Genomic DNA, 115,343 nt, shown 5'->3' on the forward strand with positions numbered 1-115,343 from the left:
CGCCGCCATCGGGTGGCCGCCGCCCGTCACTGCGCGTGGTTAAATAAATATGTCGCCGCAAACGAAAAGGTACTACATGCGGTACCTTTTTTATTTTTATTGCCTGGGAAGTCCTCGCCATTCAGTGCTGTCATGCCCCGACTGGATACTATCGCGCAGTGGCGTCAGCCATGGAGAAACAAAAGGCTCGGCATGCCGAGCCTTTAAGCAAGGGATAGTGGGATTATACGTCCAGATAGTTGATAATGCCCTCGGCCGCTTTGCGTCCTTCGGCAATCGCCGTTACTACCAAATCTGAACCGCGCACCGCGTCGCCACCGGCGAAAATTTTTGCGTTGCTGGTTTGGAAGGCGTGGAGAGTGTTTTCCGCCACCAGAATGCGACCTTGCTTGTCAAACTGCACATCGTGCGCCGACAGCCAATCCATCTGGTGCGGACGGAAACCGAATGCCATCACCACCGCATCGGCGTCGATTATGTGTTCGGAGCCTGGTACCTGTTCCGCCATCTGGCGGCCATGAGCTTCTGGTGCGCCCAGTCGGGTATACACCATTTTCACCCCGGCAACGCGTCCGGCGCTGTTGAGTTCAATGCTTAGTGGCTGCACGTTGAATTTGAATTCTCCCCCTTCATCGCGGGCATTTTTCACTTCGCGATTGGAGCCCGGCATGTTGGCCTCGTTGCGGCGGTAGGCACATGTGACCTGTGTAGCACCTTGACGGATTGCGGTGCGCACGCAGTCCATTGCGGTGTCGCCGCCGCCCAGCACCACTACGCGTTTGCCTGCCATGCTGAAATACGGCTGGTGTGGTTCGGTGTTATAGCCCATCAGTTGCTTGGTGTTGGAGATCAGGAACGGCAGCGCGTCGTACACGCCTGGCGCTGTTTCATTTTCCAGCCCACCGCGCATCGACTGATAAGTGCCAACGCCCAGAAACACCGCATCAAACTCGTTGAGTAGTGTTTCCATGCTGACGTCCTTACCCACCTCGGTATTCAGTTGGAACTCGATGCCCATCTCGCTGAAGATGCCATGACGCTTTATCATCACTGCTTTTTCCAACTTGAAGGCCGGGATACCGAAAGTCAGCAGGCCGCCGATCTCTGGATGACGATCATATACCACCGCTTTGATACCGTTGCGGGTCAGCACATCGGCGCAGGCAAGACCTGCGGGACCGGCACCGATGATCGCCACACGTTTGTAGTTCGGCTGTATGTGGGACATATCCGGTTTCCAGCCCATTTCGAGCGCTTTATCGCTTATATAGCGCTCAATGTTGCCGATGGTGACTGCGCCAAACTCGTCGTTCAGGGTGCAGGCCACTTCACACAGGCGATCCTGCGGGCAGACACGGCCACACACTTCTGGCAGGCTGTTGGTCTGATGCGCCAGATCTGCCGCCTCCATGATGCGACCTTCGTATGCCAGCTTTAGCCAGTTTGGAATATAATTGTGAACCGGGCATTTCCATTCGCAATAAGGGTTACCGCAGGACAGACAGCGATCCGCCTGAGCTTTTGCTTGGGTGACTGAAAAAGGTTCGTAAATCTCTATAAATTCAATTTTGCGGATCTTTAGCGGTTTCTTTGGTGGATCAACACGCTGTAAGTCGATAAATTGATAAATATTCTGACTCATTAATACCTACCTCATTACTGCGCCTGAACCCGCAGTTCGGCTGTGGAACGACTACGGTGATCTAACAATGCTTTGACATCACTGGACTTCGGCTTAACTAGAGCGAACTTCGGCCGCCATTCCGGCCAGTTGGTCAAGATCTGTTCCGCACGGGAAGAACCGGTTGCCTGCACATGCTCGGTGATCAGGCCGCGTAGGTGCTCATGGAGAATAGCCAGTGGGTCGACGTCGAGCACTTCCACCAGTTCTGGATTGACGCGCTGACGAAACTCGCCGTCTTCATCCAGAACATATGCAAAACCACTGGTCATACCTGCGCCAAAGTTGATGCCGGTGTTGCCCAGCACGCAGACGATGCCACCGGTCATGTATTCACAGCCATTATCGCCGATGCCTTCCACCACAGTAATGGCACCGGAGTTGCGTACTGCGAAACGTTCGCCTGCGCGGCCTGCAGCAAACAATTTACCGCCAGTGGCACCATACAGACAGGTGTTGCCGATAATGCTGGCCTCATGGCTGCGGAACGAGGAGCCGAACGGTGGGCGTACCGCGATGCTGCCGCCAGCCATGCCTTTGCCAACGTAGTCGTTGGCATCGCCGGTTAGTGTCAGCTCAACGCCGACGGCATTCCATACTCCGAAGCTCTGGCCAGCGGTACCAGAGAAATACACTTTGATCGGAGCAGTCGCCATACCCTGATCGCCATGTAGGGTGGCGATGGCACCGGACAGCGTGGCCCCCACGGAGCGGTCAGTGTTGCAGATATCAAAGTAGAATGTTTTACTGCGTTTTTCGTCGAGATACGGCTTTGCCTGCGCCAGCAATGCTTTATTTAGCAGACCTTTGTCAAATGGCGGGTTGCTTCCCTCGGTACAGTACAGCGCCTTGCCTGGGTGCGGGGTGACGGTTTTTAGCAATGGTGATAAATCCAGTTTGTTCTGCTTGGCAGAGATGCCGTCTATTTCGGTTAGGAACTCACTGCGACCAATCAAATCAACCAACTGGCTGACGCCGAGCTGTGCCATGATCTCACGGGTTTCCCGCGCGATAAACTGGAAGTAATTGGCTACGCGTACTGGCAGGCCGTGGTAGTGATCGCGGCGCAATCTATCATCTTGGGTCGCCACACCGGTCGCGCAGTTGTTCAGATGGCAGATGCGCAAATATTTACAGCCCAGCGCTACCATCGGGCCGGTGCCAAAGCCGAAGCTTTCTGCGCCGAGGATCGCCGCTTTGACGATGTCCACGCCGGTTTTCAAACCGCCGTCTACCTGTAGGCGGATTTTGTGCCGTAGGCCGTTGGCCACCAGCGCCTGCTGGGTTTCCACCAAGCCCAGTTCCAACGGACAACCAGCATATTTTACCGAGGACAGCGGGCTGGCACCGGTGCCACCATCGTAACCGGCGATTGTGATCAGGTCGGCATAGGCTTTCGCCACGCCGGTGGCGATGGTGCCAACGCCCGGTGCGGAAACTAGTTTCACCGAGATCACCGCCTGCGGGTTCACCTGTTTGAGGTCGAAGATCAACTGAGCCAGGTCTTCGATTGAATAGATATCGTGATGCGGCGGTGGGGAAATTAGGGTTACGCCCGGTACCGAATAACGTAGTTTGGCGATATAGGGAGTAACTTTATCTCCTGGCAGTTGGCCGCCTTCACCTGGTTTGGCACCTTGCGCCACCTTAATTTGGATCACATCGGCGTTGATCAGGTAAGTTGGCGTCACGCCAAAGCGCCCGGAAGCCACCTGCTTGATGCGCGAAACTTTGTCAGTGCCGTATCGCGCTGGGTCTTCGCCACCTTCGCCAGAGTTGGAGAAGCCGCCAAGCCCGTTCATGGCGATCGCCAGTGACTCGTGCGCTTCAGGGCTAAGGGCACCGATCGACATCGCTGCGGTGTCGAAGCGTTTAAACAGCAACTCTGCCGGTTCCACCTGATCGACCGGGATAGCTTCACCCTGCGGCGTGATGGTCAGCAGATCGCGCAGCATGGCGACCGGGCGTTGGTTCACCAGCGTGGCGTAAGCCTGATAATCGCTGTATTTGCCGCTATGCACCGCATTTTGCAGCATGCTCACCACATCAGGATTATAGGCATGGTACTCACCGCCATGCACGAACTTCAGCAGCCCGCCTTGTTCCAGCGGAATGCGTTTTAGCCAAGCGCGTTTAGATAGTTTCTGCAAATCTTGTTGGAAGTCGCTAAAGCTGGCCCCCCCGATACGGCTGACCACGCCTTGGAAGCACAGGTTAGTCAGATCGCGGTGTAGACCAACGGCTTCAAACAGCTTGGAGCAGCGATAAGAGGCGATGGTCGAGATGCCCATTTTGGACATGATCTTGTACAAGCCTTTGTGAATGCCGTTGCTATAGTTCAGTATCACCTCGCGATACTGTTTGTCGATCGCCTGGTTGTCTACCAGCTTGGCTAAGGTTTCATAGGCCAGATACGGGTAGATAGCGGTGGCACCGAAGCCGAGCAGCACCGCGAAGTGGTGTGGATCGCGGGCGCTGGCGGTTTCAACGATTATGTTGGCATCGCAACGCAGGCTTTTTTCCACCAAACGGGTCTGGATGGCACCGACCGCCATCGGCGCGGGTACTGGCAGGCGCTGGGGAGCGATGGCGCGGTCGGATAACACCAACAGCACTGTGCCATCGCGCACTTTACATTCCGCTTCGTTGCACAGTGCGCGGAGGGTCTGCTCCAGATCCTGTTCAGCCGGATCGAAGGTGAGATCGAGGGTGTCGGCACGGTAATATTCGCCTTCCAGTGTGGTGAGCTGTTGGAAATCGTCGTAAAGCAGAATCGGCGATTTGAAACTCAGGCGGTGCGCCTGGCCTTCGGCTTCACAGAACACGTTCATTTCGCGGCCGATGCAGGTCGCCAGCGACATGACGTGAGCTTCACGCAACGGATCGATCGGCGGGTTGGTGACCTGCGCGAACTGCTGGCGGAAATAATCATAGATGATGCGCGGGCGGCTTGAGAGCACTGCAAACGGGGTATCATCACCCATCGAACCTGTGGCTTCTTGGCCGTTCTCGCCCAGCACGCGGATCACTTGATCCAGCTCTTCACGGCTGTAGCCGAACTGCTTCTGGTAGGCTTCGAGCTGCACGTCGTCAAGTTCGCGGCTACCGATCTGATCGTCCGGCAAGTTTTCGAACGGCATCAGGTACCTAACGTTTTTCTCCATCCACGCTTTATATGGGTGGCGGTTTTTCAGATCTTCATCGGTCTCGGCGGAGTGCAAGATGCGGCCACAGCGGGTATCGATCACCATCAGTTCACCTGGGCCGACGCGGCCTTTCTCCACGACCTCATCTGGCTGGTAATCCCAGATGCCGACTTCAGAGGCGCAGGTGATCAGCTTGTCTTTGGTGATCACATAGCGTGCTGGGCGCAGGCCGTTGCGGTCAAGGTTGCAGGCGGCATAGCGGCCATCGGACATCACGATACCAGCCGGGCCATCCCACGGCTCCATGTGCATTGAATTAAAATCGAAAAAAGCACGCAGTTCGCTGTCCATGTCTGGGTTGTTCTGCCAGGCTGGCGGCACCAGCAAACGCATGGCACGGATCAGATCCATGCCGCCCGCAAGCAACAGCTCCAGCATGTTGTCTAGCGAACTAGAGTCGGAGCCGGTTTCGTTGATGAAAGGCGCTGCAGCGTGCAAATCCGGGATCAGCGGTGTCTGGAATTTATAGGTGCGCGCGCGCGCCCATTGGCGGTTGCCAGTAATGGTGTTGATCTCGCCGTTATGTGCCAGATAGCGGAACGGCTGCGCCAGCGGCCAGCGCGGTACAGTGTTGGTAGAAAAACGCTGGTGGAATAGGCAGATGGCTGATTCCAGCCGCAGATCCGCCAAATCAAGATAGAAACGCGGAAGATCTTTAGGCATGCACAGCCCTTTATAGATCATCACCAACTTGGAGAAACTACAAACGTAGAAGTTTTTGTCCTGGATGCGCTTTTCAATGCGGCGGCGCGCCATAAACAGGCGGCGCTCTACATCGCGCGAACGCCAGCCCGCTGGTGCATTGACAAAAATTTGTTCAATGCGTGGCAGAGAAGCGCGCGCGATCTCACCCAGCACGTCCGGGTTGGTCGGCACTTGACGCCAGCCGACGATCGACAGTGTTTCCTTTTGCAGTTCTTCTTCCACGATGTGGCGGCTAGTGCAAGCTTTCTCTTCATTTTGGCTAAGGAACATCATGCCAACGGCATAGTTTTTGGCTAAATGCCAGCCGCACTCTCGCGCCACCATGCGGAATAAACGATCAGGCTTTTGCAACAATAGGCCGCAACCATCGCCCGTCTTACCGTCAGACAGGACTGCGCCACGGTGCTGCATACGAGCAAGCGCATGAATGGCGGTACGTACCACTTTGTGGCTAGGGTCGCCTTCTATATGGGCGATCAGGCCGAAACCACAGTTATCCCTTTCTTGGGATTCATCGTACAACATATTGAGTGAACCTCCCCAGGTTCTGTATGACTCCCACAACCTGCTACGAGGGGGCTTATCAACTTCAGGCAGAAATCCAATCAGCAAGTTAACCCGCCAATCGGTTTTTCGCCCTCCGTTAATGGCTGCTCGTGACGGTTTTGACAAGTGGTGTATGACTTGTTTTTAAGAGAGTGTCTTAAGTGATTGCATAAACATAACGAGACGTCTGCTCGTCCAGAAAGCGTCCAGTGGACGTCTAACTTAGCGACAAAGAATACGCAGGTCAAATATAGGAGCAAGATAGAACTTTATTGCGTTTGTAGGCTTTGTTGAATAAATCGGATTTGGAATAAATAGTCCCGTGAATGGGCAGCTTTCAGGCAAGGCGTACACTTTCTGGCATACCGGTGAGCGGCATTTTGTTTAATGCACAGATCATGGCCAGCGCCTCTGCAACTTGCCCATCATAATCTCGCAGCGACAGGTGACCACCAAATAGCTGTTTTACTCTGTACCTCGCTGTTGCCGCTATCGAACGTCGGTGGTAGCCTGTGATACTTTTCTACCGTGTGTTGTCTCCGGTAACGCGCCGGTTCGCCACCGCTTGATTTCGCTCTGCATAGTCTGCCGACCAATACCGGGCTCCGCTGCTGGGCGGTATTAACGCCTTGAGCTTCTTGCCCCTTAACTCATCATCACACACTCGCGTATCCTAAGCCCGATCCGCCGAGGCGACTTTGATTTTACGGTACCTCTGGCGGATGAGACCTGGGAAGGCTGCGGTATCGGTGACATTGCTTAAGGAAAGGTCAGTACAGATGACCTCATGTGTTTCTGTATCTACGGCCAAATGCAGTTTTCGCCAGATCCGCCGTTTTTCCTGACCGTGTTTTTTGCCATCCACTCCGCTTCACCCAACACGTTGAGCCCGCTAGAGTTCGATAACGAGGTGCGCAATTTCACCCGGCGTTGGGGTTTTAAACGGGACATGGCCGGACTTTGCCCGCTTACTGATGCAGGTGTCGTCCGGGTAGTTCAACGGCACTTTGATCAGTGTGACAATGGAGTCGACAAAGCCCTGGAGGGCGCGAAGTGTCAGGCCGAAAATCCGTTTCAGCATCAATACGCTGGTGATTGCCATTACGCTGGTCATTGCCATATCGGAATAATGTGGTGTGCGACCACGCAGAGAAAGTTTTGCCTCGCAGTACCAGGCGTGAAGTGCCGTTTCATCCACCGAGAAAGTGAGTGAACCCCGAGTGATAAGGGCGTTGTTGTAAGCCTTCCAGTTGCTGATGTTGAACTTTTGCTGGGCCACGGAATGTCGCTATTTTGACAGAAGGAGAGTGATCTGATCCTCGTCCCGGCCAAATGTTCGATTTATTCAAAAACGCCCCGGTATGCCGAAAGTCTACGCGTTGCCTGAAATATGCCCATTCACGGGACTCTTTATTCCAAATCCGATTTATTCAACAAAGCCACGAAAAGATTAACCTGGTTCAGTGCGCGGGAACGTTAATTCAACCCTGTGCCAAAGAGCCAAGCGGATCGCCGTTTCTGCCACTGTGATAGCACCTAGGATGTCTCAACCAATGATAGGTTGATGTTCCGGCATCGCTAGCAGTTGTTTGACCAGGTCAACACAGCGCAGGAAACGTGTGTCGTAATCACTGGACTCAACATGCACATAGTCGATGTTATTAGCGCACAGCATAGTTTCCAACAGGTGCTGGAACGCCCTGCGCTCGGCCGGATCGCCGAGGCTGCGCAAACCGTCCGCAACCCAGGGGGTGTTGTTTTCCAGCAGGATCACCAGGTCAAAGCGGTACTCGTCGATCAGAGCCTGCACGAACGGGTGCTCGCGCCCTTCATACTTTTTACAGAACGCCTGGGTGGTGACAAAGTCGGTGTCGATAAACGCGACCTTATTGGCGTACTTCACCGCAAAATCAACGTATTGCGCCTGGCCGAGGGCTATCTTGTCATAGTCGGAATACTGTAACGCCATTTCGTCACCACCGAGGTGCGAGAACACATAGTCGCGGCCATATTCCCAGGCGCTGGTGGTGTTGAAAATGTTCGCCAGTTTATTTACCAGGGTCGATTTGCCGCTCGATTCACCGCCGAGGATCGCCACGGTGCGCACAAAGAACGGTTTGACTTCGGTTGGGATGTAATCCCAGTAACGGAAGGGATCTTGGCGGATTCGGCTACCGCTGATGTTCATAAATGAACGCTCAGGATCGATAAGAATGGTTTCAGTACCCAAATACTTGCGGTAACACGGGGCATCCTGTAATTCGCTAGAGAAGATAAAGCTCGGCACTATGCCCTTCTCAGCAATAAAGGCTTTTATGGCGTTGCTCCACAGATCCCAACCGTGAGGATAAGGCTCAATCCCCTGTTCACCGAATGAGTGAATATGGATGTTTTTCTGATATTTGAAGGTCTGCAATAACCAGCGCAAGCGATCACTAACTGTGGGCTGCTGCGACATTGAGCTGTTTTCAAACAGTACGCGATCGCGCGGTTCGTCGTGGCACAGCATAACGTGCAATTCATCCACTTGGCTGCAAGCACGTTGGATCAGGTAAATATGGCCTGTGTGTAGCGGGTAAAATTTACCAAACACTACGCCAGTTTTTTTTTCCCGCCGTAGGTATGCCAACCCAAGAAAGCGATGCAGCGCTTGCAGTTTTTGGGCGCTTGGGCTTTTGATTTTACCGTTCAACAGTTGGCTAAGATAACCTTTGGTCATGCCGCTAGCATCGGCCACTTGATGCAGAGTACAGCCTTTCTGTTTAATGGCAGCCTTTAGGTAATCAAACTGCGGCATATGCCCCCCTGTTTATGCCCGCCATACTTCAGGTTGCATGGACGTTGGCTTTCTTCGCTCCCCCCAGTGACTTAACGATGTCAGCGCCTTGGGATTGATGAACTTCATCCCTGAGATTTAGCCTGCGGCACAGCGTAGGCGCGGTTCAAATCGGTTCCAGACCAATTTGTCACTGCGTTGCCACCTGGCTGTAATCCGAATCATTTCGGGTTAGTAGTATGCTAAAAATAGCACATTCCACAGTTAATAAAATGCATCCAACACCTCCAGCGCCTCTGCCAATTTCTTCACGCCGAACACCTGCATATTGGTCGGCGGTTTCTTAGGCACATTGGCGTGCGGTACGATAGCGCGTTTAAAGCCGTGTTTGGCCGCTTCGGAAATACGCTCCTGGCCGCTCGGCACCGGGCGGATCTCCCCCGCCAAGCCCACTTCGCCAAACACCACCAGATCCTTTGGCAATGGCAGATCGCGCAAGCTAGACACTAGCGATATTAGCAGTGCCAGATCAGCGCTGGTCTCAGTGACCTTCACACCACCGACCACGTTGACGAATACGTCCTGATCGGACATTTGTAGCCCACCGTGACGATGCAGCACCGCCAGCAGGATCGCCAGCCGGTTCTGCTCTAGCCCAACCGCTACCCGGCGCGGGTTGGACATCATGGAGTGATCCACCAGCGCTTGGATCTCCACCAGTAGTGGCCGGGTGCCTTCCCAAACGACCATCACCGAGCTGCCGGAGGTCACCGCTTCGCCGCGACTGAGGAAAATGGCCGAGGGGTTGCTAACTTCACGCAGACCCTGTTCTGTCATAGCGAAGACACCTAGCTCATTGACCGCTCCAAAGCGGTTCTTATGGCTGCGCAAAGTACGGAAGCGGGAATCGGCATCGCCATCCAGCAACACCGAGCAGTCGATGCAGTGCTCCAGTACCTTCGGCCCAGCTAGCGAGCCGTCCTTAGTGACGTGGCCGACCATCACGATAGCTACGCCAAGCGTTTTGGCAAAGCGTGTCAGATAGGCGGCAGTTTCACGTAATTGCGCCACGCTCCCAGGCGAAGACTTAATGTCTGCCATGTGCATAACTTGGATCGAGTCGATCACCATTAGCTTCAGCTGTTCCTGCTCAGCGACCAGGCAGATCTGCTCGATGCTGGTTTCCGATAGCATATTCAAGCCACGAGTCGGCAGCCCTAGACGGTGGGCGCGCATCGCTACCTGCTGTAGCGACTCTTCGCCAGTAACGTACAGGGTTTTCATCTGTTCGGACAGTTTGCACAGCACTTGCAACAGTAAGGTACTTTTACCAGCACCGGGGTTGCCACCGATCAAAATGGCACTGCCAGGTACCACGCCACCGCCCAGTACCCGATCAAACTCAAGAAAGCCCGTGGTGAAACACGGTAACGCTTCTAGGCTGATGTCAGACAGTTTCTGTAATTTGCTCATGCCAGCGTTGCCAGCATAGCCGCTTAGGCGTTCGTTGCGGGAGGAGGAAGGCAGCGCCGCAAAACGCACTTCAGTAATGCCGTTCCAGGCGTGACAGGCGCTGCACTGCCCCTGCCAACGCGGGTAATCAGCACCGCACTCATTACATACAAACGCCAGTTTTGCTGTTTTTGCCACGTATTACCTCACTCGCCTGTTTAGCGCACTGGGTGTTTCAGGCTGCCGCTCAATACGCAAAGCACGCCGATCAGATCAGCATGGCGAATCGATACCTGCGCTTGTTGATACACGTAGGGTTTGGCATGGTAGGCGATACCCAGCCCCGCTACCTGCATCATCAGCACATCGTTGGCACCATCGCCGATGGCCACAGTTTGCGCTGGCGCAATACCCAGCTTTTCAGCCAGCCGTACCAGCGTATCAGCCTTGAACTGCGCATCCACCACTGGCCCTAGCACTTCACCGGTCAGTTTGCCATCGCGCATCTCTAGCTCATTGGCCACCACCGCGACCAGTTTCAACCGGTCACGCAGGTATTCGGCGTAATAGGTGAAGCCACCTGAGGCGATCGCCACATGCCAGCCCATAGCGTGCAACTGACCCACCAGGTAGGTCAACCCAGGCATCAGGGGCAGTTTGTCACACACTTGCTTGAGGATGCTGGCATCAGCACCCTTCAGCATAGCGACGCGCTGATGCAGGCTGGCGGTAAAATCCAGTTCGCCGCGCATCGCATGTTCGGTGACTTCCGCCACCTGCACCCCTACACCCGCCAGCTTGGCTATCTCATCGATGGACTCGATCTCGATCGCTGTCGAGTCCATATCCATCACCAATAAACCCGGCGTGCGCAAGTGCGGGATCTCGCCCAACGGTGCCACGTCCAGCCCGTTCTCCGCCGCCAATAGCATGGCCCCCGCTGTCAGGGTTCCGGCCAAGCGCACTACCTGATAATCCCCTACGTCCCAGGCAGTGACGATCACCATCGCTACCCCCAGCTTGCGCTGGAACTGAGCGATGCGCGTTTTATCCAATGCTTTGCCGTACAATAACCACCCGGTATGATCTGCCCGATAGTCCAGCGGCATCACTTCATTACCGCTCAAGGAAAGGGGAAGACCCGGCCATTGAGCGATCTCCGCCGGAAGATCGCAATAGGTCAGACTGTTCGACATCTTTAACTCCTGGTTCGACATCTTTAACTCCTGAATTAAGGGGGCGCACCCAGTGGCTGGATGAGAAAACGACGCATCAAGCTATCCTATCGCCATCGGTTCTGGCAACATAAAGCATCCAAGACGCGTAAGGAATCTGCATGGCTCGCAATAAATTGAAATTTCGCCTGCACCGTACCACTATTATCCTGATTTGCTTGGCTTTACTGGTGATGTTGATGCAAGGTACCTCCTATTTTAGCCTAAGCCATCAATTGGCACGTTCCGAGCAGGTGGAAGAATTGGCACAAACGCTGACCAGGCAGGTGGCATACAGCCTGGCACCACTGCTGGACAACGACATCGATAATCAGCGTATCGACGCTACCCTGAAACAGCTTACCGATCATAGTCGCATTCTGGACGCAAGCGTCTATCAACTGGACGGCACCTTGGTTTCCCTCGCCGGTGAACAAATAAGCCTACGCGATCGCCTGTCGCTCGACGGCAAACGCGCGGGCAGCTATTTCAACCATCAGTTAGTTGAGTCGATCAACGGCAAAGACGGCCCGATCGGCTTTATCCGCATCACCCTCGATACCCATGTGCTGGCGACGGAATCCAAGCAGGTGGACAACACCACCAACTTGCTGCGTCAGATGATCCTGCTGGCGCTGGCGATTGGTATTATTCTGGCGCGCACCCTGCTGCAACACCAACGCAGCCACTGGCAGCAGCAGTCGCCATACCTGCTAACCGCCAATACACCGTTGGAGGAAGACGATGAACCGTCGCAGCCGCAGGGAGAAGCGAAGAAGCGCTGAGTCAGGCCAGGCGCGCAATGTGAGGGTTGAGTTTCTGCAACTGAGCCAACATCTGTGCGGCAATGGTGAGAAGGTGCGAAATTCATCGCTGATCTGCGGGCACAGCACTGTGCGCCGCCAAAATTCAAGCGCCAGTAATTCCGCCTGCCGCCAAATAGTGCCGCTAACCTCATGGCTTAACCTGATTGCTACCGCTTCCCGGCGCATATTACCGCTGCCGCTCGGCGCAAACGCCATCGGCAACATGTCGTAAAACGGGGCCATCGCCACAGAGCGCTGTGCCGGGCGCGGAATAACAAATTCCCCTGATGCATATCACTATTGGCTATCAACTTGCCGAACGCCCAGGATAGTGCCATCCTCTGGCAAGTATGACGTTCTATTACACCCTGCTGTAACAGCCTCTGCGCCGCCATCACCCAATTTGCGCTGCCACTGACGCTGAATTCGGTATCCGGCGTTTCCAACGATACCATGGCAACCCGGCCGTTCGACGCGATACAACGGAAATTGCCTCTATCAAGCCACCCAGTGCCGCAACGCATAACGCGTCGCCTTGCCTTTATAGAGCGTCAGCACCACTCCCGCCAATGTGCAGATACTGCGCGACAGCGTCGGCTGGCTGATGCAAAGTGCGGCGATAAGCTGGTGTGACGTGGCGTGGCCGCTACGCAAAACCTGTTCGACGTTGTTCATCGGTAAATAGGACGTTGTGCATCGGTAAATAGATCGGTGAATAGATTGATAACTGAAGTAATAGCGCTAATTAGCCGAAAGGTAAAGCATTAATCGGGAATGACCAGGTAGAATGAATAGATTTATCTGCGGGCACAGCTTTGCTGCGCCCTTTGGATAATCAGGCTTGGTCGCCCAGCAGTACCGATTCCAGCGCAATAACGATCATCTCGTTAAAGGTGATTTGACGCTCGGCTGCGGTAGTCGCTTCATGACGCAGAATGTGGTCGGACACCGTGCAGAGGGTCAGCGCCTTACAGCCGAACTCTTCGTGTAATTCCGCTGCCACGCTGTAAATACCGGCCGCTTCCATTTCTACCCCCAGAATGCCGTATTTCTTCATCACCTGGAACATGTCCGGGTCCGGGGTGTAGAACAGGTCGGTGGAGAAGATATTGCCCACGCGCGCCGCCATGCCCTGCGCTGATGCCGCGTCTACAGCATGGCGCACCATGTCGAAGTCAGCAATCGCCGCATAGTCATTATCTTTGAAGCGCAGACGGTTGACCTTGGAGTCGGTGCAAGCCCCCATACCAATCACCACATCGCGCAGCTTGATATCGTCGCGCACCGCGCCGCAAGAACCTACGCGGATAATCTTTTTCACGCCGAATTCGGCGATCAATTCACGTGCATAGATAGAGCAAGACGGGATGCCCATACCATGGCCCATTACCGAGATGCGGCAACCTTTGTAGGTGCCGGTGAAACCCAGCATGCCACGCACGTTATTCACTTCTACCGCGTCTTCCATGAAGGTTTCAGCGATGTATTTTGCGCGTAGCGGATCGCCCGGCATCAATACTACGTCAGCGAAATCCCCCATTTCGGCATTAATGTGCGGCGTAGCCATAATTTTCTTCCCCCAATGATTTAAATAAAAACGTTAAGCATATAAGTCCTTGGATTTCGAGTTGCAGCTAGGCGGCAAGCGTGCGCAGCCAACAACGCTGCAACTTGAAAGACCAGGCTTAGAACATGGATTTACCGTAATCCATCGGCGACACGCCAAAGTAGCTGGCCACAGTTTGGCCGATGTCGGCGAAGGTTTCACGGTGTCCCAGCGAACCTGGTTTCACTTTCAGGCCATAGATCAGAACCGGAATGTGTTCACGGGTGTGGTCAGTGCCGCTCCAGGTCGGGTCGCAGCCGTGGTCAGCGGTAAAGATAATGATATCGTCACCGTTTACCCGCTTGAGTAGCTCCGGTAAGCGGCGGTCGAACAGTTCCAGCGCGGCGGCATAACCCGCCACATCACGGCGGTGACCATAAGAGGAGTCAAAGTCAACGAAGTTGGTAAACACGATGGTGTTGTCGCCAGCCTTGTCTATTTCTCTCAAGGTCGCATCGAACAATGCGTCAATGCCGGTGGCCTTCACTTGCTTAGTTATGCCAATGTTGGCGTAGATGTCGGCAATTTTACCGATCGACACCACTTCACCACCCTTCTCGTGCACCAACTTTTTTAGCACCGTAGGGGCTGGCGGTTCGACAGCCAGATCGTGACGGTTGCCGGTACGCTGGAACTCGCCAGGTTTGTCACCCACGAAAGGACGCGCGATCACGCGTCCAATATTGTAACCGCCTGCAGTCAGTGCTTCACGGGCAATTGCGCACAGCGTATACAGGCGATCCAGGCCGAAAATTTCTTCATGGCAAGCGATCTGGAATACCGAGTCTGCGGAGGTGTAGAAAATCGGCTTGCCGGTTTTCATGTGCTCTGCACCCAATTGATCGAGGATCACCGTGCCGGACGAGTGACAATTGCCCAGGTAACCCGGCAAGTTGGCGCGCTCAACCAGTGTGTCGAGCAGTTCCTGCGGGAAGCTGTGGTGTAGATCGTTGAAATAGCCCCAGTCAAACAGTACCGGCACGCCAGCGATTTCCCAGTGGCCTGATGGGGTGTCCTTACCGGAAGAAAGCTCACTGGCGTAAGCGTAGGCACCAATGATGTCCGCATTGCTGTCCAGCCCCTGCGGGAATTTACCGGTAGAGGCTTGTGCCGCCTTACCCAAGCCCAGACAGCTCAAGTTAGGCAGTGTCAGTGGCCCCTGGCGGCCAATGTTGGCTTCGCCGCGCGCGCAGACTTCAGCGATGTGGCCCAGGGTGTCAGCCCCCTGATCGCCAAAACGCTCGGCATCGACGCTAGCACCGATGCCGAATGAGTCCAACACCATAATAAATATACGTTTCATTAGTACTTTCCTGTGTTTCTCTCGCTTTGGATGGCAGCGAAGAACCGCTGCCACTGCTGATCCGTTGACTATGCCGTGATGCGCTGATACACCATCGGAGTTGTTTGCGGTGCGGTGTCACTCAGCGTTATGGCACTGCGCAGTGCATCGGCCGCTTGCTGCCAGCTTTGTTGGTCATTGGCGTGGATCACCGCCAGCGGCTGTTGGGTATCGACTTGGTCACCCAGGCACGCTATCGCGGTCAAGCCAACGCTGTAATCGATGTTGTCAGTAGTGCATCGACGGCCACCGCCCGGCGATACGACCACTATGCCCAACGTTCGGGTATCCATGGCGCTGATGATGCAGGGCTTATCGGCATAGACTGGCTTGCTGAAGGCCACTACTAGCAAATAGCTATCGTAGCGCTCAATGAAGTCGGCCGGGCCTTGTTGTGCTGCAACCATGCGGCCAAACACCTCCGCTGCCTTGCCGTTGTCCAATACCGCCCACAGTTTGGCTTGCGCATCGGCATCATCTTTCGCCAAGCCACCAGACAGCGAGCACTCCACACACAGTGCCAGGTTGACTGCCAGTAGGCGCGGGTTGCGGTATTCACCGGTCAGGAAGCGCACCTCTTCACGCACTTCTACCGCGTTGCCAGCACTTGAGGCCAGCACCTGATTTATATCAGTCAGTAGCGCAGTGGTCTTGCACCCAGCACCATTGGCCACATTGACGATCGCCTGTGCCAAATCCAGCGATAGCGTATAAGTCGGCATACAGGCCCCGGACCCCACTTTCACGTCCATGACCAGTGCATCCAGACCTTCTGCCAGCTTCTTCGCCAAAATCGAGGCGGGGCGATCATCGGGATTGACTCAATCGCGGGTGGCGTAGAAGCGCTGATCCGCCGGTGCCAGCGAACGGCTCTGGCCGAAAATCGCTACGCCAACATCCTGAATAATCTTGCGAAAGGTGTTCTCGTCTGGAAAGATATTAAATCCCGGAATAGCTTACAACTTGTCCAGTGTGCCACCAGTATGCCCCAAGCCACAGCCAGCGATCATCGGCACGTAGCCCCCGCAGGCCGCCACTATCTGGCCAAGACATCACCCATGCAACCGGTCGAGTGTTTATCGACGATCGGGCTATTTAACGATATGCTTTTCCAGTCTAGCACTGTGCCAAAATCACGCATCGCCATGGTAAGCGCGACGCGCTCTGCCATAGTCATATCTTGGAAGTCAATGGCCATCGCCAGCGCTGCGATTTGACCTTCGGAAACCACGTTATCGCGGATACCGTTGATGAAAAAACGGGTCTCTTCTTCGCTCAATAGCTGGCAGTTGCGTTTCTTACGAATTATTTCTTGTGCCAGGAGCAGGGGTTCCCCCTGCTGTATGACCTAATGATGTCGGGTAAAGGCTGCCTCCACACCAACGGAACCATCAGTAACCGCTAGCGGATGCCTGAACGTTATAGTCCTGCGCAGCCAGCAGGCTGGTTAGCAGGCTGGAAGCACCGAAGCGGAAATGGCGCACATCGGCCCAGCCTTCGCCCAGAAGACGATCGGCAAGGTGCAGATAGTGCAGCGCGTCCTCTGCGGTGCGCACACCGCCGGCCGGTTTGAAGCCTACCGTCTGCGCCACACCCATATCGCGGATCACCGACATCATCAACTCAGCACTTTCCAACGTGGCGTTAACCGATACCTTGCCAGTGGAGGTCTTAATAAAGTCAGCACCCGCGTTGATGGCGATTTCTGACGCTTTGCGGATCAGAGAGGCCTGCTTCAGTTCACCGCTTTCGATGATCACTTTCAGAAGTACGTTAGCGGCTTGGCAAACCTGTTTGCACTGTTTGACCAGCTCAAAACCCACCTGCTCGTTACCGGCGATCAGCGCGCGATATGGGAACACTACATCCACCTCATCCGCACCATAGGCGATGGCGGCGCGGGTTTCTGCCAACGCGATGTCGATATCGTCATTACCCTGCGGGAAGTTAGCCACGGTCGCAATGCGGATATCTAGCGTTCCCCGCTCTCGCAGAGCCTTACGCGCTACCGGGATAAGACGCGGGTAGATGCAGATGGCTGCCGTAGGGCCAGCCGGGCTATTGGCCTGACGACACAGCGCGATCACTTTCTCCTCGGTGTCGTCATCATTCAGCATGGTTAAATCCATTAAATTCAGCGCACGTTGCGCTGCGGCGGTTAGTTTGGTCATAAAACTCTCCAACTGAAAACCTGAGTATTGGCGAGCGGACTTGGCTCCATGAAGATAGCGCTGAGGTACGGGTTACCACAGCAGCAACGGATATCCTTCTCACCGCACGTAGCCACCCGCATCTCGGCTGGCTAATCTGTATAAGAACCTATCCTGGTAGGCTATTTTATTTGCCATTTTGGCCCTTGGCAGTGCTCACCCTCCTCAACGGACTCCCTGTTCGCGCCAGTTGTGGCGCGCTGTCATCGTACGAACTGGCTGAAACAATGTATGCCCACGGGGATAGGATCTTAGTCATAGTAAGTTGAGCAATGCACACTCTTCGTCTCGTCACACTAGATGAAATATCACTGTAACAGGCCGGGATTATATTTGAATAACATCACAAAATAACGCGATATCTTTCACAGATTCGCTAAACACACAGATGCAGATAACCGTTGGGGTGCCGCCTGGTTTATGACACCCTAAGCCTCTAACGAGGGTGGCCCACTTTATGAGGTTTTACTGGCGAGATCGGTGGCTGTACAGCAGTACCAGGAGGTAATAAGCACCGTCATACCGACCAGGCTCATCACGTTATATCGGGCGCGATTATCCTGAACGAAACCTCATTTCCCCCGATTTATGTCACAAATGCCGACACTGGGCGTCAAATGAAAATGCTATAGCGTGACCTTCATCATAATCCGCTAGGTTTAAACAGAAAGAGCGAACAGCGCTTGCACATTGCGCTGCAAATGATCGGCTATCTCATCGGCTGGCTCTGGCCGCAGGCTGCACAGCACCTGAAACAATTCGGCAATGCGCTCTGGGCGGTTCGGCTGCCCTTGATAACCGGCCAGCGGCATATCAGGGGCGTCGGTTTCCAACAGCAGCGAGCTTAACGGCAGTTTTGCCATCACACTGCGGGTTTTTTGCGCCCGTGGGTAGCTGATGGTACCGCCCACGCCGATATAATAACCAAGACGCACGAAAGCCTGTGCCTGCGACAAACTCCCCGCGAAACCATGCACTACGCCGCAAAGCGGTAACGCCAGAGGGCGCAGCACCGCCGCCAGTTGATCGTGGGTGCGGCGGGAATGCAGGATCACCGGTAGCCTATGCTGCTTCGCCAATGTTAACTGGGCATGTAACAAGCGCTGCTGGCGCTCAAATTGCGGGTTTTTCATCATCAGATCGAGGCCGATTTCCCCAACTGCCACCAGTTTGGGCGGTTGGCTGGCCAAAAATGCTGCCAGTTGCTCCAAGTGCGGCTCATGATGCTGGGCGATGTACAGCGGGTGTAAGCCCAGCGCGGCGAACAGTGGTGGATAGTCATGCGCCAATTTCAACACCCGTACAAAGCGGTCGGCGGTCACCGCTGGCACGATAATCTTCCGCACCCCGACCCGTTCTGCCAGCGCCAAGCTTTCTACCTCATGCCCGCTGCACGGCGGGAAGTCGAAATGACAATGGGTATCGGTGAAATTATCGCGCATAGCGCCCCTCGCGTTTTTCCTGCTCTGAGGCCACAACACCACGAAAAACCACTTAGCTACTCGAACAGGGCCGTTTCTTTTTTGGCAATACATGCCAGGCCACCGCGAGCTGACCAGGAATTCAGTGTGATGTGGGGTATGAGGTGCCACATTAGGGTTTATACCCGTCCTATTTCAAGTTGCCTATGCGTGAGCTTTCCTCACTCAACCCAGTCACTTACTGATGTAAGCGCCCGGGGATAAATGAACCTCATCCCTGAGGTTCAGCCTGCAGCCCAGCGCAAGCGCGGTTCAAATCGGTTCCTGACCGATTTGTCGCTGCGTTGCTGCCTTCATGCAACTCGAATTATGTAGGGTATAGAACCTATCCCATTAGGCTGTTAACCATTCTATCGTTCTTCACGCTTTTTACACTGCCGGTCACTTTGGCGGTGTTTACTGCGCGTTCAGACGGTGTCAGGGAGTCTTACTTCACCGGGGAGTTGTACCACATCGCTAGCGGTTTCCACTGTCACGTAGCATGACTGCACCCAGCCATCAGTTCCCCTAAAAACAGGGTGTGGTGAGGCCCCCGTTGTTCTGTCAGTGTTCACGCGTTTTACGGAACACCACCTCGGGATAACGTTCCTGCGTCAGGTTGAAGTTAACTAGGGTCGGCGCGATATAGGATAGGTTATCCCCACCATCCAGCGCCAGGTTAAGCTCGTTTTTGCGCTTGAACTCTTCGAACTTTTTCACATCATTGCACTCAACCCAGCGGGCTGTTGACACGTTGACCGACTCATACAGCGCTTCCACGTTGTATTCACTTTTCAGGCGCGCGACGACTACGTCAAACTGTAGCACGCCCACTGCACCGACGATCAGGTCGCTATTGGCGATCGGGCGGAATACCTGCACTGCCCCTTCTTCGGAGAGCTGTACCAGCCCTTTCAGCAACTGTTTCTGCTTAAGCGGATTGCGCAAGCGAATGCGGCGGAACAGCTCCGGCGCAAAGTTTGGGATGCCGGTGAACTTTATATCCTCTCCCTGGGTGAAGGTATCGCCGATCTGAATAGTGCCGTGGTTGTGCAGGCCAATGATGTCACCGGCATAGGCTTCTTCCACCTGCAAACGGTCACCAGCCATAAATGTCATCGCATCGGAAATCACCACGTCTTTGCCAGTGCGCACCTGGCGCAGCTTCATGCCTTTTTCGTAACGACCAGACACCACGCGCATAAAGGCTACGCGGTCACGGTGTTTTGGATCCATATTGGCCTGGATCTTAAACACAAAGCCGGTGAATTTTTCTTCCTCCGCCACGACTTCACGGGTGTCGGTTCTGCGCGGCATCGGTGCAGGTGCCCACGCCACCAGGCCATCCAACATATGATCCACACCAAAGTTGCCCAAGGCGGTGCCAAAGAACGCCGGTGTCAGTGCGCCGCTGAGGAATGCTTGTTGATCGAACGTATGGGATGCGCCCTGCACCAACTCCAGCTCTTCACGTAGCTGCGCCGCCAGATCTTCTCCCACCAGCGCATCCAGCTCCGGGTTGCCCAAGCCTTTGACGAGGCGCACTTCCTGAATAGTGTGGCCTTTACCGGTCTGATACAGGTAGGTCTCATCCTTGTACAGATGATAAACCCCTTTAAATAGCTTGCCACAGCCGATAGGCCATGTGATGGGTGCGCAGGCGATGTTTAGCTCACGCTCCACTTCATCCATCACTTCCATCGGATCGCGGATGTCACGATCCAGCTTATTCATAAAAGTCAGGATTGGCGTATCGCGCAGGCGGGTGACTTCCATCAGCTTGCGGGTACGATCCTCAACGCCCTTGGCGGCGTCGATCACCATCAGGCAGCAGTCAACGGCGGTCAGGGTGCGGTAGGTATCTTCGGAGAAATCTTCATGCCCCGGTGTATCCAGCAGGTTGACCAGGTTGTCGCGATATGGAAACTGCATTACCGAGGTGGTGATCGAGATTCCACGTTGCTTTTCCATTTCCATCCAATCGGATTTGGCGTGTTGGCTTGAACCACGACCTTTTACTGTGCCAGCAGTTTGGATCGCCTGCCCGAACAGCAGCACCTTTTCGGTAATGGTGGTTTTACCGGCATCGGGATGCGAGATGATGGCGAAAGTTTTTCTTTTCGAGACTTCGTGGGCAAATTCACTAGGAGGCATGTTTTTCTGGTTCTACGGTTAGTCCCGCCCTTCAACATCATCAGAACGCGCCGTAGCAGCGTCAAGCAAAGCGGTAAAAGCGGTAAATGATAAAGACAATAGCCGGACATTTTCACTGATTTTTCAACCGCTGACAATCAATGGTTTTCCCGGCGAGCAAGATGCCGCCGTGCGCTGGCTAAGCCAGCGGCAGCGCCATGACAATCGCGTCCTGGCGGCCATTGGCGCTGGGAAGTCACTTGGTTAAAACCGAGATCGTCGTACAGCGCGATTGCCGCCGCGTTGGAGGCACGCACTTCCAACCACAGCGTGACCACGCCACGGCGTGTCAGTTGTTCGATCAGCACATGCAGTAAGCGGCGGCCAAAGCCACAACGCTGCCACTGTGGGTGGATAGTAATGTTGAACAATGTGTCCTCATCCAGCACGATCTAAGTAATGGCGAAGCCCGCCATCTGCCCATCGGTGCTTAATTTTAAGTTAAGGTAGCGTTCGCCTTGGTTACTGGCAAGGGTGGCTTCCGTCCAAGGGAAAGCGTGGCTGGCCTGCTCAATGTTGTAGGCCGTAGTCAGATCGGCTGCTGTCAGGGTAGAAATACTGTTCATGATGACAAATCTGATGCCAGAGGGCGCGTTTAGCCCGGGGATCTTGAGAAAGTTCGGCCAGCGCCGGGCTGTATAGCTGTGCACCGACCACTGCAAGTGGCTCCTCCATACCCATCCGCCAACTATTGCACTCGGTATCTTCAGGCAACATCGCCATTTGATACGGCGTCAGGCCGTAGGTTTGCGCTGGCGTCAACCCCAGGCTGCGCAGCACGTCACAAAACAGCAGGTCGTGAGGGTCGGGCAACGCCTGCGCCACAATCAGCAAACGTACCTCAGGCGACAAGCTTACCGCCACTTCACCCTGCAACACGCCTGGGCGGCGTAATGCCCACTGCGTGATACCCAGTTGTTGTAACAGCCAGTCGCGTTTTGATGCCATGCCGATCCCTACCCGTTATGGTGCGCCATGCCTGCCATGCGCCGCGCTATGCTAGCAAACCCGCGCACCCCGCGCCAATAAACCCGTCGAAAATAGCGTCACAAAGCTCTATAATCCCCTGTCTAATTGCTAGGAGCCAAAACTTGATGTCTGCATTAACCCCCGCCAGTGAAGTCATGCTGCGCCACAGTGATGAGTTTATCAAACGCCGCGTTTTACTCGCCGGTGATATACAAGATACCCTACCGGCTCTATTCTCGGCCACAGAGGTGCGCGTCCATACCCAGCAATACCATCACTGGCAATTACTTAACCGGGCGATGGGTGATAACGCTCAGTTCGGCCTGACCCTAGACGCGGCATTTGTTGTCGAGTGCGATACGCTGATCTACTACTGGCCAAAGAGCAAGCAGGAAGCGCAGTTCCAACTGTGCAACATTCTGGCGCTGCTACCCGTAGGCGCGGATGTTTTCGTGGTCGGTGAAAACCGTAGCGGGGTGCGCAGCGCCGAGCAGGCCGTGGCAGGCCACGCCACGCTGATGAAGATCGACAGCGCCCGCCGCTGTGGCCTATATCATGGCCGCCTGGATGTGCAGACCACATTCGATCTGACCGACTGGTGGCAAAGCTACCCACTGCACGATTTGGCAGTGAAAACCCTACCGGGCGTGTTCAGCCGCGATGGGTTGGACACCGGCAGTGCTCTGCTGCTATCAACGCTGGAAAACTCTATGCAGGGTAAGGTGCTGGATGTCGGCTGCGGCCCTGGCGTGGTAGCAGCGGTGCTGGCTAAACTGTCACCAAAGGTCAAGCTGACCCTGAGTGATGTGAGTGCCGCTTCGCTGGACTCCAGCCGCGCAACGCTGGCTGCCAACGACATTAAAGGCGAGGTGATCGCCAGCAATGTCTATTCCAACATTACCGGCCGTTTCGACATGATCATTTCCAATCCACCATTCCATGATGGTCTATCAAACAGCCTAACCGCAGCGGAAACCCTGATCCGTGGGGCGCTGAAACACTTGCCGATCGGTGGTCGTTTGCGCATCGTGGCAAACGCCTTCCTGCCGTACCCGGGCATGCTGGATGCTACTTTCGGTAGCCATGAAGTGCTGGCACAGAATGGCCGCTTCAAAGTGTATCAGGCGACAGTCGGGCTTCCGCCACGCGATCCGAAGAAGAAAAAGAAATAACGCTTTCAGTCGTATGCATGCAGGGCGTAGTTCCAGCAGGTGTGCTGTCTGCGCAGGCATTCCCCTGTTGCCATGGAGCAGCGTGCTAATTTCCTGGTTGCTTTTACAGCAAGTATCCACAAGCAAGGAAAATAACTATTGAAGTACCTGCCAAAATCTCTAGAATTCGCCCCCGTGGTAATGTTTCTGGTAGGTGAAGGTGGCAGAATCGGTAGACGCGCTAGCTTCAGGTGTTAGTATCCTTACGGACGTGAGGGTTAGAGTCCCTCTCATCGCACCGTGCGAGCGAGGTAATATAAATCGATGGGGGCCTCTGTTCAACATCTCATTTCTGGAGGCGAACACTCAGTTCTAAGGGATTTAGCGTAAGACTTACCCCTGCCCAGCGTGTGAAAGCATTTGTCAGAAGCCAGAAGAACTATGCAAACAATATGCTGGCAATCTGCGAAATATCATGCAGCCTAGGCATTCACTTTATACCGGTCAAAACCACGGAACAGCAGGATATCAGAGCACTGTGGAATACCCGTCAACTCATGGTTGATTAGAGAACCGCGCTGGCCAACCAGCCTCGTTCTCTGCTCGCTAAATATGGTCTTATGACCCCTGTAGGGATCCAGCGCCTTCAGTAGCCACTACCAGAACTTATCGAAGATGCATCTAATGATCTGACATTCACGCTTCGCCGTTTATTTTATTCATTGCGGGAAAATATGCAGGCCCTGAATATATGCAGGCCCTGAATAAACGTATAACCTGTCTGGATGGCGAAATTGCTGCATTGTCTTCACAACAGGCCGCGTATCGCCATTTATTAACGATCCCGGGTGTCGGCCCTCTTATCGCTGCGGCATTTATCTAGTGAAGTGGATGCAGTACAGTTCTCCAGTGGTAGAGAATGATCCGCCTGGTGCGGTCATGTTCCACGGCAGCAAGGCTCGGGGCCCGGCGAGGGTTCCTGAAAAACACCGTAGATCTGGCAAATAAACTAACCCGAATCATCTGGCGCATTCTGGCGCATACTGACCGACGGTGTTGATTTTAATTATGAACAAGGCTTTTGCTGTGAGTTAACTTAATACAGCGTTAAAGAAAACACGTTTCACTGAGTTTGCAGGCACTGATGAGAAAACGGCTACCGTCCCTGTCACAGCCTGAAGTTGACCTGGGTAATTGTATAAAAGTATAGTGATATGGAAACAGGGTTCGGATAACATTGGAGTGCCCCCTAGCCAGTAGACAAATCTGGCCTATATTTTGAGCATAGGAGGAGTCTATGTGCACACAACGATCTACCCCTGAATTCAAGGAAGAAGCTGTCCGCCAGATCACTGAGCGGGGCTATTCCGTTGCCGACGTTTCAGAACGACTTGGTGCTTCAACACACAGTCTTTATAGAGGCTATCGCGCAAAAAACCTGCCAACAACGTGCGCCCAAGGCTGGGGCGGGTGCTGCAACAGGTGCATCTTGGCTTGGCACTGATTGCTGTCAGCACTGCGGGCGTCTTCCTAACGCTGGTGGCATTGTTTGCGTTGCATGCCTACGCTAACAACAACCTGCACCTGATCGCACGCTTCATCAGTTACGCTGTCGAAGCCGCAATGGTGTTTGCAGACCGCACCGCCACAAACGAGATATTGATGTTGATCGCCTCCAAAGAGGAAATATCGGAAGCCAGTATCCTGGGCAACGACGGCAAGGTGCTGGCCAGTTGGCACCATCCCAAAGATAGACCACTACACAGCATTGAACAGGTTGTCGACCACCGGGCTTTGCCAAAACCTGTCGTACTGCCGATCATCCATGAGAACAAACTGGTCGGCGAGATATGTCTAAACGGCCACGGCGGTAGCCTGCGGCATGGTTGTCATGATCGCCTACCTTGGTGCTCAGTACCCTGTGTGCGCTGGTATTGTCCCGCAGGATGCTGGTCGGCATCGTCTGATCGCTGGATGATATCGCTAGTGTAGCGCATGCGGTACGCTGCGATCGCATCTTCTGGCTGCGAGTGCCATCAGCAACGATCGCTGAACTACATGAATTGAGTAGCGATTTTAACGGCCTTCTCGACGAGATGGAAACTTGGCAGGCTCATCTCAAACAGGAAAATGACTCGCTGACCCACCGAGCGATGCATGACAGCCTGACCGGGCTGACGAACCGTGCCTTCTTTGAAGGTCGGCTTAGCCGGGCTTTGGGGAATATCAAGCCAGCGGAAAAGCTGGCATTGTTGTTTATTGACGGCGATCGCTTTAAGGAGGTGAACGACAGTTACGGCCATGCGGCTAGCGACGCGATGCTGACCACCATTGCTAATCTCATTCGCGCACAACTACGCGAGAGCGATTTGGTGGCGCGTTTGGGAGGGGATGAGTTCGCCATGCTACTGGCACCCATTAACAATACCGAAAATGTGTTACAGATCGCCGATAATATTATCGACTGCATGACCCAGCCGGTAATTTTGCCAAACGATGAGCGGGTGATGACTTCTCTGAGTATCGGCATTGCGCTTTACCCTGATGACGCCGCAAGGACTTCTGCACGAAGCCGACGATGCAATGTATCAGGCAAAGCATCATTTTAATAGATATAATGGCGGCTAGCCGCTAACCATACATAAATAAAAGCGCCAACCTAAATTTAAATTAGGGACTTGATTATGATGCAGCACAGGCTAAATCACCATTTTCATCACTGACGATCATGTTTATCGCTCTCCTGGGGCTCACTTGCTGCCAGAACAAACTGCAAGGTCTGACGCCTGAGCAGATCGCGCTGTTGCAATTACAAGGGTTTAGACTGACGGATAATGGCTGGGAGTCCGACTTATCTCGCAAAGTGCTGCTTGGCAACAACATCGATAAACTGAACTCAAAGGGTATCAGGAGAGTGCAAGAGATGGGGCGCACGTTGCTGAGCGTCGGCATCACCCAGTTCTGTTTGGAAGATCATACTGATAACTACAGTAAAGATAGCTATAATGACCGGCTTTCTCTACGCCGCGCCGCCACAGTGACCAATCTGCTGGCCAGCATAGGCATTCCGCACGCCAGTATCTAACCCCTTAGTATGGGTAAACGCAATCCCGTCAGCAACAACCGCACCTTCAAAAGACGTGCGTAAAACCTCCGCGTCGCGATCATCGTCACGCCATAAGCGGCCACTGTGTAGGAAAGCTACGAGCATAATTGCGGTTTGAAAGAGCAAGGTAGTACGCGTTTCCGAGCATGTTGCAAGTTATACTTAGCGATCGCTGAGTGATGTCTGGTAACCGTGATTGAAACGGGCTACACTCGCAACCAGAGACCCTATAAAAACTGAAAGAAAGAGGCTAGAGCAACGTCGCTCAATACGTTTATACCGGCGTTGTTGAATAATAGAACTTTTGGCCGGCACGCGGATCAGATCACTCTCCTTCTGTCAAAATAGCGACATTCCGTGGCCCAGCAAAAGTTCAACATCACCAACTGGAAGGATTACAATAACGCCATTATCACTCGGGGTTCACTCACTTGCTGGGGGGATGAAACGGCACTTCACGCCTAGTACTGAGAGGCAAAACCTTCTCTGCGTGGTCGCCCACCACATTATTCCGATATGGCAATCACCAGCGTATTGATGCTGAAACGGATTTTCTGCCTGACACTTCGCGCCCTCCAGGGCTTCGGCGACTCCATTGTCACACTGATCAAAGTGCCGTTGAACTGCCCGGACGACACCTGCATCAGTAAGCGGGCGAAGTCCGGCCATGTCCCGTTTAAAACCGCAACGCCGGGTGAGATTGCGCACCTCGTTATCGACTCTAGCGGGCTCAATGTGTTGGGTGAAGGTGAGTGGAAGGTAAAAAAACACGGTCAGGAAAAACGGCGGATCTGGCGAAAACTGCATTTTGCCGTAGATACAGAAACACATGAGGTCATCTGTGCTGACCTTTCCTTGAGCAATGTCACCGATACCGAAGCCTTCCCAGGTCTCATCCGTCAGAGGTACCGTAAAATCAAAGTCGCCTCGGCGTATCGGGCTTAGGATACGCGAGTGTGTGATGATGAGTTAAGGGGCAAGAAGCGCAAGGCGTTAATACCGCCCAGCAGCGGAGCCCGTTGTTGGTCGGCAGACTATGCAGACTGAACGCCGGTATGCCAGAAAGTGTACGCGTTGCCTAAAAGATGCCCATTCACGGGACTTTTTATTCCAAATCCGATTTATTCAACAAAGCTGATTCAGATCGATGTCTACCTCATCTTCGTAAAAGACGGGATGCTCGGGACTGTTATTCTTCAATGCGGTGGGGAATGGGTGCTATGATCGGCATTACTCAGTCCGGTTGTGAGGGGTTGTGATGTTTGGCGACTGATCAGATCGCTCAAACCGGATTGAGTTCCTTCAGTGATCTACGATTTGGCGCAGGTATTTAGAAGCTTACCATCAACTAAAAGCGGCCAAGACGAAGTCAGCTCTGTTCTAGAGTTACGTTCACAGTGGAATTTGGGTGCCAGGCGGATCGAACGCGAGTTCAAGCGGCTTCATTCAATCTCTTTGGCGATGGCAACGATCCATAAGGTTGTTAGCCAGAATCAGATTAAGCCAGTGGTTAAATTTCGACAGAAAGCTGATTTTATTCGCTACAGGGTATTAAGGCTTTACTCACGTCACACAGCTTTAAACACGCTAGATTTTATCAATTATGTTATTGAAGAAATACCTTTTCCAATACAGTGGTTCCAGACGGAGTGGGAAAGAGAGTTTTTTGCCGTTAAGGGGCAGAAAAAATTAAAAGAATGCGGTATTAAATTCCGCCCGAACAAGCCTGCTTCACCCCATACACCGGGTACAAGGCACTGTTCACCCAGCCGGACATTCAAGAGGTGGCCTGCTTGGCCATTTGTCCTAACAGCCGGTTGCGTGAACTGTTGTGTTACCCGGAAAATAATTTCGTCTGATAGTGGTAATGAGTTTCCCTCCCCCCCCTTAAAAAAATGCAAAAACCATGTGAGTTGGCGCGGTTGGCACCAAGATAAGCGCCGCGATGATCGGTTGAGTTGTTGGCTATCGCCGAGGCAGCTGCGCGTTGCCTGCTCGCTGAGTTGGCTGGCGGCGCTTACCGTCTGCTACTTGCTAAGCCAGCAGCAGGTGCCAGTTTATCAGCATATGCTGTGGCAAGTGCTGTCTGGTTGATCTTTCAAGCAGCGCTCTCCTTCACACCCCAGCCGGATTGCTCAGGAAGTGAGGCGGGTCGCCAGCCCCCGCCGCACGCATAAAAATGTACCTTACGATCACGCTTTGCTCGAAATACCTAATACCCAGGCTTGCGGCGTGTTGCCGTCCAGCAGAGCCTGTGTTGAGCCGTCGTAATCAATGCGGCCATCCACCACCAGCAGTGTGCGCGGCGCGATACGCACGGCGTCCTCCAGATTGTGCGACACCATCAGTAGCGTCAGCTTGCGCTGTTCGCACACCGCTAGCAATAGTTGCAGCATCTCATGGCGTAGCGCTGGATCAAGCGCCGAGAAAGGTTCATCGAGCAGCAGGATCGGCCGTTGGCGGATCAGGCAACGTGCCAGGGCAGCACGCTGCCGCTGACCACCGGACAACTGCGATGGTAAACGCGGCAACTGTTCTTCCAACCCCACCTGACGGGCAATCTGCGCCAGTTGCTTCTGTTGATCCGCGCTCAGGTGCAGGCCGGGATCCAGACCAAGGCCAATATTCTGCGCCACCGTTAGGTGAACGAACAGGTTATTTTCTTGAAACAGCATCGATACCGGCCGTTTCGCTGGTGGCGTGACGGTTTGATCTGATCCGTTAAGTATCAGCTTGCCACTGGTGGTTGGCAAAAATCCGGCGATCAAGCTTAGCAGGGTGCTTTTCCCTGCACCGCTTGGCCCGAGCACCGCAATGCGCTCACCCGGCTGGATGCACAGGTCAAAGCACATGGCTAGATGTTCATAGCGATAGGTTAGTTTTTCAAGCGTTAGCATATGTCCTCCATCTTTCAAGTTGACGCTTTGTGGCATTCAACTCGTTTTACGACTGATTTGTGGTTCAGTCGCCACCTTGTAGCACCTTGAAATCTATTGGGCTGAGCGGCCTGGTAAACGTTCGATCAGGGTAAACAGCAGGAAACATAGCAATAGCAACAGCAGCGCAGTCACTGCGCCATCGTGACTGCGGTAGGCACCCATCTGCTGGTACAGGTAAAAAGGCAAGGTACGGAAATGCGCGTTGCCAAACAAGGCGACCACGCCGAAATCGCCGATGGACAGCACGCAGGCGAAGGCCAGCGCTTGTCCCAGCGGCTGGCGTAGCGCTTTCAGTTCAATCAGCCGCAGCCGTTGCCAGCCGTGTATGTCCAGTGACAGGCATAGCGGGTTGTAGCGTTCGGCCAGATCGCACATCGGGTTTTCCAACACCTTCAGCGCATAGGGCAGAGCCATCAGCGCGTTGCTGAGGATCACCAGTGCGTAGGGTGACTGTGGCACCCCAAGGGTATGGCTGAGCAGCAAGAAGAAGCCGGTAGCCAGTACGATGCCCGGCATCGCCAGGATCACCATGCCGCTCAGCTCCAGTGTCTGGCTCCAATGGAACCGTTGCCGTAGCTTTAGCTCGCGGCTGCTCCATAGCAACATCATGGTCAGCGCCACGCACAATAACCCGGCACCGAGCGCGATGCGCAGAGAAGTCATTAGCGCCTGCCATAGCTGCGGCTGTTGCAACACGCTTGCCAGCGCCTGGTTGATGCCGTTGGTCATCACCCCTAGCAGTGGCGGCAGCAGCAGCAAAAGGGCGGCGGCGATCAGCAGGCCATCGCCGATGCGGCACCACTGGCTATCTGCCGGGTTGCGCCAGTGGTGGTGGTGGGCGTGGGTGTTGCCCACCGGCAATGCGCGGCTCAGTTGCTGGCTGAGCAGTACCAGCCCCAGGCAGCAGACCAGCTGGATCAGGGCCAGCAGCGCGGCGCGGCTGAGATCGTAGTCGTAGCTCAACGCCTGATAGATCGCCAACTCCAGGGTGGTGGCCTGCGGCCCGCCGCCCAGCGCCAGCACAGTGGCGAAGCTGGCGAAGCACAGCATAAAGATCAGTGCAGCACTCGGCAGGAGTTGGCGGCGCAGCGCTGGCCATTCGACAATGCGCCACTGCTGCCAACTGTTCATACCGAGCTGAACCGCCAGTTGGCGCTGTTCGACCGGTATATTCTCCAGCGCATGCAATAGCAGGCGGCTGGCTTGCGGCAGGTTAAAGAAGAGGTGCGCCAGTAAAATGCCCCGTAAACCGTAGGGCGAGAAGCTGTAGTTAACACCCAGCCAGCCGCACAACGTGGCCAGCCAGCCCTGCTGGCCATAGACGCTAAGTAGCCCGAACACCGCCACTAGCACCGGAAGCACCAACGTCATGGCGCATAGCCTGAGCAGCCACTGCCTACCGGGGAAACGGCGGCGGTAAAGCGCCCGCGCCAGTAAGATGGCGGGCAGCACCGAGAGCAGTGCCGATAGCAGTGCCTGCAAGAAGGTGAAGCGCACCACATGCCATAGGTAGCTGTCCTGCCACAAGTTGCGCCAGTCGCTTTCTGGTGCATGGTGCCATAGTGAGCCGAGCGCCAGCGTGGCGATGGTCAGGATCAGACCTGCGGCCAACAACCCCGGCCACAACCAAATGGGGATCAGTCGCTGACGGCAGTTTGCCATGCCCGAACCCAATTGCCGCGGTGTTTAGCCACTTCGTCGGCGCGGTATTGCAGTGTGGTTTGCACAGTAGTCATCTGTTCAAAGCCAATCGGCAGTGGGGTGTCGATGACGGGATACATCCAGTTGCCGAGAGGGATGCTGCTCTGGAATGCTGGCGTCACCATAAACTGTATGAAGCGCTTTGCCAACGCAGGCTGTTTGCTGGCCTTGAGTTTGCTGGCAACCTCGACCTGGAGATAGTGGCCTTCGCTGAATTGGGCGGCGGCGTAACTGTCTTTTTTCTCTTTGATCAGGTGGTAGGCCGGAGAAGTGGTGTAGCTGAGCACCAGATCGCCTTCGCCCTTAAGGAACAGGCCATAAGCTTCGCTCCAACCCTTGGTAACGGTGACGGTTTTTTTCGCCAGTTGTTGCCAGGCCTCTGGCGCTTTTTCACCATAGACTTTTTGCATCCATAGCAGCAGGCCAAGTCCAGGGGTACTGGTGCGCGGATCTTCGTAAATTATCCGCCAGTGTTGGTCACGGCTTACCAGTTCTTGCAGGCTTTTAGGCGGGTTTTTCAGTTTGTCCTTGTTGTAGACAAAGGCAAAGTAGCCGTAGTCGTAAGGCACGAAGGTTTTATCCTGCCAGCCCCCCGGTACGGTCAGTTTGCTGGTATCCACATCGCTTGGTGAGAACAGGTCGGTTTGCTGCGCCGCTTGCAGCAGGTTATTTTCCAGCCCAAGCACCACGTCGGCGGCGCTATTTTTGCCTTCAATGCGCAGACGGTTCAACAGCGATACGCCGTCTGCCAGTGTGACGAATTGCAATTCGCAGCCGCAGTCGGCCTCGAAGGCTTTTTTCACTACTGGGCCAGGGCCCCAGTCGGCGGCGAAGGAATCATAGGTATAAACCGTCAGTGTCGGCTTGGCGAGCGCCGATGCGGTGCACAGCAGCAGTAAACAGGGCAGATATTTTTTGACCACATTGCACTCCTGAAAAATAAAAGGGTAAGGGTATCTGAGGGGGCGAGGCGGTAAGGCCGGGTCGCTAGGCTCAAATCCCTCCGCCGGTATTGACCGGATCAGGTTCGACGGGTGTGCTCTCAGCAGAAAAGGGCCAGTTCCTTTTCCGCACCCTGATGAGACGGCACCATTGTAAAGACTAACCGATGCAAGTGAAAGACGCTAAAAACCGCGTTTAGTCCTCTGATGGTGCAAACCAGGCAGATTTGAAGTCAAACCAGCCGAGGGTATTCATGCGCACACTGCGGATGCTGCGCTGGCCGTGTAGTTGCAGCCAGTGGTGAAACAGCGGATGTAACAGGTGGCTGCTGACCAAGCGTTGGCATAACGCCGCCAGCGGCAGGATCATGGTAGCCAGTAATCAGGGCTATGCAGATGCACATCGATGACGTAAGGGGTTAGTCATGTCACGTGCTGTGTGCCCGGAGTCCAGGACGAGCACGGATGCTCAAATGAACCACGAGTCTATCTGGAATATTGAGCCAGTAACTCATGACGAGAAGCCAAACAATCCCACCGGGTGTGACGGTGGAGAACCTGAGCGGCAGTGGCCTGCGGCATGCCTGAAGGGTGATTTAACCCGCTGACAATCGGGATTGAGGCGAGATCACTCAGCCAAGATGATCATCAAGGTTAAGTAATGAAAGGCTGAAGAACATGAACCCGTTAATCCGCCTCTGTGGGTTGAAAACGTCACCACGGCCTATGTGATCTGTCAGGCCGTGCAGAAGGGACTGTCAGTGACAGGTGTGCACTGTCAGTCAAAGATGTTTTGATATGTAGGCAAAATACCGGGACAGCAGCGCCCGTCACTCTCGGGCTACTGACTTCTGCCAACTTGCGGCAAGCAAGGGTAAAGAGTGCGATAGGCAGCCTCCTCAGTATGTCTGAGTCCAGACAGGTGAACCGGGGAAGGTCAGCGACGGATGTTAAGGGGGCATGGCCCCGATGACGTGCTGGCTGACGGAGCTTTCGTACTGAGTAGTCTGCGATGAGGAAAGCCCATTACATGGCGAAGGGAAGCAGTTTAAATATGTTTGCGACGTGAATTAACTGACCTAATGAGTTGAAGACCTTTGATAATCAGCGAAATATAACGCAAGCTTGCCACATGGGCAGTAACCGAACCGTCCCGACGGATTCAACGGCTGCTGCGTCTGATAACACAACCAGAATGGCTGGCTAAAGCGGCGCGGATCACGTTTTCATCAAAAGGGGCGCATACCCCTGGCGTTAATGGCGTGAACAAAGCAAAGCTACAGGCCAGACTAGCTGCTGAACTGCAAATACTCAGAGAAGAACTTCTCTCGGGTCACTACCAGCCCCTTCCAGCCAGACGGGTTTACATCCCTAAAAGCAAAGGCAAACAGCGACCGCTGGGTATCCCCGCGTTACGGGATCGTATTGTTCAGCGAGCAATGCTGATGGCGATGGAGCTGATCTGGGAGAGTGATTTTCATACGCTCTCGTATGGCTTCCGGCCTGAACGCAGTGTTCACCACGCGATCCGTACAGTGAAATTACAGCTCACCGACTGTGGGGAAACCCGGTGACGCTGGGTTATTGAAGGAGATTTGTCCAGCTACTTCGACACCGTGCATCATCGTCTGCTGATGAAAGCCGTACGCCGCAGGATCAGTGACTCACGTTTCATGGTTCTGCTGTGAAAAACAATCACGGCGGGACATATTGATGTCGGACTCTTTCGGGCCGCTAGTGAAGGCGTACCGCAGGGAGGAGTGATATCGTCGTTACTGTCGAATATCATGCTGAATGAATTCGATCAGTATCTACATAAACGCTACCTGAGCGGGAAAGCCAGAAAGGATCGATGGTACTGGAATAACAGTATCCAGCGAGGCTGAAGTACTGCGGTCATAGAAAACTGGCAATGGAAACCCGACGTTGCTTATTGCCGCTATGCCAATGACTTTATGCTCATCATCAAGGGGAGTAAAGCACAGGCGGAAGCGATCAGGAAAGAGTGTCGTGGCGTGCTTGAAGAAAGTCTTAAACTCAAGCTGAACATGGACAATACCAGGATCACTCATGTCAATAACGGCTTTATCTTTTTGGGTCATCGGATCATGCGCAAACGTAGCCGTTACGGTGACATACGGGTGGTGTCGACAATCCCACACGATAAGGCCAGAAACTTCGCAACATCGCTGACGCCACTGTTATCAGGCAATTACAGCGAAAGGGCGTTGTTGAATAAATCGAACTTTTGGCCGGAACGCGGATCAGATCACTCTCCTTCTTTCAAAATAGCGACATTCCGTGGCCCAGCAAAAGTTCAACATCACCAACTGGAAGGCTTACAACAACGCCCTTACCACTCGGGGTTCACTCACTTGCTGGGGGGATGAAACGGCACTTCACGCCTGGTACTAAGAGGCAAAACCTTTGCGTGGTAGCCAACCACATTATTCCGATATGGCAATCACCAGCGTATTGATGCTGAAACGGATTTTCGGCCTGACACTTCGCGCCCTCCAGGGCTTCATCGACTCCAGTGTCACACTGATCAAAGTGCCGTTGAATTGCCCGGACGACACCTGCATCAGTAAGCGGGCGAAGTCCGGCCATGTCCCGTTTAAAACCGCAACGCCGGGTGAAATTGCGCACCTCGTTATCGACTCTAGCGGGCTCAACGTGTTGGGTAAAGGCGAGTGGATGGCAAAAAAACACGGTCAGGAAAAACGGCGTATCTGGCGAAAACTGCATTTGGCCGTAGATACAGAAACACATGAGGTCATCTGTGCTGACCTTTCCTTGAGCAATGTCACCGATACCGCAGCCTTCCCAGGTCTCATCCGCCAGAGGTACCGTAAAATCAAAGTCGCCTCGGCGGATCGGGCTTAGGATACGCGAGTGTGTGATGATGAGTTAAGGGGCAAGAAGCTCAAGGCGTTAATACCGCCCAGCAGCGGAGCCCGTTATTGGTCGGCAGACTATGCAGAGCGAAATCAAGCGGTGGCGAACCAGCGCCTTACCGGAGACAACACACGGTGAAAAAGTATCACAGGCTACCACCGACGTTCGATAGCGGCAACAGCGAAGTACAGAGTAAAACAGCTATTTGGTAGTCACCTGTCGCTGCGAGATTATGATGGGCAAGTTGCAGAGGCGCTGGCCATGATCTGTGCATTAAACAAGATGACGCTCGCCGGTATGCCAGAAAGTGTACGCCTTGCCTGAAAGCTGCCCATTCACGGGACTCTTTATTCCAAATCCGATTTATTCAACAAAGCCACTCATCGTGTTAGACTTATTCGCTTGTGCTGTATAAGAATCAATCATCGGGAGAGTGCTCATGGCCAGCAGAGGCATAAATAAAGTAATTCTGGTCGGGAATCTGGGCCAGGATCCAGAAGTTCGTTACATGCCGAATGGGGGGGCAGTGGCCAACATTACCTTGGCGACCTCCGAAAGCTGGCGTGACAAGACAACTGGCGAAAAGAAAGAAAAAACCGAGTGGCACCGTGTGGTGCTCTTCGGCAAGGTGGCCGAAGTGGCGGGCGAATATCTGCGCAAAGGTTCACAGGTGTATATCGAAGGCTCCCTTCAGACGCGCAAATGGACCGATCAGGCCGGCGCAGAAAAATACACCACCGAAGTGGTGGTTAACATTGGTGGTACCATGCAGATGCTGGGCGGTCGCCAGGGCGGCGGCGCTCCAGCAGGCGGAGGTCAGGGTGGTTGGGGTCAGCCCCAGAAACCGCAGAGTAGCAACGCGTTCAGCGGTGGCCAGAAGGGTCTCCCAGCACAGAACAATGCTTCTGTGGCCAGCAGCAATGAACCGCCAATAGATTTTGATGATGATATTCCGTTCTGAGTGGACTGAAAAGCTGCTCGATTACTTACAGGTGAGAGCCCTGCTGCGGTAGTTGGTTAATTTGACCGTGTAGCTATGGCGTACGTGTAGATGGTGACTGAAACACGGGAACAACGCCGGATAAACGTGGCCCCCGATCCAGACAGTGGGCGCGCGCAAATACACAGGCCGTAACTGATAGTGAACTCAAATCCGCCTCTTGACATCCTCCCCGGCCTAAAGGACGGGGATTCCTACAGCGTTCAGACCGAAAGCTGACTCGCCTGGGTGGGTTCCTGCTTTAACGGGCGGGGTCTGACTGCACTATCCCTCCATTGGCGTTCGTGGTGTATCCACATATCTGACACACAAATTTACTTTGCGACAGGCGGTTTTCTTTCGCTGTATGACCGCAGCATGCACCCCGCTGGCTGGTATATGCCGCAGATACTGCTAGTACCTGTGCTCTTCGCCAGAGCTGCTTGTACTCAAGTTGACGACGCATTTCATACCATCCCTGACCAGTATCGAGCGGTTTAAGCCTGATCTAGCTCTGACGTTTCGCCCGTGCTGCTCTGCCGTGCCTGTTGCCGACTTTGACATGTTACTGACCTTCAAGTCTTCAATGACGATCATTGCGTGGTTTTTGCAGATTTCACTGGTGATTTTATGAAGGTAGTCGCGCCGAATATTGGCAATGTGCGAGTGTAGATGCTGGATTTTTCGCTTATGTTTCTGCCAGTTGGCGCTGAATTTTACCTTTCTGCTTAACTGACGCTGAAGTATTGCCAGCTTGTGCTGGCTTGTTTTGAAGCTGTTGACGGGCGGGTATACCGTGCCATCTGAAAGCGTAGCGAGTTTGGTGACTCCGGCATCCACTCCGACCATTGACGCTGAGTTATGAACGGGTTCAGTAACTTCGTATGCTGTCTGGATGCTGACGTACCATTTGCTGCATGACTGGCTGATGGTGACATTTTTCACTTCACCTATAATTTCGCGGCTGTTGCGGTAGCGTATCCATCCCAACTTTGGCAACGATATACGACTATTGGCTTGATTGAGCTTCACACCTTGTGGGTAGCGCAATGCACCATTCTGCACGCGTTTTTTTAAACGGGGGAATGCTGCACGCTTCTGGAAGAAATTATTGTAGCCGCGCTCTAAATCTTTCAGTGACTGCTGCAACGTCTGCAATGGAGATTCTTTAAGCCATTGTGTTTCAGGATCGGATTTCCAATTAATGAGCCATGAGGTCATTTTCGTATTGGTCTTAACTGAAATTTGAAGGCTTGAAGTCGTTTCATTATCACTATTATACTTTGGTCTATGACAAAAGAAACCGATATTTGCCGAGGAAGACACTGCATTTTCCTGATGCATGTTCACTTGGTATTCGTTGCCAAGTATCGACGAAAAATATCTGATCAGGATGCCATAGAAAAGCTGCGCTGCTACTTTTCTAGCGTATGTGCTGACTTTGATGTTGAGCTGGTCGAGATGGATGGTGAATGCGATCACGTGCATTTGCTGATTAACTACCCGCCAAAGCTGGCAATATCAAACTTGGTCAACAGTCTTAAAGGCGTTTCTAGCAGACTGCTTTGCCGTGACCTCCCCGACATAGCCCAGCGCTATTACTACAAAGGTGTTCTGTAGACACCGAGTTATTTTGCAAGTAGTTGCAGTGGTGCGCCGATATCGATCATACGGCAATACATTGAGCAATAGCAAACACCCAGTTAGTCGGAAAACCGCGCCTTATATCCTCGCCATTAAGGACGGGGCTTTACGGCGCACCAGGTAAAACCACGTAAAGTCATAGAATGCCAACAAGTGATGACTGATTTTGCATCAGGAGGTAAATCATGATGAACAAGATTTTGTTAGTTGACGATGACTGCGAGTTGACCTTGCTGTTAAAGGAACTGCTTGAAATGGAAGGTTTTAACATCACCGTCGCCCACGATGGCGAACAAGCATTATCGTTTCTGTACAGTTCTATCAATCTATTGCTGCTCGATATTATGATGCCGAATAAAAACGGTATCGATACGCTAAAAGAGCTGCGTCAACACCATCATACGCCAGTCATTATGCTGACCGCACGCGGCAGCGAATTGGATCGCGTGCTAGGGTTGGAGCTGGGTGCCGATGACTACTTGCCTAAGCCTTTCAATGATCGTGAACTGGTGGCGCGCATTTGCGCCATTTTGCAGCGCTCTAACTGGAATGAACAACAGCAGCATGTGGATACCAACGCCCCCACGCTGGATGTCGATGGCCTGCAACTTAACACCGGTCGTCAAGAAGCCAGCTTTGACGGCAAGGTACTGGATCTGACTGGCACCGAATTCACCCTTCTCTACCTGCTGGCGCAGCACATGGGCCAGGTAGTGTCGCGCGAATTGTTGAGCTAAGAAGTACTAGGCAAACGCCTGACTCCATTTGACCGCTCCATCGATATGCATATCTCCAACTTGCGGCGCAAACTGCCAAACCGCAAAGATGGACATCCCTGGTTCAAAACCCTGCTCGGGCGTGGCTATTTGATGATATCTGCAACATGATCAATCGGTTGACGGCACGTATTTTCGCTATTTTCTGGTTCACATTAGCGCTGGTGCTAATGCTGGTATTGATGGTGCCTAAACTCGACTCCCGTCAAATAACCCCACTGCTGAATAGCGAGCAGCGGCAAGGGCTTATGCTAGAGCAACATATCGAGGCCGAGTTACAAAATAATCCAGCCAACGATCTGATGTGGTGGCGGCGTCTGTTAAGGGCTATCGATAAGTGGGCACCACCAGGGCAACGCTTGATTCTGGTCACCAGCTAAGGGCGGGTAATCGGTGCGTAGCGCAACGAAATGCAAATCGTGCGTAACTTTATTGGCCAATCCGACAACGCCGACCATCCTAAGAAGAAAAAATACGGCCATGTCTAACTACTTGGCCCGTTCTTGATTCGCGATGGTGAAGATAACTAACAGCTTTGCTTGATCAGCCCTGCCAATATCCCGCAATCTGATTTCTTCAACCTGATGTTTGACCTCCCGTTGCTGCTGCTTATCGTCACCATGTTGATCAGTACTCCGCTGCTGCTATGGTTGGCCTGGAGCCTGGCGAAACCAGCACGTAAGCTGAAAAACGCCGCCGATAATGTGGCACGCGGCAATCTGAAGCAGCACCCGGAACTGGAAGCTGGGCCGCAAAAATTCCGAGCCACTGGTACTAGCTTCAACCAGATGGTCAGTGCACTAGAACGCAGGGTGACAGCACAGCAGCGATTGATTTCGGATATCTCGCACGAATTACGCACGCCGCTGACCCGCTTACAATTGGCTACCGCACTGATGCGCCGCCGTCACGGCGAGTGTTATGAGTTGGCTCGTATCGAAACTGAAGCGCAGCGGTTGGACTCGATGATCAACGATTTACTGCTGCTGTAACGTGGGCAGCAAAAAAGCAAGTTGGCGCGTGAGTAGTTTAAAGCCAATAAACTGTGGGCCGACATGTTGGATAACGCTAAGTTTGAAGCCGAACAGATGGCTAAACAGTGCGAAGTTACCTCCCCACCAGGCCCCTGGACGCTGACCGGAAACGCCAGTGCATTAGACAGCGCGCTGGAGAATATAGTGCGCAACGCCTTGCGTTACTCGCACACACGCATTGCCATCGCTTTTAGCACCGACAATCGAGGTATCACCATCGTCATTGATGACGATGGTCCTGGGGTTAGTGCGGAAGATCGCGAACAGATTTTCCGGCCATTTTACCGCACCTATGAGGCGCGTGATCGTGAGTCTGTCTGCACTGGCTTAGGTTTAGCGATCGTCGAAGCGGCGGTCAATCAGCACTGTGGCTGGGTGAAAGCGCAAGACAGCCCACTCGGCGGCCTGCGGCTGGGGCTGTGGCTGCCGCTGCACTAGCCCGCCCGATCCCAGCAAATTAATTACAGCGTGGTGATGGTCGCCTGCTGCTCTTGTAACTTCACTTTGCCTTCTTTGCAGGACGCCAGACGATTTCGCACTTTAGCAACCACCGCTTCCGGCGCGCGCGCCACGAAACCTGCGTTGGCCAGTTTGCCTTCGATCGAGGTAATTTCCGCATCCAGCTTGCTCATCTCTTTCGCCAGACGCGCGATCTCGGCCTCTTTGTCGATAAAGCCAGCCATTGGGATCAGCAGTTCGGCGCCCTCTATCAGCTTGGTGATGGAGAGCGGGCCTTTCTCACCAGTTGGTGGCAGCAGCGCGATGGACTCCAGACGTGCCAGACGTGCGATAAAGCTCTGGTTTTGCTGTATGCGTCGTTGGGCATCGTCGTCGGCACTGCGTAGCAGTACCGCTAGCGGTTTGCTTGGCGCGATCTTCATTTCGGCACGGATGTTGCGTACCGCAGTAATCGTCTGTTTGATCCACTCCAGATCGTTCAGCGCCTCCATATCTTCCAGCGCGGCGTTATACTCTGGGAACGGTTGCAGCATTATGCTTCCGTTTTGATCAGCGCCCATGGTGGTGCTGGTCAGCGGCTTCACGCGCTGCCAGAGAGTCTCTGTAATGAATGGAATTATCGGATGCGCCAGGCGCAGCAGCGCTTCCAGTACGCTAATCAGTGTGTGGCGGTTGCCGCGCTTTTCCGCTTCACTGCCGTTACTCACTACCGGTTTGGTTAGCTCCAGGTACCAGTCACAGAACTGGTTCCAGGTGAAGTCGTACAGGATGTTGGCTGCCAGGTCGAAACGATAGGTATCCAGCGCTTCGCGATAGGTTTTCACCGTGCGGTTGAACTCGGCCAGTATCCAGCGATCCGCCAGCGATAGCACTTTCTCACCGCCTTTGAAACCGCAATCATGCTGTTCGGTGTTGATCAGCACAAAACGGCTGGCGTTCCACAGTTTGTTGCAGAAGTTACGGTAGCCTTCCAGGCGCTTCATATCCCAATTGATATCGCGGCCAGTGGAGGCCAGCGCCGCCAGAGTGAAGCGCAGGGCGTCGGTGCCATGTGGCTCTATGCCGTTTGGGAATTGCTTCTCGGTGCGCTTGCGGATCTTCTCTGCCAACTGCGGCTGCATCATATTGCCGGTGCGTTTTTCTAGTAGATCTTCCAGCGAGATGCCATCGACCATGTCCAACGGATCGATCATGTTGCCCTTGGACTTGGACATCTTTTGGCCTTCATCGTCGCGGATCAGGCCAGTCATATAGACGGTGTTAAACGGCACCTGGGGTTTGCCGTTTTCATCTTTGATGAAGTGCATAGTCAGCATGATCATGCGTGCGATCCAGAAGAAGATAATGTCGAAGCCGCTCACCATCACGCTGGTCGGGTGGAAGGTTTTAAACACATCAGTCTGCTCTGGCCAGCCCAAGGTGGAGAAAGTCCACAGGCCGGACGAAAACCAGGTGTCAAGTACGTCTTCGTCCTGGGTCAACACCAGGTCGGCAGCTAGGTTATACTCGCGTCGCACCTCTTCTTCGCTGCGGCCTACATAGACTTTTTCATTCACGTCGTACCACGCTGGGATGCGATGACCCCACCATAGCTGACGTGAGATGCACCAGTCCTTAATGTCACGCATCCAACTGAAGTACATGTTTTCGTACTGTTTCGGCACGAACTGGATTTCGCCTTGTTCGACTGCTTCCACCGCTACTTTCGCCAGCTGGGCGGTGCGTACATACCACTGGTCGGTCAGCATCGGCTCGATCACCACGCTGCTGCGGTCGCCGTAAGGCACCGTTAGATCATGCGGTTTGATCTCATCTAGCAGGCCTAGTTGGTCGAAAGCCGCGACTACTGCTTTACGCGCCGAAAAGCGCTCTATGCCCTGGTATTCGGCCGGGATCGTGTTGCTGTAGTCGGTACAAATCTCGCCCAAAGTGTTGAATACTTCAGCTTCTTGACGGATAGCACCGTCGAAAGTCAAGATGTTAATCATTGGCAGGCCGTGACGTTTACCGACTTCATAGTCGTTGAAGTCATGCGCTGGGGTGATCTTCACACAGCCAGTGTCTTTTTCCATATCGGCGTGCTCGTCGCCGACGATGCGGATGCGGCGGTCCACTAGCGGCAGAATGATTTCTTTGCCTATCAAATCTTTGTAGCGCGGATCTTCTGGATTGACAGCCACGCCGGTATCACCCAGCAGGGTTTCCGGACGGGTAGTGGCCACCACCAGGTAATCTTTGCCCTCAGCGGTTTTAGCGCCATTGGCAAGCGGATAGCGCAGGTACCACATGGAGCCTTTGGACTCGCGGTTCTCCACTTCTAGATCGGAGATGGCAGTGCGTAGTTTCGGATCCCAGTTCACCAGGCGTTTGCCTCGGTAGATCAAGTCTTCTTGATACAAACGCACAAACACTTCGCATACCGCATTCGACAGGCCATCGTCCATGGTGAAGCGCTCGCGCTCCCAATCTACGGAGTTGCCTAAGCGGCGCATCTGATGGGTGATGGTGCCGCCGGATCCTGCCTTCCACTGCCAGATTTTGTCGATGAAGGCATCGCGGCCATAGTCGTGGCGGGTTTTGCCTTCTTCTGCAGCGATTTTGCGCTCTACCACCATCTGAGTGGCGATGCCGGCATGGTCGGTGCCAGCCTGCCATAAGGTGTTTTTACCCTGCATACGCTGGTAGCGGATCAGGGTATCCATGATGGTCTGCTGGAACGCGTGGCCCATGTGCAGGCTACCGGTGACGTTCGGCGGGGGGATCATGATGCAGAAGCTTTCTTGGCTGGTGTCGCCATTCGGCTTGAAGTAACCCTGATGTTCCCAATGATCGTACAGCGTCTGTTCGATCTCTTTCGGGTCGTATGCAGTATCGAACTGACTGTTTGTGTTTTCCATTTTATATCGTTGTTCAGTGAGTGGGCGGCATAGCCGTAGTCAAATGGAAACCGACGCTGCGATAGGCTTTATAACGGTCGCGCGCCAATTTTTTCAGGGTGTCTTCGTAAGGAACGAAGTCTACCACTTGATGGAAAGCAGTAGCAAAATCTGCAAACTGCGGTTGCAAAGCGATCAGTAGATCGCGCGGGGCATTGCCGCGTTTGCCGGGCCAGCAAAGCTCTATGGGAGCGCCTGAGTTTGGCCCTTCTCCGGCCAGATTGTGCGGCACAAACGTATGCGGTTCGCGCTGCCATAGTGCTTCGTCCAGCTGCTGTGCTTGTTCTTGGCTCTCACAGGCGATCAGCAGCCGTTTACCGGAACGCCAACGTTCGGCGGCAACGGCGCAGGCCAAGGCCTCATGCGCGCTAAGCGCCCCTGTCGGTCGATCATGTTCGAGCAAATAGAACATCGCCTGTTTAATCATCTTATTCACCGCTACCAATAAAAAATAGGGCACAACATGTTGGTTGCACCCTTACATGGGTGCGGGCTGGAAAAGCCTACCCCTGTGCTGCTGAGAAGATTATATACCCGATAGGTTTCAAGTGTCAGCCAGGTGGCAAGTTCCTAGGGGAGACGACGTACGCAGCCAATAACGCTGCGGCTTGAAAGATGAAGGATATTTTAATCGTCGCCATCTATCCCCGCTCTGTTCAATAAGAATTGAGACAGTAAGGCCACCGGTCGGCCGGTGGCCCCTTTGGCCTTGCCGGAACGCCATGCTGTGCCAGCGATATCCAGGTGCGCCCAGGTGTACTTGCGGGTAAAGCGCGACAGGAAGCAGGCTGCGGTGATTGCCCCACCTGGTCGGCCGCCGATGTTTGCCATATCGGCGAAGTTAGAGTCAAACTGCTCGTAGTATTCGTCGAGCATCGGCAAGCGCCAAGCACGGTCGCCTGCCTGTTCAGCGGCACCGAGCAACTCGTGCGCCAGTGGGTTGTGGTTAGACATCAGACCAGTGATGTGGTGGCCCAGCGCGATCACGCAGGCACCGGTCAGGGTGGCGATGTCGATCACCAGTTCAGGATCGAAGCGCTCAACGTAGGTCAGGGTGTCACATAGCACCAGACGGCCTTCAGCATCAGTGTTAAGCACCTCGACGGTCTGGCCGGACATGGTAGTCAGCACATCGCCAGGACGATATGCGCGGGCACTTGGCATGTTTTCACAGCCAGCCAGTACGCCTACTACGTTCAGCGGCAGGTTCAATTCTGCAACGACACGCATTACACCGTAAACGGTGGCAGCACCGCACATGTCGTATTTCATCTCGTCCATGTTTTCGGCGGGTTTGATCGAGATGCCGCCGGAATCGAAGGTCAGCCCTTTGCCAACTAACACGATCGGCTTAGCATCCGGGGTAGGGTTCCCCCTATATTCCATCACCGACATCAATGATTCGTTCTGCGAACCTGCGCCCACCGCCAGATAGGCATGCATCCCCAGCTCTTTCATCTGCTGTTCACCGATAACGCGGGTGGTGATATGTGTGCTGAAGGCATCCGCCAGGTGACGCGCCTGTGAGGCCAGGTAACCGGCGTTGCATATGTTCGGCGGCATGTTGCCGAGATCTTTTGCCGCCTTGATGCCCGAGGCCACTGCCAGACCGTGCTGGATGGCGCGTTCGCCGCTGGTGAGTTCACGGCGGGTCGGCACATTGAACACCATCTTGCGTAGTGGGCGGCGTAGCTCCACCTTATTGCTCTTTAACTGATCGAAGGTGTAAAGCGTTTCTTTGGCGATTTCCACCGCCTGGCGCACATTCCAGTAAGTGTTGCTGCCTTTTACATGCAGCTCAGTCAGGAAGCATACCGCTTCCATTGAACCGGTATCGTTAAGGGTATTGATGGTTTTCTGAATCACCTGTTTGTACTGGCGTTCATCAAGCTCGCGCTCTTTGCCACAGCCGATTAACAGGATGCGTTCAGAGAGAATATTAGGCACATGGTGCAGCAGTAATGTCTGCCCGACTTTGCCTTCCAGTTCGCCACGGCGAAGCAAAGCGCTGATATAACCATCACTGATTTTGTCGAGTTGTTCCGCGATAGGGGACAAGCGGCGCGGTTCGAAAACGCCGACGATAATACAGGCACTGCGCTGTTTCTCTGGGCTACCGCTTTTTACACTGAACTCCATGTACTCTCCTGAATTTTAAAGACAAAGGCAAAAGCTACGGTTAGAGTGACCCACTCCGTAACGATCTCCCGCCATATTGTGTTAATTACTATGTTAACCTGAACGGTATAAACTGCCCTATTTTGGCGACTACTAATAAGTAAGCTTTTATAGGACACCCAAAAGGCTTGATGTTGTAATACTATTTTAGCTATGAAAGGTTGCCATTATGATGAGAATACATGACAGATTAACGATGAAGCTATCGATTTTCCTGCAAAAAGACAAGTTTTCACAGGCGTAATAAGCGTGATCATAATAAGATATCTGGTTCGGGAAACGCTAAAGAGCCAAATCGCAATTCTGTTCATCTTGCTTCTGATCTTCTTTTGTCAGAACCTGGTGAGGGTACTAGGCGATGTGGTAGATGGCGATGTTCCAACAAACTTAGTACCTTCTCTGTTGTTATTAGGTGTGCCGAAGATGGCGCAGCTAATTCTTCCTTTAAGCTTGTTTCTTGGCCTGCTGATGACCTTTGGGCGGTTGTATACTGAAAGCGAAATCACCGTTATGCATGCTTGCGGGCTGCGCAAACGTACTTTGATTATCGCCGCGATGATACTGGCGATCCTCACTTCTGCTGTGGCTGCTGTAAACGTGTTCTGGGCCAACCCCGTAGCCTCTAGCTACCAAGACGTGGTGGTGAGCGAAGCGAAGGCTAACCCAAGCATTGCCGGGCTGGTAGAAGGACAGTTCAAGCCCTCGCAGGACGGCAATGCGGTGTTGTTCATCGGCAACGTGAAGGGCAGCACATTCAATAACGTATTCTTGGCGCAACTGAGGACGAATGGTACCCAGCGCCCTTCCGTGGTAGTAGCCGAACACGGTAACATCAACCCACAGAAGGATGGGGCGCAGGTGGTGACGCTCGACAAGGGCACCCGCTTCGAGGGTACTGCACTGCTGCGTGATTTCCGCATTACCGATTTCAATAATTACAAGGCAGTGATTGGGCATCGGGCTGTAGCGGTGGATAACACCCAGTCTGAACAGATGTCGATGAAAACCCTTTGGCAGTCTGACGATCCGGACGCGCGCGCCGAATTCCACTGGCGTCTGACGCTGGTGGTCTCCGTGGTGTTGATGGTGCTGCTGGTAGTACCGCTCAGTGTGGTAAACCCGCGACAGGGCCGAGTACTGAGCATGTTGCCGGCCATCCTGCTGTATTTAATTTTCTTCCTACTGCAAACTGCGCTGCGTTCCAATGCTGGCAAGGGCAAGCTGGACCCGATTATCTGGCTGTGGGGGGTTAACGCTGTCTACTTTGCCATCGCGCTGGCACTGAATTTGTGGGATACCGTGCCGATGCGCAAGCTGCGTGCACGCCTGAGAAGAGCAGCCTGATGTTTGGTGTACTGGACCGATATATCGGTAAAACGATTTTCAACACCATCATCATGACGTTATTCATGCTGGTGTCGCTGTCTGGCATCATCAAATTTGTTGACCAATTGCGCAGAGTGGGGCAAGGCGACTATACGGTACTGTGCGCGGGGATGTTTACCCTGCTCAGCGTGCCGAAAGACATTGAGATTTTCTTCCCAATGGCGGCGCTGCTGGGCGCGCTGCTTGGCCTGGGTCAGTTGGCGACGCGCAGTGAACTGGTGGTGATGCAGGCTTCTGGTTTTACCCGTATGCAGATCGCCGGCTCAGTGATGAAAACCGCTATCCCGCTGGTATTGCTGACCATGGCGATCGGCGAATGGGTGGCACCGCAGGGCGACCAAATGGCGCACGATTTCCGTGCGCAACAGATGTACGCCGGTTCGCTGCTTTCCACCAAGAGCGGGCTGTGGGCAAAAGATAGCAACGATTTTATCTACATTGAACGCGTTTCCGGCGAGAAAGAGCTTGCTGGCGTGAACATCTACCACTTCAACGACCAGCGCAGGCTGGAAACAGTACGCTACGCTGCTACCGCCAGCTTTGAAGATGGCGTGTGGAAGCTTTCGCAGGTGGATACCTCCAATTTGACCAACGAGAAAAAGGTGACCGGCACTCAGACGCTGACCGGTGTATGGAAAACCAATTTAACCCCAGAAAAACTGGGGGTAGTGGCTCTGGATCCCACCTCGCTCTCTATCAGGGGGCTACACAACTACTTGAAGTACCTGAAGCAGAGCGGCCAGGAAGCCAACCGCTACCAACTGAACATGTGGAACAAAATATTCTCGCCGCTTTCCGTGCCGGTGATGATGCTGATGACACTATCGTTCATATTTGGCCCACTGCGTAGCGTGCCAATGGGCATCCGCGTGGTGACTGGTATCAGCTTCGGTTTTTTGTTCTATGTGTTAGATCAGATCTTCGGCCAACTTAGCCTAGTGTACAACATGCCGCCGGTGCTGGGCGCATTGCTGCCTAGCATGATGTTCCTGCTGATCAGCATGTATATGCTGCTGAAACGCAAGTAGCGGCGCTACAGACGAAGAAGAGGGAGGCGTGTTGGGCTGTTCCTTCTTACTTACTTGTCTGCCAGCCCAATTGCTTTGGAGAGATACCCGGTTAGCCTGACGGTGGCGAAGGACTAATGAATCGCACAGGTCTTGTGGTGAGTGGGTGCTTGCAGAAAGCGTGAATCATAACTGTGCCCAGATAAACCGGAACATAATAGGCGTAATCTTCGGTTGGTGAAGCAAGCAACTGATTCGCAAAGGCTATCCCATCAAGAACTGGGGCTAAATTGGGCAGGGAAAGCGATCGGCCTTACCTTAGGAGTCTGTGCGGTATCTTGTATTTAGGATAAGGTGCGCTGACCGCCATAGAGAAAATAGCAAAGGGCATGGTAGGGGATCACGAAAATCGCTCCCCATCACGATTTTGGGCAGTGGATGGGGATAACAGGGTGCCATTGTCATTGTGTTGCTGACAGCAGAGTGCCAATGTGAACTTGTCGGCGTTTTTTTCAACACTTAACTCATTGAACAACGGATAAGTGTTGCACCCGGATCGCGGGAAGGTATAATGCACACGTTTTCCGCATACTACTTCAGTGCCGAAGTGGCGAAATCGGTAGACGCAGTTGATTCAAAATCAACCGTCGAAAGACGTGCCGGTTCGAGTCCGGCCCTCGGCACCATGTTCAATTTATCCGCGATGGTCTTTTTTCGTCCATTGATATCCAGATGATTTGCAGTTAGTCCGGCAGCTCACGCGCCGGTGCCGGGTTTAGGATCACCTGGGTTTGATGCTGCTTCGCCAAGCGGGTGGCGGCGATAACCGTCTCCAGCGGCGATTCCAACTGCAGCAACAGGGCATCGGCGTCGATCACCTGATGTTGGTAACGCACCAGATAATCCGGCGTGACTGCGGCGATGGCCTCAGTCCGTTGGGTATCAATACGATCGGTCACCAGTTGTTGGCGTATGCGTTCACCGATATCGTCGGTACCAACGCAGGCGATAAAGGCAATATCCGCCCCGCTGAGCCCGGCCGCTACCGCCTGATTCGCGCCCTTGCCACCAAACGCCACCTTATACTGTTTCCCGATCACCGTTTCACCCGGGTGAGGGAACTGTTCAATATTGAGGATATGGTCAGCATTGATGCTGCCCAGAATCACTAGCTTACCTATTTCCATTCCATTGATTCCTGAATTACGCGCCATCATAAGATGGCGCTGGTATGACTTAGAACCCATCCCATTAGGCTTTTTATTGGGTGACCAGTTTCAAATTAACAGGAATAATGGCCGACACTTTATCGGCGGTTTCCACACCCATTACGCCGATCTGATCTGGGCGGTGCGCTATGGTCGCCGCCAACTTGCCGCCTTACACGGCCTTCACACCATCAGAGGTGCCGTCGAAGCCTACCATGACCACATAGGATTTTCCGGCGGTTTGCAACGCGCGTAACGCGCCCAACGCCATTTCATCGTTCTGAGCAAACACTGCCTATACGTCTGGGTGAGCGGTCAGCAGGTTATGCATCACGTTCAGGCCCTTGGTGCAGTCAAAGTCGGCTGGCTGGCTAGCCAGCAGTTTGAACTTGTTCTGATCCAGCGACTGTTTGAAGCCCTCGCCGCGCTCGCATGCGGCAGAGGTGTCGGCGATGCCTTATATCTGGATCACTTTCGCGTCTGCGCCCACTTTCTTGGCGATGAAATCGCCAGCCATTTTACCGCCCACGCGGTTTGACCACCTTATGACTGACTACCTTGCCCTTGCTCGCCACGCGATCTAGGGTGACGATAGGGATGTTGGCCTGGTTGGCCATATTATTGATGGCGTTGCCGACCGCATCGGAGTCTGGCGGGTTGATCAGCAGTAGCTTAGAGGCCTGCACCATAAGATCCTGGACGTTGGCTAGTTCTTTCGCTGGGTTGTTTTGCGAATCCAGCACCACCAGCTTGTCACCTAGCTTGTTGGCTTCCTGCTGCGCGCCTTCCTTCATCAAAACGAAGAATGGGTTGTTGAGCGTAGAAACCACCAGCGCGATGGTGTCTTTGGCCAGCGCGTTAGCGCTCAGCGTGGAGTTAATGGCGAAGGCGGAGGCTAAAATTGCCAGTTTTTTCATTTTCATCATCGTAATTTTAGTAGAGGGAGATTACTTGTTGCTTTTGTTATCTACCAGAACCGCTACCAGTATCACCACTGCTTTCACGATCATTTTGTATTAAGAAAAAAAACCCAGTAAATTCAGGCCATTGTTCAGGAAGACAAGTATCAGCGTACCGATCAAGGTGTCGATGATGTGGCCCTTGCCGCCCGCCAGGCTAGTGCCGCCTAGCACTACGGCAGCAATCGCGTCTAGTTCGTAGCCAGTACCGGCGGTTTGCTGCGCCGAAGACAGACGTGCCACTTCGATCACCCCGGCCAACGCCGCCAACAGGCCGCACAGCGAATAAACTATAATTTTCACTTTATCGACGCTGATGCCGGACAGCCGGGTCGCCGCTTCATTACCGCCTAGCGCATAAATATAGCGGCCCAGGAGGGTGTGGTGCAGCATATACCAGGCGGCAATAACACGGACAGCCATAATCTAGATCGGAGTGGGCACGCCCATTTATCGGCCAATGCCGAACTAGCCGAAGGCGTCAGCCTCGTCGGTAAAGCCGGTATTCACTGTGCTGCTGTGAGTGTAAACCATGGTGGCACCACGCAGCAACAGCATCATCACCAAAGTGGCGATAAATGCCTGAACCTTGCCTTTGGCGACGATCACCCCGGTGCAGGCGTCAATCGCCGGCGCCAGCAACGCTCCAACCGACAAATCGATATTGAACAGGTTGTTCAGGGTGAAAAAACTCGAACTCATGGAAGAGACCATGGCAATAAGCGCCAGAAGAGCAACCAGTTTTTTTTGCTCTAACAGCCACTCTTTACTGAACCAGAGCTTTGCGACAGTCTTGGAACTCATATCTGATTACTCCTGCTTTACGCCGTATCGCTTGCTAATGCTTCCTGGGTAGCCTGTTCAATCGGGAACTCACCCTTGAGATGCGATCGCTGATGCCTATCACCTCCAACATTTCCGAAGACACCAAAATAACGTCGGTGGTAGCCTGTGATACTTTTCCACCGTGTGTTGTCTCCGGTAAGGCGCTGGTTCGCCACCGCTTGATTTCGCTCTGCATAGTCTGCCGACCAATAACGGGCTCCGCTTCTGGGCGGTATTAACGCCTTGAGCTTCTTGCCCCTTAACTCATCATCACACACTCGCGTATCCTAAGCCCGATCCGCCGAGGCGACTTTGATGTTACGGTACCTCTGGCGGATAAGACCTGGGAAGGCTTCGGTATCGGTGACAGTGCTCAAGGAAGAGTCAGCACAGATGACCTCATGTGTTTCTGTATCTACGGCCAAATGCAGTTTTCGCCAGATCCTCCGTTTTTCCTGACCGTGTTTTTTTACCTTCCACTCCCCTTCACCCAACACGTTGAGCCCGGTAGAGTCGATATAATGCTGTGGGCGACCACGCAGAGAAGGTTTTGCCTCGCAGTACCAAGCGTGAAGTGCCATTTCATCCACCCAGAAAGTGAGTGAACCCCGAGTGGTAAGGGCGTTGTTGTAAGCCTTCCAGTTGGTGATGTTGAACTTTTGCTGGGCCACGGAATGTTGCTATTTTGACAGAAGGAGAGTGATCTGATCCTCGTGCCGGCCAAAAGTTAGATTTATTCAACAACGCCGCAATCTATGTATCTTGTGCTAAGGTAATTGGAGCGCTGAATTTTACTAATAGTGTGGTTAACGTTATATCCACAGATCGAGTAAAAGCTGATTTTTATCAGCCAGTAAAAAATCATCTATTTAGTTTGTTGATTTAAAATGTTTTTTTTGTTTTCATCACAATTAAAGACGCATCGTTATAATCTGTAATTTTTCTATACACAAAGTTATCCACAGAAGCGATGTTGCAGTTCCTCGAGCACTATCACATCATTTTCATGGCTTTGTTGAATAAATCGGATTTGGAATAAAGAGTCCCCTGAATGGGCATATTTCTGGCATACCGGCGAGCGGCATCTTGTTTAATGCACAGATCATGGCCAGCGCCTCTGCAACTTGCCCATCATAATCTCGCAGCGACAGGTGACCAACAAATAGCTGTTTTACTCTGTACCTCGCTGTTGCCGCTATCGAACGTCGGTGGTAGCCTGTGATACTTTTCCACCGTGTGTTGTCTCCGGTAACGCGTTGGTTCGCCACCGCTTGATTTCGCTCTGCATAGTCTGCCGACCAATAACGGGCTCCGCTTTTGGGCGGTATTAACGCCTTGAGCTTCTTGCCCCTTAACTCATCATCACACACTCGCGTATCCTATCCCCTTCACCCAACACGTTGAGCCCGCTAGAGTCGATAACGAGGTGCGCAATTTCACCCGGCGTTGCGGTTTTAAACGGGACATGGCCGGACTTTGCCCGCTTACTGATGCAGGTGTCGTCCGGGCAGTTTAACGGCACTTTGATCAGTGTGACAATGGAGTCGACGAAGCCCTGGAGGGCGCGAAGTGTCAGGCCGAAAATCCGTTTCAGCATCAATACGCTGGTGATTGCCATATCGGAATAATGTGGTGTGCGACCACGCAGAGAAGGTTTTGCCTCGCATTACCAGGCGTGAAGTGCCGTTTCATCCCCCCAGCAAGTGAGTAAACCCCGAGTGGTAAGGGCGTTGTTGTAAGCCTTCCAGTTGGTGATGTTGAACTTTTTCTGGGCCACGGCATGTCGCTATTTTGACAGAAGGAGAGTGATCTGATCCTCGTCCCGGCCAAAAGTTGGATTTATTCAATAACGCCAAGTATTGCACAAACTTTTTTCGAAAGAGAATAATTTTTAAAATTAGGGTACTTTATTTTTAATGTTAGCTCGAGCTAACATTTTACCCGAAAAAATAGTGAAAAAAATGAGTAAAAATAGCCAAATTATATAACACTACTCGGATTTTTATTCGCAAAGTCATATTCAGTGCGTGGTTGCGTTTTCAGAAAATAGTTTACCGTTGCTATGAAAACGCCGCGTAGCGCGGCGTTTTTATCAAAACAAGTCTATCACCTTTTATATTATAGCAGGTGCACCGAGGTGGTATTGGTGGTGCCGCTTGGTACCAGAGCGCCGGAAACCATCACCACCACATCGCCTTTTTGCGCCAGGCCGCTGGATAGCGCCGCTTCTTTACCAATGCGGTAGAAGTCGTCGGTAGAGGCAATTTCTTTGACCCTCATAGGGATAACACCTTTGCTCAGGATCAACTGGTGGGCAGTGACTTCATTGGTGGTCAGTGCCAGGATCAGCGCATCAGGGAAGTATTTACGCACCGATTTGGCTGATTTGCCGCCGCGGGTGGCAACTACGATCAGCGGCGCGTCCAGTTTCTCTGCGGTTTCGACCGCGCCACGGCAGACTGCCTCAGTGATGCGCAGCTTGCGGCTATCGTTGAGTTTGTCAATGCGGCTTGGCATCACGCGATCAGTGCGCTCACAGATGGTTGCCATGATGGTTACTGCCTCCAAGGGGTATTTTCCCTTGGCACTCTCACCAGATAGCATGACGGCGTCGGTGCCGTCCAGAATAGCATTGGCCACGTCGCCAGCCTCCGCGCGGGTAGGGCGCGGGTTCTTGATCATCGAATCCAGCATCTGGGTGGCGGTGATCACCACTTTGCGCGCGTGGTTACATTTTTCGATCATCATCTTCTGGGCAAAGATCACTTCTTCTACCGGGATCTCAACCCCCAGATCACCACGGGCGACCATGATGCCATCAGATGCTTCGAGGATTTCGTCGAAGTTGTTAAGGCCTTCTTGGTTTTCAATCTTGGAAATGATTTGGATTTGCTCACCGCCATGGATTTTCAAGTGCTCACCTATTTCCAGCACATCAGAACGCTTGCGGATAAAAGAGGCAGCAACGAAGTCCACGCCTTGTTCACAGCCAAAAATCAGGTCATGCTTGTCTTTTTCAGCCAGTGCAGGTAGTTGGATGGAAACGCCCGGCAGGTTAACGCCTTTGTTTTCACCCAGATCGCCGTTGTTCAGCACCTTACAGATCACTTCATTCTCGGTTACCTTGATGACCTCCATGCCGATCAAGCCATCATCAACCAGTACGGTATCGCCGATTTTCAGGTCGGCTGAGAAACCGGTGTAGGTTACCGCAACGCGTTCGCTATTACCGATGACGCTTTGATCGGTGGTGAAGGTAAAAGTCTGGCCGACAATCAGAGAAGCATCTTTGCCGTCTTCCAGTTTCATGGTACGGATTTCCGGACCTTTGGTATCCAGCAGGATGCCAGCATTGAGTCCGGTTTTAGCCATTACGGTGCGCATTGTATGAATGCGTTTACCGTGCTCTTCATAATTGCCATGTGAAAAGTTGAGGCGTATGACGTTCATGCCCGCGTTAAGCATCTTGGTAAGCATTTCTTCTGATTCGGTTTTGGGGCCGATGGTACAAACAATCTTGGTCTTTTTCATGACAGAGTTTTCTACAAGTTGTGATTAAAAAAAACGAATAAAACCAGCAGTAGAGCTGTTGGTATGGAATTTATCTTTTGCCTGATGGTTCAAAATAAGGTTTAAGGATAGGTGAAAACAGTCGAAATGGTGCGGAAAAGTTCGACCCGCGCTGGCGTATACGGGGGCGATGCTACGCACAAGATGAGATGAAAATGTATTGTTATGACGTTTTTGCAGATCAAGGGTTGAAGCCATTTAACTGAAAGACGTTGCATATTATAAGGCTAAGTGGTGGGAAAAAAATAAAAACCTAGGATGACTCGCTACTGCGTGCGCAAACAAGCTTAGGAACAAGGAGAATAAATCCAGATAAAGCCATAACTTGGTGCGTCCGAGTGGACTTGAACCACCGACCCCCACCATGTCAAGGTGGTGCTCTAACCAACTGAGCTACGGACACATCCCTCCCTGACCCTCATGGCTGATAGAGGGGACCAATATTAACGAGCTACCTGTGCGTTGGCAAGGGGGAAAAGGCAATTTTATTCGGTATTTCACGCGATTGCTGTGAGAGTGAGCAGCAAGGTGCCCTTTTCAGAAAGGCTGTTAGAGGCTCGATCGTTGTAAGATCAACATGGCCGGTTGTTTATGTAGCCAACCGATGCGGCAACACCACCATGATGGCGGCGAAAGTAAATCCGATGATAAAACCGATCCAGAAGCCCCTTGGCCCCATTGCTGGCACCAGGATATCGGTTAGCGCCAATAAGTAGCCGCATGGTAAACCCAGGATCCAGTAAGCGATAAAGGTGATGAAAAAGATCGCGCGAGTGTCTTTATAGCCGCGCAGCACCCCGCTGCCGATCACTTGAACAGAATCCGATATCTGATAAATCGCTGCTAACAGCATAAGCTGCGAGGCCATCGCCACCACCGCTGGATTGCCGTTGTACAGCAGGGCGATCTGCTCACGGAAGATGTTGGTAAATAGTTGCGCAGGTAGCCATGATGATGCCGACGCCTATGGTCGTATAGGTGGCCACACGTGCCCCCTCAATCGAGCCTTCCTCAAGTCGGTAACCAACGCGGATTGTGGCAGCAACGCCGAGGGACAGCGGCAATACGAACATCAGGTTACTGAAATTAAGTGCGATCTGGTGGCCGGCAACGGCCACGATCCACAGTGGTGAAACCAGTAGCGCCACTACGGCGAAAAGCGTTACTTCAAAGAACAGTGCTAGTGCCATCGGCATGCCAATGCCGATCAGGCGTTTCAATGCTGCCCAGTCAGGCCTAGGATGTTCGTTTTTCAGTGGTTTGATGTCGTGCTGAGAGGGTGCTTGTTTGACGTACCAGCATATCATAAGGAACATAAGCCAGTAGACGCTACCAGTGGCCACGCCGCAGCCAACCCCCAGTTTTGTTGAAAGAGTCTGCCTATTCGGCGTGTTTAAGCAAATATTGCGATCAAAGAGTTTTCAGTGGGTTTGGTTTTACGCGTAAACTGGCATAAATGCGTTAACTCATTCAGAAAAAAGAGGCATATATGTTCACCGGTATTGTACAGGGCACCGCACCCTTGGTCGCCCTTGATGAGAAACCCAACTTCCGCACCCATGTGATTGAAATGCCTGCTGAACTATTGTCTGGGCTAGAGTTAGGTGCCTCGGTTGCCCATAATGGTTGCTGCCTGACGGTGACCGCCGTGGAAGGTACGCAGGTCAGTTTCGATCTGATCAAGGAAACGCTACGCCTGACCAACCTTGGCGAATTGGCGTTGGGTGACAGGGTCAACATCGAGCGTGCCGCCAGATTTAACGACGAAATTGGCGGCCATCTAATGTCCGGCCATATTATTTGCACGGCAGAAGTGGCCAAGATTTTAGTTTCGGAAAATAACCGCCAAATCTGGCTAGGTATGCCCAATGCGTCACTGATGAAATATATCCTGTATAAGGGGTTTATTGGCATTGACGGCATCAGCTTGACCATCGGCGAGGTGGTGAATAACCGGTTCTGCGTGCATTTGATTCCCGAAACGTTAGAACGTACCACCCTGGGTAGAAAACGTTTGGACGACAAAGTGAATATTGAGATCGACCCGCAAACACAGGCGGTAGTGGACAGAGTTGAACGGGTGCTCGCTAGCCGTGAAGCATGGTTATCGGCGACGCACAAGGACTGACAAGCTGGTGAGTAATAATGCATCACTATCAGCGAAGCAAAAGGCTAACGTTTATCAGGAAATGCTGGTATTAGCGCACAGACGCCGTTTATTGCCCGATAAATTAGCCCAGCGATTAATAGTGGGCTAGCAAATTCACTCCGTGCCGCCAACTAATTTTCCTCGTTGTACCCAATAGCCCACCACAGCCAATACCACTGTAGAAAACATCACCGTCACTGTCGCCAACAATGGCTGCGAGATCAACGCCGATACCAGCATACTGGCGACAAAGCACAGACCGAGCTGCAAAGTGTTTTGTAACGCTGCGGCTTTGCCACTGCTTTCCGGAAATGCCATTAACGCATTCGCCACCATTATTGGATAGCCAGCACCATTAACAAAGGCCATGATGCCGAATGGGATCGGCGTTGTTGAATAAATCGGATTTGGAATAAAGAGTCCCATGAATGGGTAGCTTTCAGGCAAGGCGTACACTTTCTGGCATACCGGCGAGCGTCATCTTGTTTAATGCACAGATCATGGCCAGCGCCTCTGCAACTTGCCCATCATAATCTCGCAGCGACAGGTGACCACCAAATAGCTGTTTTACTCTGTACTTCGCTGTTGCCGCTATCGAACGTCGGTGGTAGCCTGTGATACTTTTTCACCGTGTGTTGTCTCCGGTAAGGCGCTGGTTCGCCACCGCTTGATTTCGCTCTGCATAGTCTGCCGACCAATAACGGGCTCCGCTGCTGGGCGGTATTAACGCCTTGAGCTTCTTGCCCCTTAACTCATCATCACACACTCGCGTATCCTAAGCCCGATCCGCCGAGGCGACTTTGATTTTACGGTACCTCTGGCGGATGAGACCTGGGAAGGCTGCGGTATCGGTGACATTGCTCAAGGAAAGGTCAGCACAGATGACCTCATGTGTTTCTGTATCTACGGCCAAATGCAGTTTTCGCCAGATCCGCCGTTTTTCCTGACCGTGTTTTTTTTACCTTCCACTCACCTTCACCCAACACGTTGAGCCCGCTAGAGTCGATAACGAGGTGCGCAATTTCACCTGGCGTTGGGGTTTTAAACGGGACATGGCCGGACTTTGCCCGCTTACTGATGCAGGTGTCGTCCGGGCAGTTCAACGGCACTTTGATCAGTGTGACAATGGAGTCGACAAAGCCCTGGAGGGCGCGAAGTGTCAGGCCGAAAATCCGTTTCAGCATCAATACGCTGGTGATTGCCATATCGGAATAATGTGGTGGGCGACCACGCAGAGAAATTTTTGCCTCGCAGTACCAGGCGTGAAGTGCCGTTTCATCCACCGAGAAAGTGAGTAAACCCCGAGTGATAAGGGCGTTGTTGTAAGCCTTCCAGTTGGTGATGTTAAACTTTTGCTGGGCCACGGAATGTCGCTATTTTGACATAAGGAGAGTGATCTGATCCTCGTTCCGGCCAAAAGTTTGATTTATTCAACAACGCCCACCGGAATAGGTACTGAATCTAAGGTGCGAACACCCAGAAAAATAAAATGGCTGGACTCTATGCCCAACCCTAAGAACTCAGGCTACCAATCAGCATCAAATCTTAATGTCTGCCGGTGAGTGGTTTTTAAGCCAGCCTTTCATAGCTGCGTCCATACGGGTTTGCCAGCCGCGCTCAGTAGCTTTAAAGGCGGCGATCACTTACGGGGAGTACCTGATACTGACCTGTACTTTTGGGTCTGCTTTAATGGGACGGCCCTATTTGCGTATGGCTTTTAGTTCACTAAAAGCCATGAGTTTTACCTGGTGCGCCGTAAAGCCCCGTCCTTAATGGCGAGGATATAAGGCGCGGTTTTCCGACTAACTGGGTGTTTGCTATTGCTCAATGTATTGCCGTATGATCGAATATCGGCGCACCACTGCAACTACTTGCAAAATAACTCGGTGTCTACAGAACACCTTTGTAGTAATAGCGCTGGGTTATATCGGGGCGGTCACGGCAAAGCAGTCTGCTAGAAACGCCTTTAAGACTGTTGACCAAGTTTGATATTGCCAGCTTTGGTGGGTAGTTAATCAGCAAATGCACGTGATCGCATTCACCATCCATCTCGACCAGCTCAACATCAAAGTCAGCACATACGCTAGAAAAGTAGCAGCGCAGCTTTTCTATGGCATCCTGATCAGATATTTTTCGTCGATACTTGGCAACGAATACCAAGTGAACATGCATCAGGAAAATGCAGTGTCTTCCTCGGCAAATATCGGTTTCTTTTGTCATAGACCAAAGTATAATAGTGATAATGAAACGACTTCAAGCCTTCAAATTTCAGTTAAGACCAATACGAAAATGACCTCATGGCTCATTAATTGGAAATCCGATCCTGAAACACAATGGCTTAAAGAATCTCCATTGCAGACGTTGCAGCAGTCACTGAAAGATTTAGAGCGCGGCTACAATAATTTCTTCCAGAAGCGTGCAGCATTCCCCCGTTTAAAAAAACGCGTGCAGAATGGTGCATTGCGCTACCCACAAGGTGTGAAGCTCAATCAAGCCAATAGTCGTATATCGTTGCCAAAGTTGGGATGGATACGCTACCGCAACAGCCGCGAAATTATAGGTGAAGTGAAAAATGTCACCATCAGCCAGTCATGCAGCAAATGGTACGTCAGCATCCAGACAGCATACGAAGTTACTGAACCCGTTCATAACTCAGCGTCAATGGTCGGAGTGGATGCCGGAGTCACCAAACTCGCTACGCTTTCAGATGGCACGGTATACCCGCCCGTCAACAGCTTCAAAACAAGCCAGCACAAGCTGGCAATACTTCAGCGTCAGTTAAGCAGAAAGGTAAAATTCAGCGCCAACTGGCAGAAACATAAGCGAAAAATCCAGCATCTACACTCGCACATTGCCAATATTCGGCGCGACTACCTTCATAAAATCACCAGTGAAATCTGCAAAAACCACGCAATGATCGTCATTGAAGACTTGAAGGTCAGTAACATGTCAAAGTCGGCAACAGGCACGGCAGAGCAGCACGGGCGAAACGTCAGAGCTAGATCAGGCTTAAACCGCTCGATACTGGTCAGGGATGGTATGAAATGCGTCGTCAACTTGAGTACAAGCAGCTCTGGCGAAGAGCACAGGTACTAGCAGTATCTGCGGCATATACCAGCCAGCGGGGTGCATGCTGCGGTCATACAGCGAAAGAAAACCGCCTGTCGCAAAGTAAATTTGTGTGTCAGATATGTGGATACACCACGAACGCCAATGGAGGGATAGTGCAGTCAGACCCCGCCCGTTAAAGCAGGAACCCACCCAGGCGAGTCAGCTTTCGGTCTGAACGCTGTAGGAATCCCCGTCCTTTAGGCCGGAGAGGATGTCAAAGCGGTTATCAAAAATCCACCAGCAATAACAACAGGCTAGGGTTGAGCAGAAAAGCAACATACAGATAGACAACGGTAGACTTTCGCTGAAGCATTACCGTATAATATTGCCGCTTGGCCCCTTAGCTCAGTGGTTAGAGCAGGCGACTCATAATCGCTTAGTCGCTGGTTCAATTCCAGCAGGGGTCACCAAACTTTAGCTTTAAAATAATGTAATTAAGTCAGTAAAAGAAGCAGATAAATTACTGCTTGATTTTTGAATGGCGATAAAATGGTTGTAGATTTATCACTAACTTTATTTTTCTGAAGGATAGCCCGACATGGGCTTTGTTGAATAAATCAGATTTAGAATAAAGAGTCCCCTGAATGGGCAGCTTTCAGGCAAGGCGTACACTTTCTGGCATACCGGCGAGCGTCATCTTGTTTAATGCACAGATTATGGCCAGCGCCTCTGCAACTTGCCCATCATAATCTCGCAGCGACAGGTGACCACCAAATAGCTGTTTTACTCTGTACCTCGCTGTTGCCGCTATCGAACGTCGGTGGTAGCCTGTGATACTTTTCCACCGTGTGTTGTCTCCGGTAACGCGCCGGTTCGCCACCGCTTGATTTCGCTCTGCATAGTCTGCCGACTGCATAGTCTGCCGACCAATAACGGGCTCCGCTGCTGGGCGGTATTAACGCCTTGAGCTTCTTGCCCCTTCACTCATCATCACACACTCGCGTATCCTAAGCACGATCCGCCGAGGCGACTTTGATGTTACGGTACCTCTGGCGGATAAGACCTGGGAAGGCTTCGGTATCGGTGACATTGCTCAAGGAAAGGTCAGCACAGATGACCTCATGTGTTTCTGTATCTACGGCCAAATGCAGTTTTCGCCAGATCCGCCGTTTTTCCTGACCGTGTTTTTTTACCTTCCACTCGCCTTCACCCAACACGTTGAGCCGGGTAGAGTCGATAACGAGGTGCGCAATTTCACCCGGCGTTGGGGTTTTAAACGGGATATGGCCGGACTTCGCCCGCTTACTGATGCAGGTGTCGTCCGGGCAGTTCAACGGCACTTTGATCAGTGTGACAATGGAGTCGACGAAGCCATGGAGGGCGCATTTGGTGATGTTGAACTTTTGCTGGGACACGGAATGTCGCTATGTTGACAGAAGGAGAGTGATCTGATCCGCGTGCTGGCCAAATATTCGATTTATTCAACAACGCCACTTAGAGCCTATCCCAGTAGGCGTACACTGTTGCAACCAGTTAATGGTTATGCTCTGACAGGTAAAGATGGCATCCTAGCCCCGCTGATCAAGAGCAATTAACCGAAGCTGCATTATCCCTTCTGCTGTAGGGACAGCAGGGCAAACACCAGCCTCAGAAGGGGTTATTGACCGGCGATCTTCATGTCCGGCAGCAGCACCGAACCGCACTGAATATTGCTGCGGATCTCGGTATCGCTGCCAACGCTAACGATATTACGCAGCATCTCCTTCAAGTTGCTGGCGATAGTGATCTCGCTGACTGGATACTGAATCTCACCATTTTCCACCCAGAAACCGGCTGCGCCACGCGAGTAGTCGCCAGTCACGCCGCTAACGCCCTGCCCCATCAATTCGGTCACCATCAGCCCAGTACCAAGCTGTTTCAGCATAGTGGCGAAGTCGCCACCCTGACCGGCAATGCGCCAGTTATGAATGCCGCCAGCGTGACCCGTACTGTGCATGCCTAATTTGCGCGCTGCATAACTGGTCAGTAGCCAGGTTTGCAGCACACCATCCTTAACGATGTCACGCCTCTGAGTGCGCACACCTTCGCTATCGAATGGCGTCGATGCCAGCCCTTTCAACAAGTGTGGGTGTTCTTCAATGGTCAGCCAATCTGGCAGGATTTGCTGACCCAGCGAGTCCAGAAGGAAGGTGGATTTGCGATACACGCTGCTACCGCTAATGGCACCCACCAGATGGCCGAACAACCCGGTAGCTACTTCCGCAGCGAACAGCACAGGGGCTTTCATCGTCGACAGTTTACGCGGCACCAACCGTGCTAGCGTACGGCGTGCACATTCCTGCCCTACCCACTCAGGACTTTTCAGATCATCCATCGCACGCCCGATGGTATAGGCGTAATCACGTTCCATGTTGCCATCATGCTCGGCAATCACACTGCTGGACAGAGAATGGCGGCTTGAGAGGTAACTCTGTAACATACCCTGGCTATTGCCAAATACCTTGATGCCGTAGTGGCTGTTAAAACTACTACCTTCGGTATTAGTGATACGCTTGTCCGCCGCCAGCGACGCCTGTTCGGCGCGGGCTGCCAGCTCGATGCCACGTTCAGCATCCAGCTCGGTTGGGTGGAACAGATCCAGATCCGGTGCATCAAACGCCAGAAGATCTTTTTCTGCCGTGCCAGTATAGGGATCTGGTGAGGTATAGCGGGCAATATCCAGTGCCGCCTGCACAGTGCGGGCGATGGCCTCCCGGCTCAGATCGGTAGAGGAAGCGCTGCCTTTGCGCTGCTGGTGATACACGGCGATGCCCAAGGCACCATCACTGTTAAACTCAACGTTTTCCACCTCGCCAAAGCGGGTGCTAACGCTGATACCCGTGGATTTGGTTACCGCGACTTCCGCCGCATCGGAACCGGCATGCGCCAGTTCCAAGGCCTGTGAAACGGCCTGCTCTAGCGCTTTGCGCTGTTCTGCAATTTGAGTAACCACGTTCATCAATCTGCCATAATTAATCAGAAAACCGTTGAGAAAAGTACCGTAGTGGCGTGGTGGCGCATGGAGTCACACGCAAGAATACTGAGATTTATGCCGTCGAGTCTAACAGGAACCGCGTTGAATTTCGCATTAAAACCAGCAACCTGTTAGGATTAGCATCTTTTAATGGAGCCAACCATGAACAAACAGCCTGAAGACTGGCTCAGCGATGTCCCAATAAATGAAAGCCAGGACGAAGACGAGATAATCTGGGTCAGTAAAAGTGAAATCAAACGTGATGCCAAAGCGCTGAAAGATCTGGGAGCCGAACTGGTCGATCTGGGCAAAAACGCGCTAGAACGCATTCCGTTGGACGAAGACCTGCGTGCCGCCATCGAATTGGCGCAGAAGATCAAGAAAGAGGGCCGCCGCCGCCAGTTGCAACTGATCGGAAAAATGCTGCGCGCCCGTGATGTAGAGCCGACCCAAACCGCGCTCGGCAAGCTGAAAAACCGCCATAATCAACAGGTTTCGCTGTTCCACAAGTTGGAAATGCTGCGTGACCGCTTAGTGGAAGAAGGTGATGATGCGATCCCATCTGTTTTGGGTCTGTATCCAGAAGCCGATCGCCAGCAACTGCGTTCACTGGTGCGCAACGCACAGAAAGAACAAGCCACCAACAAACTACCTAAAGCTTACCGCCAAATCTTCCAGTACCTGCGCAATCTGGCTGAGATAGCCGAATGATCAACGGTGCCAACTAGGGATGAACCTACTTCATCCTCGGTGATGTACCGATTCACCACCGCTTTCGCGAACATTAAAACGCAAGCTGCCATCCAGTTCTTCTTCCGCCTCTTCAAACAGCAGAATAATTTCGCCGAAGCAATGCTTGCGGCGAGCACTGAGGTGGATGAATTCTATCTCCACCGGCAGACTGATATCGCCGGTTACCACGTCCCATAACGCATCTAGATTAGTACCAAATTCCTCGCCTAGCGCGAACTGGTGCGCAAATTCACGGTAGAAAGTCGGCACATCTTGGATCTGTTCAAAATTGAATTCTACTTTTGCCATCCCGCTCACTCCACTCGAATGAAGTTTTTATCATGGTCGCGCGAGACAAATATCAGACCGTCGTTGGAATACAGCAGGCGATCGGCACCACGTCGGCCGCACTGATAATTGATGTCCGCCTCACGCCATACCCGGTAGTGGGCGCTAGGCAATTGCCCCTCACGGTTAGAGAACCGATCGCCGCCAATCGCCTTGCCCCCGGCAGCACCAAGCACAGATTGCCATCGCGAGGCTCCCAGCCTTGCTCACGCGCTTGCTTCTTGGTGATGTAATAGTCCGGCAGCCGTTGATGCTGATGCAAGTAGCTGACCACCGTCTGCTGATGATTCAGCCGACCCACGCTCCGCTGCTGCCCTTGTGCGTCCCTTGACGCATCAATGCTGCTCGTCCACTCGGTGCAGCGCTGTGCGCTGAACCCGGCTATCACAGCAGCGATGATGATCGCCAAGAGAATCCGCTTGTTCATTTTCATTGCGTTACCTGAATAATTGCCACCAGAGGTGCCGCAGCACCTAGGCCAGTGAGGTGGTATAAAGAGGCGTTGTTGAATAAAACGAACATTTGGCTGGCACGCGGATCAGATCACTCTCCTTCTGTCAACATAGCGACATTCCGTGGCCCAGCAAAAGTTCAACATCACCAACTGGAAGGCTTACAACAACGCCCTTACCACTCGGGGTTCACTCACTTGCTGGGGGGATGAAACGGCACTTCACGCCTGGTACTAAGAGGCAAAACCTTTGCGTGGTAGCCAACCACATTATTCCGATATGGCAATCACCAGCGTATTGATGCTGAAACGGATTTTCGGCCTGACACTTCGCGCCCTCCAGGGCTTCATCGACTCCAGTGTCACACTGATCAAAGTGCCGTTGAATTGCCCGGACGACACCTGCATCAGTAAGCGGGCGAAGTCCGGCCATGTCCCGTTTAAAACCGCAACGCCGGGTGAAATTGCGCACCTCGTTATCGACTCTAGCGGGCTCAACGTGTTGGGTAAAGGCGAGTGGATGGCAAAAAAACACGGTCAGGAAAAACGGCGTATCTGGCGAAAACTGCATTTGGCCGTAGATACAGAAACACATGAGGTCATCTGTGCTGACCTTTCCTTGAGCAATGTCACCGATACCGCAGCCTTCCCAGGTCTCATCCGTCAGAGGTACCGTAAAATCAAAGTCGCCTCGGCGGATCGGGCTTAGGATACGCGAGTGTGTGATGATGAGTTAAGGCGCAAGAGGCTCAGGGCGTTAATACCGCCCAGCAGCGTAGCCCGTTATTGGTCGGCAGACTATGCAGAGCGAAATCAAGCGGTAGCGAACCAGCGCCTTACCAGAGACAACACACGGTGGAAAAGTATCACAGGCTACCACCGACGTTCGATAGCGGCAACAGCGAGGTATAGAGTAAAACAGCTATTTGGTGGTCACCTGTCGCGGCGAGATTATGATGGGCAAGTTGCAGAGGCGCTGGCCATGATCTGTGCATTAAACAAGATGCCGCTCGCCGGTATGCTGAAAGTGTACGCCTTGCCTGAAAGCTGCCAATTCACGGGACTCTTTATTCCAAATCCGATTTATTCAACAAAGCCGGTTGAGGCAGAAACTGCGTACCGAGGTCTGACAACGCTGGAAGTCGTTCCCGATATGCATAACCCGTAAAGCCTGAATGGCAGCGCTTACGGATGGCTTTATCGCCCTACCGGGTGGTATCGGCACGTTGGAAGAGCTGTTTGAAATTTGGACTTGGGGGCAGATTGGCTATCACAGCAAACCGGTGGGGTTACTGGATGTAGAGGGCTTCGCTTCTATCGTAAGCTGAATGACTTCATGCGACATGTCGCCCATCAGGGATTTATGCGCCACGATTATCTCGACACTTTGTATATTAGCTAAGCACCGCAAACCTTGCTCTGTCAGTTTGACGATTATCAGCCAAAGCAATACTATCGCTGGGCAAAATAAGTCCATCGCCAGCCAGCGGCAGAGCAGCTGGCTGCGTTACATTTCCCACAAAACTCTGCTACTATCGCCACACTTTTTTTGTGAAAACGGCACCACTCATGAAGTTTGTCTCTTTTAATATAAATGGATTGCGCGCACGTCCACATCAGTTGGCAGCAATTATTGAACAACACCAGTCTGATGTTATCAGCTTGCAGGAAACTAAAGTCCACGATGACATGTTCCCATTGGAAGAAGTCAGCCAGTATGGGTATCACGTATACTATCACGGGCAAAAAGGCCACTACGGCGTTGCACTGCTGACCAAAGAACCACCTTTGGCGGTACGTCGCGGTTTCCCGACAGATCACCAAGACGCACAGCGCCGCATCATCATGGCCGATCTGGCCACTACGCAGGGTACGCTGACGGTGATCAACGGCTATTTTCCTCAGGGAGAGAGCCGAAACCATCCGATCAAATTCCCGGACAAAGCGCGCTTCTATCAGGATTTACAGACTTACCTTGAGCAGCAGCTATCGGTAGATGCGCCGGTATTGGTAATGGGTGATATGAATATCAGCCACAGTGATTTTGATATTGGTATCGGCGAAGAAAGCCGCAAACGTTGGCTGGGCACCGGCAAGTGCTCCTTCCTTCCGGAAGAACGCGAATGGATGGATCGTCTGCTGAATTGGGGGCTGGTGGATACCTATCGCCACGCTAACCCGACGCGAAACGACGAGTTCTCGTGGTTCGATTACCGTTCCAAAGGGTTCGAGGACAACCGGGGCTTACGCATCGACCTGCTGCTGGCCAGCCACCCACTGGCGGCGCGCTGCACCTCCAGTGGCATTGACTACCAAATTCGCAATATGGAGAAACCTTCCGACCATGCGCCAGTCTGGGCGGAATTTGCGCTTTAATATTCAGACCCTGCAACCTCCGGGGTTATTAAGCTGTGCCTGTTCCGCTTTTGGCCGACGATGCCGCTTATCAGTGACATAGTGACCTTTTTAGGTGTACCCAAATTAGGGGATGAGTGCTTACCACGTTGTGATCTCGCGCGCATTGCAACATCTCTCCGTCGATTTTAAGCACCGCCACTTCGGAGTAATTCTGCTCCTGATAAATACAACAGCGGTTGCAAGGTTGAACGGCGGTTTTATGCGCATTTTTGCTACAGATATCTGGAGAAATCGGCAATACCACATCCACATCCTGCCGATTGGCTACGGCTAAACCGGATAACAACCAGGTGCCTACCACCAGCATCAGTAATCCATGTTTCATTTACTCTTCACCTGCGCCTTACCAGCGCTTTTCCTGCGTTTTTTGCTGCCCATTGAAGGCGGCTTTAACCCATTAAATGCCATACTTGCTCGGCTCTGCTGGGCCTGATAAATCAACGTTTGCAACGTGCTAACCAACGGTTGCATAAAGTCCTTATAGCGGCAAGACTTCTCACTGATTTGCGTCAGCGTGGCTTCCCAGTTGGCTGTCATATCAGGGCGTGCAGCGATCTCCGGCAATGAGTTGATCAAAGCGCGACCCGCCTCGCTAGCATAAATATAGCGCCCCTTCTTGTACAAAAACGCTCGCTTGAACAGCAATTCTATGATCCCTGCCCGCGTAGCTTCGGTTCCTAAACCATCGGTCGCTCGTAGGATTTTTTTTAGCACTTTATCCTGCACGAAGCGCGCAATCCCAGTCATCGCAGACAATAAGCTGGCATCGGTGAACGGCCGTGGCGGTTGCGTCTGCCGGTCTACCACTTCACCGCGTTCGCATAACAGCGTATCATCCTTCGCCACCACCGGCAGTGGTGCCCCTTCGTGCTCCTCATCGCACTCCTTGCTTCCCAATAGCGCGCGCCAACCAGCATCTGCCAGAAAACGTGCTTTAGCGACAAATTTACCACCAGAGATATCCAGTTCAATCAGGCATTTGCGGAACATCGCATCCGGACAAAACTGCATCAGATACTGCCGAATCACCAACCCGTAAACATTCAACTCATCCTGTTTGAGGTTAACTTTGCTTGCGTGGGCAGTGGGAATAATGGCATGGTGAGCCTCCACTTTTTTATCGTTCCAACACCGATTTCGGCGTTCAATGTCGATCATTGGCTGCGGGTACATTTCCGGCTGGTGGACGCTGATGGCGTTTAGCACCGCATAACGCTCAGCGAAGTGTTCCTCCGGCAAGTAGCGGCAATCGGAACGCGGGTAGGTGATCAGCTTGTAGGTTTCATATAACCGTTGGCAAACATTAAGCACCTGCTGAGCGCTGAGGTTATAACGCTTGGCAGCTTCAATTTGCAGTGCCGAAAGCGAAAATGGCAGCGGGGCAGTTTCTGATTCCCGTTTATCATTATAGGAAATCACTCGCGCTGGCTGTCCAGCAATACGCTTGACTACATGCTCCGCTAACGGCCGATGCAGTAAGCGCCCCTCTTCGTCTTGATAGGCTTCACAAGAATCACTGGGCTGCCACAGCGCTACAAAGCGTTCTTCCTTAGGCGTAACAATGTACGCTTTGACTTCAAAAAAGTCCTTCGGCACAAAGTTTTCTATCTCTTCATCACGCCGCACCACCAGCCCTAATACCGGTGTCTGCACCCTCCCCACCGATAGCACGCCATCGTAGCCAGCATCGCGCCCTAGCAAGGTATAGGCGCGGGTCATATTGATCCCGTATAGCCAATCGGCGCGTGAACGCGCCAACGCGGATACACACAGTGGGATAAAATCACGGTTGTCACGCAGACGGTTAACCGCGCGTTCCACCGCCTGCGGGTTAAGGTCATTAATCAGGCAACGGCGGACGTTCTGGCGTTTTTCCGGCATTAAGTCCAGATAATCCAATACCTCATCCACCAGCAGTTGCCCCTCGCGATCCGGATCGCCCGAATGCACCACTTCATCGGCCTCAAGCAGCAGTTTTTTGATGATATTGAGTTGTTCGCTGACCAAAAGGCGTGGCTGCAACCGCCACTTTTCTGGAATAATGGGCAGATCCGCCAGCGACCAGCGCGCAAAGCTGCTGTCATAGGCATCGGGCTGTGCCTGCTCCAGCAAGTGACCGATGCACCAAGTCACCACATCATTGTTGCCACAGGCGATAAAGCCATCACCACGGCGATGCGGCTTAGGAAGCACATCGGCAATGGCGCGCGCTAAACTTGGTTTCTCGGCAATAAAAAGTCGCATTATTCACCGTTTTTCTGGCTATACGTCATCAGGAATTCTCTTACTTCAGCATAGTTCCCGCAGACAACCCTCCACAGGAAGTGATATCGACGGATGGCGGGTCATGCCGGTCATACAGCGGCACTGACCTTGTTATGTGCTAGCCATCTCACAGTCGGACGACTCTCAAAATCACCGCTCATACTATTCGACCGTAATCAACGGTTTACCAGCAACCATGGAGTACAATTCGCCGATAGCATCGATTTGAATGCCATGATGTTCGGCAATCGACTGCACCTCCTGCACCGCCAGCAGCAAGCCACCGATGGAATGTCCGCCTGCTGGCAGGCGAAACGCCCACCATCAACCACCCGCTGCGCCAATTCAGGCGGCAACGTGGCGCTCGGCCAACCGAGGATAGCGATCGCCATAATCGGGTTGCCCCCCATGGCGTAGACATCGCTAATGGCGTTGGTAGTGGCGATGCGACCAAAATCAAACGGATCATCAACGATCGGCATAAAGAAGTCGGTAGTTCTGATGATGCCAACACCATTGCCAATATCATACACCGCTGTATCGTCGCGAGTTTCATTACCCACCAGCAGATGCGGATCGATAAGCTTTTCATGCGTGCTGTGCAAAATGGTATCGAGAACTTTCGGTGAGATTTTACAGCCGCAGCCAGCGCCATGGATGTACTCGGTCAAGCGGATAGCTGACGATGGCATATAGCGTACTCCTTTCGATGATCGTCACTCAAGATAACATAGGGTAACGCTTGCCGAAGGGATTGATAAGCACAGGCTGTCGATTAACCCGCAGCCTGCACATAGATGCGATTTATTCAACAAAGCCACTCAGCCCAAACACCTGTACGTAAAATGCCATTAAAACCCTGCGCTAATGCTGCCATTTGCATCGCCTGTACCGCGGAGCCAGCGGATACCACTGGCTCCCAATGCACCACCTTGATCTCTTTAATACAGTGCGCAATCACAGCAATGATTAAAGGTGCGTGGAACGGTGCCTTACTGGCCTTTTCGATCGCGATTTCGGCCATTTTCGCCTATTATGAAGCAATTTGTAATAATTGGCTGAAGCGCTCTAGCCCTTGATTCTCAATTATCATAAAATGCCACGGTTGCAGGTTGCCGTGATCGGGTGCACGCAGTCCTGCATTGATGATATTCTGACGTACTTCCCCCATGGGCGCTGGTGCCGAAAGCCGTGAGGCTGAACGGCGATTCAGTAAAAAAAGATGTAGTGCATCCATCAAAAGCTCATGATAACAATTTTCATTAAGATCACGTTAGCATAGCTCAATGATATGTAACAGCCTCGTCAATGCGGTCCGTGATCGAAGATTTAAAGCGACATTTCTTCATCCGCTCATTAGGATAGCGGAACATTTTTCGACTTTTGTTGGAGAGCACATGCGCACATTAGGGCAAATTTTTACCAGCACATTTAGGTGGACATGGCGTCTGCTGAACTTTATCAGAGAACTAATCCTTAATTTATTTTTGGTGTTACTGCTCCTGGTTGGCGGTGGTATTTATCTGTACTTTCAAAACTCCACCACTCCGGCCATACCAGAACACGGCGCTCTGCTGGTCGATTTAAGCGGCGTGGTGGTCGATAAACCCTCGATGAACAATAAAGTACGCCAGTGGGGACGTGAACTGCTCAGCGCTTCCAGCAACGGACTACAGGAAAACTCATTGTTCGAGCTGGTTAACATTATCCGTAAAGCCAAGGATGACAAAACCATTACCGGGATGGTATTGCAGTTGAATGACTTTAGCGGTGCTGATCAGCCTTCGCTGCATTATATCGGCAAGGCGCTACGTGAATTCCGTGATAGCGGCAAACCTATCATTGCCATCGGCGACAGCTACAGCCAGATGCAGTACTACTTGGCCAGTTACGCCAACAGGATCTATTTGTCACCACAAGGTTCGGTCGATCTGCATGGTTTCGCCAGCAATAATCTGTACTACAAATCGCTGCTAGAGATGTTCAAAGTTACCTCCCATATTTTCCGCGTTGGAACCTATAAATCGGCGGTTGAGCCGCTGATACGCGACGATATGTCGCTAGCCGCGCGTGAGGCAGATAGCCGTTGGATCGGTGGTTTGTGGCAAAACTATTTGGATACTGTGGCGGCTAACCGTCAGCTCACTCCGCAGCAACTGTTCCCCGGAGCCGACAACGTGCTGACTGGTTTGCAGGCAGCAGGCGGCGATACTGCACGCTATGCGCTAGATAACAAGCTGGTGGATGAACTGGCATCACGCACTGCCATTGAAGACCAGTTGGTGAAAACCTTCGGGTGGAACAAGCGCGCCAATAACTTCAACGCCATCAGCATCTATGACTACCAGCCGAAACCGGCCGATGCTCAGGGCGACGAAATCGCCGTGGTATTTGCCAACGGTGCCATCATGGACGGGCAGCAGGCACCTGGTGCTGTGGGCGGTGATACCACCGCAGCAGAACTACGTCAAGTGCGTCTGGATCCGATTATCAAGGCGGTGGTATTGCGCGTCAATAGCCCAGGCGGCAGCGTCAGCGCATCTGAAGTAATCCGCGCCGAACTGGCTGAGATCCGCGCTGCTGGCAAGCCGGTGGTGGTCTCAATGGGTGGCATGGCGGCCTCTGGCGGCTACTGGATATCGACGCCAGCTGACTACATCATCGCCAGCACAAGCACTCTAACCGGTTCCATCGGCATTTTCGGCATCATCAATACCTATGAGCGAACGCTGGACAGCATCGGCGTGCACACCGACGGCGTGGCAACCTCGCCACTGGCCGATATTACGGCGACCAAAGCCCTGCCACCGACGTTCTCACAGATAATGCAGTTAAGCATTGAGCACGGGTATAAGAACTTTATCGTTCTGGTGGCTAAAGCGCGCAAAATGGTACCGCAGCAGGTAGACCAAATTGCTCAGGGACACGTCTGGTTGGGTAGTGATGCCAAGGCTAACGGGTTAGTTGATCAGTTGGGTGATTTCGACGATGCCGTGAAGAAAGTGGCCGAGCTGGCCAAGCTAAAACAGTGGAAATTGAACTGGTTTGTCGATACCCCAAGCTTGACAGAGATGGTACTTAGCCATTTCAGAGGTTCGATTCACGCCATGCTGCCAGCGGCGATACAAGCGATACTGCCCGCCCCACTCGCATCCGTAGCCATGACAGTGAAAGAACACTACCTGAACGACCCGCAAAACCGCTATGCATTCTGTTTAACCTGCGGAGAAGTCCGCTAACAAATAATTCCACGGCCCGGCGAACGTCGGGCTTTTTTTCTACCACTACCTCCCTATAATTCAGCCCATCTTATCTCGGTTAAGATAATGACCATGCAAAAGAAATCCATTTACGTTGCCTATACAGGCGGCACCATTGGCATGCAACGTTCCGCTCAAGGCTATGTCCCCGTTTCTGGCCAGTTGCAGCATCAACTCGCACTGATGCCGGAATTCCACCGGCTGGAAATGCCAGATTTCACCATCTGCGAATACATTCCGTTGATCGACTCTTCCGATATGACACCTCAAGATTGGCAACACATCGCCGACGATATTAAACAGAATTATGACCGCTACGATGGTTTTGTCATTCTGCACGGCACCGACACCATGGCTTTCACCGCTTCAGCACTATCATTCATGTTGGAGAATCTGGCCAAGCCGGTGATCGTGACCGGTTCGCAGATCCCGCTGGCGGAGCTACGCTCCGATGGTCAAACCAATCTGCTCAACGCTCTGTATCTGGCAGCCAATCATCCGGTGAACGAAGTCTGTCTGTTCTTCAATAACAAACTCTTCCGTGGCAACCGCACCACCAAGGTTCACGCTGATGGTTTCGATGCGTTCGCTTCTCCCAATTTGCCGCCGCTCTTGGAGGTCGGCATCCATATCCGCCGTATTAACGGCATCGCTAGCCCGACCTGCAACGGCCAACTGAATGTGCATGTCATCACACCGCAGCCGATCGGCGTAGTGACCCTTCACCCAGGGATTTCGAACGCGGTAGTGTGCAACTTTTTGCTACAGCCGGTAAAAGCGTTGATCTTGCGTTCCTATGGCGTAGGTAACGCACCGCAGAAAGCCGAGCTGATAGATGAATTGCGTGATGCGTCCGAGCGCGGCATCGTAGTGATCAACCTAACACAGTGCATTTCCGGCAGAGTCAATATGGAAGGGTACGCCACCGGCAATGTACTGGCACATGCGGGAGTGATCAGCGGTTTTGATATGACGGTAGAGGCCACGTTGACCAAACTGCACTATTTGTTAAGTCAACAGCTGACGTCAGCGCAAATCCGCTGCCAGATGCAGCAGGACCTGCGCGGCGAGCTGAGCATTAGCGATTAGCATACGGATAGGAATTGGGGCATCAACCCTTGGCGATCGTCGATGGTTGGTTGCGGCATCGATTTACAACCGGTGAACACCGACCATGACATGACAGGTTGGGGGATTGGTTACCCTGTCACAATTTATCGCGAGTGATCCCCCAGCTTACGCCTGCATTCTGCTTGCTGACCGGTTAAAGCCATCATTACCAGTCAGCACAATATCCTCAGAGTATGACGCAGTTGACAGAAAGTTGAGGTTAATCGCTGACAACACTCCTTATCGCCTTGATCCACGTATTATTGCGGCTTCAGTTTGACCAGTAGCTCGGCAACAAACTGCTGCTTAAGCTGCTGCTTGCTCTTCATCACCATCTGGCCATTGGTGCCGATGCTCATATGTTGAGGATCGATATTGTTTTTCGACTGCCACAGCATCACAGCCTGTAGACTATTTGCTTTCTGCTCTTGCGTCAGTGCTACGCCGTCTGGCCACTTACCCATTTCAACCGCCCGTAGCAAACGCTGGTAGATTTCAGGCGTCATCACCGCAATCAAATCTTGCACGTCCATCAGAACATCTCTCACTTACGGAAGAATAATTAGCTGAATCGATTTTATTAGTAAAATTCCCACTCAACCGGCATTTTTATCACCGTTTTCATTATCGGTAAAAACTCAGCGAAGCCGAGTTGACGCAGAAGCGCTCGCCTGTTGGCTGTGGGCCATCGGAGAATACATGCCCAAGATGCGCGTCACAGTAACCACAGCAGATTTCGATACGCTTAATATTACATTAATTATCAACAAGATAAAGAATTTTATTGTCAGATAGTGGCTGATAAAAACTCGGCCAGACGCAGCCGGAATCATACTTGCTCTCGGAGTAGAGCAACGGCTGATCACAACACAGGCAGTGGTACACACCCTCGCGCTTATTGTGCAGCAATTTACCGGAATATGGGGCCTCGGTGCCTCGCTTTTGAGTCAAATAATATTGGATTTCATTCAGTACAATGGCCGACTGGTCTGGGGGGTTTTTAGGCATTTATACCTGTATCTGAATGTGTAAAATTTCAACAAAAAACTATTTATTGTAAGAAAGTGATGGAACTAGCTGGCCGCACCGAGTGCAACCGCATGGTGAACTTCGAAGGCTCGCCGGAGATGATCGGTCAGTTCGTCGATGTGGAAATTACAGACGTGTGGGCACACTCACTGCGTGGCACCGTGGTGCGCACCGAACAGCAGATGGATCTGCGCGTTTACGAATCCCCGCAGTCGGTGATCACCCGTACCCGCAAAGAGAACGCGTTGGGTGTTGGTATTTACCAGCCTTGACGTGATGGCAGTGTGAACAGGCATCACCGCTCCAGCCATTATCCTTATTGATGATTTTTCCGCCGGGCGCTCACGTCCGGCGGATGTTTTTTCTTTTTACATAAGAGACGATATAATATGAAACTCCCACACTGCCCGCAGTGCCACTCCAAATACACCTATCAGGATCATGCCATTTTTATCTGTCCTTAGTGCGCCCACGAATGGAACGATAGCGTGCAAACAGAATACGAAGACCAGCTGATTGTCAAAGACGCCAACGGCAACTTGCTGTCGGATGGCGATGTGGTGACCGTGGTCAAGGATCTAAAGATCAAGGGCAGCGCGTCAATATTGAAGATCGGCACCAAGGTGAAAAATATCCCCTTGGTGGCAGGCGATCACAACATTGACTGCAAAATCGAGGGTTTCGGCCCCATGAAGCTAAAATCTGAGTTTGTGAAGAAGAGTTGATCCTTACCCTCATTAGATCGGTGATAACGCGACCAGCCTCAGGCAGCACTTTTTCTTTCTCCGGCCTTGAATTACGCCGTTGCTGAACAGATATACCGGTCATACTTCAAGTTGACTGTGCGGTTCAAATCGGTTCCAGACCGATTTGTCGCTGCATTGCCGCTTTCCTGCAACTCGAATTATTTTAGGTAGAGATAATTCTAGATGTCCTAAAAACCCGCGTCATCGACGCATGATGTTTCATCAACCAGGCTTGATGTGAGCCTTGAGGAATAGTTTGAACGTCGCAACACAAGAAATTTTGTTAGAACCCGCAGACAATCAGCGCCTACTCAGCCTGTGTGGTCCTTTTGATGACAATATCAAACAGCTCGAACGCCGGTTAGGCATCGAAATCAAACGCCGCGATAAACGCTTCAAACTGGTCGGCAAGAAGCTGTGCGTGGTGGCCGCCGCCGATATAATACGCTATATGTACGTGGATACCGCGCCAATCCGCGGCCTGATCCCTGATATCGATCCCGAGCAAATCCACTTGGCGATCAAAGAGAGCCGGGTTCTGGAACAGGTAGCTGACAGCGTGCCAGACTACGGCAAGGCGGTCACCATCAAGACCAAACGCAGTATGATGAAACCGCGCACGCCAAATCAGGCGCAGTATATCGCCAATATTCTCGCCCACGACATTACCTTCGGCATCGGCCCAGCCGGTACCGGCAAAACTTACCTGGCGGTCGTAGCCGCAGTAGACGCACTGGAGCGTCAGGAAATCCGTCGCATTTTGCTGACGCGCCCAGCCGTTGAAGCTGGCGAGAAGTTGGGCTTCCTCCAGGGGGATCTAAGCCAAAAAGTCGATCCTTATCTGCGTCCCTTGTACGACGCGCTGTTCGAAATGCTCGGCTTTGAACGCGTGGAAAAGCTGATCGAACGCAATGTGATTGAAGTCGCGCCGCTGGCCTATATGCGCGGACGCACGCTGAACGATGCATTTAGCATTCTGGATGAAAGCCAGAAGACCACCATCGAACAGATGAAGATGTTCCTGACTCGCATCGGCTTCAACTCAAAGGCCGTGATCACCGGTGACGTCACCCAGATCGACCTGCCGCGCAACCAAAAATCCAGCCTGCGCCATGCGGTGGAGGTACTATCAGACGTGGAAGCGCTGAGCTTTAATTTCTTCCACAGTGGAGACGTGGTACGTCACCCGGTGGTTGCTCGCGTGGTCATCGCTTACGAAGCCTGGGAAGCCGCCGAGCAGAAACGCAAAGACGCGATCGCCGAGCAACGTCAGCGCACAGTGAATGTCGATTCACAGCATGATACGCCATGAGTCAAGTGATTTTGGATTTGCAAATTGCTTGTGAAGACAGCAACAATCTGCCCGATGAAACCGCTTTCCAGCGCTGGCTAAGGGCTGTGCTGCTAAAGTTCAAAGAAGAGGCCGAAGTGACAGTACGCCTGGTTGACGAGGCCGAAAGTAACGAGCTAAACCTGACCTATCGCGGTAAGGACAAACCGACCAACGTGCTATCCTTCCAGTTCGAAGCCCCTCCGGGCATTGTGCTACCACTGCTTGGCGATCTGATCATCTGCCAGCAGGTGGTTGAACAGGAAGCTGCCGAGCAAGGCAAAACATCGGAGGCACACTGGGCGCACATGGTTGTCCACGGTAGTCTTCATCTGTTAGGGTATGACCATATCGAAGAAGATGCAGCCGAAGAAATGGAGTCTTTGGAAACCGAAATCATGCACGGGCTAGACTATCCTGATCCGTACTTGGCGGAAAAGACCCAGTCTGATGTCAGCCGTTTCCCCCACAGCCCCTAGCAAGGCTGTCGCTGACGCCCCTTAATTCTAACATGAGTGATATTAACTAGAACGCCATGAGCGACGACCATTCCTCAAGCAATGACAGCCCCAGCCCCAAGAAGGGGTTCTTTACGCTTTTCCTTAACCAGTTGTTCCACGGTGAACCCAAAAACCGCGGCGATCTGGTAGAACTGATCCGTGATTCCGAGCAAAACGACCTGATTGATCCTGATACCCGCGACATGCTGGAAGGTGTGATGGATATCGCGGAGCAGCGCGTGCGCGACATCATGATCCCGCGCTCCCAGATGGTCACGCTCAAACGCAACCAACAGCTTGAAGACTGCCTGGACGTGATTATCGAATCTGCCCACTCGCGCTTCCCAGTGATCAGCGAAGACAAAGATCATATTGAAGGCATCCTGATGGCCAAAGATCTGCTGCCATTCATGCGCAACGATTCCAAGCCATTCAGCATCAATAAGGTGTTACGGCCCGTAGTGGTGGTACCGGAAAGCAAGCGGGTTGATCGGATGCTGAAAGAGTTCCGCTCCCAGCGTTATCATATGGCAATTGTCATTGACGAGTTCGGTGGTGTGTCCGGCTTGGTGACTATCGAAGATATTCTGGAGCTGATCGTCGGCGAAATTGAAGATGAATACGACGATGAAGAAGATCTGGATATCCACCAACTGAGCCGCCATATGTACACCGTACGTGCGCTGGCACCGATCGAAGACTTCAATGAAGCTTTCAACACCTACTTCAGCGACGATGAAGTCGATACCATCGGCGGTTTGGTAATGCAGGTATTCGGCCACCTGCCTGCACGAGGAGAGACCATTGAAATTGAAGGTTACCTATTTAAAGTTACGATAGCCGACAGCCGACGTATTATCCAAGTTCATGTGAAAATCCCAGACGATTCTCCACCACCGAAATTGGAAGAATAAATCCTACATGGCTAAAGCTTCCTACTTTGAGCGCCAGTGGGTTCGCACCCTGCTGGCGCTATTATCCGGTGGCTGCGGAACGCTGGCATTCTCTCCTTACGATATCTGGCCAGCGGCCATCATCTCGCTATTCGGCCTGCAGGCCGTCACCTTAAATCGCACCATCAAACAATCTGCCCTGCTCGGTTTCTGCTGGGGATTGGGGCTGTTTGGCAGCGGGGTTAACTGGGTGTATGTCAGCATTGCCAACTTCGGTGGCATGCCGTTGGTCATCAATATTTTCCTGGTAGCGTTGCTCGCCGCCTACCTATCACTGTATACCGGGCTATTCGCCGGGCTATTGGCGCGCCTCTGGCCAGCCACCCGTTGGTGGCGGCTGGCAATCGCAGCGCCCGTGCTGTGGCAGGTGACCGAATTCCTGCGCGGCTGGGTACTGACGGGTTTCCCCTGGCTGCAATTTGGCTACAGCCAGATTAGCGGCCCGCTGAAAGGCGTGGCACCGCTGCTAGGGATTGATGCCATCACCTTTATGCTAATGACCATCGCCGGGCTGTTAGTGTACGCCGTTAACCAGCGCCGCATAGCGCCTGCGGTGATTGCCGCAGCGCTGCTACTGTTTCCCTGGCCGCTGCGCCAATGGCAGTGGTTTAACCCATTGCCAGAAAAGGCGGTAAACATCGCCATCGTGCAGGGCAGCATTCCACAATCGTTGAAGTGGTCTCCGAAAGCGCTGGTGAACACGCTGCAAACTTACCTGAATGAAACCCGTCCTTATATGGGCAAATCCCCGATCATCATCTGGCCGGAGTCCGCCATCCCAGATTATGAAACCAGCCAGAATAGCTTCCTGACCATGATGGATGAGCGGATGCGTGCGGAAAACAGTAGCCTTATCACCGGCATTGTCGATGTGCGTGCAACGCCACAAGGCCAGAGGATCTATAACAGCGCCATCGTTTTAGGCGAACCTGCACCCTACAGCTATCCGGCCAAAGAACGCTATAATAAGCACCATTTGGTACCGTTCGGCGAGTTTGTACCGTTTGAAACCCTGCTGCGCCCGCTGGCACCGTTCTTCAACCTGCCGATGTCTTCCTTCAGCCAAGGCGATAACATCCAGCCACAACTGCGCGTCAGGGGTTACCACCTGACGACTGCCATTTGCTATGAGATCGTGTTGGGCCAGCAGTTGCACTACAATTTCCGACCAGACACCCACTTCCTGCTGACCCTTTCCAATGACGCCTGGTTCGGTAACTCTATCGGCCCATGGCAGCATTTGCAGATGGCCCGTATGCGGGCGCTGGAGCTGGGTCGCCCGCTACTGCGTAGCACTAACAACGGTGTAACCGCAGCAGTAGATGCTAACGGTGAGGTGATAGCCGAAATCCCGCAGTTCACCCGCCGTGTGTTGGAAGTGAACGTCACCCCAACCACCGGAGTTACACCTTACGCTCGCTTTGGTGACGCGCCATTCTGGGCCATCACCTTGATGCTAGGTGGCTGGGCGCTGATGCTCGGCCAACGCCGCAAATAATCCCCCAAGGCTAAAATGGCAAATAAAATATCCTAATAGGGTAGGTTCTTAGCCTGCAAGTGGCAGTAACGCAGTGTTCATTTTGGCTCGTGTGCAACACGTAGGATCTTATATCCTGCCAAGTTTTTAATGCGTTAAGTTGGGCGCTCGGTGTTGTTGCAGGGAGGTCTTATCAGCTATGCTATGCGCATCTACGCATATTACATCGCCATTGCGTTATCTCTGATTAGGATAACGGTTTTACTTACAGGATCATCAGCCGCCATGCAAGAGCAATACCGTCCAGAAGACATAGAATCGAGCGTACAACTTCACTGGCAAGAGAAGCAAACTTTTAAGGTTACCGAAGACGCCAGCAAGGAAAAATACTACTGCCTATCTATGCTGCCATACCCCTCTGGTCGGCTGCACATGGGGCATGTTCGTAACTATACTATCGGCGATGTCATCTCGCGCTATCAGCGCATGCTAGTTAAAAACGTGCTGCAACCCATCGGTTGGGATGCCTTCGGCCTTCCGGCAGAAGGCGCTGCGGTGAAGAACCACACCGCGCCAGCTCCGTGGACCTACGACAACATCGAATATATGAAGAACCAACTGAAAATGCTGGGCTTTGGCTATGACTGGGATCGCGAGATCGCTACCTGCCAACCTGACTACTATCGTTGGGAACAGTGGTTCTTCACCAAGCTGTACGAAAAAGGTTTGGTCTACAAGAAAACCTCGGCAGTGAACTGGTGCCCACATGATCTGACCGTACTGGCCAATGAACAGGTTATCGACGGCGGCTGCTGGCGCTGCGACACCAAGGTCGAGCGCAAAGAGATCCCGCAGTGGTTTATCAAGATCACTGATTATGCGGATCAACTGCTGAACGATCTAGACACCCTTGAAAGCTGGCCTGAGCAGGTCAAAACTATGCAGCGCAACTGGATTGGACGCTCCGCAGGCGTGGACATCACCTTTGAGGTTGCCAATAGCGATCAGAAGTTGACGGTTTACACCACCCGCCCCGATACCTTTATGGGGGCCACCTATGTGGCCGTGGCCGCAGGCCACCCACTCGCGCAACAGGGCGCACGCAACAACCCGGCACTGGCTGAATTTATCCAACAGTGCAGTGAAACCAAAGTCGCCGAAGCCGAAATAGCGACAATGGAAAAGAAAGGCATGTCGACCGGCCTGTTCGTTACCCACCCATTCAGCGGCGAAAAGCTACCGATCTGGGTGGCTAACTTTGTGTTGATGGAATACGGCACTGGTTCAGTGATGGCGGTGCCAGCTCACGATCAACGCGATTGGGAGTTCGCAACTAAGTATCATCTGCCAATCATACCGGTTATCCTGAACCGGGATGGGAGCCAGCCGGACGTGCACACCGCAGCAATGACCGAGAAAGGTACACTGTTCAACTCCGGCGAGTTCGACGGCCTGAAGAGCCAAGCTGGCTTCAATGCCATCGCTGATAAACTGGTCGCCAACGGCGTGGCTCAGCACAAAGTCAACTACCGTCTGCGCGATTGGGGTGTCTCCCGTCAACGCTACTGGGGTGCGCCAATCCCGATGGTGACGCTGGAAGATGGCACTGTGATACCGACGCCAAAAGACCAACTGCCAGTAATACTGCCGGAAGACGTGATGATGGACGGCATTACCAGCCCGATCAAAGCCGATCCTGAGTGGGCAAAAACCCGCGTCAACGGCCAGCTAGCACTGCGCGAAACAGACACCTTTGATACCTTTATGGAGTCGTCCTGGTACTACGCGCGTTACACCTGCCCGCAGTACCATCACGGCATGCTAGATCCCACTGCCGCCAACTATTGGCTGCCGGTCGATCAATATATCGGTGGTATCGAAAACGCCATCATGCACCTGATATATTTCCGCTTCTTCCATAAGCTGATGCGCGATGCTGGCCTGGTGGACTCCGACGAACCGGCCAAACGCCTGCTGTGTCAAGGTATGGTGCTGGCCGATGCTTTCTACTACACCGGCAGTAGCGGCGAGCGCATCTGGGTTTCCCCAACTGACGCCACCGTTGAGCGTGACGTCAAGGGCCGTATTGTCAAAGCTGCCGATCCACAAGGGCGCGAACTGGTCTATGCTGGCATGAGCAAAATGTCTAAGTCGAAGAACAACGGCATCGACCCGCAAGAGATGGTAGAGAAATACGGCGCGGACACCGTGCGTCTGTTCATGATGTTCGCCTCACCGGCTGAAATGACGCTGGAATGGCAAGAGTCCGGTGTAGAAGGGGCTAGCCGTTTCCTGAAACGCGTCTGGAAACTGACCTACGATCACCTTGAGAAAGGCGCGGTACAGCCGCTGGACGTCACCACATTGAATGAAGATCAGAAAACGCTGCGCCGCGATCTGCACAAAACCATCGCCAAGGTGAGCGACGATATCGGCCACCGACAAACTTTCAACACCGCGATCGCCGCCGTGATGGAGCTGATGAACAAGCTGGCGCGTGCACCGCAGGAAAGCGAACAGGATAGCGCCCTACTGCAAGAAGCACTGCTGGCCGTGGTTCGTATGCTTTACCCGTTTACCCCGCATATAGGTTTTTCGCTGTGGCAGGCACTGGGCGGCGAAGGCGATATTGACACCGCGCCTTGGCCCGTTGCCGATGAACAAGCCATGGTCGAAGATTCCAAACTGGTGGTAGTGCAAGTTAACGGCAAGGTGCGTGCAAAAATCACCGTAGCAGCCGATGCAACCGAAGAACAGGTGCGAGCGCGCGCTGCCGAGGAACATCTGGTGGCTAAATATCTGGACGGGGTTACACTTCGTAAAGTGATCTATGTTCCGGGAAAACTGCTTAACCTGGTAGTGGGTTAACACAAGGAGGAATTGTGCGACAACGTATTCTGACGCTATTGCTGGGGTTAGTGATGCTGGTCACTGCTGGCTGCGGTTTTCACCTGCGTGGCACCACGCAGGTTCCTCAGGAAATGAAAACGCTGATATTGGACAGCCCGGATCTTTACGGGCCATTGACCCGTGCAGTGCATCAACAATTACGCCTGAACGGCTTTGCCATCGTCAAAGATGCAAAGCGTACGGACGTTCCATCCCTGAGCATCATTAACACTCGCGAGAGCCAGGACACCGCGTCAATCTTCCAGAATGGTAAAACCGCCGAGTATCAAATGGTACTGACGGTGCAGGCACAGGTACTGCTTCCTGGTCAAGACCTCTACCCCTTGTCAGTAAGCGTGTTCCGTTCATTCTTTGACAACCCGCTGACCGCGCTGGCAAAAGATTCCGAGCAGGAAATCATTCGTCAGGAAATGTGCGATCAGGCCGCACAGCAATTAGTGCGTAAACTGCTAACGGTGCATGCAGCGGCAGAAGAAACCCATCGGCAAGCCACTGCCATCGGTGAAAAATCGACCATTGACGCCGCGTAATGATCCGCCTTTACCCTGAGCAACTTGCCGCACAGCTCCGAGAAAAGCTGTGCGCGTGTTATTTATTGAGCGGCAATGAACCGCTGATGTTACAGGAAAGCCAGGATTTGATCCGACAGGCCGCGCAGCAGCAGTTCAGCGAGCACCACAGCATTTCTCTCAATGCCCATACCGACTGGGATACCATCTTCAGCATTTGCCAGGAAATGAGCCTGTTCGCTAGCCGCCAAACACTGCTGCTAATGTTTCCGGAAAACGGCCCGACTGAGCCGATTGGAGATCAGTTGATCAAACTTTCTGCCCTGCTGCATAACGATATATTGCTGATATTGCGCGGCCCACATTTGACCAAGGCACAGGAAAACAGCGCCTGGTTTAAAGCACTCAGCACAAAGGCTGTTTGCGTCAGTTGCCAAGCGCCGGAACAAATGAAACTTCCTCGCTGGGTTGCCGCTCGCGCCAAACTTATGAAGCTGGAATTAGACAACGCGGCCAATCAATTGCTGTGTTACTGCTACGAAGGCAACCTGCTGGCGCTGTCGCAGGCGCTGGAAAGGCTATCGCTACTACACCCTGATGGCAAACTCACCCTACCGCGCGTCGAGCAGGCAGTTAACGATGCCTCTCACTTTACGCCGTTCCATTGGCTGGATGCCCTACTGGCAGGCAAGAGCAAACGCGCTTGGCATATTTTGCAGCAGTTGCAGCAGGAGGATATCGAGCTGACGATCCTACTGCGTATTTTGCAACGTGAACTGCTGCTGTTGCTGACCCTACAACGCCGTATGGCTTCAGTGCCGCTGCGCACGCTGTTCGATCAGCACAAGGTCTGGCAAAATCGCCGAAATCTGATGACCCAGGCAGTACAACGGTTGTCTGCCAGCCAACTGCAGCATGCGGTGCAACAGCTGGCGCAGATTGAACTGAACCTCAAGCAAGACTATGGTCAGTCGGTTTGGCAACCGTTAGAAACCCTGTCAATGCTGCTGTGCGGCAAAACCCTGCCTGCGAGTTTTACCTATGGTCAATAATCCGCCAAGCAACAGCACACTGCAGGCCTTGTTTGGTGGCACCTTTGATCCGATCCATTATGGTCATCTGCGGCCGGTTGAAGCGCTGGCCGCAGAGGTAGGCCTGGATAGTGTCACCCTGTTGCCGAACCATGTGCCACCGCACCGCCCACAGCCTGAAGCCAACGCGCCACAACGGCTAAAAATGGTGGAGTTGGCGATCACCGGCAACCCACTGTTTACGGTTGACGATCGCGAACTGCACCGCACCACCCCTTCTTATACTATCGAAACCTTGGAGGCAGTGCGTGAAGAACGTGGCATGATGATGCCGCTGGCGTTTGTCATTGGCCAGGACTCGCTGTCGAAGCTGCATAAATGGTATCGCTGGCAGTCACTGCTTGATCTTTGCCACCCACTGGTACTGGCACGCCCAGGTTACCATGATCGTCTGGATACGCCGGAGCTACAGCAGTGGCTGGAACGCCATTGCGTTACCGATGCCATGCTGCTCAGCCAGCAACCGCATGGCTATATCTACCTGGCTGACACACCAGAGCTGGAAATTTCCGCTACAGAGATCCGCCAGCGTCATCATCAGGGGATAAACTGCGACGATCTTCTGCCACGCTCGGTGCAGCGCTATATCGAGTTGCAGGGTTTATATCGCTAGTGTGGTGCGCATGGTGTAGCGCTGCTATTTTTCAGGTATTGTTGAAAACCCAGCTGGACTCTCAACGGCATCTTAGTGACACTATCATCACGCTGGGGTATACATGGGCATTTACCCTGCCGCAGTCAACTAAACAGCACAAACCTGAGGGGGAACATTTGCAAGGTAAAGCGCTCATACATTTAAAATATTTAATTAAATTCAATAACTTAATTGATTTATAGATTATAAAATAAGCTACAAAAGATGCCAATTTACTACATTTTCACTACGAAAAATAAATAAGTTAACAATCATTTTGACCTTGCTTTTATCCTAGAAATCACCAATCTTCTGAAACGGACAATGCATAGATCCACCGCGCTCCACACCAAGTAGGGGATAACATAGCCTCCAACATAAAAACCCCAACACGGTTATTCAAAACCGCGCGGCGGCTCAGGTCAATCAATATCAGGCGCTAGCGTAGGTTCGATACGACACGCCGCCACCCGAAAACGTTTTCACTCGGTTAGCTTAGCGTATTTCTCCTCCGTTACGATACCGAGATCGACAGCATCCTGAAGCTGGCCTACCGTCAGTCCCGCCTTGATCAGCCATTGCTCCCGTTGATAGTCTGCTGACGATACCAGTTGCTCATATGTGGGCGGTGGGGGTGGCGGAATATCTACCCATTCCGGGTAGCCTTTGTCGTCTGCACCACGCATCTTACCTGGGGGTGCATGACCGATATAGGTCTTAAACACCTCTTCATCCACCAATACCCCATCCTCTGGCCATGTGCCAGACGCCTCATAATCTTCCTTTATCACAAGTGGGTAGAAAGAAGCATTTTTTGCATTAAACATGTAGTCCATGGTTATTTTCCTATCGCCAGCCAGTGCATGCCACAGTCCCAGTCACTGTGCACATTTCCAAAAATTTGCTTATTCCAGTTAAACCCATCGTTGTTGTAACCGCCCATTAGAGGCCCATAGTCATATGACTTATCCCACGCGTTACGCCCCGGCCAGTACGGTGTTAGCGATATTGCCCATACACCTTCATGAAAAGGGACGTTAAAACTTTGCCAAAGATTGGCATCCTCATTAATGCCTCGGGTGACCGTTTGTCCGCATTGAATGATAAATCCGGTGTTCTCATCCTTACGCCAACCTACCCCTTCAGATATCCTTGCCAGGCCACGGGTAAAAACTTCGTGATAAAGTCGATACCGTTTCCCATCCAGGGAGAATCCGCCTATGGCAAAAGCATTATCGGTATCTAAACCAAAATAAGTGGTAAAATCCCCCTCACGGTGTAGCAATAGCGCGGCTTCCGCATCTTTATTGCCTTGGTTACTGATTTCCAGCGCGGGTTTCCCGTTGCCCTTCGCAGCAGATAAATGCGGAGTATCGTTAGACATAAACGTTGTGCATTTCGATCCATTCGGTGGGTATCTCGCCCCCACCGTCATGACATCCCCAAGGTTTACCCCTTTTGCGCCAGTGAACGCGTCCGTCACCGATTTTGGCGTTGCCGCCGTGGTCTCATCGTTGCTGTTTGTCTCATCGCTGAGTTTGGTGACCCAAAAATCGGTTAGCGATGCGCGTGCAGTGTGACCCACGTTCTTTGGAAAATAGAACTGCGGTACAGTACGCGCGTCATAAACCGCCATCGAATGACTTTGTTTGGTCACAAACTTGGCAATCTGACCGTTATAAACCGGATACCCCCCGAAATTAAGCAGTATAGGCTGGGCAACAGGGACACATGACCCATATTCATTCTCCAGATACACCTGTATTTGGTTTTCGGGGAGTGTTGGGTCTTTATACATCTCACCAACGTAAATCTTCCCTCCTGAAGCCGCTTTAAACGTTCGCGCTAACGTAAACAGTTGGGACGGCATAGCCGCAACAATGTTGGGTGTTGTGTCTGACATGGTTGATTCTCCATATAGGCGAAAGCCCCGCAAGGCACGCTTTGCGGGAGGATTGTTTTTGAGAAAATATTAATCTTTAGGGTTATCGTCTCTTTCGGAAAGCCCGCCGATAACACCTTGCCGTGCAATGGCCTGTTTATCTTCGCGTGTCAGCGTTCAAAAAAACGCTTTCCAGGCAGGGTCGTTGGCGATACGTGCTTCCATTTCTGCGATCAACGGCTTGTTGCCCCCGCTCAGACAGGCGAGGGCCGTTGGACTGCTGTACGATGGCACGGAACTCGGGAGAGGCCAGTAACCTGTCCGCAGCCACACTCCGTGCCGTACGGTTGGCTTATTTAGCCGCCATGCCTGCAACCGCGCCATCACTCAGTGTCGGCCGCACCACGGGTATATGACCCAGAAGGGTAGACACGAACGCCCCCCCTGCCATGGCGATAGATCTTGTCCAGCACGCCATATTTGGCATCAAACTGTGTGATAAATGTCACTGGCCCGTCTAAACATTCCCTTCACGCGCCTGTCTGTGCGCCCAGTTCACGCTCCACCATCGGCATAGTGCAGGAAGATTTCAAACCCTGGTACCAGTCAACAAACCCAGGCAAGTGGAACGCGTTTTTTTTACGGCTGCCTTGACTAAAGGCATCGCGCAGTGACGTGGCCACCGCCTCTCGCCGAATCCTATGTGACGGGATATCCTATTGCAGCGCCCTAAATCCTTTGGCATCTCCTTTGGCCAGATTTAGCAAGGCTACCCCGGCCTTGGTGCTAATATCACCCGGTAAGTCTTTACCTAGCATACCGGTCAACGCGTCCTACATGGTATGCTGGACACGGGTCAGCTTTTTAGCGGCCTGCCATTTAGCCGCCATGCCCGCATCAACAGCCGCCTTTTCCTGATCAGGCGTCAGCATCGCATAAAGCTACTTGAGCGCCTCTGTTTCCTTATCACGGAATGGCCCCGTGTTTTTTACCGATTGCCTGCCACATCTGCTTACGGATAGTGTCCAGTCTGGCGTAAGTAGGTACCGTAGCATCAGGCCCCGCAGGAGCCACCGCGTTATAAACCTGTTTTTCCTTTGTCGATAAATACTCTGCCCCCCAGAGTTCGTCCGCCTTGCGATCCAGGTAGCGAATAATGTTTTGGGCCTCAACGGGTTGACCCTTGGGGATCGCTGTTGTGATCTGGTTATAAAGTTGATCGGATTTGCTTTGCACTTTCGCTATGCCGCGCTGGAAAGAGGATAAAAAATTATCGTTCATGGCGGCCTTGTCAGGCAACGCGCCTGCGGCATCAGTCAACGTTGAGGCCCGTTTTGCGATTTTGGCCAGCGCCTGGTTTTCCTGCGCCGCCAGTTGCGAACCGGGAACCGATTTCAGGGCCTGTTCAAAGTCTCGATAGGCAGCATTACCAGACACATGGGACAGCAGCAAATCCTCTTCGCTCAGCCCCAATTGCCTGGCGGCATCGATAACTTCCTGGCGGGGGGCGACATCCTTTGCGGTCTCCGCCATGTTTGCCGGGATGGCGTGATCGGCTACCGCCCCTACACGCACGGCTACCTGTTTCATGTCGGGTATATCTGGCTCAGCCACGGGTACTGCTGCCCGCCCTTCACGGGGGACTGCATCCCTTAACACCCCTGCAATGCGCCCGCCGCCCGCGACAATGCCTCGACCTATCGCACTCCCCGCCAGATTACCCACCAAATTGTGATTCTGTGTCCCCTGCGAGAGCGCACCTGGGGTGTTCTCAGCCAAAAGTGTGGCAGCCTGCGTCGCCAGGCGTTCGGCACGCCCCGACGTTGCCGCTGCGGTACGTTCAGCGCCCAAGCCGGTGATCAGGTATGGCCCCATCTCAGCCGCCAGTTGCGCGTAAGGATCCGTGGGTTTCATACTCTCGGGGAGTTCAAAACGTCCGATGGAGGTGTAATCAGCAGGACGCCCGGCCAGGGCCGCCTCGGCATGGTTCACCGTACCAGCCAGCGCGTCGTAAACGGTTGGCACAATATTGGCCACATTCACGGCGGCCTGCTTGCCTGATCTGCATCAACTCGTTTTTGCTACCCGGCTGCGCAGCCTGTGTCCACGGCGCAAAACGCGGATCCATCACATAACCTACTGTTTCTGCAGGAATTTGCGTTTTCTCCCCTCGAAGGAACTTCCGCATGTTGCTTGGCCCCCAGTTGTAGGCTGCCAGCGCGTCAGGAACGTTGCCATGCGCGTAAAGCATCTGCTTGAGGTAGCGTGCGCCAGCCTCGATCTGAAGTCATGGATCGCGTTTTAGCGCGTCCGGGTCATAACCTATCCCCCGTGCCGTGTCGGGCATGATCTGCGTCAGCCCGATGGCCCCTTTTCCGCTGGTCGCCCCGGTATTGCCGCTGCTCTCCTTGCTAATCACTGCGTTGAGCAATCCTGGCGGCAGGCCAAACCGCTGCTCGGCAGTAGCAACCGGATCACCGTCATTATTCTGCGGTGACGCAGGATCGGCCGTGTGTGGTGGGTATTTTGTCCACGGCTCCGCCAAAGGGGGCGTGTCTATAGGCCTGTTTTGGTATTTTTCCCAGGGACCTGCCATAACTACTTTCTCCAGTTAGTAGGGTTACCCGGATCGCCACCCATAAAGGTGTAACCCCCTTCACGCTGTCCAGGGCGCGGAACGGCGGCGTTGCGCTGATCTTCTGCTGGTAAGTATCGATGGTAGACTTCTCGCGCCTTAAGTTGGTTACCTGTCGATCCAGTACCTTCTGCTAGCTATCGATAGCCGAGAGTGCTGCCTTGGGTGACATGTTTTGGTTGATATTCAGGAAGGCCCGCGCCGCCCCTTCTACCTCAAGATTAGTTATCCCGCCCCCTGTGCCTTTCAGGCTGACTACCCCCATCTGACACGCCTGCCCCTTCATCTGTTCTATCCATGCCCAGGCATCCGCTGCCGCTGTACCGGGGATGATTGACTTAATGCCTCCGCCAAAACCGAACACACCGTAAAACACCTTGGGGTCAATTCCTTTCACACGGTTTAGGTTGTCCAGCATGTTCGAGACCTGATCGACATGGTTTTGATACGCGCCCACGTAGTCCTGCATCTTTTGTACGGCATTTTGCTGGGTAGTCTGCGCCTTGCTGTTCTTTTCTCCCTCTTTCAGGCTCAGTTCCCACTGCTTGTTGGCAATATCTTCCTGGTTCTTTTACGCCGTCAGGCTCAGGCGCTGTTGTCCCAGGTCGAGATTGGCCTGAGCAATCCGCCCTGACTGTTGCAGATGGGCGTTTTTACTTTGCAGGGGGTTGTTGAATAAATCAAACCTTTGGCCGGCACGAGGATCAGATCACTATCCTTCTGTCAAAATAGCGACATTCCGTGGCCCAGCAAAAGTTCAACATCACCAACTGAAAGGCTTACAACAACGCCCTTATCGCTCGGGGTTCACTCACTTTCTCGGTGGATGAAACGGCACTTCACGCCTGGTACTGCGAGGCAAAACCTTCTCTGCGTGGTCGCCCACCACATTATTCCGATATGGCAATCACCAGCGTATTGATGCTGAAACGGATTTTCGGCCTGACACTTCGCGCCCTACAGGGCTTCTTCGATTCCATTGTCACACTGATCAAAGTGCCGTTGAACTGCCCGGACGACACCTGCATCAGTAAGCGGGCGAAGTCCGGCCATGTCCCGTTTAAAACCCCAACGCCGGGTGAAATTGCGCACCTCGTTATCGACTCTAGCGGGCTCAACGTGTTGGGTGAAGGGGAGTGGAAGGTAAAAAAACACGGTCAGGGGAAAAGTATCATAGGCTACCACCGACGTTCGATAGCGGCAACAGCGAGGTACAGAGTAAAACAGCTATTTGGTGGTCACCTGTCGCTGCGAGATTATGATGGGCAAGTTGCAGAGGCGCTGGCCATGATCTGTGCATTAAACAAGATGCCGCTCGCCGGTATGCCAGAAAGTGTACGCCTTGCCTGAAAGATGCCAATTCACGGGACTCTTTATTCCAAATCCGATTTATTCAACAAAGCAGTAAATAGACTCTTTATAATGCTTGCGGCATACAGAAACATAGCTCTCATTACCCCCTGTTACCACTTGCTCGCCAGCTTGCGTCGCCTGACCATTTTCATCCAGCCGCAGCACCCGGTTCGCTTTTCTTCCGCAGTGACAGATGGTTTTCAATTCAACCAACTTATCAGCCCAGGCTAGCAAGTATTGGCTACCGATAAACAACTCCCCCAGAAAATCGGTACGCAGGCCGTAACACAACACCGGAATATCCAATTGGTCTACGACATCGCATAGTTGCTCTACCTGCGCTTTGGTCAGAAATTGGCTTTCATCCAGTAAAACGCAATGAATCGGCTGCTGTTGATGCTGATGACTGATCATAGTGTACAGTATAGAGTCGTTATTATAGAGCTGTGCCAGAGAAGACAGGCCAATGCGCGAACTCACCTTACCCATACCAAAACGGTGATCAATTTCAGCGGTAAACACCAGCGTGCGCATACCACGTTCTTGATAATTATATGAAGATTGCAACAATGCGGTAGATTTTCCGGCATTCATAGCAGAGTAATAAAAATAAAGTTGAGCCATGAGCCAGCAACTCCAATAGTATAAGAAATATTCAGACCTAACTCTTGGCAGCCAGTGTACCACAGCAAGTCCGCATGCTCAGCCTTCACGAGTACAATCACCTGCTTTAGGTAATAATGCGCTTTCACTATGAAACATATCGTTCTACGCTCGCCTAGCTTATACATCTATTTGCGGGATAATCACTATCTGACAGCACTATTAATTATTTCTGATGTAGATGCCCACATTAATGCCTAGAATAGTGCACGTTACCAACTTGTGCGTTGAATAGCGCTGGAAGCGTATTAAACAGCGCTGAGGTATTTAATGGCATCAGATGACCAAAACAGTACACTTTGGCGTAGTCTTTAGCGGTATATCCGCCAATCTCGGCAATGTTTACCAAGCCTTTGCGCGGTTACCCCTGTAAAGCTCATTGCAATAATGATACAAATTACTGCTATTACTTATCCATAAAAGCCTTTTTATGCATCAACATACCACAACTACTGTAAATTTGACTTAAAATTAAAGTGGTAATACTTAATAATCCTATCTATATTAGCTTGTCAGATCTGATTGACCATTTTTTAAAACGGTTAATTTGAGTATTAAGACCATGTTAGCTATTGCAGAAAAGAAAAGAGCACTCTATTATTATACACACCCACACCAATATAATTTGAGACTAGGACAATGAGCGAAGCATTAAAGATTTTGAACAACATCCGCACTATACGCGCTCAGGCAAGAGAATGTAGCCTGGAAACGCTGGAAGAAATGCTTGAGAAACTGGAAGTTGTCGTGAATGAACGACACGAAGAAGAAAGTCAGGCTCAAGCAGAAATTGAAGAACGCACTCGCAAATTGCAACAATATCGTGAAATGATCATTGCTGATGGCATCGATCCAAATGAATTGTTGCAAACTATGGCGGCGACTAAAGCAGTGGGTAAAGTAGTGGGTAAAGCAAAGCGTGCGACACGTCCTGCTAAATACCAATATAAAGATGAAAATGGCGAACTCAAAACCTGGACAGGTCAAGGCCGTACTCCAGCGGTGATTAAGAAAGCTATCGAAGAGCAAGGTAAATCTTTGGATGATTTCCTGTTGTAATAACTCCTAGCTCCGTATACATAAGGCTCTCCTTAGGGGAGCCTTTTTTGCAACATTATAAGCCGAACTGACGATTACCTTCTTAGGTAAATATCTGAAAATACCGTATCAAGTTTCTCCGGCGAATTATCTGCAATGCAGGTGGCTTTGTTGAATAAATCGGATTTGGAATAAAGAGTCCCGTGAATGGGCATCTTTCAGGCAAGGCATACACTTTCTGGCATACCGGCGAGCGGCATCTTGTTTAATGCATAGATCATGGCCAGCGCCTCTGCAACTTGCCCATCATAATCTCGCAGCGACAGGTGACCACCAAATAGCTGTTTTACTCTGTACCTCGCTGTTGCCGCTATCGAACGTCGGTGGTAGCCTGTGATAATTTTCCCCTGACCGTGTTTTTTTACCTTCCACTCCCCTTCACCCAACACGTTGAGCCCGCTAGAGTCGATAACGAGGTGCGCAATTTCACCCGGCGTTGGGGTTTTAAACGGGAAACGGGACATGGCCGGACTTTGCCCGCTTACTGATGCAGGTGTCGTCCGGGTAGTTCAACGGCTCTTTGATCAGTGTGACAATGGAGTCGACGAAGCCCTGGAGGGCGCGAAGTGTCAGGCCGAAAATCCGTTTCAGCATCAATACGCTGGTGATTGCCATATCGGAATAATGTTGTCGGCGACCACGCAGAGAAAGTTTTGCCTCGCAGTACCAGGCGTAAAGTGCCGTTTCATCCACCGAGAAAGTGAGTGAACCCCGAGCGATAAGGGCGTTGTTGTAAGCCTTCCAGTTGGTGATGTTGAACTTTTGCTGGGCCATCGAATGTCGCTATTTTGACAGAAGGAGAGTGATCTGATCCTCGTGCCGGCCAAATGTTTGATTTCTTCAACAATGCCAATGCAGGTATAAAAAAGGAGCCGTAGCCACTCTATTATCCCTGCATCTACACAACTACTCAATCATTGAAATTTATAAAATTCCCGGTACCAATTTACAAAGCTTTTTACCCCTTCCTGCACGCTAGTTGCCGGTTCAAAACCGATAGCTTTGTGAAGCTCAGCGATATCTGCATGAGTATCCAAAATGTCACCAGATTGCATTGAAAGCATATTTTTATGCGCAGTTATCCCTAACGCATGTTCGAGCGCACTGATATATTCCATCAGCTTTACTGGGGTGTTGTTACCGATATTATAAACATGATAAGGTGCGGAACTAGTAGTCGGCGATCCCTCTTCCACAACCCATTCTGGATCCGCCTGAGGTATAATCGCTTGCAATCGCACTATGGCTTCAGTGATATCATCAATATAGGTAAAATCGCGGTACATTTCACCATGGTTATATACATCAATGCTATCCCCCGCCAATATGGCCTTGGTAAACTTGAATAGTGCCATATCTGGCCTGCCCCAAGGGCCATATACAGTAAAGAAGCGCAATCCGGTGGTGGGAATACCGTATAAATGGGAATAGCTATGCGACATCAGTTCATTGGCTTTCTTGGTCGCCGCATACAGTGATATAGGGTGATCAACGGAATCTTCAGTAGAAAATGGCAGCTTACGATTCAGGCCATAAACTGAACTGGAAGAGGCATACAACAAATGCTCAGCTTTATTACGACGACAGCCTTCCAGTACATTTAAATGGCCAATAAGATTTGCATCAGCGTAGGCCAACGGGTTTTCTAGCGAGTATCGCACACCAGCCTGAGCAGCCAGATGAATAACCCGTTGAAAGTTATGCTCGGCAAATATTGCCGCTATCCCCTCGCGGTCAGCCAAATCCAATTTAATAAACTGAAACCTTGGCTTATTAACCAACAGATCAAGACGAGCCAGTTTCAGAGCCACATCATAGTAATCATTCAGGTTGTCGATACCGACAATCTGATGCCCGTCGGCCAACAATCGCGCTGCTACATTATAACCAATAAATCCTGCGGCACCTGTAACCAGGAATTTCATTCCCTCCCCCTTAAATTACTGGCTTAATAGAGGAGCCACGGCCAATTGCATAATAGGTAAAACCACAGTTTTTAAGACGTTCAGGATCAAATAAGTTGCGACCATCAAAGATGACCGGTTGCTTTAACGCCCCTTTGATAATATCGAAATCCGGTGAGCGGAAGCTCTGCCACTCGGTACAGATCACCAAAGCGTCAGCACCTTGTAGCGCAGCCTCTTTTGTATCCATCACTTTGAGATCATTACGTTGGCCATAGATGCGCTGAACCTCAAGCATCGCTGCTGGATCGTAAGCCTGTACCGTGGCTCCAGCCTGCCATAACTGTTCCATCAACACACGGCTGGACGCTTCACGCATATCGTCGGTATTAGGCTTGAACGCCAACCCCCACAGGGAGAAAGTTTTACCCTTCAGATCTTCACCAAAGTAGTCGCTAATAAGCCTGTTTAGCTTGTATTTCTGCTGATAGTTAACCTGATCAACCGCCTGTAACAGCTTCGGCTGGTAGCCGATGTGTTCCGCAGTGCGGATCAGCGCTTGGACGTCTTTCGGGAAGCAGGAACCACCGTAGCCGCAGCCTGGATAGATAAAGTGATAGCCGATACGTGAATCGGAACCGATACCCTGACGCACTTTTTCGATATCCGCACCCAGCATTTCCGCCAAGTTCGACATTTCGTTCATAAAGCTGATTTTTGTCGCCAGCATGCAGTTGGCGGCATACTTGGTCAATTCAGCACTACGGATATCCATCATTATCATACGATCATGATTGCGGTTGAACGGCTCGTACAGTTCACGAATAGGTTCGATCATCTCTTTGCTGTCGCTACCGATAACGATGCGATCAGGGCGCATGCAGTTGGCGACCGCAGCCCCTTCCTTCAGAAACTCCGGGTTGGACACCACATCGAACGGCACGTTTCTGCCGCGTTTTTCCAACGTTGTGGCCATCACCTGACGCACCTTATCCGCTGTGCCGACCGGCACGGTGGACTTGTCAACCACAACTTTACGAGCGGTCATGTGCTCGGCGATAGTACGCGCTACTGCGGTCACGTATTGCAAATCGGCAGAACCATCCTCGTCCGGCGGTGTGCCAACGGCGATGAATTGGATAGTGCCGTGAGCAATGCCTGCCTTTGCGTCGGTGGTGAAATGCAGGCGGCCAGCTTCATAGTTTTGCTGCACCAACGGTGCCAGGCCAGGTTCAAAAATAGGGATATTCCCTTTTTTCAAGTTTTCGACTTTATGCTCATCAACGTCAATACACATAACGTCATGACCGACCTCAGCCAGCACCGCTGCTTGCACAAGACCAACATAGCCAATGCCAAAAACTGTAACTTTCATGGGAAAATCCTAGTTCTTCAAATTATCAATAAATTATTTCTTTGCAGCGGTTATCAACCGTTGTAACCACTGAGAAAAATCTTTGCCTAGGTTAGCGTGGCGCATACCATATTGGACGAAAGCCTGCATATAACCCAGCTTGTTACCGCAATCATGGCTAATACCTTTAAGATGGTAAGCTTCTACTGTCTCCTGCTGCATCAGCATCTCAATGCTATCGGTGAGTTGGATTTCATCGCCTGAGCCTGGAGGTGTTTTCGCTAGTAGCAGCCAAATATTGGCGGATAACACATAGCGGCCAACAATGGCCAGGTTGGAAGGCGCTGTGCCCAGCGTCGGTTTTTCGATCACACTGACCATCGGAGCACTCTCCCCTGGCTGCAACTCATAGCCTTGGCAATTTGCTATGCCGTAATTCCCGACATAGTTATGTGGTACCGGTTCAACCATAATCTGGCTGATGCCAGTCGCATCGAAACGTCGCAGCATTTCGTGTAAATTGTCTTTTCCCAGATCGGCGCTATATTCGTCAAGGATCACGTCCGGCAATACCACAGCGACCGGTTCATCCCCTACCATCGGATAAGCACACATAACAGCGTGCCCCAATCCCTTAGTCACCCCCTGGCGTACCTGCATAACGGTAACGCCTTTGGGGCAAATCGACTGAACTTCATCCAGCAACTGGCGCTTAACGCGTTTTTCCAGTATTGCTTCCAGCTCAAAGCTGGTGTCAAAATGGTTCTCAATTGAGTTTTTGGAAGAATGGGTGACCAACACAATCTCGATAATCCCCGCCGCAATGCATTCATTGACCACGTACTGGATCAAGGGTTTGTCCACCAATGGCAACATTTCTTTCGGGATAGCTTTAGTTGCTGGCAACATCCGTGTTCCCAAGCCTGCAACCGGGATCACCGCTTTTCTGACTTTAGGATTTATAGCAGGCATTGCTTCCCCTCTTAATAATATGCTCATTTTATGAGCCTTATATGCCATACAAAAACATTTAAGAGTATACCAGCTTATTGTTACCGAGCATTAGTCCGAACACAGGCGTTGTTGAATAAATCAAACTTTTGGCCGGCACGCGGATCAGATCACTCTCCTTCTGTCAAAATAGCGACATTCCGTTGCCCAGCAAAAGTTCAACATCACCAACTGGAAGGCTTACAACAACGCCCTTATCGCTCGGGGTTCACTCACTTTCTCGGTGGATGAAACAGCTCTTTACGCCTGGTACTGCGAGGCAAAACCTTCTCTGCGTGGTCGCCGACAACATTATTCCGATATGGCAATGACCAGCGTAATGGCAATCACCAGCGTATTGATGCTGAAACGGATTTTCGGCCTGACACTTCTCGCCCTCCAGGGCTTCGTCGACTCCATTGTCACACTGATCAAAGTGCCGTTGAACTGCCCGGACGACACCTGCATCAGTAAGCGGGCGAAGTCCGGCCATGTCCCGTTTAAAACCCCAACGCCGGGTGAAATTGCGCACCTCGTTATCGACTCTAGCGGGCTCAACGCTCAACGTGTTGGGTTAAGGGGAGTGGAAGGTAAAAAAACACGGTCAGGAAAAACGGCGGATCTGGCGAAAACTGCATTTGGCCGTAGATACAGAAACACATGAGGTCATCTGTGCTGACCTCTCCTTGAGCAATGTCACCGATACCGAAGCCTTCCCAGGTCTTATCCGCCAGAGGTACCGTAACATCAAAGTCGCCTCGGCGGATCGGGCTTAGGATACGCGAGTGTGTGATGATGAGTTAAGGGGCAAGAAGCTCAAGGCGTTAATACCGCCCAGCAGCGGAGCCCGTTATTGGTCGGCAGACTATGCAGACCGAAATCAAACGGTGGCGAACCAGCGCGTTACCGGAGACAACACACAGTGGAAAAGTATCACAGGCTACCACCGACGTTGGATAGCGGCAACAGCGAGGTACAGAGTAAAACAGCTATTTGGTGGTCACCTGTCGCTGCGAGATTATGATGGGCAAGTTGCAGAGGCGCTGGCCATGATCTGTGCATTAAACAAGATGCCGCTCTCCGGTATGTCAGAAAGGAAAGATGCCCATTCAGGGGACTCTTTATTCCAAATCCGATTTATTTAACAAAGCCCCGAACACGGCCAGCCCCGTTGCCAAGGTTGGCGCGTCTTGCCTGTGGATTAAAGTATGAAAGGCATAAATGCAGAGGGCCCCGATATAGATTGCGGGGCTTACATCAATGAAGGCTCAAAAAATTACTAAGCTTCGATGCTGATGAATTTACGATTGTTCGGGCCTTTAACTTCGAATTTGACTTTACCGTCTTTCAAAGCAAACAGTGTGTGGTCTTTACCGCAACCCACGTTATTACCGGCGTGGAATTTGGTGCCACGCTGACGAACGATGATGCTGCCAGCTAGTACTGCTTCGCAGCCAAAACGTTTCACGCCCAGACGTTTAGCTTGTGAGTCGCGACCGTTACGCGTCGATCCGCCAGCTTTTTTATGTGCCATTAATCCGCTCTCCTAACTTAAGCGCTGACGCTGGTGATTTTAACATCAGTAAACCACTGACGGTGGCCCTGCTGCTTACGGTAGTGCTTCCGACGACGAAACTTAACAATCTTGATTTTCTCGCCGCGACCATGTGCAACAACTTCAGCGTTGATCTTGCCGCCATCGACGAAGGGAACGCCGATTTTGACATTTTCGCCATTAGCGATCATCAGAATCTGGTCAAACTCAACTGCTTCACCAGTTGCAATGTCCAGCTTTTCCAAGCGAACGGTCTGACCTTCGCTTACTCGGTGTTGTTTACCACCACTTTGGAAAACCGCGTACATATAAAACTCCGCTTTCCGCGTGCTCTTCTAATTTAGTATAGAGCGCGCCATAAATATTTATAATAGGGCGAGAATTATACGTAAAAACTGGCACATGACAAGAGCACAATAACGCCAGAAGCAGAAAAAAGAAGAAAAAAACCACAGTTTCTTTGAGAGCGTTTATCTGCACCGTTTTTCAAGTACAATCAAGCAACAGTTATCGTTATGTACCGATGTAGGAAGCACTCTCAATACACGGTGAAGAGAAACACAACTGAAAAAAAAACCATGAATCTAGAGCAAATTACCGTGTTAACCTCACAAGATATGAGGGCTGTGAACGCAGCAATTCTGGAACAATTGCACTCCGATGTCACACTCATTAATCAGCTTGGCTATTACATTATCAGTGGTGGCGGTAAGCGCATCCGGCCTATGATCGCTGTGCTGGCAGCGCGGGCATTGAACTATGAAGGCAACAAGCATGTTATCGTTGCAGCGCTGATCGAATTTATTCATACCGCTACACTGCTGCATGACGACGTGGTGGATGAATCCGATATGCGCCGAGGAAAAGCCACTGCCAACGCCGCATTCGGCAATGCCGCCAGCGTGCTGGTCGGCGACTTTATCTATACCCGTGCCTTCCAAATGATGACCAGTCTGAAATCGCTGCGCGTGCTAGCGCTGATGTCCGAGGCGGTAAACGTGATTGCCGAAGGCGAAGTGCTTCAGTTAATGAACGTGCACGATCCTGACATCACTGAAGAAAGCTATATGCAGGTGATCTACAGAAAAACCGCTCGATTGTTTGAATCAGCGGCACAGTCATCGGCGATCTTATCCGGTGCCAACCAGGCGGAAGAAAAAGCATTGCAGGATTATGGCTGCTACCTCGGTACCGCATTCCAATTGATCGACGATCTGCTCGATTATAGCGCCAATGGCAGCACCTTGGGTAAAAATACCGGTGACGATTTGAATGAAGGGAAACCAACTCTACCGCTGCTGCATGCCATGCATCATGGCGACGAAGCGCAAAGATCGATGATCCGTGAGGCCATTGAACAAGGCAACAGGCGACATCTGCTGGAACCGGTGCTACAGGCCATGCAGCAATACGCTTCACTGGAATACGCCCATAATCGCGCTGAGGAAGAAGCCAACAAGGCGATCGCCGCACTGCAAGCACTGCCGAAATCGCCGTATCGCGATGCGCTGGAGGGCCTGGCTCGCTTGGCGGTACAACGCGAATTTTAGGAAGTTTGTCGTTTCTAAAAATACCTTTACAGGCACAGGCTCGCAGCATGAGCCTGACTACTTATCCTCGGTGATGCACGCCAGCAGGCCACAAATCCCTTTTCGTATTAGAAACGCAAGAATTTTTTCGCGCTCACTTTCCGTTAGGTAATAGTAGTACTCAATCCACACTGTCAGCGGGTCCTGCCTTTCCACTTCATAAACCGCCACATCCTCATTTAATAACAACAGGTTGCGTACATTGTGCGGCAAGCTGTTGATATGATACTCCAAGGCTTTTCCTTGCACGCCTTTTCGCCTGCGACTGATCCATCTCTCTCGCCGAGCCATCAGATTTATTCCCTGTGTAGAAGAAGGTAATCCTGCGATGTTGGTAAGATCCTTGGCAGCGAACCAATCATTTTTCATAGCCATTATCTCTGAGTCATTGTGAGTAACATTATTTTTCAGAAATTTTTTATATTTTTAGGAGAGTTAGTGGTGTCTTTATTGCCATACATATAAGCATTCCATGTTACTCAAACAACTAACTTATAAATATTAATTATACCATAAATATGGGTTTTGCTAATCAAAAAAAGAGTGTGAACATGAATTTTAGGAATCTGGGGGCGTTGTTGAATAAATCGGATTTGGAATAAAGAGTCCCGTGAATGGGCAGCTTTCAGGCAAGGCGTACACTTTCTGGCATACCGGAGAGCGGCATCTTGTTTAATGCACAGATCATGGCCAGCGCCTCTGCAACTTGCCCATCATAATCTCGCAGCGACAGGTGACCACCAAATAGCTGTTTTACTCTGTACCTCGCTGTTGCCGCTATCCAACGTCGGTGGTAGCCTGTGATACTTTTCCACTGTGTGTTGTCTCCGGTAACGCGCTGGTTCGCCACCGTTTGATTTCGGTCTGCATAGTCTGCCGACCAATAACGGGCTCCGCTGCTGGGCGGTATTAACGCCTTGAGCTTCTTGCCCCTTAACTCATCATCACACACTCGCGTATCCTAAGCCCGATCCGCCGAGGCGACTTTGATGTTACGGTACCTCTGGCGGATAAGACCTGGGAAGGCTTCGGTATCGGTGACATTGCTCAAGGAGAGGTCAGCACAGATGACCTCATGTGTTTCTGTATCTACGGCCAAATGCAGTTTTCGCCAGATCCGCCATTTTTCGTGACCGTGTTTTTTTACCTTCCACTCCCTTTAACCCAACACGTTGAGCCCGCTAGAGTCGATAACGAAGTGCGCAATTTCACCCGGCGTTGCGGTTTTAAACGGGACATGTCCGGACTTTGCCCGCTTACTGATGCAGGTGTCGTCCGGGCAGTTCAACGGCACTTTGATCAGTGTGACAATGGAGTCGACGAAGCCCTGGAGGGCGCGAAGTGTCAGGCCTAAAATCCGTTTCAGCATCAATACGCTGGTGATTGCCATATCGGAATAATGTTATCGGCGACCACGCAGAGAAGGTTTTGCCTCGCAGTACCAGGCATGAAGTGCCGTTTCATCCCCCCAGCAAGTGAGTGAACCCCGAGTGATAAGGGCGTTGTTGTAAGCCTTCAAGTTGGTGATGTTGAACTTTTGCTGGGCCACGGAATGTCGCTATTTTGACAGAAGGAGAGTGATCTGATCCTCGTGCCGGCCAAAAGTTCGATTTATTCAACAACGCTGAATCGGGGTTGAGTACCCAGTGTATAAGCAAGAGGGGAACAACGCTAGAGAAGATATCACTCCATGCCAATGGATTGGCGGGTTTCAGTTTACTTTGCAGTGCAATGCGCATTTTAAGAAAATAGCGTTTTCGAAAAAACTTTATAGGTATAAGACACGCACCAGGAGAGTCTGATTACTTTCCGTCGGAGATCCGCGCCAACAGGCAACCAATCCCTTCACGTATGAGAAACGCGAACATCTTATCGCGCTCACTTTCCGTTAGGTAGTAGTAGTACTCAACCCACACCGATAGTGTATCCTGCCTTTCCACTTCATAAATCGCCATATTATCATTAAATAACAATATGTTGTGAGCACCATATGGCAAGCTACTGATATGATATTCCAAAGCTTTCCCCTGCATGCCTTTTCGCCTTCTGCTGATCCATCCCTCGCGCCGAACCATCTGATTTATTCACTGTGTGGAGGAAGGTAATCCTAAGATGTTAGTAAGATCTTTGGCAGTAAACCACTCGTTTTTCATAGCAATTATCTCTGAGTAATTGTGAGTAGCGTTATCTTTTGTAAAAATTAGGATATTTTTAGAAATTTAATGATATATTTGTTTACGTATAAGCTTTTCATACTGTTAAAACAATTAACCTTGACCAGTTATTTATACCACTAAGTGAACTTTTGCTAATTAAAAAGGATTGTAAAAATGAATTCAAGGCATCAGGATTTGCACCCTGCAAATATCATCGCGGCACTACGCAAGAAGGGAACAACACTGGCAGCAGTATCTCGCTGTGCCGGTTTGAGTTCATCAACGTTGGCCAATGCGCTGTCGCGCCCCTGGCCGAAAGGTTAGTGGCTGATCGCTTAGGCGCTCGGTGTACATCCTTCAGAGATCTGGCCTAGCCGCTATTTTGATCCGTACAGTGATCGCCTATTGGATCGAAAAGCACGTATTAAGTCGTAAGCGTAGGCCAAAAAAAACCGCCGGACTCCTGTCCGGCGATTTGCTGCATGCAAAAGTTCTGCCACGATCAGTTATCAATAAATCTCTCGCCTAATTCGATATCTTTATGCAGCACGTCCAGCATCTCAGTGAGTGCTTGCTGTTCGAATGCGCTCAGGGTGCCGATGTCTTGACGTTCTTCAACACCATTTTTGCCCAGTAACAGCGGCTGTGCGAAGAAGCGTGCGTACTTGCCGTCACCTTCAACATAAGCGCATACCACCATGCCTTTTTCACCCTGTAGCGCCCGCACCAAAGACAGGCCGAAACAGGCCGCCGCTAGGCACATGGACAGGGTAGCTGACCCACCACCGGCTTTGGCTTCAACCACTTCAGTACCGGCATTCTGAATACGCTTGGTTAGATCTGCTATTTCCTGCTCCGTGAAGCTCAAGCCAGGGATCTGTGACAGCAGCGGCAAGATAGTGACACCAGAGTGGCCACCGATAACCGGCACATTCAGCTCTTGCGGCTGCTTGCCTTTCAGCTCAGCCACGAAGGTGTTGGAACGGATGACATCCAGCGAGGTCACTCCGAACAGTTTATTCCTATCATATACGCCGGCCTTTTTCAGCACTTCTGCCGCGATGGCTACCGTGGTATTGACCGGGTTGGTGATAATGCCGATGCAGGCTTTCGGGCAGGTTTTCGCCACTTGTTCGATCAAATTGCGCACGATACCGGCGTTAACATTGAACAAATCGGCACGATCCATGCCTGGTTTGCGCGCAACGCCGGCAGAGATAAGCACCACATCCGCGCCATGCAAAGCAGGAGTCGCGTCTTCACCACAGAATCCTTTGATTTTAACTGTGGTGGGTATGTGACTTAAGTCAACGGCAACACCAGGGGTAATAGGGGCAATGTCATAGAGAGAGAGTTCAGAACCTGAAGGAAGCTGGGTTATAAGTAGAAGGGAGAGGGCCTGGCCGATACCGCCAGCAGCACCGAGAACTGCAACTTTCATCCTATACTCCTTTTATTAATCATCTTGAATATAAAGTGCTGTGAATACGTTAGGTACTAACTTTAAATGGCGTTGTTGAATAAATCGGATTTGGAATAAAAAGTCCCCTGAATGGGTATCTTTCAGGCAACGCGTACACTTTCTGGCATACTGGCGAGCGTCATCTTGTTTAATGCACAGATCATGGCTAGCGCCTCTGCAACTTGCCCATCATAATCTCGCAGCGATAGGGGAACACCAAATAGCTGTTTTACTCTGTACCTCGCTGTTGCCGCTATCGAACGTCGGTGGTAGCCTGTGATACTTTATCACCGTGTATTGTCTCTGGTAACGCGCTGGTTCGCCACCGCTTGATTTCGTTCTGCATAGTCTGCCGACCAATAACGGGCTCCGCTGCTGGGCGGTATTAACGCCTTGAGCTTCTTGCCCCTTAACTCATCATCACACACTCGCGTATCCTAAGCCCGATCCGCCTAGGCGACTTTGATTTTACGGTACCTCTGACGGATGAGACCTGGGAAGGCTTATATATCGGTGACATTGCTCAAGGAAAGGTCAGCACAGATGACCTCATGTGTTGCTGTATCTACGGCCAAATGCAGTTTTCACCAGATCCGCCGTTTTTCCTGACCGTGTTTTTTTACCTTCCACTCCCCTTAACCCAACACGTTGAGCGTTGAGCCCGCTAGAGTCGATAACGAGGTGCGCAATTTCACCCAGCGTTGGGGTTTTAAACGGGACATGGCCGGACTTCTCCCGCTTACTGATGCAGGTGTCGTCCGGGCAGTTCAACGGCACTTTAATCAGTGTGACAATGGAGTCGACGAAGCCCTGGAGGGCGCGAAGTGTCAGGCCGAAAATCCGTTTCAGCATCAATACGCTGGTGATTGCCATTACGCTGGTCATTGCTATATCGGAATAATGTTATCGGCGACCACGCAGAGAAGGTTTTGCCTCGCAGTACCAGGCATGAAGTGCCGTTTCATCCACCCAGCAAGTGAGTGAGCCCCGAGTGATAAGGGCGTTGTTGTAAGCCTTCCAGTTGGTGATGTTGAACTTTTGCTTTGCCACGGAATGTCGCTATTTTGACAGAAGGAGAGTGATCGGATCCTCGTGCCGGCCAAAAGTTCGATTTATTCAACAACGCCACTTTAAATTATTACACATTTTAAAAATAATTCTTTAACGTTCTGTTCCAGAATCGTGACAATAAAATGAGCTACAGCGAGTTCATTCTAAATTAAATCGCTGGCGACTGAAGGACATGGCGCACACTAATCAAAAATAGTGCGAAGTTATTCATAGGCAAGTTAGCCCATGGTAATATTACACTTTATATGTAATATTTTATTTACTACCTCTGCCGTTTTTAGTCGCTGAAAGGGCATATTTATCAGGGGCAGGTTTTGCTAAAATCTCTTTCTTTCTTTGCCACCCGGTTTATAAATGTTTCCCTCGGGCTGTTTTTTATTGAATAATTATGTATAATTATCACTTATGTCGTCAACATTCCATGGTACAAAATGCGTAATCCCGCAAAGCAGTGAGATCTCATCAAAGCGTTTAAAACGCTATTGAAAGAAGAAAAATTCAGTTCTCAAGGCGAGATCGTTTTCGCGCTACAGGACGAAGGCTTCGAAAATATTAACCAATCCAAAGTGTCACGTATGCTGACCAAATTCGGCGCTGTGCGTACCCGTAATGCTAAAATGGAAATGGTGTATTGCCTTCCAGCCGAACTCGGTATGCCAACCGCCACCAGCCCGTTGAAGAACCTAGTACTGGACATCGATCACAACGATGCCATTGTGGTGATCCACACCAGCCCAGGTGCGGCACAGCTCATTGCCCGCTTGCTGGACTCGCTAGGAAAATCGGAAGGCATTCTCGGCACCATTGCTGGCGATGACACCATTTTCGTGACACCCGCCAACAGCTTTACCACTCATCAACTCTACGTCGCCATTCTGACGTTATTCGAACAGGAACTGTGAAACACAACACCAACAAGATAAGTGTGATGCGCACATTTTTTTAGCATTTATTAAAAAGGTAGTAAAAATAAAAGGTTAACATAATAAGCATCGCTAGAAGAAAGATGCATTTCTATGACTTAAATTACAGTCCGTTGAGACTTATTCACGTTATACAGGCGGGCTAATACGCGTCCAGAAGAATCTAATTACTCTGGCCCCCTATGGCTTTTAACTCTTATTTTTCGCCATGGCTGCTAGCAAGCGATCATGAATTCCGCCGAACCCCCCGTTGCTCATCACCAATATCCAGGTGATCAGACCGGCGGTAGTAGTTTTGCCATGGGTGCCAGCAACCGCCAATACCCAGCAATCGCGTAACACGTAGTCATGCAGCTATTGTGGGCCGGAAACGTAAGGGATGCCCAGCTCCAACACCGCCTCTACGCACGGATTGCCACGTATCATAGCATTACCGATGATCACCAGATCCAGTGCTGTTTCCAACTGAGCCGAATCATAGCGCTGAATAAGATCAATCTCCTGGTTTTCCAACAATGTACTCATTGGGGGATAAACGTTGGCGTCAGAGCCAGTGATTTCGTGCCCCTAATGAGCGAGCTAGCAACGCCAGCCCCCTCATAAAAGTGCCACAGATCCCAAGAATATGTATGCGCATGTAGGTTTCTCATTTGAGTTCTTAGAATGGTAGGTTAACGCTCCACTATCCATCTGTAGATTCAGAGATTGTGTCATAAAAACGTTAGACGAATTTATCGTCGAGAAACAGCATGACTTCTCTCACGCTACTGGCGAAGTGACTGCGCTACTCTCAGCCATTAAATTGGGTGCCAAAATCATCCACTGCGATATCAACAAAGCTGACCTAGTTGATATTCTAGGCACCAACGGTGTATCCAGCGTACAGGGTGAAGTCCAGATGAAACTGGATCTGTATGCTAACGAGAAACTGAAAGCGGCGTTAGTTAAAAGCACGCGGCGAAGTTGCAGGTATCGCTTCCGAAGAAGAAGATCAAATAGTGATATTCGACGGAGAACGGGCTAAAATGCCAAGTATGTATTGCTGATAAGCCCGTTAGACGGTTCGTCCAACATTGATGTCAACGTCTCAGTCGGTACTATTTTTTCGATCTATCGTCGTATCACCTCTGCCGGCAGCCAAGTAACCGAAGACGACTTTTTGCAGCCGGGCAGCGCTCAGGTAGCCGTAGGCTATGTGGTTTACGGTTCATCCACCATGCTGGTGTACACCACCGGCTATGGCGTGCATGCCTTTACCTATGATCCTTCTCTGGGTGTATTTTACCTCTCTCACGAGAAAGTCCATTTTCCTGAAACCGGCAACATGTATTCCATCAACGAAGGAAACTATATAAAGTTCCCTCTAGGCGTAAAAAAATACATTAAATATTGCCAAGAGCAGGGGCGTTGTTGAATAAATCGAACATTTGGCCGGCACGCGGATCAGATCACTATCCTTCTGTCAAAATAGCGACATTCCGTGGCCCAGCAAAAGTTCAACATCACCAACTGAAAGGCTTACAACAACGCCCTTATCGCTCGGGGTTCACTCACTTTCTCGGTGGATGAAACGGCACTTCACGCCTGGTACTGCGAGGCAAAACCTTCTCTGCGTGGTCGCCCACCACATTATTCCGATATGGCAATCACCAGCGTATTGATGCTGAAACGGATTTTCGGCCTGACACTTCGCGCCCTACAGGGCTTATTCGATTCCATTGTCACACTGATCAAAGTGCCGTTGAACTGCCCGGACGACACCTGCATCAGTAAGCGGGCGAAGTCCGGCCATGTCCCGTTTCAAACCCCAACGCCGGGTGAAATTGCGCACCTCGTTATCGACTCTAGCGGGCTCAACGTGTTGGGTGAAGGCGAGTGGATGGTAAAAAAACACGGTCAGGAAAAACGGCGGATCTGGCGAAAACTGCATTTGGCCGTAGATACAGAAACACATGAGGTCATCTGTGCTGACCTTTCCTTGAGCAATGTCACCGATACCGAAGCCTTCCCAGGTCTCATCCGCCAGAGGTACCGTAAAATCAAAGTCGCCTCGGCGGATCGGGCTTAGGATACACGAGTGTGTGATGATGAGTTAAGGGGCAAGAAGCTCAAGGCGTTAATACCGCCTAAAAGCGGAGCCCGTTATTGGTCGGCAGACTATGCAGAGCAAAATCAAGCGGTGGCGAACCAGCGCGTTACCAGAGACAACACACGGTGGAAAAGTATCACAGGCTACCACCGACGTTCGATAGCGGCAACAGCGAGGTACAGAGTAAAACAGCTATTTGGTGGTCACCTGTCGCTGCGAGATTATGATGGGCAAGTTGCAGAGGTGCTGGCCATGATCTGTGCATTAAACAAGATGCCGCTCGCCGGTATGCCAGAAAGTGTACGCCTTGCCTGAAAGATGCCCATTCACGGGACTCTTTTTCCAAATCCTATTTATTCAACAAAGCCAAGAGCAGGATGAAGCGACACAGCTTCCTTACACCTCACGCTACATCGGTTCACTGGTGGCCGACTTTCACCGCAACATGCTGAAAGGCTGCATTTACCTTTACTCAAGCACTGCCAGCCATCAGCAAGGCAAGCTGCGCCTGCTGTATGAATGCAAACCGATGGCGTTTCTGGCCGAGCAGGCCTGTGGTAAAGCCAGCGACGGCAAAAACCGTATTCTGGACATTACCCCGGTGAAACTACACCAGCGCGTGCTATTCTTCGTTTGCACTAAATCAATGGTTGAGGATGCCGAGCGCTTTATCGCCGAAAACCCAGACGAGTAGTAACACGTCCAACGAGGGGGGGTGGGCGATGAAAAGGGCAGGAAATCGCAAAAGAGTCCGCTTATAATAGCCACCACTCAATTTCTAGTTAGATTATTAGATTAAAGGAAACCGACATGAGCTTGAATTTGGTTCCAGCTGGCAAAGACCTGCCGGAAGACATCTACGTTATTATCGAAATCCCGGCCAATGCTGATCCGATCAAATATGAAATCGACAAGGACATCGGTGCGCTGTTCGCTGACCGTTTCATGTCCACGGCGATGTTCTACCCATGCAACTACGGTTATATCAATCACACCCTTTCTTTGGATGGTGATCCAGTTGACGTGCTGGTGCCAACCCCATATCCGCTGCAACCGGGTTCAGTGATCCGCTGCCGTCCAGTTGGCGTATTGAAGATGACCGATGAAGCCGGTGAAGATGCAAAACTGGTTGCCGTTCCGCACAACAAGCTGACCAAAGAGTATGATCACATCAAAGATGTGAACGACCTGCCGGAACTGTTGCGCGCCCAAATCGCTCACTTCTTTGAGCACTACAAGGATTTAGAAATAGGCAAATGGGTGAAAGTGGAAGGTTGGGCGGACGCGGCGGCAGCTAAAGCTGAAATCGTTGCCTCTTTCGAACGTACCGCCAAGAAGTAATACCTACTAAAAAGAGCCTGTACGTAATTCTGTGTAACTGCCCGCCTATTAAAGGTGATCGCTTAGGCGATCACCGAACTCGATAATAAAACGACTCATTGCCAATCGCCAGTTCTGGATCGGCATATTCCATTTTTTCGAGGCGTTGTTGAATAAATCGAACATTTGGCCGGCACGCGGATCCGATCACTCTCCTTCTGTCAACATAGCGATATTCCGTGGCCCAGCAAAAGTTCAACATCACCAACTGGAAGGCTTACAACAACGCCCTTATCACTCTTTCTCGGTGGATGAAACGGCACTTCACGCTTGGTACTGCGAGGCAAAACCTTCTCTGCGTGGTCGCCGACCACATTATTCCGATATGGCAATCACCAGCGTATTGATGCTGAAACGGATTTTCGGCCTGACACTTCGCGCTTCGTCGACTCCATTGTCACACTGATTAAAGTGCCGTTGAACTGCCCGGACGACACCTGCATCAGTAAGCGGGAAAAGTCCGGCCATGTCCCGTTTAAAACCCCAACGCTGGGTGAAATTGCGCACCTCGTTATCGACTCTAGCGGGCTCAACGTGTTGGGTGAAGGGGAGTGGAAGGTAAAAAAATACGGTCAGGAAAAACGGCGGATCTGGCGAAAACTGCATTTGGCCGTAGATACAGCAACACATGAGGTCATCTGTGCTGACTTTTCCTTGAGCAATGTCACCGATACCGAAGCCTTCCCAGGTCTCATCCGTCAGAGGTACCGTAACATCAAAGTCGCCTCGGCGGATCGGGCTTAGGATATGCGAGTGTGTGATGATGAGTTAAGGCGCAAGAAGCTCAGGGCGTTAATACCGCCTAGAAGCTGAGCCCGTTATTGGCTGATAATACTATGCAGAGCGAAATCAAGCGGTGGCGAACCAGCGCCTTACCGGAGACAACACACGGTGGAAAATTATCATAGGCTATCACCGACGTTCGATAGCGGCAACAGCGAGGTACAGAGTAAAACAGCTATTTGGTGGTCACCTGTCGCTGCGAGATTATGATGGGCAAGTTGCAGAGGCGCTGGCCATGATCTGTGCATTAAACAAGATGCCGCTCGCCGGTATGCCACAAAGTGTACGCCTTGCCTGAAAGCTGCCCATTCACGGGACTCTTGATTCCAAATCCTATTTATTCAACAAAGCCATAATTTTGGGGGTGATGAGATCATTTTCTAGCCCCAGATGCACGCTCGCGTGAGGGGACGGCGCAGATAAAACCTTAGTAACAGGCATGCCACAACCATTTCGCGCTTCGCTGATAATGCTGCTCAGCATCCCTGCCTCAGCACGACGTCCGGACAGAAACAGCAGACTGTCGGACAGGGCGTGCAAGCGCTGCAACCATATCAGCCCCGACTCCGGTAGCAGCCTGACTGCCATATAAATCCCACTCTGCGTCCCGGCTCCCGATGCCTTTTGCCGCACCCGCCATATTCCTCTGTGCAACGCTCAGACCCGGATACCACCGCCCTCCACCTGCGCCAGCCACTCCAGATTGTGAAGCAACCCGGCCCAGTAAACTGCACAGGCCCAGCTGGGTGTCTGTTCAGCCTGCTCTTCGGGTGTCGCGCCCGGCGGCAGCATCATGCCACGCACCCACCTCACCGCACTCGCCGTCAAGTGCAGGCTCAGGTCGGTAAATCCGCCGGCTCCAGAGTACGGGCCATTCCATGCCGACGGGCAACCCTGTAAACGCGCCGCCATCTCTTCCAGCGGACGCAGCCACCAGGCTTCGGTCACCTGCGGTGACAGCGGGCTGCTCTCCAACAGCACCCGGATGAGACGTCGCCGCTCTTCCGTCTGCAACAGCGATTCGCCCGCCCGTGCCGGGCGAAATCCCTCATCAGACACCGCGTGGGCGTGTACAGGCTGTGCCTGAGCGCCTGTCTTTCTGTTCAGTCCACCTCTTCCTGTTAACCAGTTCAGCCCACGCACGCTCACCTCCGTTGGCATTCTGCCCGTATAAAATGACGTTACGCTAAAAGCCTCCATCAGATTTGCAACGGAAAACCCGGAACAGTCGGCTCTACAAATTCCGCTTGTATAAATCTCAGACACGGCTTCAGAGTTTCCGGCTGCCAAGATACTGACGCAATGCTCTCCTGCCACCCTCATTTTATTTTTTCGCACTATCAGTAAGTGACTCATGCAGCAGTGCATTTTCATGGCCGCCCTCCTCTTCTGGTTCGCCCTTTCCGGGCTTGTCAGCCACGTCTATACCACTGAGTCCCCCCGTGGCCGGTTTATTCATTACGATGCGGTCAGCCACTTCCATCGCCTCTTCCTGATCATGGGTCACAAACACGCTGGTGAACTTCAACTCTTCATGCAACTGACGCAACCAGCGGCGCAATTCTTTGCGCACCTGCGCATCCAGCGCGCCAAAAGGCTCATCGAGTAGCAGGATCTGTGGCTCGACCGCCAAGGCACGTGCCAGCGCCACTCGCTGTTTCTGGCTACCGGACAACTGCGATGGATAGCGGTTAGTAAAGTGGCTTAACTGAACCATCTCCAGCAATCGGGTGACTTTCTGTTTGATTGCCGCCGCACTCTGGCGTTTACGACGCGGCAACACGCTGAAACCGAAGGCGATATTATCGAATACCGTCATATAGTGGAATAAGGCGTAATGCTGGAATACAAAGCCCACGCGGCGATCTCGCGCATGCATATAGCTAACATCGGTACCGTGGAAGCTCAACTTACCGCTACTTTGGCTTTCCAGCTCGGCAATAATGCGCCGCAGCGTGGTTTTACCGGAACCCGATGGCCCTAGCAACGCCACCATTTCTCAGGAAAGAATATCGAGCGAGATATCATTCAATACCTTGGTACGGCCAAAGGATTTATTAATGCCGTTAATCTCAATGCTCATGATTCGCCTTCCGTTCGAACCTTGCGTTCTGACGTTCCAAATGCCATTGCAAAGCGCTTTTCAAAAACAGGGTCACTATCGCCATCAAGGTCAGCAGCGCGGCAGCAGTATAAGAGCCCACGGCGTTGTAATCCTGTTGCAGCAGTTCAACCTGTAGTGGCAAGCTATAGGTTTCACCACGAATTGAACCGGATACCACCGAGACTGCACCAAACTCACCGATGGCGCGCGCATTGGTCAGCACCACACCATATAGCATCGACCAGCGAATGTTAGGCAGCGTGACGCGCCAGAACATCTGCCAGCCAGATGCACCCAGCATTATGGCGGCCTCGTCTTCCTGGCTATCCTGGCTGAGCATCATCGGCACCAGTTCGCGTACCACAAATGGGCAGATGACGAAAATAGTCACCAGCACCATACCCGGCCAAGAGAACATAATCTGGATGCTATGCGTATTCAGCCACCGGCCTAGCAGGCCGTTGCTGCCGTAAAACAGCAGGTAAATCAGCCCCGCCACCACTGGCGATACGGCTAACGGGATATCGATCAGGGTCAGCAACAACTGGCGTCCTGGAAAGGTAAAACGTGTCACAAACCACGCCAGCAGTGTGCCAAAAATCAGTTTGCACGGCACAGTTGACAGCGCGATCACTACCGTGAGCCAAATGGCGTGCAACATGTCTGGATAGATCAGGTTGCTCCATAGCACACCGATACCCTTAGAGAAAGCCTCGGCAAAAATCGATACGATGGGCACTACCAGCAGTAACACCGAGAACAGCATACCGATGGCGATCAGTGACCATTTGGCCCAGTTGATACTGTGACGCTCGGCAGCGTTGAAAGCGGAAATATCAGCCACCAGTTCCCCCGATGCGTTGACCAAAACGGCTTTGCAAAACGTTAATGCTAAACAGCAAAAACAGCGACACTGCCAAGATCACCGAAGCGATAGCACTTGCTGCCGGGTAGTCGAACTCTTGCAGGCGCACAAAAATCATCAGCGAGGCTACTTCCGTCTTCCAAGCGATGTTGCCAGCAATAAAAATCACTGCACCAAACTCCCCCAGGCTGCGGGTAAAGGAGATAGCTGTGCCAGCCAGCAATGCCGGTGCCATTTCCGGCAACACCACGCGGTGGAAGCTCTGCCAACGGGTGGCCCCCAAAGTTTCAGCCGCTTCCTCATATTCCGCCCCGAGCTCTTCCAGAACCGGCTGAACGGTGCGCACCACAAACGGCAGGCTGGTGAATACCATCGCCACCGCAATACCCAACCAGGTAAAGCTGACCTTGATATCGAAATGCGCCAGCCATTGACCATACCAGCCGGAGGTGGAGAATAGCCCGGCTAGCGTCAAACCGGCCACCGCCGTTGGTAACGCAAACGGCAGATCGATCAAACCATCCAGCAGTGAACGGCCAGGAAAGCGATAGCGAGTCAATATCCAGGCCATCAGCATGCCGAACAGCGCGTTGAACAGGCTGGCAGCAGTGTCACCTGATACGCTGCCACCACCTGAGGATTGGAAATCACCGCCCAATACTGCGCTAGGTTCATTTGCGCCAACTGCATCACCCGCGCGCTGAGCGGCAGCAACAGGATCAGGCAGGTGTAAAATAGGCTACTTCCGAGGCTGAGACCACATCCAGGCAGAACCCGCTTCTCGTACCAGGACAAAATTTACTTATGTCCTGCCGCTAATAGCTGATCCAGCTCGCCGCCGGTGGAAAAATGGGTTTTCATTACTTGAGGCCAGCCACCAAATTGATCTTCCATCCGAAACAGCCGTGTGTCCGGGAACTGCCCCTTCACCGCTGACATCGCTGTTGGGTTATAGACTCGATAATAGAAGCGAGTGATCACCTGCTGCGCCGCTGGGCTATAGATGTATGCAGATAATCCTTGGCGACCTGTGTATTGCCATTTCTCTCAACATTTTTATCCAGCCAAGCCACCGGGAACTCTGCCAGAATATCTACGTGTGGTAGCATCACGTCATATTTGTCTGCACCGTACTGCTGGAGAATGTTATTCACTTCCGACTCAAAGCTGATCAGCACATCACCCAGACCACGCTCAACAAAAGTGGTAGTGGCGCCACGACCACCAGTGTCGAACACCACCACATTTTTCAGCAGACGGGTCATAAAGGTACGGGTCTCGGCCTGATCGTTACCATCAGCCTGACTGGCAGCACCCCAGGCGGCCAGATAGGTGTAACGGCCATTACCAGAAGTTTTTGGCTTTGGGAACACCAGTTTCACATCGTCACGCACCAGATCTTGCCAAGTGTGGATGCCTTTCGGGTTGCCCTTGCGCACCAAGAACGCCATGGTAGAATAGAAAGGCGAACTGTTGTTGGGTGAGCGGGACTGCCAACCAGCTGGGATCAGTTGACCACGGTCATGCAGGATCTGCACATCCGTCACCTGATTATAGGTCACCACGTCCGCGCGCAACCCTTGCAGGCTCGCCAGCGCCTGCCTGGAGGAACCAGCGTGGGACTGCTTAATGGTCAGTTTATCATGCGGATGCTGCTGGTTCCATTGCTGTTCAGCACGGTGAACAACTCACGGGAAATGTCATAAGAGCTGTTCAGCAATTCTGCTGCCGACGCAGCACCGCTGGCTAACAGCGCGGCAGCCAGCCATCCTTTCAGCACGATATTTTTTACCGCAGTTTATTTCATTATGCACCCCAGCTCGCTGAGTCAATTTATCCGGCTTTCATCTTAATGGAGTCATTGTATTTATAACTCACTGCAGAGCTGTAACGCTTTTATATACCGTTTAGTGATTTTTAAGCATAAAATGCTATAAGGCAGGCGAGAAGCAGGTTTTCTGGGGGTGAGTTTATCACTGTCTATGGCGGGGATGATGTCGAACCAACCCGCCCTCCCCTTCCTAAAGCTAAGGTAGTAAGCGGTGACCTGCCATCTACGCTTAACATTGATAAAGCCGGTTTTTTATAGGCGGTGTTATACCTATCATTATTGGGTTCCTTCTGGCTAAGGAGTTTAGCTAGATTTCATTCGGACCTGTGGGTTAGCATGCCAGATAATCTTGCTGATAGCCCAGTTTTTCAGCGTGTCGTCCGGCGGGATGATCTCCTGCTAACCAGCCCATTTGCCGCTGAAAATATAGGTGACATACTTGCTTTGCTCCGCTATATACGCCACCTTGCCAGCGTCTTCGTCGGTAGCAAGTTTACAGGCACCGAACGCCTTGCTGTACATATTGCTAAACGGCGTGCCAGGCTTGCTGCCCCATAAGGTCACAAATTTTGATCCATGATCTCCACCTGCTGCACCCGGCCCTTGGGTTGACCAATAATAACCAGCTTAACTTTATCGCCGGACAGCGCCTGATAATAGGCAACGACCTGGCCATTGCGGGTCGCCATGCCACCACGTAGGCGATAGTTGCTGCCGAACCCGGTGAGCGGCCATAGGCTGGGCCAAGAAAAATTGGATAGGGCCGAACAGCCAGTAAGTAGCAGCGGCAACCCTAACAATAGTGGGCGAATATTCATTTTATTACTCTTTAACATCAATGGGATAGGTTATGAGGAGCGCCATGCCGCAATTCGCTGCCTGGGGCGCAACTCAGTATTCTTGATCTTCGATCAGTCGCTTACCCAGGCTGACAATGCCCTGAAGCTTATAACCGAGCTTTTCGTACATATCGACCACGCTGTCATTGTCTTCACTTACCATCAGTTGGATCTTTGGGCAACCACGGGCGATCAGCTTCTTTTCCAGACGGCTAATCAATGCGTTGGCAATACCACGCCCACGGTAATCAGGATGTACGCACAGATAATAGGCCGAACCACGGTGGCCATCGTACCCCCCCACTACCTCGCCGCCCACTTCCGCAACCAAGAACAGATCAGCATCGTGATTCAGTTTACGCTCAATATCCATCTCCGGATCGTTCCATGGACGCAGCAGATCACACCACTCCCACAGGGTAATGACCTCTTCAAAATCGTCTTGTCGAAATACGCGAATTTCCATCGATGTTGGCCGCTGTTAATTAAGGTGTTTATCTAATTATCGTAGGATTATTGGCATACGCAATACCAAACTGCAATTTACCCCGCTATTTGGCTGTCCTGAAGCGCTTGAATCATTACTCCAGCACAAGGGTGCTGCCGACAGCGGCGAATAAGAACCTTTCCCAGTAGACGTGTATTGTGGCAGCCCGTTTGCACCACAGGGACAGCGTGCACTCACCGCAGCGTACACGGAGTACGTGAGGAGGGTGAGCAAGGCCCAGGGCCAAAATGGTAAATAAAATAGTCTAATGATAAATGTTCTAGGGGTATACTCCGTGCCTTGTTTAGTTAAGTGCTATGAAATAATCCCAGATGAGTATACTCGCCCTAGCTGAAGTAAAATATTTCCTGCTGGCATTGCAGGATGGCATCTGCACGCAACTAGCCCAAGCCGACGGCGGTGCCGTTTTCACCGAAGATCAATGGACGCGTGAAGAAGGCGGCGGCGGCCGTAGCCGCGTACTGGCTAAC

General features: G+C 52.0%; 85 protein-coding genes, 4 tRNA genes, 49 pseudogenes and 1 riboswitch (2 of these 139 running past the window's edge). Of the genes and pseudogenes, 58 read left to right on the forward strand and 80 right to left on the reverse strand.

Annotated elements, in window-relative coordinates; all coding sequences use genetic code 11:
• Nucleotides 1-47 carry the 3' end of a ClpXP protease specificity-enhancing factor gene (sspB, locus tag AACL06_RS09120; RefSeq protein ID WP_339036921.1) on the forward strand. It extends 436 nt beyond the left edge of the window, so the window shows 47 of its 483 coding nt (coding positions 437-483); its start codon lies beyond the left edge, outside the window; it ends in the stop codon at nt 45-47.
• A 176-nt stretch (nt 48-223) separates the two neighbouring features.
• On the opposite strand, the gene AACL06_RS09125 is transcribed toward sspB, so the two are convergent.
• From AACL06_RS09125 to serB, 8 genes and pseudogenes are all read right to left on the reverse strand, one after another.
• Nucleotides 224-1,642: an FAD-dependent oxidoreductase gene (locus tag AACL06_RS09125; protein ID WP_339036923.1), complete on the reverse strand. Its 1,419-nt coding sequence runs from the start codon at nt 1,640-1,642 to the stop codon at nt 224-226.
• Between the two features lie 14 nt (nt 1,643-1,656).
• Nucleotides 1,657-6,117: a glutamate synthase large subunit gene (gene gltB / locus AACL06_RS09130; protein ID WP_339036925.1), complete on the reverse strand. Its 4,461-nt coding sequence runs from the start codon at nt 6,115-6,117 to the stop codon at nt 1,657-1,659.
• A gap of 243 nt (nt 6,118-6,360) precedes the next feature.
• On the reverse strand, nt 6,361-6,492 hold the full coding sequence (locus tag AACL06_RS09135) for a hypothetical protein (RefSeq protein ID WP_339036927.1): 132 nt from the start codon (nt 6,490-6,492) through the stop codon (nt 6,361-6,363).
• Nucleotides 6,476-7,396, reverse strand: a pseudogene (locus AACL06_RS09140) (IS5 family transposase). Before AACL06_RS09140 ends, AACL06_RS09135 begins: the two are co-directional and overlap by 17 nt.
• Nucleotides 7,329-7,487, reverse strand: a complete 159-nt coding sequence (locus AACL06_RS09145; protein ID WP_339036929.1) for a hypothetical protein — start codon at nt 7,485-7,487, stop codon at nt 7,329-7,331. Before AACL06_RS09145 ends, AACL06_RS09140 begins: the two are co-directional and overlap by 68 nt.
• 197 nt (nt 7,488-7,684) lie before the next feature.
• Complete coding sequence (nadR, locus tag AACL06_RS09150) at nt 7,685-8,935, reverse strand: multifunctional transcriptional regulator/nicotinamide-nucleotide adenylyltransferase/ribosylnicotinamide kinase NadR (RefSeq protein ID WP_339036930.1); 1,251 nt, start codon at nt 8,933-8,935, stop codon at nt 7,685-7,687.
• Between the two features lie 243 nt (nt 8,936-9,178).
• A complete protein-coding gene (radA, locus tag AACL06_RS09155) occupies nt 9,179-10,564 on the reverse strand; it encodes a DNA repair protein RadA (protein ID WP_339036932.1) in 1,386 nt (461 codons plus the stop codon).
• A gap of 20 nt (nt 10,565-10,584) precedes the next feature.
• Nucleotides 10,585-11,562, reverse strand: a complete 978-nt coding sequence (gene serB / locus AACL06_RS09160) for a phosphoserine phosphatase (RefSeq protein ID WP_339036934.1) — start codon at nt 11,560-11,562, stop codon at nt 10,585-10,587.
• 140 nt (nt 11,563-11,702) lie between these two features.
• On the opposite strand from serB, the gene AACL06_RS09165 reads away from it, so the two are divergent.
• On the forward strand, nt 11,703-12,365 hold the full coding sequence (locus AACL06_RS09165; protein ID WP_339036935.1) for a YtjB family periplasmic protein: 663 nt from the start codon (nt 11,703-11,705) through the stop codon (nt 12,363-12,365).
• A 19-nt stretch (nt 12,366-12,384) separates the two neighbouring features.
• Nucleotides 12,385-12,618, forward strand: coding sequence for a hypothetical protein (locus AACL06_RS09170; RefSeq protein WP_339036936.1), 234 nt, complete (start codon nt 12,385-12,387; stop codon nt 12,616-12,618).
• 266 nt (nt 12,619-12,884) lie between these two features.
• Here the strand turns inward: AACL06_RS09170 and AACL06_RS09175 are convergent, their stop codons facing one another.
• The 9 genes and pseudogenes from AACL06_RS09175 to AACL06_RS09215 form a co-directional block, all read right to left on the reverse strand.
• Nucleotides 12,885-13,061, reverse strand: a complete 177-nt coding sequence (locus tag AACL06_RS09175) for a hypothetical protein (RefSeq protein WP_339036938.1) — start codon at nt 13,059-13,061, stop codon at nt 12,885-12,887.
• Between the two features lie 160 nt (nt 13,062-13,221).
• Nucleotides 13,222-13,953, reverse strand: coding sequence for a purine-nucleoside phosphorylase (gene deoD, locus AACL06_RS09180; RefSeq protein ID WP_339036941.1), 732 nt, complete (start codon nt 13,951-13,953; stop codon nt 13,222-13,224).
• A gap of 118 nt (nt 13,954-14,071) precedes the next feature.
• A complete protein-coding gene (gene deoB, locus AACL06_RS09185) occupies nt 14,072-15,295 on the reverse strand; it encodes a phosphopentomutase (protein ID WP_339036944.1) in 1,224 nt (407 codons plus the stop codon).
• A 68-nt stretch (nt 15,296-15,363) separates the two neighbouring features.
• A pseudogene (gene deoA, locus AACL06_RS09190) lies at nt 15,364-16,661 on the reverse strand (thymidine phosphorylase).
• 64 nt (nt 16,662-16,725) lie between these two features.
• Nucleotides 16,726-17,505: a deoxyribose-phosphate aldolase gene (deoC, locus tag AACL06_RS09195; RefSeq protein WP_339036946.1), complete on the reverse strand. Its 780-nt coding sequence runs from the start codon at nt 17,503-17,505 to the stop codon at nt 16,726-16,728.
• A gap of 698 nt (nt 17,506-18,203) precedes the next feature.
• Nucleotides 18,204-18,986, reverse strand: a complete 783-nt coding sequence (locus AACL06_RS09200; protein WP_339036948.1) for a TatD family hydrolase — start codon at nt 18,984-18,986, stop codon at nt 18,204-18,206.
• 582 nt (nt 18,987-19,568) lie between these two features.
• Nucleotides 19,569-21,158 (reverse strand): peptide chain release factor 3, encoded by a 1,590-nt coding sequence (gene prfC, locus AACL06_RS09205; RefSeq protein ID WP_339036951.1) that lies wholly within the window; start codon nt 21,156-21,158, stop codon nt 19,569-19,571.
• Between the two features lie 178 nt (nt 21,159-21,336).
• Nucleotides 21,337-21,763 (reverse strand): annotated as a pseudogene (gene rimI / locus AACL06_RS09210) (ribosomal protein S18-alanine N-acetyltransferase).
• Nucleotides 21,708-22,145, reverse strand: coding sequence for a DNA polymerase III subunit psi (locus tag AACL06_RS09215; RefSeq protein WP_339036953.1), 438 nt, complete (start codon nt 22,143-22,145; stop codon nt 21,708-21,710). The pseudogene rimI and the gene AACL06_RS09215 overlap by 56 nt, the downstream one beginning before the upstream one ends.
• Nucleotides 22,146-22,291: 146 nt before the next feature.
• On the opposite strand from AACL06_RS09215, the gene rsmC reads away from it, so the two are divergent.
• The 8 genes and pseudogenes from rsmC to AACL06_RS09255 all read left to right on the forward strand — a co-directional run bounded on the left by rsmC (nt 22,292) and on the right by AACL06_RS09255 (nt 28,517).
• Nucleotides 22,292-23,338: a 16S rRNA (guanine(1207)-N(2))-methyltransferase RsmC gene (gene rsmC / locus AACL06_RS09220; protein WP_339036955.1), complete on the forward strand. Its 1,047-nt coding sequence runs from the start codon at nt 22,292-22,294 to the stop codon at nt 23,336-23,338.
• Nucleotides 23,339-23,531: 193 nt separating this feature from the next.
• A tRNA-Leu gene (locus AACL06_RS09225) sits at nt 23,532-23,615 on the forward strand.
• 999 nt (nt 23,616-24,614) lie between these two features.
• A pseudogene (locus tag AACL06_RS09230) lies at nt 24,615-24,749 on the forward strand (transposase); the annotation flags it as partial.
• 17 nt (nt 24,750-24,766) lie between these two features.
• Nucleotides 24,767-25,945 (forward strand): annotated as a pseudogene (locus AACL06_RS09235) (diguanylate cyclase domain-containing protein).
• Nucleotides 25,946-26,045: 100 nt separating this feature from the next.
• Nucleotides 26,046-26,465, forward strand: a pseudogene (locus tag AACL06_RS09240) (OmpA family protein).
• Nucleotides 26,466-26,780: 315 nt separating this feature from the next.
• A pseudogene (locus tag AACL06_RS09245) lies at nt 26,781-27,464 on the forward strand (IS5 family transposase); the annotation flags it as partial.
• 24 nt (nt 27,465-27,488) lie between these two features.
• On the forward strand, nt 27,489-27,647 hold the full coding sequence (locus AACL06_RS09250) for a hypothetical protein (RefSeq protein WP_339036957.1): 159 nt from the start codon (nt 27,489-27,491) through the stop codon (nt 27,645-27,647).
• Between the two features lie 81 nt (nt 27,648-27,728).
• Nucleotides 27,729-28,517, forward strand: a complete 789-nt coding sequence (locus AACL06_RS09255; protein ID WP_425336909.1) for a hypothetical protein — start codon at nt 27,729-27,731, stop codon at nt 28,515-28,517.
• A gap of 98 nt (nt 28,518-28,615) precedes the next feature.
• Here AACL06_RS09255 and thiQ read toward each other — a convergent pair whose 3' ends face one another.
• The 3 genes from thiQ to thiB form a co-directional block, all read right to left on the reverse strand.
• Entirely contained in the window at nt 28,616-29,320 is a 705-nt protein-coding gene (thiQ, locus tag AACL06_RS09260; protein ID WP_339036961.1) for a thiamine ABC transporter ATP-binding protein ThiQ, read from the reverse strand.
• 93 nt (nt 29,321-29,413) lie between these two features.
• Nucleotides 29,414-31,024 (reverse strand): thiamine/thiamine pyrophosphate ABC transporter permease ThiP, encoded by a 1,611-nt coding sequence (gene thiP / locus AACL06_RS09265; RefSeq protein WP_339036964.1) that lies wholly within the window; start codon nt 31,022-31,024, stop codon nt 29,414-29,416.
• Nucleotides 31,000-31,986, reverse strand: coding sequence for a thiamine ABC transporter substrate binding subunit (thiB, locus tag AACL06_RS09270; RefSeq protein ID WP_339036965.1), 987 nt, complete (start codon nt 31,984-31,986; stop codon nt 31,000-31,002). Before thiB ends, thiP begins: the two co-directional genes overlap by 25 nt.
• Before the next feature lie 57 nt (nt 31,987-32,043).
• Nucleotides 32,044-32,151, reverse strand: a riboswitch (TPP riboswitch).
• Nucleotides 32,152-33,164: 1,013 nt separating this feature from the next.
• Here thiB and AACL06_RS09275 point away from each other — a divergent pair.
• The 4 genes and pseudogenes from AACL06_RS09275 to AACL06_RS09290 all read left to right on the forward strand — a co-directional run.
• Nucleotides 33,165-34,226, forward strand: a pseudogene (locus AACL06_RS09275) (reverse transcriptase domain-containing protein); the annotation flags it as partial.
• A gap of 6 nt (nt 34,227-34,232) precedes the next feature.
• Nucleotides 34,233-34,394 carry a hypothetical protein gene (locus AACL06_RS09280; RefSeq protein WP_339036967.1) on the forward strand — a complete coding sequence of 54 codons (162 nt, stop codon included), beginning with the start codon at nt 34,233-34,235 and terminating at the stop codon, nt 34,392-34,394.
• Nucleotides 34,327-35,226: pseudogene (locus tag AACL06_RS09285) on the forward strand (IS5 family transposase). Before AACL06_RS09280 ends, AACL06_RS09285 begins: the two are co-directional and overlap by 68 nt.
• A 115-nt stretch (nt 35,227-35,341) precedes the next feature.
• Nucleotides 35,342-35,863: a single-stranded DNA-binding protein gene (locus AACL06_RS09290; protein ID WP_339036969.1), complete on the forward strand. Its 522-nt coding sequence runs from the start codon at nt 35,342-35,344 to the stop codon at nt 35,861-35,863.
• Nucleotides 35,864-36,105: 242 nt separating this feature from the next.
• On the opposite strand, the pseudogene AACL06_RS09300 reads toward AACL06_RS09290, so the two are convergent.
• Nucleotides 36,106-37,177, reverse strand: a pseudogene (locus AACL06_RS09300) (RNA-guided endonuclease InsQ/TnpB family protein); the annotation flags it as partial.
• Here AACL06_RS09300 and tnpA (AACL06_RS09305) point away from each other — a divergent pair.
• From tnpA (AACL06_RS09305) to cpxA, 3 pseudogenes are all read left to right on the forward strand, one after another.
• Nucleotides 37,172-37,573, forward strand: a pseudogene (gene tnpA / locus AACL06_RS09305) (IS200/IS605 family transposase). The pseudogenes AACL06_RS09300 and tnpA (AACL06_RS09305) overlap by 6 nt on opposite strands.
• Nucleotides 37,574-37,713: 140 nt before the next feature.
• Nucleotides 37,714-38,412: pseudogene (gene cpxR / locus AACL06_RS09310) on the forward strand (envelope stress response regulator transcription factor CpxR).
• Nucleotides 38,409-39,773: pseudogene (gene cpxA, locus AACL06_RS09315) on the forward strand (envelope stress sensor histidine kinase CpxA). The pseudogenes cpxR and cpxA overlap by 4 nt, the downstream one beginning before the upstream one ends.
• 23 nt (nt 39,774-39,796) lie before the next feature.
• Here cpxA and AACL06_RS09320 read toward each other — a convergent pair.
• From AACL06_RS09320 to pepA, 3 genes are all read right to left on the reverse strand, one after another.
• Entirely contained in the window at nt 39,797-42,691 is a 2,895-nt protein-coding gene (locus tag AACL06_RS09320; protein ID WP_339036971.1) for a valine--tRNA ligase, read from the reverse strand.
• Nucleotides 42,692-42,704: 13 nt separating this feature from the next.
• On the reverse strand, nt 42,705-43,154 hold the full coding sequence (locus AACL06_RS09325) for a DNA polymerase III subunit chi (protein WP_339038385.1): 450 nt from the start codon (nt 43,152-43,154) through the stop codon (nt 42,705-42,707).
• Nucleotides 43,155-43,357: 203 nt separating this feature from the next.
• The gene (gene pepA / locus AACL06_RS09330; protein ID WP_339036973.1) at nt 43,358-44,869 is read right to left on the reverse strand and encodes a leucyl aminopeptidase; all 1,512 of its coding nucleotides are present in this window, start codon (nt 44,867-44,869) and stop codon (nt 43,358-43,360) included.
• A gap of 288 nt (nt 44,870-45,157) precedes the next feature.
• Between pepA and lptF the strand changes: the two genes are divergently transcribed.
• From lptF to AACL06_RS09345, 3 genes are all read left to right on the forward strand, one after another.
• The gene (lptF, locus tag AACL06_RS09335) at nt 45,158-46,252 is read left to right on the forward strand and encodes an LPS export ABC transporter permease LptF (RefSeq protein ID WP_339036975.1); all 1,095 of its coding nucleotides are present in this window, start codon (nt 45,158-45,160) and stop codon (nt 46,250-46,252) included.
• On the forward strand, nt 46,252-47,322 hold the full coding sequence (lptG, locus tag AACL06_RS09340; protein ID WP_339036977.1) for an LPS export ABC transporter permease LptG: 1,071 nt from the start codon (nt 46,252-46,254) through the stop codon (nt 47,320-47,322). Before lptF ends, lptG begins: the two co-directional genes overlap by 1 nt.
• Nucleotides 47,323-47,902: 580 nt before the next feature.
• A tRNA-Leu gene (locus AACL06_RS09345) sits at nt 47,903-47,987 on the forward strand.
• 60 nt (nt 47,988-48,047) lie between these two features.
• On the opposite strand, the pseudogene AACL06_RS09350 reads toward AACL06_RS09345, so the two are convergent.
• From AACL06_RS09350 to AACL06_RS09395, 10 genes and pseudogenes are all read right to left on the reverse strand, one after another.
• Nucleotides 48,048-48,488: pseudogene (locus tag AACL06_RS09350) on the reverse strand (PfkB family carbohydrate kinase); the annotation flags it as partial.
• 73 nt (nt 48,489-48,561) lie between these two features.
• Nucleotides 48,562-49,432, reverse strand: a pseudogene (gene rbsB, locus AACL06_RS09355) (ribose ABC transporter substrate-binding protein RbsB).
• 24 nt (nt 49,433-49,456) lie between these two features.
• Nucleotides 49,457-50,272, reverse strand: a pseudogene (locus AACL06_RS09360) (ABC transporter permease subunit).
• A 131-nt stretch (nt 50,273-50,403) separates the two neighbouring features.
• Nucleotides 50,404-50,943 (reverse strand): annotated as a pseudogene (locus AACL06_RS09365) (transposase); the annotation flags it as partial.
• Entirely contained in the window at nt 50,876-51,037 is a 162-nt protein-coding gene (locus AACL06_RS09370) for a hypothetical protein (protein ID WP_339036978.1), read from the reverse strand. The gene AACL06_RS09370 and the pseudogene AACL06_RS09365, both read right to left, overlap by 68 nt.
• Before the next feature lie 260 nt (nt 51,038-51,297).
• Nucleotides 51,298-52,049: pseudogene (locus AACL06_RS09375) on the reverse strand (transposase).
• Nucleotides 51,982-52,158, reverse strand: a complete 177-nt coding sequence (locus tag AACL06_RS09380; protein ID WP_339036979.1) for a hypothetical protein — start codon at nt 52,156-52,158, stop codon at nt 51,982-51,984. Before AACL06_RS09380 ends, AACL06_RS09375 begins: the two are co-directional and overlap by 68 nt.
• A gap of 253 nt (nt 52,159-52,411) precedes the next feature.
• Nucleotides 52,412-53,824: a pyruvate kinase PykF gene (gene pykF / locus AACL06_RS09385; protein ID WP_339036981.1), complete on the reverse strand. Its 1,413-nt coding sequence runs from the start codon at nt 53,822-53,824 to the stop codon at nt 52,412-52,414.
• Between the two features lie 365 nt (nt 53,825-54,189).
• Nucleotides 54,190-54,266 (reverse strand) — tRNA-Val (locus tag AACL06_RS09390).
• Between the two features lie 146 nt (nt 54,267-54,412).
• Nucleotides 54,413-55,221 (reverse strand): annotated as a pseudogene (locus AACL06_RS09395) (MATE family efflux transporter); the annotation flags it as partial.
• Nucleotides 55,222-55,352: 131 nt separating this feature from the next.
• On the opposite strand from AACL06_RS09395, the gene AACL06_RS09400 reads away from it, so the two are divergent.
• Nucleotides 55,353-55,991, forward strand: coding sequence for a riboflavin synthase subunit alpha (locus tag AACL06_RS09400; protein ID WP_339036983.1), 639 nt, complete (start codon nt 55,353-55,355; stop codon nt 55,989-55,991).
• Nucleotides 55,992-56,126: 135 nt separating this feature from the next.
• On the opposite strand, the pseudogene AACL06_RS09405 reads toward AACL06_RS09400, so the two are convergent.
• The 4 genes and pseudogenes from AACL06_RS09405 to tnpA (AACL06_RS09420) form a co-directional block, all read right to left on the reverse strand.
• A pseudogene (locus AACL06_RS09405) lies at nt 56,127-56,405 on the reverse strand (purine nucleoside transporter PunC); the annotation flags it as partial.
• A 46-nt stretch (nt 56,406-56,451) separates the two neighbouring features.
• A pseudogene (locus AACL06_RS09410) lies at nt 56,452-57,376 on the reverse strand (IS5 family transposase).
• A 174-nt stretch (nt 57,377-57,550) separates the two neighbouring features.
• Nucleotides 57,551-57,655 (reverse strand): BrnA antitoxin family protein, encoded by a 105-nt coding sequence (locus AACL06_RS09415; protein WP_339036985.1) that lies wholly within the window; start codon nt 57,653-57,655, stop codon nt 57,551-57,553.
• A 174-nt stretch (nt 57,656-57,829) separates the two neighbouring features.
• Nucleotides 57,830-58,232 (reverse strand): annotated as a pseudogene (gene tnpA / locus AACL06_RS09420) (IS200/IS605 family transposase).
• Between tnpA (AACL06_RS09420) and AACL06_RS09425 the strand changes: the two are divergent.
• Both AACL06_RS09425 and AACL06_RS09435 read left to right on the forward strand, forming a co-directional pair.
• Nucleotides 58,227-59,298 (forward strand): annotated as a pseudogene (locus AACL06_RS09425) (RNA-guided endonuclease InsQ/TnpB family protein); the annotation flags it as partial. The pseudogenes tnpA (AACL06_RS09420) and AACL06_RS09425 sit on opposite strands and share 6 nt — an antisense overlap.
• A 159-nt stretch (nt 59,299-59,457) precedes the next feature.
• A tRNA-Ile gene (locus tag AACL06_RS09435) sits at nt 59,458-59,533 on the forward strand.
• A 185-nt stretch (nt 59,534-59,718) separates the two neighbouring features.
• Here AACL06_RS09435 and AACL06_RS09440 read toward each other — a convergent pair.
• Both AACL06_RS09440 and pmbA read right to left on the reverse strand, forming a co-directional pair.
• Nucleotides 59,719-60,463: pseudogene (locus AACL06_RS09440) on the reverse strand (IS5 family transposase); the annotation flags it as partial.
• A 257-nt stretch (nt 60,464-60,720) separates the two neighbouring features.
• Nucleotides 60,721-62,061: a metalloprotease PmbA gene (gene pmbA / locus AACL06_RS09445; protein WP_339036986.1), complete on the reverse strand. Its 1,341-nt coding sequence runs from the start codon at nt 62,059-62,061 to the stop codon at nt 60,721-60,723.
• 177 nt (nt 62,062-62,238) lie between these two features.
• Here pmbA and yjgA point away from each other — a divergent pair, with 177 nt between their 5' ends.
• A complete protein-coding gene (gene yjgA / locus AACL06_RS09450) occupies nt 62,239-62,787 on the forward strand; it encodes a ribosome biogenesis factor YjgA (protein WP_339036988.1) in 549 nt (182 codons plus the stop codon).
• Nucleotides 62,788-62,817: 30 nt separating this feature from the next.
• On the opposite strand, the gene AACL06_RS09455 is transcribed toward yjgA, so the two are convergent.
• Together AACL06_RS09455 and AACL06_RS09460 are read right to left on the reverse strand one after the other, a co-directional pair.
• Entirely contained in the window at nt 62,818-63,117 is a 300-nt protein-coding gene (locus AACL06_RS09455; protein ID WP_339036989.1) for a barstar family protein, read from the reverse strand.
• Nucleotides 63,118-63,122: 5 nt separating this feature from the next.
• A pseudogene (locus AACL06_RS09460) lies at nt 63,123-63,583 on the reverse strand (ribonuclease domain-containing protein).
• Nucleotides 63,584-63,658: 75 nt separating this feature from the next.
• On the opposite strand from AACL06_RS09460, the gene AACL06_RS09465 reads away from it, so the two are divergent.
• From AACL06_RS09465 to xthA, 4 genes and pseudogenes are all read left to right on the forward strand, one after another.
• On the forward strand, nt 63,659-63,820 hold the full coding sequence (locus tag AACL06_RS09465) for a hypothetical protein (RefSeq protein WP_339036991.1): 162 nt from the start codon (nt 63,659-63,661) through the stop codon (nt 63,818-63,820).
• A pseudogene (locus AACL06_RS09470) lies at nt 63,753-64,651 on the forward strand (IS5 family transposase). The gene AACL06_RS09465 and the pseudogene AACL06_RS09470 overlap by 68 nt, the downstream one beginning before the upstream one ends.
• 55 nt (nt 64,652-64,706) lie before the next feature.
• A pseudogene (locus AACL06_RS09475) lies at nt 64,707-65,078 on the forward strand (TIGR00730 family Rossman fold protein); the annotation flags it as partial.
• A gap of 98 nt (nt 65,079-65,176) precedes the next feature.
• On the forward strand, nt 65,177-65,983 hold the full coding sequence (gene xthA / locus AACL06_RS09480) for an exodeoxyribonuclease III (protein WP_339036993.1): 807 nt from the start codon (nt 65,177-65,179) through the stop codon (nt 65,981-65,983).
• A 70-nt stretch (nt 65,984-66,053) separates the two neighbouring features.
• Here the strand turns inward: xthA and AACL06_RS09485 are convergent, their stop codons facing one another.
• The 4 genes and pseudogenes from AACL06_RS09485 to AACL06_RS09500 all read right to left on the reverse strand — a co-directional run.
• Nucleotides 66,054-66,350: a DUF1496 domain-containing protein gene (locus AACL06_RS09485; RefSeq protein ID WP_339036995.1), complete on the reverse strand. Its 297-nt coding sequence runs from the start codon at nt 66,348-66,350 to the stop codon at nt 66,054-66,056.
• Entirely contained in the window at nt 66,347-68,269 is a 1,923-nt protein-coding gene (locus AACL06_RS09490; RefSeq protein WP_339036997.1) for a DNA topoisomerase III, read from the reverse strand. Before AACL06_RS09490 ends, AACL06_RS09485 begins: the two co-directional genes overlap by 4 nt.
• A gap of 311 nt (nt 68,270-68,580) precedes the next feature.
• A pseudogene (gene selD, locus AACL06_RS09495) lies at nt 68,581-68,982 on the reverse strand (selenide, water dikinase SelD); the annotation flags it as partial.
• 134 nt (nt 68,983-69,116) lie between these two features.
• Nucleotides 69,117-69,527 (reverse strand): annotated as a pseudogene (locus AACL06_RS09500) (NAD(P)H nitroreductase); the annotation flags it as partial.
• Between the two features lie 160 nt (nt 69,528-69,687).
• Here AACL06_RS09500 and sppA point away from each other — a divergent pair.
• Together sppA and ansA are read left to right on the forward strand one after the other, a co-directional pair.
• Nucleotides 69,688-71,529 (forward strand): signal peptide peptidase SppA, encoded by a 1,842-nt coding sequence (gene sppA / locus AACL06_RS09505; protein WP_339036999.1) that lies wholly within the window; start codon nt 69,688-69,690, stop codon nt 71,527-71,529.
• 93 nt (nt 71,530-71,622) lie between these two features.
• Complete coding sequence (gene ansA, locus AACL06_RS09510) at nt 71,623-72,639, forward strand: asparaginase (protein WP_339037001.1); 1,017 nt, start codon at nt 71,623-71,625, stop codon at nt 72,637-72,639.
• Between the two features lie 281 nt (nt 72,640-72,920).
• Here ansA and AACL06_RS09515 read toward each other — a convergent pair whose 3' ends face one another.
• Together AACL06_RS09515 and msrB are read right to left on the reverse strand one after the other, a co-directional pair.
• Complete coding sequence (locus tag AACL06_RS09515) at nt 72,921-73,193, reverse strand: YeaC family protein (protein ID WP_339037003.1); 273 nt, start codon at nt 73,191-73,193, stop codon at nt 72,921-72,923.
• Nucleotides 73,194-73,256: 63 nt separating this feature from the next.
• Nucleotides 73,257-73,668 (reverse strand): annotated as a pseudogene (gene msrB, locus AACL06_RS09520) (peptide-methionine (R)-S-oxide reductase MsrB).
• A 50-nt stretch (nt 73,669-73,718) separates the two neighbouring features.
• Between msrB and AACL06_RS09525 the strand changes: the two are divergent.
• The 11 genes and pseudogenes from AACL06_RS09525 to AACL06_RS09575 form a co-directional block, all read left to right on the forward strand.
• Nucleotides 73,719-73,961, forward strand: a pseudogene (locus tag AACL06_RS09525) (TRAM domain-containing protein); the annotation flags it as partial.
• Nucleotides 73,962-74,078: 117 nt separating this feature from the next.
• Nucleotides 74,079-74,414 (forward strand): annotated as a pseudogene (locus AACL06_RS09530) (zinc ribbon domain-containing protein YjdM).
• 277 nt (nt 74,415-74,691) lie between these two features.
• Entirely contained in the window at nt 74,692-75,747 is a 1,056-nt protein-coding gene (locus AACL06_RS09535; RefSeq protein ID WP_339037005.1) for a PhoH family protein, read from the forward strand.
• Complete coding sequence (gene ybeY, locus AACL06_RS09540) at nt 75,744-76,244, forward strand: rRNA maturation RNase YbeY (RefSeq protein WP_339037007.1); 501 nt, start codon at nt 75,744-75,746, stop codon at nt 76,242-76,244. The genes AACL06_RS09535 and ybeY overlap by 4 nt, the downstream gene beginning before the upstream one ends.
• Nucleotides 76,245-76,300: 56 nt before the next feature.
• Nucleotides 76,301-77,179 carry a CNNM family magnesium/cobalt transport protein CorC gene (gene corC / locus AACL06_RS09545; RefSeq protein ID WP_339037008.1) on the forward strand — a complete coding sequence of 293 codons (879 nt, stop codon included), beginning with the start codon at nt 76,301-76,303 and terminating at the stop codon, nt 77,177-77,179.
• A 7-nt stretch (nt 77,180-77,186) separates the two neighbouring features.
• Entirely contained in the window at nt 77,187-78,716 is a 1,530-nt protein-coding gene (gene lnt, locus AACL06_RS09550) for an apolipoprotein N-acyltransferase (RefSeq protein WP_339037010.1), read from the forward strand.
• Between the two features lie 264 nt (nt 78,717-78,980).
• A complete protein-coding gene (gene leuS, locus AACL06_RS09555; RefSeq protein WP_339037012.1) occupies nt 78,981-81,563 on the forward strand; it encodes a leucine--tRNA ligase in 2,583 nt (860 codons plus the stop codon).
• Between the two features lie 14 nt (nt 81,564-81,577).
• Nucleotides 81,578-82,135, forward strand: a complete 558-nt coding sequence (gene lptE, locus AACL06_RS09560; protein ID WP_339037013.1) for an LPS assembly lipoprotein LptE — start codon at nt 81,578-81,580, stop codon at nt 82,133-82,135.
• The gene (gene holA, locus AACL06_RS09565; protein ID WP_339037015.1) at nt 82,135-83,166 is read left to right on the forward strand and encodes a DNA polymerase III subunit delta; all 1,032 of its coding nucleotides are present in this window, start codon (nt 82,135-82,137) and stop codon (nt 83,164-83,166) included. The genes lptE and holA overlap by 1 nt, the downstream gene beginning before the upstream one ends.
• Nucleotides 83,156-83,818, forward strand: coding sequence for a nicotinate-nucleotide adenylyltransferase (nadD, locus tag AACL06_RS09570; RefSeq protein WP_339037017.1), 663 nt, complete (start codon nt 83,156-83,158; stop codon nt 83,816-83,818). Before holA ends, nadD begins: the two co-directional genes overlap by 11 nt.
• 38 nt (nt 83,819-83,856) lie before the next feature.
• On the forward strand, nt 83,857-84,042 hold the full coding sequence (locus tag AACL06_RS09575) for a hypothetical protein (RefSeq protein ID WP_339037019.1): 186 nt from the start codon (nt 83,857-83,859) through the stop codon (nt 84,040-84,042).
• Between the two features lie 279 nt (nt 84,043-84,321).
• On the opposite strand, the gene AACL06_RS09580 is transcribed toward AACL06_RS09575, so the two are convergent.
• From AACL06_RS09580 to AACL06_RS09605, 7 genes and pseudogenes are all read right to left on the reverse strand, one after another.
• A complete protein-coding gene (locus AACL06_RS09580; protein ID WP_339037021.1) occupies nt 84,322-84,675 on the reverse strand; it encodes a tail fiber assembly protein in 354 nt (117 codons plus the stop codon).
• A gap of 2 nt (nt 84,676-84,677) precedes the next feature.
• On the reverse strand, nt 84,678-85,424 hold the full coding sequence (locus AACL06_RS10715; protein WP_425336942.1) for a phage tail protein: 747 nt from the start codon (nt 85,422-85,424) through the stop codon (nt 84,678-84,680).
• A 6-nt stretch (nt 85,425-85,430) separates the two neighbouring features.
• Nucleotides 85,431-85,742, reverse strand: a pseudogene (locus tag AACL06_RS09585) (phage tailspike protein); the annotation flags it as partial.
• A 509-nt stretch (nt 85,743-86,251) separates the two neighbouring features.
• Nucleotides 86,252-86,404, reverse strand: coding sequence for a hypothetical protein (locus AACL06_RS09590; protein WP_339037022.1), 153 nt, complete (start codon nt 86,402-86,404; stop codon nt 86,252-86,254).
• A 283-nt stretch (nt 86,405-86,687) separates the two neighbouring features.
• Nucleotides 86,688-87,758 (reverse strand): hypothetical protein, encoded by a 1,071-nt coding sequence (locus tag AACL06_RS09595; RefSeq protein ID WP_339037024.1) that lies wholly within the window; start codon nt 87,756-87,758, stop codon nt 86,688-86,690.
• Nucleotides 87,673-88,317 (reverse strand): annotated as a pseudogene (locus AACL06_RS09600) (lytic transglycosylase domain-containing protein). The gene AACL06_RS09595 and the pseudogene AACL06_RS09600 overlap by 86 nt, the downstream one beginning before the upstream one ends.
• A gap of 172 nt (nt 88,318-88,489) precedes the next feature.
• Nucleotides 88,490-88,825, reverse strand: a complete 336-nt coding sequence (locus AACL06_RS09605) for a hypothetical protein (RefSeq protein ID WP_339037026.1) — start codon at nt 88,823-88,825, stop codon at nt 88,490-88,492.
• Between the two features lie 3 nt (nt 88,826-88,828).
• On the opposite strand from AACL06_RS09605, the gene AACL06_RS09610 reads away from it, so the two are divergent.
• The 3 genes from AACL06_RS09610 to AACL06_RS09620 are packed head-to-tail and all read left to right on the forward strand — an operon-like array spanning nt 88,829 to nt 89,706.
• The gene (locus tag AACL06_RS09610; protein WP_339037028.1) at nt 88,829-88,990 is read left to right on the forward strand and encodes a hypothetical protein; all 162 of its coding nucleotides are present in this window, start codon (nt 88,829-88,831) and stop codon (nt 88,988-88,990) included.
• A gap of 34 nt (nt 88,991-89,024) precedes the next feature.
• Entirely contained in the window at nt 89,025-89,186 is a 162-nt protein-coding gene (locus AACL06_RS09615) for a hypothetical protein (RefSeq protein ID WP_339037030.1), read from the forward strand.
• Nucleotides 89,152-89,706, forward strand: a complete 555-nt coding sequence (locus AACL06_RS09620; protein WP_339038387.1) for a transposase — start codon at nt 89,152-89,154, stop codon at nt 89,704-89,706. The genes AACL06_RS09615 and AACL06_RS09620 overlap by 35 nt, the downstream gene beginning before the upstream one ends.
• A 39-nt stretch (nt 89,707-89,745) precedes the next feature.
• Here AACL06_RS09620 and AACL06_RS09625 read toward each other — a convergent pair whose 3' ends face one another.
• Nucleotides 89,746-90,333 carry a thymidine kinase gene (locus AACL06_RS09625; protein ID WP_339037032.1) on the reverse strand — a complete coding sequence of 196 codons (588 nt, stop codon included), beginning with the start codon at nt 90,331-90,333 and terminating at the stop codon, nt 89,746-89,748.
• 678 nt (nt 90,334-91,011) lie between these two features.
• Here AACL06_RS09625 and hns point away from each other — a divergent pair.
• Complete coding sequence (gene hns / locus AACL06_RS09630; RefSeq protein WP_339037034.1) at nt 91,012-91,431, forward strand: histone-like nucleoid-structuring protein H-NS; 420 nt, start codon at nt 91,012-91,014, stop codon at nt 91,429-91,431.
• An 82-nt stretch (nt 91,432-91,513) separates the two neighbouring features.
• On the opposite strand, the gene AACL06_RS09635 is transcribed toward hns, so the two are convergent.
• The 6 genes and pseudogenes from AACL06_RS09635 to galU all read right to left on the reverse strand — a co-directional run bounded on the left by AACL06_RS09635 (nt 91,514) and on the right by galU (nt 95,700).
• Complete coding sequence (locus tag AACL06_RS09635; protein ID WP_339037036.1) at nt 91,514-91,645, reverse strand: hypothetical protein; 132 nt, start codon at nt 91,643-91,645, stop codon at nt 91,514-91,516.
• Nucleotides 91,629-92,223: pseudogene (locus tag AACL06_RS09640) on the reverse strand (transposase). The gene AACL06_RS09635 and the pseudogene AACL06_RS09640 overlap by 17 nt, the downstream one beginning before the upstream one ends.
• Nucleotides 92,156-92,317, reverse strand: a complete 162-nt coding sequence (locus AACL06_RS09645; protein WP_339037039.1) for a hypothetical protein — start codon at nt 92,315-92,317, stop codon at nt 92,156-92,158. The pseudogene AACL06_RS09640 and the gene AACL06_RS09645 overlap by 68 nt, the downstream one beginning before the upstream one ends.
• 67 nt (nt 92,318-92,384) lie before the next feature.
• Entirely contained in the window at nt 92,385-93,395 is a 1,011-nt protein-coding gene (locus tag AACL06_RS09650; protein WP_339037041.1) for an NAD-dependent epimerase, read from the reverse strand.
• Nucleotides 93,396-93,405: 10 nt separating this feature from the next.
• The gene (locus AACL06_RS09655; RefSeq protein ID WP_339037044.1) at nt 93,406-94,749 is read right to left on the reverse strand and encodes a UDP-glucose/GDP-mannose dehydrogenase family protein; all 1,344 of its coding nucleotides are present in this window, start codon (nt 94,747-94,749) and stop codon (nt 93,406-93,408) included.
• A gap of 33 nt (nt 94,750-94,782) precedes the next feature.
• The gene (galU, locus tag AACL06_RS09660; protein WP_339037046.1) at nt 94,783-95,700 is read right to left on the reverse strand and encodes a UTP--glucose-1-phosphate uridylyltransferase GalU; all 918 of its coding nucleotides are present in this window, start codon (nt 95,698-95,700) and stop codon (nt 94,783-94,785) included.
• 108 nt (nt 95,701-95,808) lie between these two features.
• Here galU and AACL06_RS09665 point away from each other — a divergent pair, with 108 nt between their 5' ends.
• Together AACL06_RS09665 and AACL06_RS09670 are read left to right on the forward strand one after the other, a co-directional pair.
• Complete coding sequence (locus AACL06_RS09665) at nt 95,809-95,970, forward strand: hypothetical protein (protein WP_339037048.1); 162 nt, start codon at nt 95,809-95,811, stop codon at nt 95,968-95,970.
• Nucleotides 95,903-96,863: pseudogene (locus AACL06_RS09670) on the forward strand (IS5 family transposase). Before AACL06_RS09665 ends, AACL06_RS09670 begins: the two are co-directional and overlap by 68 nt.
• Before the next feature lie 134 nt (nt 96,864-96,997).
• Here AACL06_RS09670 and rpmA read toward each other — a convergent pair.
• Nucleotides 96,998-97,252 (reverse strand): 50S ribosomal protein L27, encoded by a 255-nt coding sequence (gene rpmA, locus AACL06_RS09675; protein ID WP_339037050.1) that lies wholly within the window; start codon nt 97,250-97,252, stop codon nt 96,998-97,000.
• Nucleotides 97,253-97,269: 17 nt separating this feature from the next.
• Nucleotides 97,270-97,581, reverse strand: coding sequence for a 50S ribosomal protein L21 (gene rplU, locus AACL06_RS09680; protein ID WP_339037052.1), 312 nt, complete (start codon nt 97,579-97,581; stop codon nt 97,270-97,272).
• 270 nt (nt 97,582-97,851) lie between these two features.
• Between rplU and ispB the strand changes: the two genes are divergently transcribed.
• Nucleotides 97,852-98,823: an octaprenyl diphosphate synthase gene (gene ispB, locus AACL06_RS09685; RefSeq protein ID WP_339037054.1), complete on the forward strand. Its 972-nt coding sequence runs from the start codon at nt 97,852-97,854 to the stop codon at nt 98,821-98,823.
• A gap of 57 nt (nt 98,824-98,880) precedes the next feature.
• Here the strand turns inward: ispB and AACL06_RS09690 are convergent, their stop codons facing one another.
• The 4 genes and pseudogenes from AACL06_RS09690 to AACL06_RS09705 form a co-directional block, all read right to left on the reverse strand.
• A complete protein-coding gene (locus AACL06_RS09690; protein WP_339037055.1) occupies nt 98,881-99,231 on the reverse strand; it encodes a DNA-binding protein in 351 nt (116 codons plus the stop codon).
• A gap of 256 nt (nt 99,232-99,487) precedes the next feature.
• Nucleotides 99,488-100,390: pseudogene (locus AACL06_RS09695) on the reverse strand (IS5 family transposase).
• Nucleotides 100,323-100,484: a hypothetical protein gene (locus tag AACL06_RS09700; protein ID WP_339037056.1), complete on the reverse strand. Its 162-nt coding sequence runs from the start codon at nt 100,482-100,484 to the stop codon at nt 100,323-100,325. Before AACL06_RS09700 ends, AACL06_RS09695 begins: the two are co-directional and overlap by 68 nt.
• Before the next feature lie 180 nt (nt 100,485-100,664).
• Nucleotides 100,665-101,015 (reverse strand): annotated as a pseudogene (locus tag AACL06_RS09705) (DNA-binding protein).
• 177 nt (nt 101,016-101,192) lie between these two features.
• Between AACL06_RS09705 and AACL06_RS09710 the strand changes: the two are divergent.
• Nucleotides 101,193-101,453 (forward strand): annotated as a pseudogene (locus tag AACL06_RS09710) (helix-turn-helix domain-containing protein).
• A gap of 67 nt (nt 101,454-101,520) precedes the next feature.
• Here AACL06_RS09710 and mdh read toward each other — a convergent pair.
• From mdh to AACL06_RS09725, 3 genes and pseudogenes are all read right to left on the reverse strand, one after another.
• Entirely contained in the window at nt 101,521-102,459 is a 939-nt protein-coding gene (gene mdh / locus AACL06_RS09715; protein ID WP_339037057.1) for a malate dehydrogenase, read from the reverse strand.
• A 122-nt stretch (nt 102,460-102,581) separates the two neighbouring features.
• Nucleotides 102,582-103,509 (reverse strand): annotated as a pseudogene (locus AACL06_RS09720) (IS5 family transposase).
• Nucleotides 103,442-103,603: a hypothetical protein gene (locus AACL06_RS09725; protein WP_339037058.1), complete on the reverse strand. Its 162-nt coding sequence runs from the start codon at nt 103,601-103,603 to the stop codon at nt 103,442-103,444. The pseudogene AACL06_RS09720 and the gene AACL06_RS09725 overlap by 68 nt, the downstream one beginning before the upstream one ends.
• Before the next feature lie 409 nt (nt 103,604-104,012).
• On the opposite strand from AACL06_RS09725, the gene argR reads away from it, so the two are divergent.
• Nucleotides 104,013-104,453 carry a transcriptional regulator ArgR gene (gene argR, locus AACL06_RS09730; RefSeq protein ID WP_339038389.1) on the forward strand — a complete coding sequence of 147 codons (441 nt, stop codon included), beginning with the start codon at nt 104,013-104,015 and terminating at the stop codon, nt 104,451-104,453.
• Nucleotides 104,454-104,735: 282 nt separating this feature from the next.
• Here argR and AACL06_RS09735 read toward each other — a convergent pair.
• Nucleotides 104,736-105,111: pseudogene (locus AACL06_RS09735) on the reverse strand (Mur ligase domain-containing protein); the annotation flags it as partial.
• 138 nt (nt 105,112-105,249) lie between these two features.
• Here AACL06_RS09735 and AACL06_RS09740 point away from each other — a divergent pair.
• The 6 genes and pseudogenes from AACL06_RS09740 to AACL06_RS09765 all read left to right on the forward strand — a co-directional run bounded on the left by AACL06_RS09740 (nt 105,250) and on the right by AACL06_RS09765 (nt 109,024).
• Nucleotides 105,250-105,888 (forward strand): annotated as a pseudogene (locus tag AACL06_RS09740) (hypothetical protein).
• Nucleotides 105,882-106,043 (forward strand): hypothetical protein, encoded by a 162-nt coding sequence (locus tag AACL06_RS09745; RefSeq protein WP_339037059.1) that lies wholly within the window; start codon nt 105,882-105,884, stop codon nt 106,041-106,043. The pseudogene AACL06_RS09740 and the gene AACL06_RS09745 overlap by 7 nt, the downstream one beginning before the upstream one ends.
• A pseudogene (locus AACL06_RS09750) lies at nt 106,009-106,878 on the forward strand (IS5 family transposase). The gene AACL06_RS09745 and the pseudogene AACL06_RS09750 overlap by 35 nt, the downstream one beginning before the upstream one ends.
• A 37-nt stretch (nt 106,879-106,915) precedes the next feature.
• Nucleotides 106,916-107,257: pseudogene (locus AACL06_RS09755) on the forward strand (class 1 fructose-bisphosphatase); the annotation flags it as partial.
• 116 nt (nt 107,258-107,373) lie between these two features.
• On the forward strand, nt 107,374-107,904 hold the full coding sequence (ppa, locus tag AACL06_RS09760) for an inorganic diphosphatase (RefSeq protein WP_339037060.1): 531 nt from the start codon (nt 107,374-107,376) through the stop codon (nt 107,902-107,904).
• A gap of 218 nt (nt 107,905-108,122) precedes the next feature.
• Nucleotides 108,123-109,024: pseudogene (locus tag AACL06_RS09765) on the forward strand (IS5 family transposase).
• A 35-nt stretch (nt 109,025-109,059) separates the two neighbouring features.
• Here the strand turns inward: AACL06_RS09765 and AACL06_RS10720 are convergent.
• From AACL06_RS10720 to AACL06_RS09800, 8 genes and pseudogenes are all read right to left on the reverse strand, one after another.
• Nucleotides 109,060-109,275: a hypothetical protein gene (locus AACL06_RS10720; protein ID WP_425336910.1), complete on the reverse strand. Its 216-nt coding sequence runs from the start codon at nt 109,273-109,275 to the stop codon at nt 109,060-109,062.
• Nucleotides 109,276-109,383: 108 nt separating this feature from the next.
• Nucleotides 109,384-109,785 (reverse strand): TraI domain-containing protein, encoded by a 402-nt coding sequence (locus AACL06_RS09770; RefSeq protein WP_425336911.1) that lies wholly within the window; start codon nt 109,783-109,785, stop codon nt 109,384-109,386.
• A 346-nt stretch (nt 109,786-110,131) separates the two neighbouring features.
• Nucleotides 110,132-110,722, reverse strand: a pseudogene (locus tag AACL06_RS09775) (ATP-binding cassette domain-containing protein); the annotation flags it as partial.
• A 76-nt stretch (nt 110,723-110,798) separates the two neighbouring features.
• Entirely contained in the window at nt 110,799-111,674 is an 876-nt protein-coding gene (gene cysW, locus AACL06_RS09780; RefSeq protein WP_339038391.1) for a sulfate/thiosulfate ABC transporter permease CysW, read from the reverse strand.
• A pseudogene (cysT, locus tag AACL06_RS09785) lies at nt 111,667-112,493 on the reverse strand (sulfate/thiosulfate ABC transporter permease CysT). Before cysT ends, cysW begins: the two are co-directional and overlap by 8 nt.
• A pseudogene (gene cysP, locus AACL06_RS09790) lies at nt 112,494-113,478 on the reverse strand (thiosulfate ABC transporter substrate-binding protein CysP).
• 351 nt (nt 113,479-113,829) lie between these two features.
• Nucleotides 113,830-114,344: pseudogene (locus tag AACL06_RS09795) on the reverse strand (DUF1131 family protein).
• A 73-nt stretch (nt 114,345-114,417) separates the two neighbouring features.
• Nucleotides 114,418-114,831: a GNAT family acetyltransferase gene (locus AACL06_RS09800; RefSeq protein ID WP_339037061.1), complete on the reverse strand. Its 414-nt coding sequence runs from the start codon at nt 114,829-114,831 to the stop codon at nt 114,418-114,420.
• 353 nt (nt 114,832-115,184) lie between these two features.
• On the opposite strand from AACL06_RS09800, the gene hemF reads away from it, so the two are divergent.
• Nucleotides 115,185-115,343 carry the start of an oxygen-dependent coproporphyrinogen oxidase gene (gene hemF, locus AACL06_RS09805; RefSeq protein WP_339037063.1) on the forward strand. The gene runs 762 nt beyond the window's last position, so the window shows 159 of its 921 coding nt (coding positions 1-159); the start codon lies at nt 115,185-115,187; the stop codon falls past the right edge of the window.

It is taken from the genome of Serratia symbiotica (Periphyllus acericola) (assembly GCF_964019515.1).
Lineage (GTDB): Bacteria > Pseudomonadota > Gammaproteobacteria > Enterobacterales > Enterobacteriaceae > Serratia > Serratia symbiotica_D.

Excerpts from the sequence above, each read along its gene's own strand:
- holA (WP_339037015.1), top strand. The coding sequence starts at position 82,135 with ATGATCCGCCTTTACCCTGAGCAACTTGCCGCACAGCTCCGAGAAAAG.
- nadD (WP_339037017.1), top strand. The coding sequence starts at position 83,156 with ATGGTCAATAATCCGCCAAGCAACAGCACACTGCAGGCCTTGTTTGGT.
- deoD (WP_339036941.1), bottom strand. The coding sequence starts at position 13,953 with ATGGCTACGCCGCACATTAATGCCGAAATGGGGGATTTCGCTGACGTA.
- AACL06_RS09655 (WP_339037044.1), bottom strand. The coding sequence starts at position 94,749 with ATGAAAGTTACAGTTTTTGGCATTGGCTATGTTGGTCTTGTGCAAGCA.
- ispB (WP_339037054.1), top strand. The coding sequence starts at position 97,852 with ATGAATCTAGAGCAAATTACCGTGTTAACCTCACAAGATATGAGGGCT.
- rplU (WP_339037052.1), bottom strand. The coding sequence starts at position 97,581 with ATGTACGCGGTTTTCCAAAGTGGTGGTAAACAACACCGAGTAAGCGAA.
- ppa (WP_339037060.1), top strand. The coding sequence starts at position 107,374 with ATGAGCTTGAATTTGGTTCCAGCTGGCAAAGACCTGCCGGAAGACATC.
- deoB (WP_339036944.1), bottom strand. The coding sequence starts at position 15,295 with ATGAAACGTATATTTATTATGGTGTTGGACTCATTCGGCATCGGTGCT.
- pmbA (WP_339036986.1), bottom strand. The coding sequence starts at position 62,061 with ATGAACGTGGTTACTCAAATTGCAGAACAGCGCAAAGCGCTAGAGCAG.
- prfC (WP_339036951.1), bottom strand. The coding sequence starts at position 21,158 with ATGCCTCCTAGTGAATTTGCCCACGAAGTCTCGAAAAGAAAAACTTTC.
- deoC (WP_339036946.1), bottom strand. The coding sequence starts at position 17,505 with ATGACCAAACTAACCGCCGCAGCGCAACGTGCGCTGAATTTAATGGAT.
- rsmC (WP_339036955.1), top strand. The coding sequence starts at position 22,292 with ATGTCTGCATTAACCCCCGCCAGTGAAGTCATGCTGCGCCACAGTGAT.
- AACL06_RS09175 (WP_339036938.1), bottom strand. The coding sequence starts at position 13,061 with ATGAACAACGTCGAACAGGTTTTGCGTAGCGGCCACGCCACGTCACAC.
- AACL06_RS09625 (WP_339037032.1), bottom strand. The coding sequence starts at position 90,333 with ATGGCTCAACTTTATTTTTATTACTCTGCTATGAATGCCGGAAAATCT.
- thiP (WP_339036964.1), bottom strand. The coding sequence starts at position 31,024 with ATGGCAAACTGCCGTCAGCGACTGATCCCCATTTGGTTGTGGCCGGGG.
- AACL06_RS09485 (WP_339036995.1), bottom strand. The coding sequence starts at position 66,350 with ATGAAACATGGATTACTGATGCTGGTGGTAGGCACCTGGTTGTTATCC.
- yjgA (WP_339036988.1), top strand. The coding sequence starts at position 62,239 with ATGAACAAACAGCCTGAAGACTGGCTCAGCGATGTCCCAATAAATGAA.
- rpmA (WP_339037050.1), bottom strand. The coding sequence starts at position 97,252 with ATGGCACATAAAAAAGCTGGCGGATCGACGCGTAACGGTCGCGACTCA.
- AACL06_RS09320 (WP_339036971.1), bottom strand. The coding sequence starts at position 42,691 with ATGGAAAACACAAACAGTCAGTTCGATACTGCATACGACCCGAAAGAG.
- AACL06_RS09200 (WP_339036948.1), bottom strand. The coding sequence starts at position 18,986 with ATGCGCGATAATTTCACCGATACCCATTGTCATTTCGACTTCCCGCCG.
- AACL06_RS09165 (WP_339036935.1), top strand. The coding sequence starts at position 11,703 with ATGGCTCGCAATAAATTGAAATTTCGCCTGCACCGTACCACTATTATC.
- AACL06_RS09515 (WP_339037003.1), bottom strand. The coding sequence starts at position 73,193 with ATGGACGTGCAAGATTTGATTGCGGTGATGACGCCTGAAATCTACCAG.
- AACL06_RS09650 (WP_339037041.1), bottom strand. The coding sequence starts at position 93,395 with ATGAAATTCCTGGTTACAGGTGCCGCAGGATTTATTGGTTATAATGTA.
- AACL06_RS09125 (WP_339036923.1), bottom strand. The coding sequence starts at position 1,642 with ATGAGTCAGAATATTTATCAATTTATCGACTTACAGCGTGTTGATCCA.
- AACL06_RS09490 (WP_339036997.1), bottom strand. The coding sequence starts at position 68,269 with ATGCGACTTTTTATTGCCGAGAAACCAAGTTTAGCGCGCGCCATTGCC.
- mdh (WP_339037057.1), bottom strand. The coding sequence starts at position 102,459 with ATGAAAGTTGCAGTTCTCGGTGCTGCTGGCGGTATCGGCCAGGCCCTC.
- AACL06_RS09290 (WP_339036969.1), top strand. The coding sequence starts at position 35,342 with ATGGCCAGCAGAGGCATAAATAAAGTAATTCTGGTCGGGAATCTGGGC.
- AACL06_RS09455 (WP_339036989.1), bottom strand. The coding sequence starts at position 63,117 with ATGGCAAAAGTAGAATTCAATTTTGAACAGATCCAAGATGTGCCGACT.
- AACL06_RS09400 (WP_339036983.1), top strand. The coding sequence starts at position 55,353 with ATGTTCACCGGTATTGTACAGGGCACCGCACCCTTGGTCGCCCTTGAT.
- nadR (WP_339036930.1), bottom strand. The coding sequence starts at position 8,935 with ATGCCGCAGTTTGATTACCTAAAGGCTGCCATTAAACAGAAAGGCTGT.
- AACL06_RS09215 (WP_339036953.1), bottom strand. The coding sequence starts at position 22,145 with ATGGCATCAAAACGCGACTGGCTGTTACAACAACTGGGTATCACGCAG.
- sppA (WP_339036999.1), top strand. The coding sequence starts at position 69,688 with ATGCGCACATTAGGGCAAATTTTTACCAGCACATTTAGGTGGACATGG.
- ybeY (WP_339037007.1), top strand. The coding sequence starts at position 75,744 with ATGAGTCAAGTGATTTTGGATTTGCAAATTGCTTGTGAAGACAGCAAC.
- AACL06_RS09605 (WP_339037026.1), bottom strand. The coding sequence starts at position 88,825 with ATGCAGGACTACGTGGGCGCGTATCAAAACCATGTCGATCAGGTCTCG.
- thiQ (WP_339036961.1), bottom strand. The coding sequence starts at position 29,320 with ATGCTAACGCTTGAAAAACTAACCTATCGCTATGAACATCTAGCCATG.
- gltB (WP_339036925.1), bottom strand. The coding sequence starts at position 6,117 with ATGTTGTACGATGAATCCCAAGAAAGGGATAACTGTGGTTTCGGCCTG.
- hns (WP_339037034.1), top strand. The coding sequence starts at position 91,012 with ATGAGCGAAGCATTAAAGATTTTGAACAACATCCGCACTATACGCGCT.
- AACL06_RS09580 (WP_339037021.1), bottom strand. The coding sequence starts at position 84,675 with ATGGACTACATGTTTAATGCAAAAAATGCTTCTTTCTACCCACTTGTG.
- AACL06_RS09800 (WP_339037061.1), bottom strand. The coding sequence starts at position 114,831 with ATGGAAATTCGCGTATTTCGACAAGACGATTTTGAAGAGGTCATTACC.
- corC (WP_339037008.1), top strand. The coding sequence starts at position 76,301 with ATGAGCGACGACCATTCCTCAAGCAATGACAGCCCCAGCCCCAAGAAG.
- ansA (WP_339037001.1), top strand. The coding sequence starts at position 71,623 with ATGCAAAAGAAATCCATTTACGTTGCCTATACAGGCGGCACCATTGGC.
- lnt (WP_339037010.1), top strand. The coding sequence starts at position 77,187 with ATGGCTAAAGCTTCCTACTTTGAGCGCCAGTGGGTTCGCACCCTGCTG.
- pepA (WP_339036973.1), bottom strand. The coding sequence starts at position 44,869 with ATGGAGTTCAGTGTAAAAAGCGGTAGCCCAGAGAAACAGCGCAGTGCC.
- galU (WP_339037046.1), bottom strand. The coding sequence starts at position 95,700 with ATGCCTGCTATAAATCCTAAAGTCAGAAAAGCGGTGATCCCGGTTGCA.
- serB (WP_339036934.1), bottom strand. The coding sequence starts at position 11,562 with ATGTCGAACAGTCTGACCTATTGCGATCTTCCGGCGGAGATCGCTCAA.
- xthA (WP_339036993.1), top strand. The coding sequence starts at position 65,177 with ATGAAGTTTGTCTCTTTTAATATAAATGGATTGCGCGCACGTCCACAT.
- leuS (WP_339037012.1), top strand. The coding sequence starts at position 78,981 with ATGCAAGAGCAATACCGTCCAGAAGACATAGAATCGAGCGTACAACTT.
- pykF (WP_339036981.1), bottom strand. The coding sequence starts at position 53,824 with ATGAAAAAGACCAAGATTGTTTGTACCATCGGCCCCAAAACCGAATCA.
- lptG (WP_339036977.1), top strand. The coding sequence starts at position 46,252 with ATGTTTGGTGTACTGGACCGATATATCGGTAAAACGATTTTCAACACC.
- AACL06_RS09690 (WP_339037055.1), bottom strand. The coding sequence starts at position 99,231 with ATGAAAAATGATTGGTTCGCTGCCAAGGATCTTACCAACATCGCAGGA.